Origin of the sequence: Bradyrhizobium sp. RDI18 (assembly GCF_043203335.1) — a bacterium.
Lineage (GTDB): Bacteria > Pseudomonadota > Alphaproteobacteria > Rhizobiales > Xanthobacteraceae > Bradyrhizobium > Bradyrhizobium retamae.
The window spans coordinates 500738-616080 of sequence record NZ_JBICRN010000008.1; the positions used below are offsets into that span (position 1 = coordinate 500738).

At 62.9% G+C, this 115343-nt stretch carries 86 protein-coding genes, 2 tRNA genes and 22 pseudogenes (2 of these 110 running past the window's edge); 55 read left to right on the forward strand and 55 right to left on the reverse strand.

Annotated features, from left to right (window positions below; translation table 11 throughout):
* The 4 genes from hpaH to ACFXS9_RS11210 all read right to left on the reverse strand — a co-directional run.
* Nucleotides 1–373, reverse strand: the 5' portion of a protein-coding gene (hpaH, locus tag ACFXS9_RS11195) for a 2-oxo-hept-4-ene-1,7-dioate hydratase (protein ID WP_392688672.1). Its footprint begins 431 nt before the window's first position; the window shows 373 of its 804 coding nt (coding positions 1–373); the start codon lies at nucleotides 371–373; the stop codon falls past the left edge of the window.
* 3 nt (nucleotides 374–376) lie between these two features.
* Nucleotides 377–1237, reverse strand: a complete 861-nt coding sequence (locus ACFXS9_RS11200; protein ID WP_392688675.1) for a fumarylacetoacetate hydrolase family protein — start codon at nucleotides 1235–1237, stop codon at nucleotides 377–379.
* Between the two features lie 72 nt (nucleotides 1238–1309).
* Nucleotides 1310–1927, reverse strand: coding sequence for a flavin reductase family protein (locus tag ACFXS9_RS11205; protein ID WP_392688678.1), 618 nt, complete (start codon nucleotides 1925–1927; stop codon nucleotides 1310–1312).
* 3 nt (nucleotides 1928–1930) lie between these two features.
* Nucleotides 1931–2908: a Bug family tripartite tricarboxylate transporter substrate binding protein gene (locus ACFXS9_RS11210; RefSeq protein WP_392688681.1), complete on the reverse strand. Its 978-nt coding sequence runs from the start codon at nucleotides 2906–2908 to the stop codon at nucleotides 1931–1933.
* Between the two features lie 171 nt (nucleotides 2909–3079).
* Between ACFXS9_RS11210 and ACFXS9_RS11215 the strand changes: the two are divergent.
* From ACFXS9_RS11215 to ACFXS9_RS11225, 3 genes and pseudogenes are all read left to right on the forward strand, one after another.
* Nucleotides 3080–3220: pseudogene (locus ACFXS9_RS11215) on the forward strand (IclR family transcriptional regulator); the annotation flags it as partial.
* Between the two features lie 317 nt (nucleotides 3221–3537).
* On the forward strand, nucleotides 3538–3867 hold the full coding sequence (locus tag ACFXS9_RS11220) for an IclR family transcriptional regulator C-terminal domain-containing protein (protein ID WP_392688684.1): 330 nt from the start codon (nucleotides 3538–3540) through the stop codon (nucleotides 3865–3867).
* Between the two features lie 168 nt (nucleotides 3868–4035).
* Nucleotides 4036–5190 (forward strand): annotated as a pseudogene (locus tag ACFXS9_RS11225) (IS4 family transposase).
* A gap of 179 nt (nucleotides 5191–5369) precedes the next feature.
* Here ACFXS9_RS11225 and ACFXS9_RS11230 read toward each other — a convergent pair.
* The 9 genes and pseudogenes from ACFXS9_RS11230 to ACFXS9_RS11270 all read right to left on the reverse strand — a co-directional run bounded on the left by ACFXS9_RS11230 (nucleotide 5370) and on the right by ACFXS9_RS11270 (nucleotide 14813).
* Complete coding sequence (locus ACFXS9_RS11230; protein ID WP_392688687.1) at nucleotides 5370–6461, reverse strand: sensor histidine kinase; 1092 nt, start codon at nucleotides 6459–6461, stop codon at nucleotides 5370–5372.
* A pseudogene (locus ACFXS9_RS11235) lies at nucleotides 6458–6899 on the reverse strand (response regulator). The gene ACFXS9_RS11230 and the pseudogene ACFXS9_RS11235 overlap by 4 nt, the downstream one beginning before the upstream one ends.
* Nucleotides 6896–8428 (reverse strand): CHASE3 domain-containing protein, encoded by a 1533-nt coding sequence (locus ACFXS9_RS11240; RefSeq protein ID WP_392688690.1) that lies wholly within the window; start codon nucleotides 8426–8428, stop codon nucleotides 6896–6898. Before ACFXS9_RS11240 ends, ACFXS9_RS11235 begins: the two are co-directional and overlap by 4 nt.
* 127 nt (nucleotides 8429–8555) lie before the next feature.
* A pseudogene (gene accC / locus ACFXS9_RS11245) lies at nucleotides 8556–9906 on the reverse strand (acetyl-CoA carboxylase biotin carboxylase subunit).
* Between the two features lie 88 nt (nucleotides 9907–9994).
* Nucleotides 9995–10491 (reverse strand): annotated as a pseudogene (gene accB, locus ACFXS9_RS11250) (acetyl-CoA carboxylase biotin carboxyl carrier protein).
* An 88-nt stretch (nucleotides 10492–10579) separates the two neighbouring features.
* A pseudogene (gene aroQ, locus ACFXS9_RS11255) lies at nucleotides 10580–11060 on the reverse strand (type II 3-dehydroquinate dehydratase).
* A 388-nt stretch (nucleotides 11061–11448) separates the two neighbouring features.
* On the reverse strand, nucleotides 11449–12261 hold the full coding sequence (locus ACFXS9_RS11260; RefSeq protein ID WP_392688693.1) for a DUF1236 domain-containing protein: 813 nt from the start codon (nucleotides 12259–12261) through the stop codon (nucleotides 11449–11451).
* A gap of 215 nt (nucleotides 12262–12476) precedes the next feature.
* Nucleotides 12477–13244 carry a DsbA family protein gene (locus tag ACFXS9_RS11265; protein ID WP_392688695.1) on the reverse strand — a complete coding sequence of 256 codons (768 nt, stop codon included), beginning with the start codon at nucleotides 13242–13244 and terminating at the stop codon, nucleotides 12477–12479.
* Between the two features lie 168 nt (nucleotides 13245–13412).
* Nucleotides 13413–14813 (reverse strand): M48 family metalloprotease, encoded by a 1401-nt coding sequence (locus ACFXS9_RS11270; protein ID WP_392688698.1) that lies wholly within the window; start codon nucleotides 14811–14813, stop codon nucleotides 13413–13415.
* Nucleotides 14814–15041: 228 nt separating this feature from the next.
* Here ACFXS9_RS11270 and ACFXS9_RS11275 point away from each other — a divergent pair.
* Nucleotides 15042–16229: pseudogene (locus tag ACFXS9_RS11275) on the forward strand (pyridoxal phosphate-dependent aminotransferase).
* A gap of 65 nt (nucleotides 16230–16294) precedes the next feature.
* Nucleotides 16295–16897, forward strand: a complete 603-nt coding sequence (locus ACFXS9_RS11280; RefSeq protein ID WP_334369275.1) for a biotin transporter BioY — start codon at nucleotides 16295–16297, stop codon at nucleotides 16895–16897.
* A 68-nt stretch (nucleotides 16898–16965) separates the two neighbouring features.
* Here the strand turns inward: ACFXS9_RS11280 and ACFXS9_RS11285 are convergent.
* Nucleotides 16966–20072, reverse strand: a pseudogene (locus tag ACFXS9_RS11285) (Rne/Rng family ribonuclease).
* A 722-nt stretch (nucleotides 20073–20794) separates the two neighbouring features.
* Between ACFXS9_RS11285 and ACFXS9_RS11290 the strand changes: the two are divergent.
* From ACFXS9_RS11290 to ACFXS9_RS11315, 6 genes and pseudogenes are all read left to right on the forward strand, one after another.
* Nucleotides 20795–22123, forward strand: coding sequence for an N-acetylmuramoyl-L-alanine amidase (locus ACFXS9_RS11290; protein WP_392688701.1), 1329 nt, complete (start codon nucleotides 20795–20797; stop codon nucleotides 22121–22123).
* A 241-nt stretch (nucleotides 22124–22364) separates the two neighbouring features.
* Complete coding sequence (locus ACFXS9_RS11295; protein ID WP_392688703.1) at nucleotides 22365–24875, forward strand: penicillin-binding protein 1A; 2511 nt, start codon at nucleotides 22365–22367, stop codon at nucleotides 24873–24875.
* Between the two features lie 204 nt (nucleotides 24876–25079).
* Nucleotides 25080–27569, forward strand: a complete 2490-nt coding sequence (locus ACFXS9_RS11300) for a penicillin-binding protein 1A (RefSeq protein ID WP_392688705.1) — start codon at nucleotides 25080–25082, stop codon at nucleotides 27567–27569.
* 213 nt (nucleotides 27570–27782) lie between these two features.
* A protein-coding gene (gene prfB, locus ACFXS9_RS11305) for a peptide chain release factor 2 (protein WP_392688708.1) occupies nucleotides 27783–28914 on the forward strand; the annotation gives its coding sequence in 2 pieces (ribosomal slippage) (nucleotides 27783–27851 and nucleotides 27853–28914; 1131 coding nt in all).
* A gap of 160 nt (nucleotides 28915–29074) precedes the next feature.
* Nucleotides 29075–29979: pseudogene (locus tag ACFXS9_RS11310) on the forward strand (DMT family transporter).
* 87 nt (nucleotides 29980–30066) lie between these two features.
* Nucleotides 30067–31242, forward strand: a complete 1176-nt coding sequence (locus ACFXS9_RS11315; protein ID WP_392688711.1) for a cupin domain-containing protein — start codon at nucleotides 30067–30069, stop codon at nucleotides 31240–31242.
* Nucleotides 31243–31261: 19 nt separating this feature from the next.
* On the opposite strand, the gene ACFXS9_RS11320 is transcribed toward ACFXS9_RS11315, so the two are convergent.
* The 4 genes and pseudogenes from ACFXS9_RS11320 to ACFXS9_RS11335 all read right to left on the reverse strand — a co-directional run bounded on the left by ACFXS9_RS11320 (nucleotide 31262) and on the right by ACFXS9_RS11335 (nucleotide 36582).
* The gene (locus ACFXS9_RS11320) at nucleotides 31262–33442 is read right to left on the reverse strand and encodes a carbamoyltransferase C-terminal domain-containing protein (protein ID WP_392688714.1); all 2181 of its coding nucleotides are present in this window, start codon (nucleotides 33440–33442) and stop codon (nucleotides 31262–31264) included.
* Nucleotides 33443–33682: 240 nt separating this feature from the next.
* Complete coding sequence (locus ACFXS9_RS11325) at nucleotides 33683–34132, reverse strand: SRPBCC family protein (protein ID WP_392688717.1); 450 nt, start codon at nucleotides 34130–34132, stop codon at nucleotides 33683–33685.
* 213 nt (nucleotides 34133–34345) lie between these two features.
* Nucleotides 34346–35698, reverse strand: coding sequence for a peptidoglycan DD-metalloendopeptidase family protein (locus tag ACFXS9_RS11330; protein ID WP_392688720.1), 1353 nt, complete (start codon nucleotides 35696–35698; stop codon nucleotides 34346–34348).
* A 99-nt stretch (nucleotides 35699–35797) separates the two neighbouring features.
* Nucleotides 35798–36582: pseudogene (locus ACFXS9_RS11335) on the reverse strand (peroxiredoxin).
* 216 nt (nucleotides 36583–36798) lie between these two features.
* Between ACFXS9_RS11335 and ACFXS9_RS11340 the strand changes: the two are divergent.
* Nucleotides 36799–40466 (forward strand): annotated as a pseudogene (locus tag ACFXS9_RS11340) (DUF3971 domain-containing protein).
* 71 nt (nucleotides 40467–40537) lie between these two features.
* On the opposite strand, the gene ACFXS9_RS11345 reads toward ACFXS9_RS11340, so the two are convergent.
* Together ACFXS9_RS11345 and bla are read right to left on the reverse strand one after the other, a co-directional pair.
* The gene (locus tag ACFXS9_RS11345) at nucleotides 40538–40792 is read right to left on the reverse strand and encodes a hypothetical protein (RefSeq protein ID WP_392688723.1); all 255 of its coding nucleotides are present in this window, start codon (nucleotides 40790–40792) and stop codon (nucleotides 40538–40540) included.
* A 175-nt stretch (nucleotides 40793–40967) separates the two neighbouring features.
* Nucleotides 40968–41861: a class A beta-lactamase gene (bla, locus tag ACFXS9_RS11350; RefSeq protein ID WP_392688725.1), complete on the reverse strand. Its 894-nt coding sequence runs from the start codon at nucleotides 41859–41861 to the stop codon at nucleotides 40968–40970.
* Between the two features lie 113 nt (nucleotides 41862–41974).
* Here bla and ACFXS9_RS11355 point away from each other — a divergent pair, with 113 nt between their 5' ends.
* Entirely contained in the window at nucleotides 41975–42877 is a 903-nt protein-coding gene (locus ACFXS9_RS11355; RefSeq protein ID WP_392699733.1) for a LysR family transcriptional regulator, read from the forward strand.
* Here the strand turns inward: ACFXS9_RS11355 and ACFXS9_RS11360 are convergent, their stop codons facing one another.
* On the reverse strand, nucleotides 42878–44125 hold the full coding sequence (locus tag ACFXS9_RS11360) for an MFS transporter (protein ID WP_392688727.1): 1248 nt from the start codon (nucleotides 44123–44125) through the stop codon (nucleotides 42878–42880).
* Nucleotides 44126–44206: 81 nt separating this feature from the next.
* Entirely contained in the window at nucleotides 44207–45460 is a 1254-nt protein-coding gene (gene tyrS / locus ACFXS9_RS11365) for a tyrosine--tRNA ligase (protein ID WP_392688730.1), read from the reverse strand.
* Nucleotides 45461–45637: 177 nt separating this feature from the next.
* On the opposite strand from tyrS, the gene ACFXS9_RS11370 reads away from it, so the two are divergent.
* Nucleotides 45638–46738 carry an anhydro-N-acetylmuramic acid kinase gene (locus ACFXS9_RS11370; RefSeq protein WP_392688733.1) on the forward strand — a complete coding sequence of 367 codons (1101 nt, stop codon included), beginning with the start codon at nucleotides 45638–45640 and terminating at the stop codon, nucleotides 46736–46738.
* Between the two features lie 119 nt (nucleotides 46739–46857).
* The gene (locus ACFXS9_RS11375) at nucleotides 46858–47538 is read left to right on the forward strand and encodes a glutathione S-transferase family protein (protein ID WP_392688736.1); all 681 of its coding nucleotides are present in this window, start codon (nucleotides 46858–46860) and stop codon (nucleotides 47536–47538) included.
* A gap of 238 nt (nucleotides 47539–47776) precedes the next feature.
* Here ACFXS9_RS11375 and ACFXS9_RS11380 read toward each other — a convergent pair whose 3' ends face one another.
* Nucleotides 47777–48424: an alpha/beta hydrolase gene (locus ACFXS9_RS11380; protein WP_025589847.1), complete on the reverse strand. Its 648-nt coding sequence runs from the start codon at nucleotides 48422–48424 to the stop codon at nucleotides 47777–47779.
* Between the two features lie 278 nt (nucleotides 48425–48702).
* On the opposite strand from ACFXS9_RS11380, the gene ACFXS9_RS11385 reads away from it, so the two are divergent.
* The 9 genes and pseudogenes from ACFXS9_RS11385 to ACFXS9_RS11425 all read left to right on the forward strand — a co-directional run bounded on the left by ACFXS9_RS11385 (nucleotide 48703) and on the right by ACFXS9_RS11425 (nucleotide 56674).
* Complete coding sequence (locus ACFXS9_RS11385) at nucleotides 48703–49857, forward strand: cysteine desulfurase family protein (protein ID WP_392688740.1); 1155 nt, start codon at nucleotides 48703–48705, stop codon at nucleotides 49855–49857.
* Between the two features lie 88 nt (nucleotides 49858–49945).
* A complete protein-coding gene (sufB, locus tag ACFXS9_RS11390; protein ID WP_392688743.1) occupies nucleotides 49946–51442 on the forward strand; it encodes a Fe-S cluster assembly protein SufB in 1497 nt (498 codons plus the stop codon).
* Nucleotides 51443–51566: 124 nt separating this feature from the next.
* Nucleotides 51567–52318 (forward strand): annotated as a pseudogene (gene sufC / locus ACFXS9_RS11395) (Fe-S cluster assembly ATPase SufC).
* A gap of 17 nt (nucleotides 52319–52335) precedes the next feature.
* Nucleotides 52336–53662, forward strand: a pseudogene (gene sufD, locus ACFXS9_RS11400) (Fe-S cluster assembly protein SufD).
* Nucleotides 53659–54906, forward strand: a complete 1248-nt coding sequence (locus ACFXS9_RS11405) for a cysteine desulfurase (RefSeq protein ID WP_392688746.1) — start codon at nucleotides 53659–53661, stop codon at nucleotides 54904–54906. The pseudogene sufD and the gene ACFXS9_RS11405 overlap by 4 nt, the downstream one beginning before the upstream one ends.
* Complete coding sequence (locus ACFXS9_RS11410) at nucleotides 54903–55274, forward strand: SUF system Fe-S cluster assembly protein (RefSeq protein WP_392688748.1); 372 nt, start codon at nucleotides 54903–54905, stop codon at nucleotides 55272–55274. The genes ACFXS9_RS11405 and ACFXS9_RS11410 overlap by 4 nt, the downstream gene beginning before the upstream one ends.
* A gap of 9 nt (nucleotides 55275–55283) precedes the next feature.
* Nucleotides 55284–55697 (forward strand): VOC family protein, encoded by a 414-nt coding sequence (locus ACFXS9_RS11415; RefSeq protein ID WP_392688751.1) that lies wholly within the window; start codon nucleotides 55284–55286, stop codon nucleotides 55695–55697.
* A 129-nt stretch (nucleotides 55698–55826) separates the two neighbouring features.
* A complete protein-coding gene (locus tag ACFXS9_RS11420) occupies nucleotides 55827–56213 on the forward strand; it encodes an iron-sulfur cluster assembly accessory protein (RefSeq protein WP_057844977.1) in 387 nt (128 codons plus the stop codon).
* Between the two features lie 26 nt (nucleotides 56214–56239).
* The gene (locus tag ACFXS9_RS11425) at nucleotides 56240–56674 is read left to right on the forward strand and encodes a TfoX/Sxy family protein (RefSeq protein ID WP_392688754.1); all 435 of its coding nucleotides are present in this window, start codon (nucleotides 56240–56242) and stop codon (nucleotides 56672–56674) included.
* Nucleotides 56675–56678: 4 nt separating this feature from the next.
* Here the strand turns inward: ACFXS9_RS11425 and ACFXS9_RS11430 are convergent, their stop codons facing one another.
* Both ACFXS9_RS11430 and ACFXS9_RS11435 read right to left on the reverse strand, forming a co-directional pair.
* Nucleotides 56679–57746 (reverse strand): GGDEF domain-containing protein, encoded by a 1068-nt coding sequence (locus ACFXS9_RS11430; protein ID WP_392688757.1) that lies wholly within the window; start codon nucleotides 57744–57746, stop codon nucleotides 56679–56681.
* Between the two features lie 126 nt (nucleotides 57747–57872).
* Nucleotides 57873–59358, reverse strand: a pseudogene (locus ACFXS9_RS11435) (DEAD/DEAH box helicase).
* Nucleotides 59359–59741: 383 nt separating this feature from the next.
* Between ACFXS9_RS11435 and ACFXS9_RS11440 the strand changes: the two are divergent.
* The 3 genes and pseudogenes from ACFXS9_RS11440 to ACFXS9_RS11450 all read left to right on the forward strand — a co-directional run bounded on the left by ACFXS9_RS11440 (nucleotide 59742) and on the right by ACFXS9_RS11450 (nucleotide 63554).
* Nucleotides 59742–61238: a caspase domain-containing protein gene (locus tag ACFXS9_RS11440; protein ID WP_392688760.1), complete on the forward strand. Its 1497-nt coding sequence runs from the start codon at nucleotides 59742–59744 to the stop codon at nucleotides 61236–61238.
* Nucleotides 61239–61330: 92 nt separating this feature from the next.
* A pseudogene (locus ACFXS9_RS11445) lies at nucleotides 61331–62586 on the forward strand (FAD-dependent oxidoreductase).
* Between the two features lie 185 nt (nucleotides 62587–62771).
* Complete coding sequence (locus ACFXS9_RS11450; RefSeq protein WP_392688763.1) at nucleotides 62772–63554, forward strand: outer membrane protein; 783 nt, start codon at nucleotides 62772–62774, stop codon at nucleotides 63552–63554.
* Nucleotides 63555–63646: 92 nt separating this feature from the next.
* Here the strand turns inward: ACFXS9_RS11450 and ACFXS9_RS11455 are convergent, their stop codons facing one another.
* The 4 genes and pseudogenes from ACFXS9_RS11455 to parE form a co-directional block, all read right to left on the reverse strand.
* Entirely contained in the window at nucleotides 63647–64417 is a 771-nt protein-coding gene (locus ACFXS9_RS11455; protein WP_392688766.1) for an SDR family NAD(P)-dependent oxidoreductase, read from the reverse strand.
* A 35-nt stretch (nucleotides 64418–64452) separates the two neighbouring features.
* Nucleotides 64453–64638: a hypothetical protein gene (locus tag ACFXS9_RS11460; RefSeq protein WP_392688769.1), complete on the reverse strand. Its 186-nt coding sequence runs from the start codon at nucleotides 64636–64638 to the stop codon at nucleotides 64453–64455.
* A gap of 452 nt (nucleotides 64639–65090) precedes the next feature.
* A pseudogene (locus ACFXS9_RS11465) lies at nucleotides 65091–65924 on the reverse strand (outer membrane protein).
* Between the two features lie 221 nt (nucleotides 65925–66145).
* Complete coding sequence (parE, locus tag ACFXS9_RS11470) at nucleotides 66146–68200, reverse strand: DNA topoisomerase IV subunit B (protein ID WP_392688772.1); 2055 nt, start codon at nucleotides 68198–68200, stop codon at nucleotides 66146–66148.
* Between the two features lie 229 nt (nucleotides 68201–68429).
* On the opposite strand from parE, the gene ACFXS9_RS11475 reads away from it, so the two are divergent.
* From ACFXS9_RS11475 to argC (ACFXS9_RS11500), 6 genes and pseudogenes are all read left to right on the forward strand, one after another.
* A complete protein-coding gene (locus ACFXS9_RS11475) occupies nucleotides 68430–68879 on the forward strand; it encodes a PEGA domain-containing protein (protein ID WP_392688775.1) in 450 nt (149 codons plus the stop codon).
* A 169-nt stretch (nucleotides 68880–69048) separates the two neighbouring features.
* Nucleotides 69049–69578, forward strand: a pseudogene (locus tag ACFXS9_RS11480) (DedA family protein).
* Nucleotides 69579–69772: 194 nt separating this feature from the next.
* The gene (locus tag ACFXS9_RS11485; RefSeq protein WP_392688778.1) at nucleotides 69773–70762 is read left to right on the forward strand and encodes an MBL fold metallo-hydrolase; all 990 of its coding nucleotides are present in this window, start codon (nucleotides 69773–69775) and stop codon (nucleotides 70760–70762) included.
* A gap of 324 nt (nucleotides 70763–71086) precedes the next feature.
* The gene (locus ACFXS9_RS11490; RefSeq protein WP_392688780.1) at nucleotides 71087–71755 is read left to right on the forward strand and encodes an FMN-binding negative transcriptional regulator; all 669 of its coding nucleotides are present in this window, start codon (nucleotides 71087–71089) and stop codon (nucleotides 71753–71755) included.
* Entirely contained in the window at nucleotides 71752–72732 is a 981-nt protein-coding gene (gene argC, locus ACFXS9_RS11495) for an N-acetyl-gamma-glutamyl-phosphate reductase (protein ID WP_392688783.1), read from the forward strand. Before ACFXS9_RS11490 ends, argC (ACFXS9_RS11495) begins: the two co-directional genes overlap by 4 nt.
* A 111-nt stretch (nucleotides 72733–72843) precedes the next feature.
* A complete protein-coding gene (argC, locus tag ACFXS9_RS11500) occupies nucleotides 72844–73896 on the forward strand; it encodes an N-acetyl-gamma-glutamyl-phosphate reductase (RefSeq protein ID WP_392688786.1) in 1053 nt (350 codons plus the stop codon).
* Nucleotides 73897–74062: 166 nt separating this feature from the next.
* Here the strand turns inward: argC (ACFXS9_RS11500) and ACFXS9_RS11505 are convergent, their stop codons facing one another.
* The gene (locus ACFXS9_RS11505) at nucleotides 74063–74461 is read right to left on the reverse strand and encodes an MAPEG family protein (protein WP_213288702.1); all 399 of its coding nucleotides are present in this window, start codon (nucleotides 74459–74461) and stop codon (nucleotides 74063–74065) included.
* Between the two features lie 82 nt (nucleotides 74462–74543).
* Nucleotides 74544–76350, reverse strand: a pseudogene (locus tag ACFXS9_RS11510) (PHA/PHB synthase family protein).
* A gap of 298 nt (nucleotides 76351–76648) precedes the next feature.
* Here ACFXS9_RS11510 and ACFXS9_RS11515 point away from each other — a divergent pair.
* From ACFXS9_RS11515 to ACFXS9_RS11535, 5 genes are all read left to right on the forward strand, one after another.
* Nucleotides 76649–76942: a hypothetical protein gene (locus ACFXS9_RS11515; RefSeq protein ID WP_334419910.1), complete on the forward strand. Its 294-nt coding sequence runs from the start codon at nucleotides 76649–76651 to the stop codon at nucleotides 76940–76942.
* A gap of 199 nt (nucleotides 76943–77141) precedes the next feature.
* A complete protein-coding gene (locus ACFXS9_RS11520; protein ID WP_392688789.1) occupies nucleotides 77142–78362 on the forward strand; it encodes an LL-diaminopimelate aminotransferase in 1221 nt (406 codons plus the stop codon).
* A gap of 27 nt (nucleotides 78363–78389) precedes the next feature.
* Nucleotides 78390–79709, forward strand: a complete 1320-nt coding sequence (locus ACFXS9_RS11525) for a homoserine dehydrogenase (RefSeq protein WP_392688792.1) — start codon at nucleotides 78390–78392, stop codon at nucleotides 79707–79709.
* Between the two features lie 78 nt (nucleotides 79710–79787).
* Nucleotides 79788–80789 carry a class II fructose-bisphosphatase gene (gene glpX / locus ACFXS9_RS11530; protein ID WP_392688795.1) on the forward strand — a complete coding sequence of 334 codons (1002 nt, stop codon included), beginning with the start codon at nucleotides 79788–79790 and terminating at the stop codon, nucleotides 80787–80789.
* Between the two features lie 107 nt (nucleotides 80790–80896).
* On the forward strand, nucleotides 80897–81616 hold the full coding sequence (locus ACFXS9_RS11535; protein WP_392688798.1) for a haloacid dehalogenase type II: 720 nt from the start codon (nucleotides 80897–80899) through the stop codon (nucleotides 81614–81616).
* A gap of 3 nt (nucleotides 81617–81619) precedes the next feature.
* On the opposite strand, the gene ACFXS9_RS11540 is transcribed toward ACFXS9_RS11535, so the two are convergent.
* Nucleotides 81620–82714 (reverse strand): methyl-accepting chemotaxis protein, encoded by a 1095-nt coding sequence (locus ACFXS9_RS11540; RefSeq protein ID WP_392688801.1) that lies wholly within the window; start codon nucleotides 82712–82714, stop codon nucleotides 81620–81622.
* 304 nt (nucleotides 82715–83018) lie between these two features.
* Here ACFXS9_RS11540 and recJ point away from each other — a divergent pair, with 304 nt between their 5' ends.
* Nucleotides 83019–84860: a single-stranded-DNA-specific exonuclease RecJ gene (recJ, locus tag ACFXS9_RS11545; protein WP_392688803.1), complete on the forward strand. Its 1842-nt coding sequence runs from the start codon at nucleotides 83019–83021 to the stop codon at nucleotides 84858–84860.
* Nucleotides 84861–84893: 33 nt separating this feature from the next.
* Nucleotides 84894–85703, forward strand: a complete 810-nt coding sequence (locus tag ACFXS9_RS11550) for a glucose 1-dehydrogenase (protein WP_392688806.1) — start codon at nucleotides 84894–84896, stop codon at nucleotides 85701–85703.
* A gap of 28 nt (nucleotides 85704–85731) precedes the next feature.
* Here ACFXS9_RS11550 and ACFXS9_RS11555 read toward each other — a convergent pair whose 3' ends face one another.
* The gene (locus ACFXS9_RS11555; protein WP_392688809.1) at nucleotides 85732–86628 is read right to left on the reverse strand and encodes a LysR substrate-binding domain-containing protein; all 897 of its coding nucleotides are present in this window, start codon (nucleotides 86626–86628) and stop codon (nucleotides 85732–85734) included.
* A 109-nt stretch (nucleotides 86629–86737) separates the two neighbouring features.
* On the opposite strand from ACFXS9_RS11555, the gene ACFXS9_RS11560 reads away from it, so the two are divergent.
* The gene (locus tag ACFXS9_RS11560) at nucleotides 86738–87424 is read left to right on the forward strand and encodes an FMN-dependent NADH-azoreductase (RefSeq protein WP_392688812.1); all 687 of its coding nucleotides are present in this window, start codon (nucleotides 86738–86740) and stop codon (nucleotides 87422–87424) included.
* Between the two features lie 55 nt (nucleotides 87425–87479).
* Here ACFXS9_RS11560 and ACFXS9_RS11565 read toward each other — a convergent pair.
* Nucleotides 87480–88713: pseudogene (locus ACFXS9_RS11565) on the reverse strand (lytic murein transglycosylase).
* Between the two features lie 164 nt (nucleotides 88714–88877).
* Between ACFXS9_RS11565 and ACFXS9_RS11570 the strand changes: the two are divergent.
* Complete coding sequence (locus ACFXS9_RS11570; protein ID WP_392688815.1) at nucleotides 88878–89342, forward strand: carboxymuconolactone decarboxylase family protein; 465 nt, start codon at nucleotides 88878–88880, stop codon at nucleotides 89340–89342.
* Between the two features lie 12 nt (nucleotides 89343–89354).
* Here ACFXS9_RS11570 and ACFXS9_RS11575 read toward each other — a convergent pair whose 3' ends face one another.
* The 3 genes from ACFXS9_RS11575 to efp form a co-directional block, all read right to left on the reverse strand.
* Complete coding sequence (locus ACFXS9_RS11575; protein ID WP_392688818.1) at nucleotides 89355–89852, reverse strand: DUF805 domain-containing protein; 498 nt, start codon at nucleotides 89850–89852, stop codon at nucleotides 89355–89357.
* A 47-nt stretch (nucleotides 89853–89899) separates the two neighbouring features.
* Entirely contained in the window at nucleotides 89900–91399 is a 1500-nt protein-coding gene (locus ACFXS9_RS11580) for a M23 family metallopeptidase (RefSeq protein ID WP_392688828.1), read from the reverse strand.
* A gap of 147 nt (nucleotides 91400–91546) precedes the next feature.
* Nucleotides 91547–92113, reverse strand: a complete 567-nt coding sequence (efp, locus tag ACFXS9_RS11585; protein ID WP_392688831.1) for an elongation factor P — start codon at nucleotides 92111–92113, stop codon at nucleotides 91547–91549.
* A 472-nt stretch (nucleotides 92114–92585) separates the two neighbouring features.
* Here efp and epmA point away from each other — a divergent pair, with 472 nt between their 5' ends.
* From epmA to ACFXS9_RS11605, 4 genes are read left to right on the forward strand one after another with little or no spacing between them, the layout of a single operon-like run.
* Nucleotides 92586–93638, forward strand: a complete 1053-nt coding sequence (gene epmA, locus ACFXS9_RS11590) for an EF-P lysine aminoacylase EpmA (protein WP_392688834.1) — start codon at nucleotides 92586–92588, stop codon at nucleotides 93636–93638.
* Nucleotides 93635–94726 (forward strand): lysine-2,3-aminomutase-like protein, encoded by a 1092-nt coding sequence (locus ACFXS9_RS11595; RefSeq protein WP_392688837.1) that lies wholly within the window; start codon nucleotides 93635–93637, stop codon nucleotides 94724–94726. The genes epmA and ACFXS9_RS11595 overlap by 4 nt, the downstream gene beginning before the upstream one ends.
* Nucleotides 94727–94733: 7 nt before the next feature.
* Nucleotides 94734–94946 carry a hypothetical protein gene (locus tag ACFXS9_RS11600; protein WP_065744844.1) on the forward strand — a complete coding sequence of 71 codons (213 nt, stop codon included), beginning with the start codon at nucleotides 94734–94736 and terminating at the stop codon, nucleotides 94944–94946.
* A 26-nt stretch (nucleotides 94947–94972) separates the two neighbouring features.
* On the forward strand, nucleotides 94973–95227 hold the full coding sequence (locus tag ACFXS9_RS11605) for a hypothetical protein (RefSeq protein ID WP_392688840.1): 255 nt from the start codon (nucleotides 94973–94975) through the stop codon (nucleotides 95225–95227).
* Between the two features lie 108 nt (nucleotides 95228–95335).
* Here the strand turns inward: ACFXS9_RS11605 and ACFXS9_RS11610 are convergent.
* The 6 genes and pseudogenes from ACFXS9_RS11610 to ACFXS9_RS11635 all read right to left on the reverse strand — a co-directional run bounded on the left by ACFXS9_RS11610 (nucleotide 95336) and on the right by ACFXS9_RS11635 (nucleotide 101979).
* Nucleotides 95336–96423, reverse strand: a pseudogene (locus ACFXS9_RS11610) (3-deoxy-7-phosphoheptulonate synthase).
* Between the two features lie 222 nt (nucleotides 96424–96645).
* Complete coding sequence (locus tag ACFXS9_RS11615; protein ID WP_392688843.1) at nucleotides 96646–97224, reverse strand: HdeD family acid-resistance protein; 579 nt, start codon at nucleotides 97222–97224, stop codon at nucleotides 96646–96648.
* Between the two features lie 107 nt (nucleotides 97225–97331).
* Nucleotides 97332–98373, reverse strand: a pseudogene (locus ACFXS9_RS11620) (PrsW family glutamic-type intramembrane protease).
* Nucleotides 98374–98482: 109 nt separating this feature from the next.
* Entirely contained in the window at nucleotides 98483–99697 is a 1215-nt protein-coding gene (locus ACFXS9_RS11625; protein WP_392688846.1) for an MFS transporter, read from the reverse strand.
* Between the two features lie 18 nt (nucleotides 99698–99715).
* The gene (locus tag ACFXS9_RS11630) at nucleotides 99716–100948 is read right to left on the reverse strand and encodes a Zn-dependent hydrolase (protein ID WP_392688849.1); all 1233 of its coding nucleotides are present in this window, start codon (nucleotides 100946–100948) and stop codon (nucleotides 99716–99718) included.
* A gap of 956 nt (nucleotides 100949–101904) precedes the next feature.
* Nucleotides 101905–101979, reverse strand: a tRNA-Glu gene (locus ACFXS9_RS11635).
* A 251-nt stretch (nucleotides 101980–102230) separates the two neighbouring features.
* Here ACFXS9_RS11635 and ACFXS9_RS11640 point away from each other — a divergent pair.
* Nucleotides 102231–102491 (forward strand): PilZ domain-containing protein, encoded by a 261-nt coding sequence (locus ACFXS9_RS11640; protein WP_392699735.1) that lies wholly within the window; start codon nucleotides 102231–102233, stop codon nucleotides 102489–102491.
* A gap of 78 nt (nucleotides 102492–102569) precedes the next feature.
* Nucleotides 102570–102791 (forward strand): porin, encoded by a 222-nt coding sequence (locus tag ACFXS9_RS11645; RefSeq protein ID WP_392688852.1) that lies wholly within the window; start codon nucleotides 102570–102572, stop codon nucleotides 102789–102791.
* A 12-nt stretch (nucleotides 102792–102803) separates the two neighbouring features.
* On the opposite strand, the gene ACFXS9_RS11650 is transcribed toward ACFXS9_RS11645, so the two are convergent.
* The 3 genes from ACFXS9_RS11650 to ACFXS9_RS11660 all read right to left on the reverse strand — a co-directional run bounded on the left by ACFXS9_RS11650 (nucleotide 102804) and on the right by ACFXS9_RS11660 (nucleotide 105225).
* On the reverse strand, nucleotides 102804–103475 hold the full coding sequence (locus tag ACFXS9_RS11650; RefSeq protein ID WP_392688854.1) for a glutathione S-transferase family protein: 672 nt from the start codon (nucleotides 103473–103475) through the stop codon (nucleotides 102804–102806).
* 501 nt (nucleotides 103476–103976) lie between these two features.
* Nucleotides 103977–104429, reverse strand: coding sequence for a VOC family protein (locus ACFXS9_RS11655; protein ID WP_392688857.1), 453 nt, complete (start codon nucleotides 104427–104429; stop codon nucleotides 103977–103979).
* 637 nt (nucleotides 104430–105066) lie between these two features.
* Entirely contained in the window at nucleotides 105067–105225 is a 159-nt protein-coding gene (locus tag ACFXS9_RS11660) for a Flp family type IVb pilin (RefSeq protein ID WP_392688860.1), read from the reverse strand.
* 242 nt (nucleotides 105226–105467) lie between these two features.
* Here ACFXS9_RS11660 and ACFXS9_RS11665 point away from each other — a divergent pair, with 242 nt between their 5' ends.
* A complete protein-coding gene (locus ACFXS9_RS11665) occupies nucleotides 105468–105623 on the forward strand; it encodes a hypothetical protein (RefSeq protein ID WP_156433807.1) in 156 nt (51 codons plus the stop codon).
* 131 nt (nucleotides 105624–105754) lie between these two features.
* On the opposite strand, the gene ACFXS9_RS11670 is transcribed toward ACFXS9_RS11665, so the two are convergent.
* The 3 genes from ACFXS9_RS11670 to ACFXS9_RS11680 all read right to left on the reverse strand — a co-directional run bounded on the left by ACFXS9_RS11670 (nucleotide 105755) and on the right by ACFXS9_RS11680 (nucleotide 107293).
* Entirely contained in the window at nucleotides 105755–105949 is a 195-nt protein-coding gene (locus ACFXS9_RS11670) for a hypothetical protein (protein WP_392688863.1), read from the reverse strand.
* Between the two features lie 140 nt (nucleotides 105950–106089).
* On the reverse strand, nucleotides 106090–106236 hold the full coding sequence (locus ACFXS9_RS11675) for a hypothetical protein (RefSeq protein WP_198027963.1): 147 nt from the start codon (nucleotides 106234–106236) through the stop codon (nucleotides 106090–106092).
* A 682-nt stretch (nucleotides 106237–106918) separates the two neighbouring features.
* A complete protein-coding gene (locus tag ACFXS9_RS11680) occupies nucleotides 106919–107293 on the reverse strand; it encodes a hypothetical protein (protein ID WP_392688866.1) in 375 nt (124 codons plus the stop codon).
* Nucleotides 107294–107337: 44 nt separating this feature from the next.
* On the opposite strand from ACFXS9_RS11680, the gene ACFXS9_RS11685 reads away from it, so the two are divergent.
* The 6 genes and pseudogenes from ACFXS9_RS11685 to ACFXS9_RS11710 all read left to right on the forward strand — a co-directional run bounded on the left by ACFXS9_RS11685 (nucleotide 107338) and on the right by ACFXS9_RS11710 (nucleotide 110726).
* The gene (locus ACFXS9_RS11685) at nucleotides 107338–107502 is read left to right on the forward strand and encodes a hypothetical protein (RefSeq protein ID WP_392688869.1); all 165 of its coding nucleotides are present in this window, start codon (nucleotides 107338–107340) and stop codon (nucleotides 107500–107502) included.
* Between the two features lie 169 nt (nucleotides 107503–107671).
* Nucleotides 107672–108433: an NAD-dependent deacetylase gene (locus tag ACFXS9_RS11690; RefSeq protein WP_392688872.1), complete on the forward strand. Its 762-nt coding sequence runs from the start codon at nucleotides 107672–107674 to the stop codon at nucleotides 108431–108433.
* A gap of 196 nt (nucleotides 108434–108629) precedes the next feature.
* A complete protein-coding gene (locus ACFXS9_RS11695) occupies nucleotides 108630–109295 on the forward strand; it encodes a cold-shock protein (protein WP_392688875.1) in 666 nt (221 codons plus the stop codon).
* A 145-nt stretch (nucleotides 109296–109440) separates the two neighbouring features.
* A pseudogene (locus ACFXS9_RS11700) lies at nucleotides 109441–109926 on the forward strand (DUF192 domain-containing protein).
* A 62-nt stretch (nucleotides 109927–109988) separates the two neighbouring features.
* Nucleotides 109989–110065: transfer RNA gene (locus ACFXS9_RS11705), tRNA-Pro, on the forward strand.
* Between the two features lie 118 nt (nucleotides 110066–110183).
* The gene (locus ACFXS9_RS11710) at nucleotides 110184–110726 is read left to right on the forward strand and encodes a CAP domain-containing protein (RefSeq protein ID WP_392699737.1); all 543 of its coding nucleotides are present in this window, start codon (nucleotides 110184–110186) and stop codon (nucleotides 110724–110726) included.
* A 78-nt stretch (nucleotides 110727–110804) separates the two neighbouring features.
* Here the strand turns inward: ACFXS9_RS11710 and ACFXS9_RS11715 are convergent, their stop codons facing one another.
* From ACFXS9_RS11715 to ACFXS9_RS11740, 6 genes are all read right to left on the reverse strand, one after another.
* Nucleotides 110805–111365: a hypothetical protein gene (locus ACFXS9_RS11715; RefSeq protein WP_392688877.1), complete on the reverse strand. Its 561-nt coding sequence runs from the start codon at nucleotides 111363–111365 to the stop codon at nucleotides 110805–110807.
* A 144-nt stretch (nucleotides 111366–111509) separates the two neighbouring features.
* Nucleotides 111510–112277 (reverse strand): ABC transporter permease, encoded by a 768-nt coding sequence (locus ACFXS9_RS11720; protein ID WP_392688880.1) that lies wholly within the window; start codon nucleotides 112275–112277, stop codon nucleotides 111510–111512.
* A complete protein-coding gene (locus ACFXS9_RS11725) occupies nucleotides 112274–113038 on the reverse strand; it encodes an ABC transporter permease (protein ID WP_392688883.1) in 765 nt (254 codons plus the stop codon). The genes ACFXS9_RS11720 and ACFXS9_RS11725 overlap by 4 nt, the downstream gene beginning before the upstream one ends.
* A complete protein-coding gene (locus tag ACFXS9_RS11730) occupies nucleotides 113035–113838 on the reverse strand; it encodes an ABC transporter ATP-binding protein (protein ID WP_392688886.1) in 804 nt (267 codons plus the stop codon). Before ACFXS9_RS11730 ends, ACFXS9_RS11725 begins: the two co-directional genes overlap by 4 nt.
* Nucleotides 113839–113842: 4 nt before the next feature.
* On the reverse strand, nucleotides 113843–114541 hold the full coding sequence (locus tag ACFXS9_RS11735; RefSeq protein WP_392688889.1) for a GntR family transcriptional regulator: 699 nt from the start codon (nucleotides 114539–114541) through the stop codon (nucleotides 113843–113845).
* 11 nt (nucleotides 114542–114552) lie between these two features.
* On the reverse strand, nucleotides 114553–115343 hold the 3' portion of the coding sequence (locus ACFXS9_RS11740; protein WP_392688892.1) for an ABC transporter substrate-binding protein. It continues 154 nt past the right edge of the window; the window shows 791 of its 945 coding nt (coding positions 155–945); its start codon lies off the right edge, out of view — the gene reads right to left on this strand; it ends in the stop codon at nucleotides 114553–114555.

Below are 115343 nucleotides of genomic sequence, written 5' to 3' on the forward strand. Positions count from 1 at the left end.
ACAGCGTGCAATCCGGGCCCTTCAGCGGCGTCTTCAGCACGAAGGCTAGCTCGACCTCGATGCGGGGAGCACGGAAACGGTCGAACGGGATCGGCGACGCATCGGGGTAGAACATGTCCGCAAACAGCACGCCGTAATCCGGCTCGGAAATGCCGACGGCGTTCTGCATCGCCTTCGATGTCAGGCCGATCTTGTGGCCCCTGACAATGCGGCCGCGGGAGAGCTGCAACCTGGTCCAGGCGCGCTGAATGGCGTAGGCGTCCTCGATCGTCAGATCAGGATATTCGCGCGTGAACGCCGGGATCAGCGACTTGCTGCGTTCGGCGTCATCGAGGCGCTGCGCCAGCCGCTCGATAGTTTGTTGATCGAGCATCTTCTATTGCTCCGCCGCCACGGTGTTGCGAAGGATGCCGATCTTTCCGGACTCTATCTCGACGACGTCGCCGACCTTGAGCCAGCGCGGCGGCGTGAATCGGGCGCCGGCCCCGGTCGGGGTACCGGTTGCGATCACGTCGCCGGGCCTTAAGGTGGCAAAGGTGGAGAGGTAGGCGATCAGGTAATCGAACGGGAACATCAGCCGCTCGGTGGAGTCGCTCTGGCGCACCTCGCCGTTGACACGGGTGATGATGTCATGCGGGCCACGCGGATCGCATTCGTCTGACGTGACGATCCACGGCCCGATGCTGCCCGAGCGGTCAAAGTTCTTGCCCTGGGTGACGTTGAACTTGCCGTGGTGCAGCCAGTCGCGAACGCTGCCCTCGTTGCACAGCGTCATGCCGAAGATGTGCTCCCACGCGCGCTCGCGGGGAATGTGCCGGCCTTCCTTGCCGATGACGATTACCAGCTCGCCTTCATAGTCGAGCTGTTCGGAGACATCAGGCTTCTCGATCGGCTGGCCGGAGCCGACGACGGAGGAGGGATTGCGGACGAACAGGCTCGGATATTTCGGCAGGTCCGAGTTGTCCTTGTACTCGGCGTTGCGATCCCTGTAGTTGACGCCGATGCACCAGAGCTTTTCCGGAGCCGGAATGGGCGGCAGCAGCACGAGGTCATCGAGCGCATGGTCCGGCTTGAGGCCGGTGACCATTTGGCGCGCAACGTCCAGACCGTCCTTGGCGATCAGGGTCCGAAGGTCAGGACATTTCGGTCCGAGCCGTTGGGTGAGGTCGACCACGCCGCCGTCGACTGCCGCGCCGTAGCGCGGCTCTCCTTCCACCAGATAGCTCACCAGTCGCATTGTCGTCCTCCTCGAGAATTCTGCTTCGATCTGCGTCCGCGTCAGCAAGCTCGCTACAGATTGCTGCCGCCGCTAATCGGTCGATTTCGGGGTTTGGAAGACGCCGCGCAGCGTCACGATCTCGCCGAGGCGGGCGTAGCGGGGCCCACCGATGCGGGCGATCGGGTCGAGCGCTTCGGTCTCGACCTTGCCGTTGTTCACGAGACCGTCGCGAATGTGGAACATCACGACCTCGCCGATGATGAGCCGGCTGCGCGCCTCGCCGAATTCGAGACATTGCCGAAACACGCATTCCATCGCGACCGGCGCGGCGGCAAGCCGGGGCACCTTGATGCGCTCGCTGGGACTCGTTTCCAGGTTGAGCTCTCCGACCTCGCTGACTTCGGGCGGATGCTCGACCGAGCTGTCATGCACCGCACCCATCAGCGGCGTGTCGGCGATGTGGATGACGTACTCCTCGGTGTCGAGGATGTTGTGCGCCGTATCCTTATAGTCGGGGCCCTTGCGGCCGACGCTGATGGCCAGCATCGGTGGCTTCTGCGAGACGAAGGTGAAGGCGCTGAACGGGGCGAGGTTGAGCACGCCCTTGCGCGACAGGCTCGTCACCCAGGCGATCGGACGCGGCACCACGATGCCGGTCATCAGCCGGTAAATCCGCTCCGCGCCGAGATCGCCGGGATCGATCTGCATGGATCAGTCAGCCTTGATGTTCGCCTTGCGGACAACGGGAATCCACTTGGCGTCCTCGCGTTCGAGGTAGCTCGTGAACTCTGCCGGCGTCATCGACACGGCCTCGGCGCCGAGCGCGTTGAACTTCTCGACGACGGCGGGATCTTTCAGGATCTCCGCGAGGGTATCGTGGAGCTTGGTAACGATTTCGGGCGGCGTGCGTGCGGGCGCGAACAGGCCGGTAAAGGTCTGGCCGTCAAATTCCTTGTGGCCGAGTTCGGTGAAAGTCGGGACATCCGGCAGCCAGGAGGCGCGGCGGCTGCCGGTGACGGCGAGCGCGCGCAGCATGCCGCTCTTGATCGAAGGCAACCCGACCGAGATCTGGTCCAGGGCAAACTGCACCTGTCCGCCGATCAGGTCGTTGAGAGCGGGTGCGTTGCCGCGGTAGTGCACCGTCAACCATTGCAGGCCCAACGTCGACTGCATGAGCTCGCTGAGCAGATGGTTGGTGGTGCCCTGGCCGGGCGAGGCCATCGTCAGCTTGCCCGGATCGCGGCGCGCGAGCTCGATGAATTCCTTCAGGTCCTTGGCCTGCACCGACGGATGCACTTCGAGCACCAGCGGCGTCATCGTGATCGAAGTAATGGGAACGAAGTCTCGCTTCCAGTTGTAGGCCTCGCGCTTGGCGATCTCGGGTGCGAACAGCACGGGACCATTGGCGCCGACGAACAAGGCATAGCCGTCGGGCGGCATTTTCGCGAACGCCTCGCCGGCGATCAGTCCGCCGGCGCCAGCCTTGTTTTCCACGATGAACGGCTGGCCCAGCTTCGCCTGCAGCCTGTCGGCGATGACGCGCGCAGCGCTATCGACATTGCCGCCTGCGGGGTAAGGGACGATCAGCTTAACCTGACGCGCCGGCCATTGCTGGGCGTCAGCCGGTGTGTTCAACGCTGCCGTGAATAGTGTCGACAGAGCGACGCCTGCGATCGCGAAAAATTTCATCGCATTCTCCCGAAAAGCGGCACATCTGCCGCTACATTCTTGTTTTGCGCGAGCCCCGTCCCGAGCGGCATGCGCATGTATTGTTCCGCGCCAGCGATCTTGCGCGCAGCCCTTCCGCTGTCGACCAAATTGTGGTGTTTTTGTCCACATTGTGGACAGCGGACAGCGCGTATGACGAATGGTCGGTTAAAGGCACGAGGGCCGCGGCAGGGTGGGCAGGCGATCCGCCGCGCGTTGGCGGTGCTGCGGACGCTCGCGGTTGGTGGGGAACGAGGCGTACCGCTGGCTGAAGTCGTGCAGGCGACCTCGCTCGCTCGCCCGACGGTACATCGCATCGTGCATGTGCTGATCGAGGAGGGGATTGTCGAACGCAGCGAGCGGACGGGAAATTATGTCGTTGGCCGCCAGGTGCCCGAACTGGCGCTGGCGCGTCCATCGCGTTCGCCCCTGATGGTTGCTGCCGAGCCGCATCTGGCGGCAGCGTCGGCGCAACTCGGCGATACCTTGTTTCTCACGGTGCGCACAGGCCTCGATACGCTGTGCGTGGCGCGCCGGATCGGTAGCTATCCGATCCAGGTGTTGTCGATCGAGGTCGGTGTCCGGCGTCCCTGGGCGTCAGCAGCGCTGGCGTGGCGATCCTGGCCGCCATGCCGTCGGCCGAGGCGCGCAAGATCGTGCTCGCCAACGAAACGCGGTTTGGCGCTTACCGGACCGATACGGCCACCGTGCTCGGACAGATCCAACTCGCGCGGCGCCGAGGCTACAATCTGCGTGATGTCGGCCTGGTGCAGGGAACGAAGTCGCTTTCGGCCTGGATCCGGACTCCTGACGGCCAGCCCGCCGCCGCGATTACGCTCTCCGCCATGCGCAACAGATTGGGCCCACGCCGCGCGATCGAGGTGGCGGACGTTCTTGTCTCGGCTGCGCGCGCGATCGAAGCGGCGACGGCGAGGGACTAGCTAAAGCATGATGAAGTTAGGTTTTGCTTGCGAACACGAAGACGGTGCGCTCCCTCTCCCGCTTGCGGGCAGGGCTGTCCGGGAAATGATTCACTATGTCGCGGTGCATGCTCGGCGAGACCGAGGCAAATCGGTCTTTTCTGGTTGTCGAGACACAGAAGGCCGAGCATGCGATTTCGCGATAGCATTTTTGGAAGGCTGCTTGAACCGATCAATCGGCGGCAGTTTCAAACGACTGTGGATCGTTTGATGGGGACGCCTACGACAAGTCGTTCAAGAGCTGGGATCATCTGGTCGCGCTGATCTACGCGCAACTGAGCGGCAGCGACAGTCTGCGCGGGGTGGTGACAGGCTTCAACGCCAATCCTCAGCACCACTACCATCTGGGGACCGGCAAGCTGTCCCGCTCGACGCTGTCGGACGCCAATGCCCGCCGTCCGGTCGGCATTTTTGCTCAAACCTTTGCGACCTTGTCGGCGATGGCAGGCCGGCAGATCCGGCGCGAAGGGATGGCGATGGTTCGCCTGATCGACGCCAGTCCGGTCCCGCTGGGCAAGGTTTGCAATTGGGCGAGGTGGAACGGCCGAATTCGCGGGATGAAGCTGCACGTCGTCTACGATCACCTCGCCGATGTCCCGAGCTGCGTCGAGGTGACGGCTGCGAACGTCAATGACATCGAGGTCGGTCGCCAGGTTCCGATCCAGGCTGGCACAACCTACGTGTTCGACAAGGGATATTGCCGCTTCGACTGGTGGCAGAAGATCAATGATAGCAAGGCTTTCTTCGTTACTCGGCCGAAGACGACCATGCGTCTTCGCAAGACCAAGGAGCGAACCATTCGCAAGCGCAACGGCGATGGCTTCAAGATCATCGCCGATGACGAGGTGAAGCTCACCAGCAAGGGCGACTCCAGACTGCCCATCCCACTGCGGCGGATCAAGGTCAGGCGCGAGACCGGCGGCGTGATCACGCTTCTGACCAACGATCTGGACCGCCGTCGAGATCGCAGCCCTCTATAAGAGCCGCTGGCAAATCGAACTGCTGTTCCGATGGATCAAGCAGCACCTCGACATCCGCAAATTCCTCGGCACCAGCGACAATGCGGTCCGCCTGCAGGTCCTCGCGGCGATGATTGCTTACCTGCTGCTGCGCATCGCCGCGCGTGCCAATTCCATCGCCATGCTCCCGCTCAGGCTGGCTGAACTCGTCAGCCAGTTCCTGTTCAGCCGTCGATCCATCGCCACCATCGACAAGCCCCCGCCCATCAATCCCAGCCGTCGCAAATCACCATCCCCAGACCAGATGGAGTTCTGCTATGGCTGATTTTCCCCCGGACAGCCCTGCGCTTGCGGGGAGGGCTGGGGTGGGGGTGTCTCCGCGGGCGATACTGCCCGAGTGGAGAGAGCCCCCACCCGGCGCTTCGCGCCGACCTCCCGCAAGCGGGAGAGGTTGAAGCGCGTCTGCGGCCAAATCAATCTAACGAAAAATCATCATACTCTAGCCTAACTCGCCGCGGCGTTGGTCGACTTCGGTGCCGCCTCCGGGACGCGGCGGAAGCGCAGCACGATCCTGGTGCCGTGATGGTTGGGATCGCGCTCGGCACTGGCATCCAGTTTGGCGGCCATTGCGCTCACGATGCGTTGTCCCATGCCGGTGGAGCGCGGGTCCGACTTGGCGTTGAGGCCGACGCCATCGTCCGCGATCGAGACCACGAGGTCTTCGCCCTCGGGCTTGAGCTCGACGTGAATGGGACCGGCGCCGTCGGGATAGGCGTATTTGACGGCGTTCATCACCAGTTCGTTGACGATGATGCCGATCGCCACCGCGCGGTCCGGATCGATCTCGATCGGTTCGGCCTTGAGCGTCAGCCGCGACATCCTGTTGCCCTCGGCCGACCGGCGGAGATCTTCCAGCAGGGCTTCGAGATACTGGTTCAAGAGCACGCTCTTGAGATCGTGCGAGGTGTAGAGACGGCGGTGGACCTGGGCGACCGCCGCGACGCGGCCCATCGCATTGGTCAGTGCCGCCTTGACGTCGTCCTGGGTCGCCGAATTGGCCTGCAAGTGCAGCAGCGAGGCGATGATCTGCAGGGAGTTGCCGACGCGGTGGTTGACTTCGCGCAGCAGCACTTCACGTTCGGCGGCGAGCGCCGCATAGCGGTCGCGCGAGGCGTGAACCTCGGCTTCGGCCTCGTCGCGGGCCCGTTGAAGCTCGGCCTGCCTGAGCGCGCCGGAGATCGCGACCTGAAGCAGCGGAATGAAATCGCCCCGCGTGTCCTTGACGAGATAGTCGGCGGCGCCGGCCTTCAGCGCCGTGACAGCGATCGCCGAATCCTGCGCGGCCGTGACGAACACCACCGGCGGGGCGTCCGGTATCGCCATGATGCGTTCGAGCGTTTCGAGGCCGTCGAGACCCGGCATGTACTGGTCGAGCGCAACCACGTCGATACCGCCTTGCGCGAGCCGCGCCAGGCCTTCTTCGCCGCCCGCCGCGTGCACGACGTTGAAGCCTGCCCGCGTCAGGCCGCGATCGACCAGCCGGGCGAGGCCGGCGTCGTCGTCGATATAGAGCAGCGTCGGCGTCGCGGGTTTCATATGGCGGCCGGAGGGACCTGAATGACGGAGAAGAACAGACCGAGTTGGCGAATGGCGTTGGCGAAGCTTTTCGTAGTTCACGGGCTTGGTGATGTAGACGTTGCAACCGAGTTCGTAGCAGCGCTTGATCTCGTAGGAGTCGTCGGTCGTGGTCAGTACCACGACCGGCGTGGTCTTGAGATACTGGTTTTCCTTCACCCGCTTCAGAATGTCGATACCGGACGTATCGGGCAAGTTGAGATCGAGCAGGATCAGGAGCGCGCCGCCCTTGTGGTCGAGGCCCGTCCCGTCGTTGCCGAAGAGGTAGTTCAGCGCTTCTGTACCGCTGGTGAACGGTATTATCTCATTGTTTACGCCGGATCGGCGTATGTTCCGTTCGATCAGGCGAGCATGGCCCTCGTCGTCCTCGATCATGATGATGGTGACTGGATTACTCATGTCCGTATCTTCCGGTTACCGGCTGGCCAATTAATGGGCAGCGTTATCGTAAACGTGCTGCCTTGGTGAAGTTCCGATGCGACCGACATGGTTCCTCCCAAGCGGCGCACCAATGCGCGGACATGAGCAAGCCCGATGCCTTGTCCCGGCTTGTCCTGGGTTCCCGCGCGGCGGAACAAATCGAAAATGCGCTGATGGTCCTTGGGATCGATGCCGCGGCCATTGTCTGATATCTCGAAAACCGCAAAGCCGAGCTTGGTGCGACCGCGAACCGTGATTTCGCCGGGCACGCCGGTCCTGAGATATTTGAGCGCATTATCGATCAGATTGGAGAATATCTGCTCCAGCGCAAGGCGATCGCTGACGATATTCGGCAATGCGTCGATCCGGATCTCGGCCTGGGCCTCGGCGGCCTGGTGCGCCACGGTCGCCACAATTCCTTCGATCAGCTCTTTGGTATCGATCCAGACCGGCTCGAACTCGCGCCGCCCCTCGCGGGTGAGATTGAGGATCGCCGATATCAGCCGATCCATCTTGCCGATCGACGATTTGATGAAGCTGAGCGCCTCGGAGAAATCCTCCGAGAGCTTCTGGTCGGGACCTTCGAGTACGGGCTCGGCGGTATCGGTGGCATTTTCCGGGGCGGGCGTCGCTTCGGATTGCACGCGGGAAAGCGCTGCGATCCGTTTGAAGATATCGCCGCGCAATTCCTCCAGCTCGCTCGTGAAGCCCATGATGTTCACCAGCGGCGAGCGCAGATCATGGCTGACGATGTAGGCGAAGCGCTGGATCTCGTCGTTGGCTTCACGCAGATCGGCCGTGCGCTCGTCGATGGTGGCTTCGAGATTGAGGTGGCTGTCGCGCAGCCTGGCGTCGGCCTGGTCGCGTGCGCGCGATGAACTGCGGACCAGGAAGATCGCGATGCCGGCCAATACGACCACGAAACCCGAGCCGATGCCGGTGATCGAGGCCGCCAGGGTCTGGCTGCGATCGGCGTTGGTCGTCCGCTCGACAAACAGACGGTCCTCCTCGGTTCGCATCCGCACGGCGAGATCGTCGATGTGTTTCATCGTGTCCCGCCCGATTCCCTCGCGCACGATCTTGGAGGCATCGTTCAGGCGCTGGGACCGGGCCAACTCCATCGTCGTACGGAATTCCTCGACGCGCTGGTCGTAGAGCGGCATCATCTCGTTCATGAGCCCGCGTTGAACCGGATTGTCACCGACAAGCCGGCCCAACCGCGTCAGCGCCGGCGCCAGTTCGGTCATGGCTTGCTCGAAGTCGGTCCGAAAGTCGGGGCGCAATGTTGCGAGGTAGCCGCGCTGTGCGCTTTCGGCACGCCGCAATTGCAGTTGGACGAGGGATATCTGGTTCTCGACCTCGACGGTGCGCTGCACCGCGCGCGCGTCCTCGCGCGCCTTGTTCACCAGATGGACCGAACCCGCGCTGATGGCGGTCAACACCAGTAGCCCCGCCGCAAGCAGCAGGATGTGGCCCATGGCGCGCTTGCGCTGGACATCAGCGATCACGGTGATCTCGCGTCATGGACAAGCGGAATACGCGCCCCTCGCAACCCCCTGTACATCCCAACGCGCGATGGAACCCTTCGGTTCCATCGACCGTCGAAAATTTCAGGCGATTTTCGCGCCCAGAGGTCTAGCCGTCCGCGGGTTGGCCGGCGAGGTACTGCTCGAGCCAGTGAATGTGGTAGTCGCCGTTGATGATATCGGCCTCCCGGACCAGTGCCCGGAACAGCGGAAGCGTGGTTTCGATGCCGTCAACCACCATCTCGTCGAGTGCCCGGCGCAGCCGCATCAGGCATTCGGCGCGAGTCTTGCCGTGCACGATCAGCTTGCCGACGAGCGAGTCATAATAAGGTGGAATGACGTAGCCCTGATAGACCGCGGAATCGATCCGCACGCCGAGCCCGCCGGGCGGATGGAATTGCGTGATCTTGCCAGGCGACGGGCGGAAGGTCTGCGGGTTTTCCGCATTGACGCGGCATTCGATGGCATGCCCGATGATAGCGATCTCTTCCTGCTTCGCGGGCAGGTCGCCGCCGGCGGCGATACGGATTTGCTCCAGCACGAGGTCGATGTCGGTGATGCTCTCGGTGACCGGATGCTCGACCTGGATGCGGGTGTTCATCTCGATGAAATAGAACTCGCCATCCTCATAGAGAAATTCGATGGTGCCGACGCCGAGATATTTCATGTCCGCATCGCCTTGGCGCAGGTCTCCCCGATCTTGGCGCGGGCGGCGGCGGCGAGAACCGGCGAGGGGCCTTCTTCCCAGACCTTCTGGTGACGGCGCTGCAGCGAGCAATCGCGCTCGCCGAGATGGATCGCACCGCCGCGGCCGTCACCGAGAATTTGGATCTCGATGTGGCGTGGCTTCTGCAGATATTTTTCGAGATAGACCGAGGCGTCGCCGAATGCGGATTTCGCCTCGTTGGAGGCGGTGGACAGCGCCAGCATCAGGTCGTCGGCGGTACGCGCTACCTTCATGCCGCGTCCGCCGCCACCGGCGGCAGCTTTCACCAGCACCGGAAAGCCGATCGCCTTGCCGATCGCCAGCGCATCGTCGTCCGACGAGACCGCGCCGTCGGAGCCCGGCACCACCGGAATGCCGAGCCGCTTGGCGGTCTTCTTGGCCTCGATCTTGTCGCCCATCAGGCGGATGTGTTCGGCCTTCGGGCCGATGAAATGCAGATTGTGCTCGGCGAGGATTTCGGCGAAGCGGGCGTTCTCGGAAGAAAGCCGTAGCCGGGATGTACGGCATCCGCGCCCGTTATCTCGCAGGCCGCGAGCAGCGCCGGGACGTTGAGATAGGAGTCCTTGGAAGGCGGCGGCCCGATGCAGACGCTCTCGTCGGCGAGCCGCACATGCATGGCATCGGCATCGGCCGTGGAGTGCACCGCAACGGTGGAGATGCCGAGCTCCTTGCACGCGCGCAGCACGCGCAGGGCAATCTCGCCGCGATTGGCTATGAGGATCTTGTCGAACATGCGGCTCCCGCGGGCGAGCAGCGGAGTGGCGAATGGCAAATGGTCAGCGCTCAAAACCATTCGCTATTCGCCACTCGCCATTCGCCATCTACTCAATAATGACCAATGGCTCGCCGAATTCGACCGGCTGGCCGTCCTCGACGAGAATTTGCGTCACCGTGCCGGCGCGCGGCGACGGGATCTGGTTCATCGTCTTCATCGCTTCGATGATCAGGAGATCTGGCCGGCCGAAACCTTGGTGCCGACCTCGATGAACGGCTTGGCGCCGGGCTCAGGCGCCCAATAGGCGGTGCCGACCATCGGCGAGGGGACCACGCCCGGATGCTTGGCGAGGTCGGCAACCGCCGCGTTCCCCGCAGCGATGGCTGCCGCCGCAGCCGGCGCCGGTTGGAAGCTCGCCGGCATCGCCGCCGACACGCTGATGTTGCGCGCGACACGCACGCGCAGCCCGGCGCGCTCGATCTCGATCTCGGTCAGGCTGGTCTCGTCCAGCAACAGCGCGAGTTCGCGGATGAGCGCGCTGTCGTCGCTCTTTAGATTTGCGGCTGATTTGTCCGCTGATTTGTTGTCGGGCTGGCGGGCCATGCTCTTGATCCGGAATTCTCGATGTGGGTGACGGCTTAAGCGTCAGGTGTCGTTCGACGTCAGATTTTTGAGGTCAATTTTTTTGAAGTCAGTCTTTGGCCCTGGCGCCGAGTTTGGCGGCCAGGCCTGATATTGCGAGCCGGTAGCCGTCGACGCCGAAGCCACAGAGCGATGCAAAGGCGGCCATCGCCGTGAAGGAGTGGTGACGGAAGCTCTCGCGGGCGTGGATGTTGCTGATGTGCACTTCCACCGTCGGGATTTTGACCGCGACCAGCGCGTCGTGCAACGCGATCGAGGTGTGCGAATAACCGCCGGCGTTGATGATGATGCCGGCCGCCTTCTTCGCATGCGCCTCATGGATGAAGTCGATCAACTCGCCCTCGCGGTTGGACTGGCGGCAATCGGCCTTCAGGCCGAACTGTGCTGCCGTTTCGACGCAAAGTTTTTTCGACGTCGGCGAGCGTCGCATGGCCGTAGGTTTCGGGCTCGCGCGTCCCCAACATGTTGAGGTTCGGGCCGTTGAGCACATAAATCGTCGCGGCAGAGGCTTGGGCGCTTCCTTGGGCCATCCGGATTCCAGCAAAAAGGGGCGGGCGGGTCGCGGGGTTATAGGTAACAACGCGGCCAAGGGGAAGCCTTTAGGCCGCTCTTGAGCCTTTCAAGGGCCTTACCCTGTTCATAAAAAAGGCGGATATAACCTGCTGAATTTATTCATTAACCAATGGACGCGAATCGATTGCCCGGCCGTCCGCGCGCCGATTCTCCAGCCGTCATTCATCCCCAAGGCGTTGCTCGGGGCCGAAAGCGATGGAAACGATGCTGCTCATGGTGGAGCGGCGCCATGACTAGTCAATCAAGTTGTGGCTATTGCTTCAAACTGCTGCAGCTTGGTCATGCCCTTGATCAGCGAAAAGGGCGGGCATTGCTGCCCGCCCTGATGCTTGCGAAAGGCCGCCGTCAGGCGTCCAGGACCGCCACGATCTCGTAGGTGTTCGGATCGACGATCACGATCTGCTCCCTGACGAGGATGTACTTATACCTGCGCCATTCCGGATAGATCGTCACCACGCGCTCCGGCAGCGTGTGGAAGGTCACGTCGCGTGGTATGCGCGTGCCGACCGAAATCGAGAAGTTCACGTTCGTCACCGGCTGAACGCGTGTCTCCTTGATCGCGGTGGTGATCTGGGTGCGCTGCTCGGTCGAGAGCTTGGCGCCCGCGCCGGCCTGACCTGTCGTGGTCGTTTGGTCCGCGGCTCCGCCCTGCGTCTGGGTCTGCGTGCGGTCGCGGTCCTGCTGGCCCTGGACCTTCTGGTCACGCTGCATTTGGTCACGGCCCTGGGTCGTACTCTTCTGGTCACGGTCACGCTGGGTCGTGCCCTGCTCACGCTGCATCTTGTCTGGGCCGGTGCCTTGGCCGGTCGTCTGGCCCTTGTCGCCCTTCATGGTGCCGCGGTCCTCTTTGCCCTCGGCCTTCATGTCCTTGCTGCCCTTGCGGTCTTCGCTGCGCTGGGCCTTTTCGCCGCCCATCGACTTCTGTTCGGACTCTGCGCCCTTCATGCCGGTCGTGCCGCCGGGTTCGCGCTGCTGCATAGTGCCGCCACCGCCGCGCTCAGAAGAAGCACCGCCCCGCTCGGAAGGCGCGCCCTGCTGCGCCGCAGAACCGGCCGACCCTGCGTCACCGCGTCCCATGCCGGTGCCTTGCGCATTCGCAAAGCCGGTTCCGGCGATCAGGGCCGCCGCAGCGACCGTCATCAGAAAGCGATTACTCATCGAATGTCTCCTCACGTTTCTGCATTGCCCGCGCCGACAACGAAAGGAAATGCCTGATGTTCCTGATAGTTGGCGGTTCCGCCGCCATTGTTTTGTGAACGCGGGATGAACCGCTGCGCCACAGAGTGCTGCAACGAAAACGAAAAGGCCGGCTGTCGAGCCGGCCTTTCACTTCATGCGCGAAGGGGAGCGTCATGTGCGAAGGGAGCGTCGCCTCAGCAGGTCGCCTTGCCGCAGCGGGCGTTGCTGATCTTTTCGCGTAAGGCCTCGACGCCGACCGCGCCGATCACGACCTGCTTGCCGATCACGTAGCTCGGCGTGCCGTTCATGCCCATGGCCTCGGCGAGCTTGAAGTTTTCCTCGAGCGTGCTGCGCACCTCCGCGCTGTTCAGATCCTTCTCCAGCTTCGCCATGTCGAGGCCGACTTCCTTGGCAACGGCCATCGCGCGTGCCTTGTCGGCGGCGCCGCGGCCGGTGAGCAGCTTCTGATGGAAGTCGAGATATTTCTTGCCAGTCGGATCCTGCATGCGCACGGCGACGCCGACCTGAGCGGCTTCGACCGAGCCCGCGCTCAGCACCGGAAATTCCTTGAGCACGACCTTGAGCTTCGGGTCACTCTTCATCAGCTCCATCATGTCCAGCATCGCGCGCTTGCAATAGCCGCAATTGTAATCGAAGAACTCGACGAAGGTGACGTCGCCGTCCTTGTTGCCGACCGTAACGTTGCGCGGCGAGTTGAAGATCGCGTCCGCATTCTTGGCGACGCCGGCTTCGTGCTTGGCGGTTTCGGCTGCGGCCTGACGCTTGCTGAGTTCGGTCATCGCCTCTTCGAGCACCTCGGGATGCGCGATCAGGTAATTGCGTACGATGGCCTCAATGTCGCCGCGCTGGGTGTCGGTAAAACTCTGCGCGGAGGCGGACAGCGGTGCGCCGCAGAGCGCCAAAGCGAACAGTGCGGGGATGAGAAGACGGAACGAGGGCATCGGTAAATCCTTATGCGGCGAGTTCCCGGGCAATTCTGCTGAAGGCCGGCTCCGAGAATATCTTGGATCGGGTTGGCCAAATCCTTGATAGCGAAGTCCTTGATACCAAGTCCTTGATGATCAAGTCTTTGGTGACCAAGTCCGATTATAGCCGAATGCGGCTTAATTCTAGTTGCCCTTCTGGCCGAGCAGCGGCTTGGTGTTCACGATGTCGTCAGCCTTGACCCATCCTGGCGTTCCGACCGCGAAGCGTGTCTTTGCCCGTGAGGCGAGATCGCGCGCCGTCTTGCTGTCGCCGCGCAGGTAGGCGGCCTGGGCCGACGCCAGATCGGCCTGCGCGTAATCTCCTTTTCGGCCATAGGCGATCGCAAGCTGCATATAGCCGATCGGCGCCTCGCTCTCGCGCGCTACCGCCGCGCGCAGGATGGCAATCGCCTCGTCGGTGTGGGCGTTGTTGCCGGTTGCCACGAGGGCCTGCCCAAGCATCATCTCGATGAGCGGCGCGTGGTTGGAGAGCGCTACGGCCTTGCGAAGCGGCGCGATCGCCTCCTGCGGCTTGCCGCCCTCCAGCAGTGCCTGGCCGCGCACCTCGTGGAAATAGGGATTGTTGGGCTGCTGCTGAATCAGGGCGTCGATCTGCGCGAGCGCGCTGCGCAGGTCGCCGTGCCGATAAGTCGCGATCGCATGGGCGTAGCGCGCAGGCAGGCTGTTGTTGGACAATGGATAGCGCCGGTACACGGTATCCTGCCGCTCCATGAAGGCCGAGATCTTGGCGCGCACCATGTCGTGGCGTAGCTGCAGGGCAGGGTCGTCCTTTTTATCCCAATAAGGACTCGACCGTGCCAGTTCTTCCAGCGCGGCGACGCGCTGAGACGGCATCGGATGCGACTGAACGTATGGGTCCGTACCACGAGCGGCGAACAGACTCTCGTCGGTGAAGCGCTTGAAGGTCTCGTGCATGCCCCTGGCGGACTGGCCTGTAGCGGTCAGAAACTTGACGCCGGCCTTGTCGGCGTTCTCCTCTTGCTGACGTACATAGGAGAGCAGGTTGCGGCGGATCATTTCTCCCGGCGCGGAAAACATCGCCGCGCCGGCGTTGGCCAACCCGCTGTTGCTGCCGCCTTGCGCGCCCGCGACCATCGCGCCGGCACCAAGCAGCATGGCGATGATCATCTGCGTCTGGGCCCGCGCCATTTCCTCGCGCATCTTGGAGAGATGGCCGCCGGCAAGATGGCCGGTTTCGTGCGCCATCACGCCGATGATCTGATTCGGTGTCTCCGACTGCATGATCGCGCCGTAGTTCACGAAGATGCGTCGGCCGTCCGCAACGAAGGCGTTGAAGACGCCTTGGTTGATGATCACCATCTGGATATTCTGTTTTTCCAGACCGGCGGCGCGCAGGATCGGCCGCGTATATTCGCGCAGCAATTGTTCCGTCTCGGTATCGCGGAGCACCGGTGGGCCCCTGTTCTGCGCCAGCGCAGCCATCGGCGCGACGGCAAGGGCGACTGCAGTCGTCAACGTGGTCAACTTCAGTGATTTCTTGCGTGGGGCGATGCGGAGCAGCATGAACAGTCTTTGGCGATTGGCGGTGCATCCGGATTTGCCCGGACGCCGGTTCGGTTTCCGATTAGATCAGAAACGGGTCCCAGTTTGTTGTTTCAACGCGTTTCTTCACCGAGCCGGTATCACTTCGCTTGAAAACGCTATAACAAGCCACCGAATACGGCCAGTCTGGGGCGCTTACCGGCTCGGGAACCCGAATTCGGAACGGCGCCAGTGCAATAGCAGAGATCGATGCTGGAATCGACACTTAGAGACCGCGCGACAGCGCTGCTGACCCCCCTCGGCGCGGAGCGACGTTCCGCCCTTCATGGTGATGGACGTGATGGCGGCCGCGGCCCGCATCGAGGCGGCCGGCGGCCATGTCATTCACATGGAAGTGGGACAACCGGCGGCGCCCGCGCCCAGAACCGCCATCGCGGCCGCGCACGCAGCGCTCGGTGAGGCGCGGATCGACTACACCTCCGCACTCGGCATGCCCACGCTGCGTGCGCGGATTGCCAGGCATTATCGCGACATTTACGGCTGCGCGGTCGATACCGACCACATCGTGATCACGACCGGCTCGTCCGGTGGATTCATTCTGGCGTTCCTGTCGATGTTCGAACCGGGGGATCGCGTGGCGGTCACGGTGCCGGGTTATCCACCCTACCGGCATATTCTGACCGCGCTCGGTTGCGAGCCGGTGCTGATCGAGACCTCGAGCGCGACGCGCCATGCGCTGACGGGAGAGGCGTTGCTGGCGGCGCACCGCAAGGCGCCGCTGAAGGGCGTGCTGGTCGGCAGCCCCGCCAATCCGACGGGAACGATGATGTCGCGCGAAGCGCTCACCGGCCTGATCAACGCGGCAGAAGGTGCGGGCATCCGCTTCATTTCCGACGAGATCTATCACGGGCTCGACTATGCGTTTCCGGCGGTGACGGCGGCGGAGCTTTCGCCGCATGCGCTCGTGATCAATTCGTTCTCGAAATATTTCTGCATGACCGGCTGGCGGGTCGGCTGGATGGTGGTGCCGGAGGCCCTGGTGCGCCCGATCGAGCGGTTGCAGCAGAACCTGTCGATCTCGGTGCCGACGCTGTCGCAGATCGCGGCCGAGGCGGCATTCGAAGGCCGCGAAGAGATGGAGGCGATCAAGCGCGGCTATCAGGAGAACCGTCGCATCCTGATCGAGGGATTGCCGAAGGCCGGTCTCACCAGTTCCTGCCGGCCGATGGCGCGTTCTATCTCTACGCCGATGTTTCGGATTTCACGTCCGACAGTTTTGAGTTTGCCGGCCGCATGCTGGAGAAGGCGCACGTGGCAGCGACGCCAGGCGTCGATTTCGATCCGATCCACGGCCGCAGCTTCATTCGCTTCTCCTATGCGCGCTCGGCCGACGAGATGCGCGAAGCGGTGACGCGCATCGCGCGTTGGCTGCGATAACATCCGGCCCGTCACACACCTCATCCGCACCTATAACCAACCGGGAGCTATCCGTGTCCAGAACCATGACTGAAACCGTCGCGCCATCGCATTTCCCGCTCGCCGCGCTGCTGTGGCCGCATCGTGCCGATGGATCGTCGGGCCTGTTGCGCAGCGTGATCCTGGTCGCGCTGGGAACGGCGCTGCTGACCTTGTCGGCGAAGGTCAATCTGCCGTTGCCCTACGTGCCGATGACGCTGCAGACGCTTGTCGTCCTGGTGATCGGTGCAGCCTATGGCTGGCGGCTCGGCAGCGCTACACTCGTGGCCTATCTGGCAGAGGGGGCGATCGGATTTCCGGTATTCGCAGGCCCGGTGGGCGGTCTCGCGCCGTTCGTCGGTCCGACGGCCGGATATCTCGTCGGCTTCGTAGCGGCGGCCTTCGTGACGGGATGGTTGAGCGAGCGCGGCTGGGACCGATCGGTGCTCCGGTTATTCGTGGCGATGGCGTTCGGGCACGTTCTCATTCTTGCCGCCGGATTTGGTTGGCTTGCGTTCGGCATGAAGCTCGGCGTCGAAAAGGCGTGGCTGGTCGGCATTGTGCCATTCATCGCGGCATCGCTGATCAAGAACGCGCTCGGCGCTGCTCTCGTGCCGGCGATCCGGCGGATTTTTGATCCGCGCGGTTAAGCCATTGCGTCAGACAATAAAAAACCGCCCGGTTTTCGCCGGGCGGTTTTTCTTTTAGGTTCGATTCTTTACTCGCCGCTGCCGAAGCGCCGTGACCACCAGCCTGCCTTGCGTGGCGCAGCTTCGCCTGATGAGGAGGGCGCAGGTTCGGCTGGAGCGGGCGCGGGGTGCGCGACCGGCTCCGGCGCGTTCTGGCTGACGGCGGGCGCCGGCTCAGTCGGAGCGCTGGTCAAGAAGCTGACTTTCTCGCGCACGGTCGAGCGCCGCCGCGCCGCGGCGCGCTCGGCCTCTTGCCTGGTTTCCTCAGCGGTTGGCGCCGGCGCACTCGCAACCGGCTCCGGCTGGGCATCGGCCGCAGGCTGCATCTCCGCCGGCGGCGAGACCGGTTCGGGCTGGGCGTCGGCCTGCACCAGTGATGGCGCGGGCTCGGACGAGGCGCCCTCGAAATCGGCAACCGCACTGGTCGCCTCCGGAGCTGGGGGCGGCCCGAGTTCGTCTGCGATCGACCCGGCAAGACCATCTTCCAGTCCGGTACCGCGCCGGCGGCGTCCGCCGCGACGGCCGCGGCGGCGCGGGCGCCGCTCGCCACTGGCAAGTTGATCGCCACGGACCGTGCCGGCCTGTTCGTCGCCTTCGTCCTCGTCGGCTTCGCCGTCCTCGGCGATCGCGCCTTCGATGGCCTCGCTTGCGACGCGCATCGCGTCACCGTCCTCGCGCGGGGCGCCACCTTCACGCGGCTCGCCACGGCCGCGCCGGCGCCGGCGCCGCTTGCGGCGGTGACCGTCTCCTTCGCCTTCGGCAACCGCTGCCTCGGCGCCATCGTCGGTCAGCCCCTCGGTCTCCTCGGTTTCGATCTCGGACTCGGTCTCGATGTCGAACGCCTCGTCGTCGTCATAGACTTCCTCGACCTGCGGCGGGAAGGCGGCAGCCTGCGCTGCCAGCAACGCCTTGGCGGCTTCCAGCGTGTGGACCTGCTCGCCGCGGTCTATGACGTATGATTGCTGGCCGCTCACGGTGGCGTCGGCGACGACGGCGAGCGTGACCTTGAAGGCGTTTTCGAGATCGCGCAGGTGGCCGCGCTTGTGGTTGAGCACATAGAGTGCCACGTCGGTGCGGGTGCGCACCACCAGATTGTGGGTGGCGCCCTTCATCAGGATTTCCTCGATGCCGCGCAGCAATTGCAGTGCGACCGAGGAAACCGAGCGCACATGACCGCTGCCGCCGCATTGCGGGCAGGGCTCGGTCGAGCTTTCCAGCACGCTGGCACGGATGCGCTGGCGCGACATTTCCAGAAGACCGAAATGCGAGATGCGTCCGACCTGGATGCGCGCGCGATCCTGCCGCAGGCAGTCGGAGAGCTTGCGCTCGACCGCGCGGTTATTGCGCTTCTCGTCCATGTCGATGAAGTCGATGACGATCAGGCCGGCGAGGTCGCGCAGACGCAACTGCCGCGCTACTTCCTCGGCCGCCTCGAGATTGGTCTTGAGCGCGGTGTCCTCGATGTGATGTTCGCGGGTCGAGCGGCCGGAGTTGACGTCGATCGAAACCAGCGCCTCGGTCTGGTTGATGACGATGTAGCCGCCGGACCGTAGCTGCACGGTCGGCGAGAACATCGCGTCCAACTGGCTCTCGACACCCATCCGTGAGAACAGCGGCTGGCCATCGCGATACTGCTTCACCGCCCGCACGTTCGAGGGCATCAGCATCTTCATGAAGTCTCGCGCTTCCTGGTATCCGGACTCGCCGGCGACCTGGATCTCGTCGATTTCCTTGTTGTAGAGGTCGCGCAGGGAGCGCTTGATCAGCGAGCCTTCCTCGTAGACGAGGGTAGGGGCCTGCGACTTCAGCGTCATGTCGCGCACGGTCTCCCACATCCGGATCAGATATTCGAAGTCGCGCTTGATCTCGGGCTTGGTCCGCGAGGCGCCGGCGGTGCGCAGGATGATCCCCATGCCCTCGGGCACGTCGAGGTCCTGCACCACTTCCTTCAGCCGCGAACGGTCCTGGGCAGAGGTGATCTTGCGGCTGATGCCGCCGCCGCGGGCGGTGTTGGGCATCAGGACGGCATAGCGGCCGGCCAGCGAGAGGTAGGTCGTCAACGCCGCGCCCTTGTTGCCGCGCTCTTCCTTGACGACCTGAACCAGCATCACCTGGCGGCGCTTGATGACTTCCTGAATCTTGTACTGGCGGCGTGGCCGGAACGGGCGCTCCGGAACTTCCTCCAGCACGTCGTCGCCACCGACGGATTCGACGACGTCCTCTTCGGCGTCCTCGCCATCGTCCTCATCGTCATGGCCGTCGTCGGCCTCCAGAGCAGCGGCGGGTTCATCGGGAGGGGGAGTATAATCACCGACGTGCTCGACGTGCGGCACGTCGTCGGCATGGGCGGCGTTTTCCTGCGCGCGCTCCTCGTCATGACGGTCGTCATGGCCGTCCTCGGCCTGCACTTCGGCAGCTTCGACCGAAGCAGGGGCGGGCGCATCGGATTGCGTCTCCGCGACCGGAGCTTCGCTCGCGGCGCGCGGCTGTTCGGGCTCGTCGTGATCGTGTGTGGGGCGGTCGCCATCATGCGCCCGCTCGTCACCATGCGCCTCATGGTCGTGCGCATCACGATCGTGAGAAGCCGATTCGGCGTGATGTTCGGGGTCATGTGCCGGCGTATCGCCGGCCTGCACGGCCTCAGGCTCGTGCAGATGTTCTTGAAAATCTTGATCTTGAAAATTTTCCTGGCGCTCATAGGGCTGGGCGGCCTGCGAGGATCCTCGCTGCTACCCTCGACCACGTCGCTCTGGACGCGGTCGCCATGGCCGCGGCGGCGCGCATTACGGTGGCGCGAGCGGCGGCGATGGCTGGAGCGGCTCTCGCTTTCTTCCTCGGCCTCGCGATGGGCGCGCTCGTCGGCCTCGATCAGCGCCTGACGGTCGGCGACCGGGATCTGGTAGTAATCTGGGTGGATTTCGCTGAACGCCAGGAAGCCATGGCGGTTGCCGCCATATTCGATGAACGCCGCCTGCAGCGACGGTTCTACGCGCGTGACCTTAGCGAGATAGATATTGCCGCGGAGCTGCTTGCGCTGGGCGGTCTCGAAATCAAACTCTTCGACGCGGTTGCCGCGAACCACAACGACCCGGGTCTCTTCCGGGTGGGTGGCGTCGATCAACATCTTGTTGGGCATTTTTGAACTCTTGACGGCGGCGGGCGCGGTGCATGGCGCGCGCAAACTGCGCGGCCCGGTGACGCGACGGTCCACCTGATTCGGGGTGAGGGGAAGGCCAAAACGCACTTCTTGGCGCCGCGCCGAACGGGGGCCCACCAGAGCGATTCGACGCGCGAAGCTTCCGCCTCGCGTCGGCGCGATCATTCCGTGGATCTTGGTCGGCAACACAGTCTGGCGCATCAAGCGTCGGCCCGTCTGAACATGTTGGCGGAAAGGGATACCGCCGTATTTATCGCTGAAGGCCCGGTTCGGCGCCTAAACGCCCGCCGGCCATCGCATATCGGACCGTTATGGTCCGGATAATCAGTTTTGCCGTGTCTTAAACCGCCCCTGGAAAAAGTACCTGGGACCGGACGCCGCTCGGGCTCGAAACCGCCGCTCCGTGTCAGCCGCGCGCGGCGCTGGCTGTGGAGGGATCGGGAAAGACGCAGGTTCCTCCGGGCTTCGGAGGTTCCGGCGCTGCACCGGGAGGCTGAACGCGACACAACCGGGAGTATTAGCCGTCAGCACCTCGTACATACGTGGATCGGGGGCTCCGTGCAAGGGAAGCGCAAGGGAACCCGCCGCCGGGCGTCGCTGCACGGCAACACCTGCTGTTTTTTCGGTGATAAAACGTTAAGGCCCGATTAACCCTGCGGTTCTAATGCGGTAAGGAGGGCTCCTCCGGAGGCACCGAATCGTTGGCGAGCCGCGCAAATCACCTTGTTTTGCTGGGATGTGGGTTATTGTGCACCGCAGCGTTGCTGTGCACCCAGATGATTGATTCCTGCGCAGCCCAGGGAGGAGCTTCTCAACCGCCGGCTTCTGTCGCCGCCGTCCCCGGCCCGGCGGCCGTATCGAATTTCCCGATCGCGTCCGATGCCCGGCTGGCTGGCGATGCCAAGCAGACCCGTTTCATCCTCGATCTGGACAAGCCGGTTCAGTTTCGCGCCTTTGCGCTGGCGGACCCTTATCGCGTGGTCGTCGATCTTCCCCAGGTCAGCTTCAATCTTCCCGCCGGGATCGGAGTCGGGGGACGGGGGCTGGTCAAGGCGTTCCGTTACGGTCTCGTCATGCCAGGCGGATCACGGATCGTGTTCGACCTGACGGGGCCGACCAAGATCGCCAAATCCTATGTGCTGGAAGCGGCCAACGGCCAACCGCCGCGGCTGGTGCTCGAATTCGAACAGGTGGACCGCACCGCCTTTGTCCAGTCGCTGCCGCCGGAAAGCCGCCCCGAACTGCGGCCCGCGATCGCCGAGGCCAACGCCGCCGCTCAACCGGATTCGTCAATCGCCCAGCCGCCACAAGCACCCGACAAGCGGCCGGTGATCGTGATCGATCCCGGTCATGGCGGTGTCGACAACGGCACCCAGGCCGGCGGCGGCGATATCATGGAAAAGAACTTGGTGCTGACCTTCGGCCTGGCGCTGCGCGACCGGATTGAGAAATCGGGCAAGTATCGCGTCGTCATGACCCGGACGGACGACACTTTCATACCGCTTGGCGACCGCGTGAAGGTCGCACGCAACGAGGCGGCGGCACTGTTCGTCTCGATCCATGCCGACGCTTTGCCGCGCGGCGAGGGCGACGCCCATGGCGCCACCATCTACACGCTTTCAGATAAGGCCTCCGACTCCGAGGCCGAGCGGCTGGCCGATACCGAAAATAAGTCGGACGCGATTGGCGGAGTAAGCCTCGTCGACGAGCCGACCGAAGTCGCCGACATCCTGATCGACCTGGTGCAGCGGGAGACCAAAACCTTTTCAAACCGGTTTGCACGGACGCTGATGAGTGAAATGAAGAATACCGTGCGGATGCACAAGCATCCGTTGAAATCGGCCGGTTTCCGGGTTCTGAAGGCCCCGGACGTGCCGTCGGTGCTGGTCGAACTCGGCTATGTCTCGAACAAGGGCGACCTCGAGCTTCTGGTATCGGAAAACTGGCGGAACAAGACGGTCGGCGCGATGGCGCAGGCAATTGATACTTTTCTGGCCAAACGGCTGGCAACTGCCGGACCAGCCAAGTGAAAAGCCCGGTACGCGTGGCGTAAGGGTGGATTGAAAAGGGGCCGTCCGACGGACCAAGCCCTAGTTTGGCCACAGCGGCAACGGTATAGAAAACGGACTGCTGGTCTTTGGAATCGGTCAATATTGTCCGCCGGACCTTAATTATTGTTCGACCGCGTAACGGCAACCCGTCCGGCGGGATTGCCGTATCTGGATAGGCGCCGCGGATGACGGCGCACAGGGTTGGAACGGAACTTCGATAATGCGCTTGCTGGTCCGGTTTTTGGGTTTCCTGTTTGCGGCCGGCACCGTGGTGTTCCTGGTCGGCGTGGCAGGCGTCGCGGGCGCGATCTGGCATTTCTCCAAGGACTTGCCCGACTATTCGCAGCTTCAGGATTACGAGCCGCCAGTGATGACGCGTGTGCACGCGTCCGACGGCGCACTGCTCGGCGAATATTCCAAGGAGCGCCGGCTCTATCTGCCGATCCAGGCGGTGCCAAAACTCGTCATCAACGCCTTCCTCGCGGCCGAAGACAAGAATTTTTACGAGCATGGCGGCATCGACTTCACCGGCATGGCGCGCGCGGCCGTGCTCTATGCGCAGAATTTCGGCTCCAACAAGCGTCCGCAGGGTGCGTCGACGATCACCCAGCAGGTCGCAAAAAACTTCCTTCTGACCAACGAGGTCTCTTTCACCCGCAAGATCAAGGAAGCCTTGCTGGCGATGCGCATCGAGCGCGCCTATTCGAAGGACCGCATCCTCGAGCTCTATCTCAATGAGATCTATCTTGGTCTCGGCGCCTACGGCATCGCGGCGGCGTCGCTTGTCTATTTCGACAAATCGGTGAACGAGCTCACCATCGCGGAAGCCTCCTATCTGGCGGCGCTGCCGAAGGCGCCCGCGGCGCTGCACCCGGTGCGTAACCGCGATCGCGCTGTGGAGCGGCGCAACTACGTGGTCGATCGCCTGGTAGAAAACGGCTGGATCAAGCAGGCCGATGCCGACAAGGCCCGCAAGGAACAGCTCAACGTCACCACCAGCCGCGGCAACGGCGCGCATACCTTCGCCGGCGAATATTTCGCCGAGGAAGTCCGGCGCGACATTTTCGAGCGCTACGGCGAAAAGAAACTGTACGAAGGCGGATTGTCGGTCCGTGCCACGCTCGACCCCAAGATGCAGGTCATGGCGCGCAAGACGATGGTCGCCGGGCTCGTGAGATATGACGAGGCGAGTGGCTGGCGCGGCGCGCCCTCGAAGCTCGATATTTCCGGCGATTGGGGCGTGAAACTCGCCGACGTCAAATCGCTCTCTGATATCGCGCCGTGGCGGATGGCGGTGGTGCTGGAGACATCAGACCAATCGGCGCGGATAGGTTTCCAGCCGGGCCGCGAACTCGGTGGCGCCGTCAGCAAGCAGCGGCAGACCGGCATCATCACGCTCGATGGCGTGCGCTGGGCCAAGGCTGCATCCGGACCCGCCAAGGGCAGGACGCCGAGCTCCGTGGCGCAGGTGCTGTCGCCGGGCGACGTGATCTATGCCGACCCGCTGTTCGACAAGGAAGGCAAGCCGGTCGAGGGCCAATACCGGCTGCGCCAGTTGCCGGAAGTGTCCGGCGCGTTGGTCGCCATGGATCCGTGGACCGGCCGCGTGCTGGCGATGGTGGGCGGCTTCTCGTTCGACCAGAGCCAGTTCAACCGCGCGACGCAAGCCTATCGACAGCCGGGTTCGTCGTTCAAACCGCTGGTCTATTCGGCGGCAATGGACAACGGCTATACGCCGTCGACCGTCGTGGTCGACGCGCCCATTGAGATCGACCAGGGGCAGGGCGCCGGCGTGTGGCGCCCGGAGAACTATTCGTCCGGCAAGTACGGCGGGCCGACGACACTGCGCAACGCGCTCCGGCAGTCGCTGAACACGGTGACCGTGCGGCTCGCGCAGGACATCGGCATGCCCTTGATCGGCGAATATTCGCGGCGTTTCGGCGTGTATGACGAATTGCCGAATTACCTGTCCTATGCGCTCGGCGCGGGTGAAACCACGGTCATGCGCATGGTCACGGCCTATTCCATGTTCGCCAATGGCGGCCGCCGTGTGAAGCCGACCCTGATCGACCGTATCCAGGACCGCTACGGCCGCACCATCTTCAAGCATGACGCCCGCGAATGCCGCGGCTGCGACGTGCCCAGCGGCTGGAAGAACCAGGCCGAGCCGCAACTGGTGGATCGCCGCGAGCAGGTGCTGGACCCTATGACGGCCTACCAGATCACCTCGATGATGGAATATGTGGTGCAGGCCGGCACCGCGACGGTGGTCAAGGAAGTCGGCAAGCCCATTGCCGGCAAGACCGGCACCACCAACGACGAAAAAGACGCGTGGTTCATCGGCTTTTCGCCGGACCTCGTGGTCGGCATCTATGTCGGCTTCGACAAGCCGCGCAATCTCGGCCGCGGCATGACTGGCGGTCATCTCGCCGCGCCGATCGCCAAGGATTTCCTCAAACTCGCGCTTGCCGACAAGCCGGCGGTCCCGTTCAAGGTGCCCGCGGGCATCAAGCTGGTTCGCGTCGATGCCAAGAGCGGCATGCGCGTCGGTCCGGGCGAGGGCGGCCGCACCATCCTCGAAGCGTTCAAGCCGGGTACCGCGCCGCCGGACAATTACTCGGTTATCGGTGTTGCCGACATGGACGGCCGGGCGCCGCAGGGATACCCGCAAGGCTACCAGCCTGATGCTGCGGGCAACATCATGCGGCCCGGCACCGGCGGACTTTATTGATCCGGGCGAATCGTCGGCAATCTCAGGATGTATCCTTGGACATTGCGTGATACACGCGTCTGGACCCGGGTGGGTCCCGATGGTTGGTCTCGCGGCAGAGCGAAACGCCCGAGGTCGAGATAGGCGTCCGAGGATAGCGCAAAGCCTTCGCACGAGGGCAAACGCTGGCTGTCGCGGCGCAAGGGTTGGAATGGAATTTCGGTAATGCGCTTGCTGGTGCGGTTTGTGGGTTTTCTGTTTACTGCTGGCACCGTGGTGTTTCTGGTCGGTGTCGCAGGCGTTGCAGGCGCAATCTGGCATTTCTCCAGGGACTTGCCCGACTATTCGCAGCTTCAGGATTACGAGCCGCCGGTGATGACGCGCATCCATGCGTCCGACGGCGCGCTGCTTGGCGAATACGCCAAGGAACGGCGTCTCTATTTGCCGATCCAGGCGATGCCTAAACTCGTCACCAACGCCTTCCTCGCGGCCGAGGACAAGAATTTTTACGAGCATGGCGGCATGGACTTCACCGGCATGGCGCGCGCGGCCGTGGCGTATGTGCAGAATTTCGGCTCCAACAAGCGTCCGCAAGGTGCGTCAACGATCACCCAGCAGGTCGCGAAGACCTTTCTCCTGACCAACGAGGTTTCCTTCACCCGCAAGATCAAGGAAGCCTTGCTGGCGATGCGCATCGAGCGGGCGTATTCGAAGGATCGCATCCTCGAGCTCTACCTCAACGAAATCTATCTCGGCCTCGGCGCCTACGGCATCGCGGCGGCGTCGCTGGTCTATTTCGACAAATCGGTGAATGAGCTGACGGTTGCGGAAGCGGCGTATCTTGCAGCACTTCCGAAGGCACCTGGCACATTGCATCCGGTGCGCAACCGCGACCGGTCGATCGAGCGGCGCAACTATGTGATCGATCGCCTCTTGGAAAACGGCTGGATCAAGCAAGCCGACGCCGACAAGGCCCGCAAGGAACCGCTGGTCGTGGCCAGCCGGTCCAACGCCGCGCATACTTTTGCCGGCGAATATTTTGCCGAGGAAGTCCGGCGCGACATCTTCGAGCGCTACGGCGAAAAGAAACTCTATGAAGGCGGCCTGTCGGTCCGCGCCACGCTCGATCCGAAGCTGCAGGTGATGGCGCGCAAAGCGATGGCCGCTGGTCTCGTGAACTTCGACGAGGCCCAGGGTTGGCGCGGACCTGTGAGCAAGCTCGACATCTCCGGCGACTGGGGCGTGAAACTCGCCGACGTCAAATCGCTCTCTGACATCTCGCCCTGGCGGATGGCCGTGGTGCTGGAGACGTCCGATCAGTCGGCGCGGATCGGTTTCCAGCCCGGCCGCGAACTGGGAGGCGCGATCTCCAAGGACCGGCAAACCGGCCTCATCACGCTGGACGGTGTCAGATGGGCGAGAGCGGCCTCCGGTTCGGCGCGCAGCAAGACGCAAGCCTCGGTCTCGCAAATTTTGTCGCCGGGCGACGTGATCTATGCCGACCCGTTGTTCGACAAGCAGGGCAACCCGGTCGAAGGTCAGTATCGCCTGCGGCAATTGCCTGAAGTGTCCGGCGCCATGGTCGCGATGGATCCGTGGACCGGCCGCGTGCTCGCGATGGTGGGTGGCTTCTCGTTCGACCAAAGCCAGTTCAATCGCGCGACGCAGGCCTATCGTCAGCCGGGATCGACGTTCAAGCCGCTGGTCTATTCGGCGGCGATGGACAATGGGTATACGCCATCGACCATCATGGTCGACGGGCCGATCGAGATCGATCAGGGGCCGGGCGTCGGCGTCTGGCGTCCCGAGAATTTTTCGGTTGGCAGCTACCGGGGTCCCATTACCCTCCGTGAAGCCCTCAAATGGTCGGTCAACACCGTGACAGTGCGATTGGCGCAGGATGTCGGCATGCCCTTGATCGGTGAATATGCCAAACGCTTCGGCGTCTATGATGAGTTGCCGAGCTATCTTTCCTATTCGCTCGGCGCCGGTGAAACCACAGTGATGCGGATGGTCACGGCCTATTCGATGCTCGCCAATGGCGGCCGTCGCGTGAAGCCGACCTTGATCGACCGCATTCAGGACCGTTACGGCCGCACCATCTTCAAGCATGACGCGCGCGAGTGCCGCGGCTGCGATGCGCCCGGCGGTTGGAAAAACCAGCCCGAGCCTCAGCTTGTCGATCGGCGGGAGCTGGTGCTCGATCCGATGACGGCCTACCAGATCACCTCGATGATGGAAGGGGTGGTGCAGGGCGGCACAGCATCGGTGCTGCGGGAGGTGGGCAAGCCGATCGCGGGCAAAACCGGCACCACTTCTGACGGAAAAGACGTCTGGTTCATCGGCTTTTCGCCTGATCTCGTCGTCGGTCTCTATCTTGGCTATGACAAGCCCCGCAGTCTGGGCAGAGCCGCGCAAGGCGGCCATACCGCCGCTCCGATCGTCAAAGATTTCATGAAGCTTGCGCTCGCCAACAAGCCGGCGATCCCGTTCAAGATTCCCCCCGGCATCAGGCTGGTCCGCGTCGATGCCAAGAGCGGGATGCGCCCCAACCCGGGCGAGGGTGGCCGCACCATCCTGGAGGCGTTCAAGCCGGGCACCGCGCCGCCGGACAACTACGCCGTCGTCGGCGTGGTCGATGATGGACGGGTGCCGATGCAGCCGGGAAGCCCGCCTGACGCCACCAATGTCATGCGCCCCGGCGGGCTGTATTAGAGCGTTTTCCAGCGAAAGCCTGCCCCGGACTTGATCCGGGGTGTACACTGGTTCGCGTCAAGAAAACCCGTCAAAACAAAAATCTAGCCCGCCGGCATCAAACAAAACCCGAGTTCACTGGCCTGAGCCGATTGCGCTTTGCGGCGTACGCCGCTACATCCGGCCCGTTGTACATCCATCCGGTAGCGGTTCCATCCGCAGACAGAAGAGACCATGCGCGCCGAAGTCGAACGCCTTGTTGAAGAGATCAAGCAGTCAGTCGGGCTGCTGAGGAGGCATCTTTGACGTCGAGAAATCGACGGCACGACTGGCCGAGCTGAACAAGCTCGCCGAAGACCCCAACCTCTGGAACGATCCCCAGAAAGCCCAAAAACTGATGCAGGAGCGCACCTCGCTGGTGGATGCGCTCGAGGGCATCGGCAAGGTCGAGCGCGAGCTCGACGACAATGTCGAGATGATTGCGCTCGGCGAGGCTGAGAACGATGAAGGCGTGGTCGTCGAGGCCGAGAACGCGCTAAAAGCGCTGAAGAAGGAAGTCGCCCGCCGCGAGCTGGAAGCGCTGCTGTCCGGCGAGGCCGACAAGTTCGATTCCTATCTCGAAGTGCATGCCGGCGCCGGCGGCACCGAAAGCCAGGACTGGGCCGCGATGCTCCTGCGCATGTATACGCGCTGGGCCGAAAACCACGGCTTCAAGATCGAGTATCTGGAAGAAACGCTAGGCGAAGAGGCCGGCCTGAAATCCGCCACCATCCAGATCAGCGGGCACAATGCCTATGGCTGGCTGAAGACCGAAGCGGGCGTGCACCGCCTGGTGCGGATCTCGCCGTTCGATTCCAATGCGCGCCGGCACACCTCGTTCTCGTCCGTGCAAATTTTTCCCGTCGTCGACGACTCGATCAAGATCGACATCAAGGAGTCGGACGTGCGCACCGATACCATGCGCTCGGGCGGCGCCGGCGGCCAGCACGTTAACAAGACCGAATCCGCGGTGCGCCTGACGCATATTCCGACCGGCGTCGCGGTGGTCTGCCAGGCCGGCCGCTCGCAGCACAAGAATCGCGCCCAGGCGTGGGACATGCTGCGCGCGCGGCTCTACGAAATCGAACTGAAGAGGCGCGAGGAGCAAGCCGCCGCCGATCAGGCCGCCAAGACCGATATTGGCTGGGGCCATCAGATCCGCTCCTACGTCCTGCAGCCCTACCAGATGGTGAAGGACCTGCGCACCGGCGTACAGACCTCGGATACGTCGGGCGTGCTCGACGGCGACCTCGACGAGTTCATGGCGGCGACGCTGGCGCAGCGCGCGTTCGGCACCGCGCCCGGCCAGGTCGAGGACGTGGACTAATCCATGACCAACGTCGGAACGCGAACGTAAACGCGCCCGACGATGACGAAGGCAAGATGATCGAGATCGTGTCGCGGCCGAAATAACCTTCGGAAATCGGGTGGACCGCGACGTGCGTCCGGTCCTAACTGGCTGCGCGATTTCACCAGGTTCTTACTAAATGACAGTCAGCGACGGCCGGATCGATGCGCGCGACTGGGCGTTGCTCGCCGCATTGTCCGTCCTGTGGGGCGGGTCGTTCTTCTTCAACGGCGTGGTGCTACGCGAGCTGCCGCCGCTTACGCTCGTGCTGTTGCGCGTGCTGCTGGCCGCCATGATCCTGCTGCCCGTGCTTTGCGTGCAGCGACTGCCGTTTCCGAAGGGGTGGATGGGCTGGAGGCCGTTCTTCCTCATCGCCTTGTTCAACAATGTGCTGCCGTTCTCACTGATCGTCACCGGACAGATGTGCATCCCAAGCGGACTGGCTTCGATCCTCAATGCCACCACGCCGCTATTCACGGTGGCGGTGATGGCGGCGGCGGGCGAGGAGAAGCTCATCATCAGGCGTGTGGCCGGTGTGATCGTCGGCCTCGTCGGCGTCGTGATCCTTCGGGGCGGCGGATTAGGTTTTGCCAACGGGCAGGGGCTCGGCATCCTGCTGTGTCTCGCGGCGGCGCTGAGCTATGGCATCTCTGCGCTGATAGCGCGGCGCGCGCTATCGGATCGCCGCCGCTTGCCACCGCCACGTTTCAATTGATGGCATCGAGCCTGATGATGATCGTCGTCGCCGGCATTTTCGAGCGGCCGTGGCAATTGCCAATGCCTGATACGGTGACATGGTTCGCCATCATCGGCCTCGCCGGCTTGTCGACGGCGCTGGCCTATATCGTTTTCTTCCAGGTGCTGCGGCGCTCCGGCGCCACCAACGTCATGCTAGTGACGCTGCTTGTGCCTGTTACGGCCATCCTGCTCGGCTCGCTCGTGCTCGGCGAGCAGATTTCGCCGCGTGAAATCGCGGGCGCACTGGTGATCGGCGGCGCGCTGCTGTTGATCGACGGTCGCGTGCTGAAGTTTCTCGAACGTTAGTTGGCTCGCGCAGGCGATGCGAGCCACTTGACATTTGCCTATATAGCAATAAGATTTGCCTTATAAGCAAAACGTGGGGAGAGCAGCGTGGTTTCGGCAGAAGCTGGCCGGCGCGCCCGCGAGGCGGCGCGCCTTGCTGCAATTGGAGCCGTCATTCGCAGGGCCCGTTCGGCGCGCAGTTTGACGCTCGATGAACTCGCCGGAATGGTCGGTCTGTCAGTGACATTTCTCTCGCGGATCGAGCGCGGACTGATCGCGTGTTCGATCGGCAATCTCTTGGAAATTGCCGGCGTCCTTCAGTTGCCGCCGGCCGAATTATTTGCCGACATCGAAGGAGAGGACCGGACGCGCGCATATCGAGTGGTGCGGTCAGTCGATGCCGTTCCAGCGAAGGGCGCTGATGCAGATTATGCCTGGCGCAAACTCGCTTCGGGCGTGGGCGAGCAGCGGCTGGAAACTTTTCTGCTCGAATTGTCGGCAAAACCGCGCAAGCCGACGCTGGTCGCGCATCCAGGCGAAGAAATGTGCTTCGTCCTCGAAGGCAGCGTCGAATTTCAGGTGGGGGACGAAACCATCGCGCTGGAGCGCGGCGATTCTGATTCATTTGCGCTCGGACGTACCGCATATGGCGTGGGCGCGGGAGTCCGGCAGTGCGCGCCTCCTCATGGTGACATCAATCGAAAATCAGTCGGCCATCGCGGTCGAGTGGTGGAGCGATATTGCGGGCAGGAAAGGCGAACGAGAGAAAACTGCAAAAGGGAGAGCGAAATGAGCGTCAGAAGCAAGCAGATTCCCGATACGGCGGCCGCAAATGCGGGATTGACGACCGCGCGCGAAGCGTCGCGGAAGGACCACAAGCCATACGAGACGCGCCATTTCGACGAAGTCGAATGGGAGACGATCCGGTGGCCGGGCGAGACAGGCAAAATGCTTTTTCATCCGCGACCGGAACGCCCGACCGAACCGAACGCAGGAATTCTGCGGCTTGAGGCCGGCGCCTATCATCCCGAGCACTATCATGGCTTCGCGCAAGTCTGGCATATCCTGAAAGGCGAGTTTTCAATCGACGGAACGTTGCATGGTCCGGGAACGGTGTTGTTCCATCCCGACCCGCACTTCGAGGGTGAATTCCGCACCGAAACGGGCGGGGAGATATTCATCGTCCAGTATCCTGGTCCGACGACCGGTGAGCGCCCAATCTATAGCGGGCGGTTCAACATGGCGGAACGCAAGGCGGTTGCGGGCGAACGCGTCGATCTCTGAGCCGGCGGATCACCCGATCTCAAGGAAGAAGCGAATTATCGCGTAAGCTGACTGGAAGCTGATGCCTTCCAGTCGGCAAGCCAGCTTTTGAACCTTCCGCTGTCGCGCTCGCCGCCGTGCCAGGCTGCGGTGACGGTGCCGTCGCCGGCCACCAGCACCACGACATCGAGCCCCTTGAGCGACGCAGCGTATCGATCGCCTGCTGCGGGGTCTGCGCGATGGGGCCTGCGACATTGAAGGAGGTGTTGACGGACAACTCGACGCCGATATGGCGGTCGAGCGCCTTCAAGTACGCATAGGTGAGGGGATCGTCGCCGGCGCGCACGATCTGGATGCGGCCGGTGCCGTCGGCGTGGATGACCGCCGGGATTTTTTCGCGCGCATGAGGCTTCGAATGCGCTGTCAGCACCATGTAATTGTAGGCATTGTAATCGGCATCCGCAGCGCCGGGCAGCAGTTCGAAGTATTCTTTCGCAGCCTCCAGCGTCGCCATCGGCGCCAGCGGCCGAATGGCCTCGCGGTATTTGACGCGCGCGTTGAGCAGCTCGCGCACCGCCGGGTCGCAGGGGTTGGCGAGAATTGAGCGGTGGCCGAGCGCGCGGGGGCCGGTCTCGGCCGCGCCCTGATACAGCGCGATCACGCCGTTTTGGGCGACCATCAACGCCATCAGGTCGGCGATCGCTTCAAGGCCTTCAGGCGTCGAGATATCGCCGATCCTTTGCGAGGTGATGTCATCGGCCGCAACGGCGTGGACGATGTCGCCTTGCGAGGGCGGCGTGCCGCAGTAGAAGGCGTGCGTCATCGGCGCGCCGCGCGGAGCGCCGGCCAGATGCGCGAACAGCCAGGCGGCACCGATGGTGACGCCGGGGTCGCCGGGCACCGGCGGCACCCACAGATGCAGCCGCCCCTTGCGCCGCTGCGCGCTCGCGAACCACGCTTCGTCGAAATGTTCGAGCAGCCGCATATTGCCGACCGCGTTCAGCGCGACGCCGCCAGTCAGCACCAGCCGGTTGGCGCCGGTCGTGCGCAACAAATGATCGACGACGTGGATCATGGCGTCCTCGAACACCAGTTGCGTCGCGGCTGCCTTGTCGAGACGATCCCTGGTATCGGGACGGTGGTGGATGTCCTCGACACGCAGCACCGCATCCGGATTCCAGAGCTGGTCCGGCTTAAGCGGTTCGCCGAGAATTTTGGTGAGCGCTTCCTTGTAGGGATGGTCGAACGGGTCGCAATACCAGTTGGCCAGCGCGCGATTGAGCCTGATATCGCCGTTCGCCCCAAAATGCAGAACGTCGCGCAGCCGCGCGTAATAGGGATTGCTGGCGCGGTCCATATCGCCCCAGGCGGCAGCGCCCATGTAGCGGCCCTCGCTGGATAGCCAGGTCCAACCGCCCTGTGTCGACGAGATCACGCTGTAGAATGCGCCGAGTGAATCGAACATGCTGTCGTTGCAGTAGAGCCGGCGCATCGCGCCGTTCTCGACCACATAGAGCGAGATCGAGCCTTGGTCGCCGGTGCCGTCGAGCACCGCAATCGCGGTCGGCGCGCCGTCGTCGGCGAATGGCGAGGCAGCGTAGGAAAACCATGCATGGTTGTCGTGATGCGGAAGGCAGATCAACGGCACGCGCTCGGCAAGCCCGAGCTGGCGGGCGAGGACCTTTGGCGTCCGCGTCATCTGGTCGAGGCGGCGGCCATCGAAGCCCGTGGCCTCGGTGGTGCGTACGAGTTTTAGGCTCTGCGGTAGTTCCTCGACCACCGAGCGCGCCAGCGTGCCGGCGAGCGTCGGGTAATCCCAACTCGTGAGCCATGCATCGATGTCGCCGATATCGCGGCCCATGCCGCGCAGCGTTCCTACCGCCGCGTCGATCGACAGCCTCGGATATTCGGTGGTGTGCTTGTTGCCGGAAAAGCGTTCTTCCTCGTTGTTGACGATCAGCCGCGGCCCATCCGCCTTCGTCACTTCGACCAACGCCAGACCTGAATTATGCGTGCCGGGCGCGCCGAGACCTGCGAGATACACCGTTTCGTCCCGCGCGAGTTTGTCGCGAACGTGTGCGAGCCGCGCATCGGCGAATTCAGAGCCGAGCTGATGAAATCCCGCAGCACCCATGGTCTTTGCAGCGAGCCAGCGCGCAAAGCGAAATCCACCCGCCGCGAGTTTTGGGTGTCGCGGACCAATTCGTGTGTTCGGTTTCAAGCCTTAGTCCAACCTCTGGGCCTCGCCATCGCGCAAGGTCATGCCTGCAGCCCGCATCAATCACAATTGGCGCCGGGCAACAATGCCGTTTTGTCATACGGAATAGGTGTATGCTTGCAAGCGCTGAAGCGGCTTGCGAGACAACGGCGAGGTATGGGAAGTATTCGGCGACGCCTTCACCGGCGAGGTTGGGCACTATAGGATGAGGCACCACAGCGTGGTGCCTCTCCTCGACCGTCACTATTCCGGAATATCCGGCTCCACGAGCAACGCGAGCTGGGTGAGCGACTGTTGCCAGCCGAGATAGCAGGATCTGACCGGGATCACCGTCGGCAGGTTTGTCTGTTCGATGTTGATCTCGGTTCCGACCGAAACCGCTTTCAGCGTCACGGTGACCTCGATGACGCCGGGCAAATTGGGGTCGTCGAAACGATCGGTGTAGCGGATCCGCTCGTTGGGCACGATCTCCAGATATTCTCCGCCGAACGAATGGCCGGCGTTCGTGGTGAAGTTGGTGAACGACATCCTGAACGTGCCGCCAACCTTCGCCTCGAATTGGTGGACCTTGCAGGTGAAGCCGTAGGGCGGCAGCCACTTGGCCATGGCATCCGCTTCGAGGAAGGCGCGAAAAACCTTCTCCGGCTTGGTGGCGAAGACACGATGCAAACGAACGGTATTGCCTTGGGACATAACGTTGCTTCTCCATTACTGAGCGCAGTGTATCGCGGGATTTGGTCGGGTTCAGCTCAGTCTCTGCCACAAGGACGACTGGCCTCCATGTGATCCGACACGGCGCCAAAAAAATTTCACCGACGCGGGCGCGCCGGTTCCGTTCACATGCCGGTAGACCGGCGACGTATTCCGCGATCAACAAGCGAACACGCCAGTTCTGACGGCGCGATGCTAGCCTGAGCTGAGCCGCACGCCCGCGCGCAGGAATTTCTGCGGGTCGACGGCATCGCCGTCGATCCGCGTTTCATAATGCAGATGCGGACCGGTGGAGCGGCCGGTTGAGCCGACGGCGCCGATGACCTGGCCGATCTTGACGAAGTCGCCGACCCTGACGTGAATCTCCGACAGATGGCCGTAGCGGGTCGACAGGCCGTTGCCGTGATCGACCTCCACCATGCGGCCGTAACCACCCATCCATCCCGACGACACCACCTTGCCGTTCGCGGTGACGCGCACCGGATCGCCGGTGGCGGCGCGGAAATCGAGGCCAGTATGCATCGCGGGCCGGCCGAGGAATGGATCGCTGCGAACACCAAAGCCCGAGGTGAATTCGACCTCGCCGACGACGGGTTTGCGGTAGGGCACCAGTGCGAGCGTCGCGTTGAGGCGCTGCATCTGGGCACGGGTGAGGTTGATCCGGTTGAGCTGGCGTTCGAACGCACCGGCATCCGCCGGCAGCTTCACCGCCACGAACGGGCCACCAATGGCCGAGCGCGGCGTTGCGGCTTCGAGCTGCGCCATATTGAGGCCGAGATCGGTGAACACGCCACGCATCCGGCGCAGCCGCGATTCCATGCTGTCCTCGACCGAGCTCAAGGCCGCCATCTGCCGCCGCTCGACGGTGTCCAGCGAGGTCTGCAGGCGGACCAGGACATTGTCGACACCCTGAACCTTGGCGAACTGATTTGGCTGCGGCTTGGCGACGGCGGGCGTGCGCGATTCCAGCCGGGCCTCGCGATCCGGCGGCGCGACGAAGATCACGGTGTTGCTGATCGGGGAGGGTTTTAGGCTGCCGGAAGCGGGCGGCTCCGCAGCAGCGCCGCGCGGCGGAGGCCGAATCGAACCGGTCGCCGCGACATCCGGCATCGCGCCAAGGGCAGTGGCGCGCGATTCGAGCGCGGTCTGGCGGCGCATGATCTGGTCGAGCTTCTGGTCGAACTGTTCCTGATCGAGCAACTGGCGGCTGGTCGTGCGGTCGATCTTGGCGCGCAGCTCTGCGATGCGGTCTTCATAGGCATATTGCATCTCGGCCTGTCGGGCGATCAGCCGGGTCAGGACATCATCGCGGAACGCGAAATAGGTGGCGGTGGCCGCCGACCACATACCAAGCAGCACGATCGTGCCGACGACGATCCAGAACACGACCGGGCCGAGCCTGACCTGCTTGCCGGCATGGACGATGGTGTAGCCGTCACCGTCCAGTGCTGCAGCTTTTGCGGCATGGGGTGCCGGACGGCGGGGCGGCGTCCGGCCATGATCGTGGGGATGGTGGTGATCGGCATAATGACCGGAACGATACGACATCGGCACTCCCGCGCCGGTCGGAAATCAGCTCCGTTCGGCTCAATTTGCGTGCCGATTTGACTCGTTCATGGTTAATTTTTGGGAAAGGGAACCTGCCGATCACATGGCGCGGACGGCGGCCAACACCTCGTCGGCATGGCCGTCGACCCGCACATTGCGCCAGATTTTGGCGATCCGTCCGTCGGCGCCGATCAGAACCGTCGTTCGAATGATCCCCATGAAGGTCCTGCCGTACATCGATTTTTCGCCCCAGGCGCCATAGGCCTCGAGCATCTCATGCTGCTCGTCCGAGATCAGAGGAACCGAAAGCTGGTGCTTGTTCCGGAAGGATTCCTGGGCTTTTACGGTGTCGGCCGAGATCCCGAGCACCACCGCTCCCGAATCGGCAAACTCGCTATCGAGCCGCGTGAAGTCGATCGCCTCCCGGGTGCAGCCGGGCGTGTCGGCGCGGGGATAGAAAAATAGCACCAGTTTCCTGCCGGCATAGTCTGCCAGCGAAACACTGCCGCCGCCGTCGCGCGGAAGGCTGAAGGGGGCGCCATGGCGCCTTCGACCAGTCCGGTTCCGGCAACCGGTTTGGGCGTATCCGATAGATTGGATTTTATTAACTGTTTCGATGTCGGCTTGTGCGACGCTTTGGCTGAAGGGGTCTTGGCCGTCATCGCCGGTTTGTTGGCCGGCTTCTTGGCGGCGGTTTTGGCGGCCTTGTTGGCTACCTTGGCGGCAGGCTTTTTGGTCGATGCCGGCGTGCTGCGGCGGGTGGCCTTGCTGGCGGTCTTGCCGGCAGTCTTGGCGGCAGTCTCGGCCGCGGCCGGTTTTGCGGTGGAAGTCTTGCGGTTCTTGGGGGATGGCATGGAGGATTTCTTGCGCGTTTTCTTGGACATACGCCTTCCTTTCGTCGCTTTCCGCAGATCAACCATTAGGGTATTGCGGGTCTCGCCTTTGACCGTCGGATTCGCTCCGGCTACTGGGCAAGTTTGATGACCCCGGAGTATGGTTACAAGGAATTCGACGCTACCCCCGTCCGCTCGTCGATGGGACCGCCCAATCAATCCTTGGGCCCGACCACGAGTAACAGTATTAATCGAGGAATGGCAGCGATGCCGGCACAGGAGCGCTCGATACCGATCGAAGAGCGTGCCCTTGGCGGCGATCAACCTCAGTGCCGGCACCGAGAGGCAATGGCTAAGAATACTTCGCCCAAGGGGTCGAATCCGCGTGCCGAGGCCCAGCAGTGGGATGACGCTGCGGGGTGGGAGCAGGACGAGGCGGCGGGCTATCGTGCGCGACGGCTGTTGTCGCGCTCAATTCCCGATTCCACCGGTTCGGCGACAAGTTCTCAGGGCTGCGGCAATGGATGACCGGCGAGCGCTGGGTCAAGCGCCTGGCGATCGTGATCGCCGTGCTGGCGGCGATCTTCACCGGTTGTTTCGGCGGTCTGTGGTGGCGGCTCGGCGCCGGGCCGATCAATCTCGACGTCGCGACGCCGTGGCTGGCGGCCGCGATCGAAGACAATATCGGCCATGGCAACACCGTCGAGGTCGGCGGTACGCAGATCGAGCGGGCCGGACGGATTCGAGATCGCGGTGCGCATCCGCGACATCGTGGTCCGCGACCGTGACCAGGTCGTCGTCGCCACCGCGCCGAAGGCCGAGGTGAAACTATCGGGCATGGCGCTGCTGATGGGGCGGCTGCGCGCGGAGAGCCTCAATCTGGTCGATGCCGAACTTTCGGTGCAGATCACACCCGATGGCCAGGTGACGGTGTCTGCCGGCGATACCGCCAAGCCACTCGCGACCGGCGTTGCCTCCAAGCGCGATGCCGGCATGCCCCCGACATTCCCCCGCCAGCCGCCTGCGCCGCCGCAAGGTGCGGCTGCGACGGCTCCCGATACCACGCAGAACGGATTGCTGGCTGGCCTCGACTGGCTCGACAGCCTCAGCCTGACCGGCCTCGACGGCCAGAACCTGAACGAGATCGGCCTCAAGAACGGCAATCTCATTGTCGACGACCAGCAGCGCGGCAACAAATGGAATTTCGAGAATATCAGCCTCAGCATGCGCCGTCCGAGCGGCGGCGGGGTTGCGGTGAGCCTTGGCGAGCAAGGTGCGCATCCCTGGTCGCTCAAGGTTGTGGTCGGACCGCAGCAGAACGGCGTGCGGTCGGTGGATCTTCGCGCCGACAAGGTGCCTGCCGCGAACATCCTGCTGGCGATGCGGGTCAAGGACCTGACCTACAGCGCCGAGCTGCCGCTTTCCGGCGAGCTAAAGGGCGAACTGGGCCGCGACGGTCTGCCGACCTATTTCCGCGGCAAGATCACCGCCGGCGCCGGGAACCTCATCGACACCGATACGCCTGACTATCCGATGCCGATCGATTCGGCGGAGATGAGCGTCGAATGGGATGCCGGACGGCGCGTGCTGGTCGCGCCCTTCAAGGTCGTTTCCGGTTCGAACCGGATTACGCTGCTCGGCCATCTCGAGCCGCCAAACGGCGCCACCACCGAATGGCAGGCCGGCCTTAGCGGCGGCACCATCCTGTTGGCCGGCACCGACAACGAACCGCCGCTGATCTTCAACCGGATCGCGATCGGGCTGAAGTTCGACACTGACCGCAAGCGCGTGCTGCTCACCCAGGCCGACATCAGCAACGGCGAGATCGGCATCGCCGGCACCGGCAGCATCGACTATGCGAACGAGGCGCGGCTGCAGCTCGGTTTCGCTGGAACGCCGATGTCGGCGTCAGCCCTGAAGCGGATGTGGCCGATCCTGATCGTGCCCGAAGTGCGCGAATGGGTGATCGAGCGGATCGAGCGCGGCACGCTCCAGCGCATCGAGGTCGGCGTCAACTCGCCGGTGCGCAATCTGTCGCGCAAGGGACCGCCGATTCCCGACGACGGTCTGGCCGTCAACATCGTCGCGTCCGGAGTTACCGCGCGTCCGGTCGACGACATGCCCGCGGTGCGCGATGCGGATTTGAAAGCGCGCGTTACCGGGCGAACAGCGACGGTGACGATCGGGCAGGGAATTGCCGACACACCCGCCGGCCGCAAGATCAACATTTCCGATTTCACCTTCGAGGTGCCGGACATGGCGCCGAAGCCATCGCCATCGCGGGTGAAGTTCAGGGTCGATGCGTCCGTGCCGGCAGCGGCCGAGATTCTGGCGTCCGACCGCATCAGCGATCTCTCCGGCACGCTGATCGATCCGAACGCCAGCAAGGAAATGTTGCCGCCGTCATCACGCTTGGCATGCCGGTCAAGGGCTCGATGACCAAGGCCGACACCACCTACACCGTGATTGCCGATCTGGCCGGGTTTGCCGCCGACAAGCTCGTAATGAACCAGAAGCTGGAATCCAATACGCTCAAGGTGCTCGCCAATAACGCGGGCTACCAGGTCAAGGGCGACGTCAAGATCAACGGGCAACCGGCTTCGCTGGACTATCGCAAGCCGAGCGAGGGCGACGCCGATATCAGGCTGCAGGCGACGCTGGATGATGCCAGCCGCGCGCGCCTCGGAATCGATTTCGGACCCGCCGTGAGCGGCTCGATCCCGATCAAGGTGGTCGGCAAGATCGGCGAGAACGACAGCCGCGTCGGCATCGAAGCTGATCTGACCTCGCTGCGGCTCGACAACATCCTGCCGGGCTGGGTCAAGGTGCCTGGCAAGTCGGGCAAGGCGACGTTCAATGTCGTGAAGAAGGAGCAATCGACGCTGTTCCAGGACATCGTGGTCGAAGGCGGCGGCGTTTCGATCAAGGGATCGCTGGAAGTCGACCAGAATGGCGATCTGTTGAACGCGAACTTCCCGACCTACGCGCCGTCGGACGGCGACAAGACGACGTTGAAGGCCGAGCGCGGCACTGATGGCGTCGTGAAGGTCACGATGCGCGGCGACGTGTTCGACGGCCGCGGTTTCCTCAAATCGGCGATCTCGGGCAAGGAAGCCGACCCCAAGAGCAAGTCGAGGAACATCGATCTCGATATCGACGTCAAGCTCGGCGCAGTCGCCGGCTTCAACGGCGAGGCGTTGCGCAGCGTCGACAGCAAATTCTCCCGCCGCAACGGCATCGTCAAGAATTTCACGCTCTCCGGCAAGGTCGGGCGCGACACGCCGGTGACCGCCGATCTGCGCGGCCGCGGGCAGGGACAGGGACGCGACATCATCATCCTGCAGACCAACGATGCGGGTGCTTTCTTCCGCTTCACCGACACCTATTCGAAAATGGTCGGCGGACAGCTCTCGCTTGCGATGGAGCCGCCGACGGTCGAACCCAGCGCCAAGGACGGTCTGATCAACGTCCGCGATTTCTCCGTCAAGGGTGAGGCCGCACTGGAGCGCGCCGCCGCGGGCGGAGCGGCCGGCGTTCAGAACGGCATTTCCTTTACGGCACTGCGCGCCGAGTTCATCCGGCAGAGCGGACAGCTCACGATCCGCGATGGTGTCGTGAAGGGTCCGATCATCGGCGCGACCATCGAAGGCAGCATCGACTATGTCGGTAATGCCGTGCGCATGAGCGGCACCTTCGTTCCGATGTACGGATTGAACAACATGTTCGGCCAGATTCCCGTGCTCGGCCTGTTTCTCGGTGGCGGCAGCAATGAGGGGCTGATCGGCGTGACCTATGAGGTGGTCGGTACGCCTGGCCAGCCCGTGCTGCGCGTCAATCCGATTTCGGCCGTGATGCCCGGCGTGCTGCGGAAGATCTTCGAGTTCAACACCGGCAAGCAGAACAACGCCCCGATCGAACTGCCGCCGAATAATTAGTCAGGCACCGCCGCAGGTTGGTGGATGATCGAATGGAAGCTTCGGGATGGGAAGCTTTCTCTCGGTTGAAATCACTGCTCTGGTCTGCTTGCCAGACAAGGATCCAAGAGGACATGGTTGGCGTCACGTCGTCGATATCCGCCTCTCACGATGACCGTGTCGCCAACCGCCACGCCATTGGATTGGTAGGTCACGCACATGATCCTGATATCCGGCGGTGAGCACAGCACGAGATACCACAAGACTTGATCCGTCTGCACCGCTGTGAGCTTGCCGACCACCGAGAGATCGATCCGGTAGTCGAGTTCTGGAATGCCGTCCGCCATCCGCCTGACATCCTTGCAGTCGGCAGGCCTCCGCGCGGGCTGCTCGGCTTCGGAAAATGCCGGACGGTCGGCAAATATATCGTTCGACGCGATTGATGGAGTCGAGCTCGGCACTGCAAAGCACAGGACAATGGTTGCTGCCGATAATCCGCCAGTTGCTGCGTGCATTCGGCACCTAGCCAGAGGCCATGGCCGAGACCGCCCGCGCGACCGAAGCCAAAGTGGCGTTTTGCTGCGCGGCAGAAACGGTGGCGCCAGTCAGATAGGCGGTGATCACGATGGGCGCCTTGCGGGGTGGCCAGATCACAGCAACATCATTGTTTGTGCCTCGGGCACCAGTACCGGTCTTGTCGCCGACGCGCCAGTCTTTCGCAAGACCCGCACGCAGTCGCGCGTCGCCGGTCTTGTTGGCGACCAACCATGCCGTCAGTTGCTCGCGCGATGCAGCCGACAGCGCTGTCGTGCCAAGGATGAGGGCTTGCAAATTGGAGGCCATCGCATTCGGTGTCGTGGTATCGCGGGGATCGTCGGGCAAAGCTTCGTTGAGCGAGGGCTCATCCCGGTCTAGCCGCGTGACTTGGTCGCCGAGGCTCCGCACGAAGGCCGTCAGCCCTGGCGGTCCGCCGAGGCCGGCAAGCAGGAGATTGCCGGCCGTGTTGTCGCTCAACGTCACCGCCGCTTCGCAAACCTCGGCGAGCGTCATGCCGTCGCCGCCGACGCGCTTCTCGGTTACGGGTGAGTACACGATGAGTGCGGATGCGTCGAAGGTTATGCGCCGCGTCAATTGTTCCTTGCCGGCATCCACCCGCGCCAGGATCGCGGCGGCTGCCAGCATCTTGAAGGTGCTGCACATCGGAAAGCGTTCGTCACCCCGGTGGACATGACGAGCACCCGTTGCCGTGTCCAGGACGCAAACACCGAGCCGGCCGCCGCTCTCGCGCTCCAGACGCCTGATCTCGTCGATCAGTCGTTGATTTGTGGTCGATGCACATATCGCTTGCCGGCCGCTCAGAGCAGTCGTTATCAGCGCTGCACCGCATCCAACCTGGAGCTGTCTTCTCGTGATCACTGGGAATCTCTCCTTGCTGCGCGCAGGAAGGTGCCGATCGGTCGCTGTCTTGACAAACGATGAGTTCTGCGGGCAGGCATAAGAAAAACTAGGGACAAGCAATGCGGCGCCGGATGAAGCTTTCGCACCTTCCGCTCAATGCGCTGCGGGCCTTTGAAGCGACAGCGCGCCATCTCAGTTTCACCCGTGCTGGCCTGGAGCTTCGAGTCACGCAGGCGGCCGTCAGCCAGCATGTGAAAGTGCTGGAGAACCGGCTCGGCGTACAGTTGTTTCGCCGGCTGCCCCGCGGCGTTGCGCTCACCGATGAAGGACAGTTGCTGCTGCCGAGCATTGTCGAGGCCTTCGGCCGGCTCACCGAAACGCTCAATCGCTTTGAAGACGGCCACTACCAGGACGTCATCGCGGTCGGTGTGGTCGGTACCTTCGCTTCCGGATGGCTGTTGCCGCGGCTCGATGCTTTCAGGAAAGCCTATCCACGGATCGATTTGCGCCTGTTCACCAACAACAATCGTATCGACATTGCGGGTGAAGGCCTCGATTACGCTATCAGGTTTGGCGATGGCCTTTGGCACGGCACCGAGGCGACCCACTTGATGGCAGCGCCATTTACCCCATGCTGCGCGCCTTCGCTGGCTCGCAGGCTGAGCCGGCCGGCCGATCTCAAGCGCGAGGTGCTGCTGCGTTCCTACCGACAGGAGGAATGGCCGCGATGGTTTACCGCGGCGGGACTGCAGAGTCCGGTCCTCAAGGGAATGGTATTCGATTCATCGATCACGATCGCCAGTGTAGCGGCGCGCGGTTTCGGCGTTGCGTTGTTGCCGGCGGCATTGTTTCAGGATGAGATCCGCCAGCGGCGGCTGGTACGTCCTTTCAAGGTCGAAGTCGCGCTCGGCGATTATTGGATCACGTCGTTGCACTCCCGACGACCGACAGCCGCGATGCTCTCATTCAAGAGCTGGCTGCTTGAAACGATCGCAGCAACAAAGAGGAGCCCTGGCAAGCAGGCCGAGACGTAGCTACCGCCGCAGCGCCGGCACGACCAGGAACGGAATCATTCCGAGCACCACGGCCACCAGCGCGAACGCGATCACCGGGTTGTAGCTGTGGGTCCAGTCGTGGATCAGGCCGCCGGCCCAGGCGCCGAGCCCCGAGCCAAGGCCGCTGCCGATCGAGATCGTGCCGTAGATGGTGCCGACCCGTTCGCCGCGAAAGATATTCATTGCGGTTGACGTGATCAGCGGGCCGCGCGAGCCGATCATGCTGCCGAAGGTCACGACGAAGGCGCCGAGCAGCCAGAAGTTCGGATAGAACTGCAGCAGCCAGAGCAAGATGATGCCGACGATCGAGATAGCGTAGCTGAGCAAAACCGACGGCCTTCGTCCGATCATTGCATCGAGCTGGGTCACGCCCAGCATGCCGAACAGCAGCACGACGCCGGAAAAGCCCCAGGCGGTTGCGGCCTGCAGGGGCGGGAAGCCGGCATCGATCAGATAGGCGACGATCTGCGCCGCAAGCGCATACATCCCGACGGCCGTAAAGAAGAAGGTCGAAAACAGCGCCCAGAACGCGTGGTGACGCATCGCGCTGCCGAGCGTCCAGCCGCCGTCGACGAAATCGGGATCGGCCTTTTTCGCGATGTGTGGCGAGCCCGTGGAGAACAGCCGCCATGGCAGCAGCAACAACGGCAGCAGCAGGCAGAGCGCAATGATACCGAACGTCTGGTAGGCGCCGCGCCAGCCGATCTGATCGATCAGAAGCTGCGACGCCGGCAGCAGCACGAGCACGCCTGCGCCGGCGGCGGAATAGACCACCGCCATCGCGGTAGGCAATCGCCGGCCGAACCAGCGGCCGAGCAGGATCGAGTTCGGCACGTTGCCGATGAAGGCGATGCCGATCCCGACGGAGACGCCGACGCTCAACTGGAATTGCCACAGCGCCTGCGCGCGTGACGCCACCAGAAACGCCCCGCCGAGCAGCAGCAGTCCCAGTGAATAGACGGCGCGGGGGCCGTAGCGGTCGAACAGCCGCCCCACCACCGGCGCCGTCAGCCCGCCCGCCAGCCATGTCAGCGAATAGACCGAAACCACTTCCGCGCGGTCCCAGCCGAAATTCTCCGAGATCGGTTTGAGGAAAACCGTAAAGCTCTCGCCGAGGCCACGGCCAAGCAGCGCCAGCGTGAAGCACAGCGCCAGCACGTTGAGCGCCACGCGCCCCGGCTTGAGCGGCTTGGCTGTCGCGTCTCCCTTTGGCGCCTTTTCTTCCATGAGACGCAGGGAGCGCGTTTCCGCTGGCCCCCGCAAGCGTCAAAAAGTGAATGCGCCTATGCAAGGCCGAGTTAGATTCTTCTAGGCCGGCTTGAGCAGGACGTGCTTTTTCTTCCCCATGGAAAGTTTGATGACGCCCTCCGGCGTGAGGTTGGACGACGTCAGCACCATCTTCTCGTCGGTCACGGCGGCATCGTTGACGCGCAAGCCACCGCCCTTGATCTGTCGCCGCGCCTCGCCATTCGAGGTTACGAGACCCGCTTTCACGAACAGCCCCAGGACGGCTGCGCCGGCCTCGAGTTCGCCGCGCGAGACTTCCACAGTCGGCAGGTTCTCCGCGATCGCGCCTTGCTCGAAGGTCTGTCGGGCGGTTTCGGCGGCGGTGTTCGCGGCGTCGCGGCCATGCAGCAGCGCGGTCGCCTCCGTCGCCAGCACCTTCTTGGCTTCGTTGATTTCGCCGCCCTGCAATGCCGCGAGTTTCTCGATCTCGCTCATCGGCAGGGTCGTGAACAGCTTTAGAAATTTCACGACGTCGGCGTCCTCGACGTTGCGCCAGTATTGCCAGAAGTCGTAGGGCGAGAACTGGTCGGCGTTGAGCCACACCGCGCCCTGCGCGGTCTTGCCCATCTTGGCGCCCGACGCGGTCGTGAGCAGCGGCGTGGTCAGCGCGAACAATTGCGGCGTGCCCATGCGGCGGCCGAGATCGACGCCGTTGACGATGTTGCCCCATTGATCGGAGCCGCCCATCTGCAACCGGCATCCGGTGCGGCGCGCCAGCTCGACGAAGTCGTAGGCCTGGCAGACCATGTAGTTGAACTCGATGAAGCTCATCTCCTGCTCGCGCTCGAGCCGGAGCCTGACCGAGTCCATCGTCAGCATGCGGTTGACGGAGAAGTGCCGGCCGACGTCGCGCAGCATTTCGATGTAGTTCAGTTTCGTCAGCCACTCGGCATTGTCGAGCATGATGGCATCGCTCGGGCCCGAACCGTAGCGCAGTACCTTCGCGAACACGCCGCGGATCGAGGCCTTGTTGGCCTCGATTTCCTCGATCGTGCGGATGGCGCGCGTTTCGTCCTTGCCGGAGGGGTCGCCGACCATGGTGGTGCCGCCGCCCATCAGGGTGATCGGCTTGTTGCCGCTCTGCTGCAGCCAGTGCAGCATCATCATGGTGAGGTAATTGCCGATATGGAGCGACGGTGCGGTGCAGTCGTAGCCGACATAGGCGGTCGCCTGGCCCTTGGCGGCTAGCGCGTCGAGGCCCTCGAAATCGGAGCATTGGTGGATGAAGCCGCGCTCCTGCAAAATGTTCAGAAAATCTGATTTAAATTTGGTCATGGGCGGGCGCTTTGATCATTCTATTTTCACTGTAATTGTAACCAGTTGCGGAACCATGGCCGGAACAGGCTGCCGCAAGGCCGGGCGCTGTGGCATTATAAGATGTGCGTGTTTGGCACAAGCTGGTCGTCGTCGGCGGGACGTATCGAGCAGGGCGTTTCAAAGGCACAATCGACCATGATGTTGACGGCATTAGGTTTGATGAGCGGCACCTCGCTCGACGGGGTCGACGTCGCTTTGATCGAAACCGACGGCCGCCGGGTGAATGCGCTCGGACCGTCCGGATACCGGCCCTATACCGATACGGAGCGCGGCCTGCTGCGGCAGGCGCTGTACGAGGCCGCCGACCTGACCGATCGTGCGGCGCGGCCCGGCTGCCTGCGCGAGGCCGAGCGGGTCGTGACATCTGCACATGCCGAGGCGGTGGCCGCCTTTACCGCGCAACACCGGATGCGCTTCGACGACATCGACATCGTCGGCTTTCACGGCCAGACCGTGCTGCACCGGCCCGAGAAAAAGCTGACGGTCCAGATCGGCGATGCGCTGACGCTCGCCAAGACGATCCACATTCCGGTCATGTACGATTTCCGCGCTGCCGATGTCGAAGCTGGCGGGCAGGGCGCGCCCTTTGTCCCGGTCTATCATCGCGCGCTCGCCCAATCGCTGGAGTGGGAGGGCCCGACCGTCGTGGTCAACATCGGCGGGGTCGCCAACATCACCTATATCGACGGCGACACGCTGATCGCTTGCGATACCGGGCCCGGCAACGCCCTGCTCGACGATCACATGTTCCGCCGCATGAACCAGCGCTTCGACACCGAGGGCCGCACCGCCGCGCTGGGCAGGGTCGATGCGGCCTGGATCAACCGTGCACTGGAGATGCCGTTCTTTTCGCTGCCGCCGCCGAAATCGCTCGATCGCAACGATTTTGCGGGGTTGAAGCTCCGGGATATGCCGCCCGCGGATGGGGCGGCGACGCTGACCGCCTTTACCGTTGCCGCGATCGCCCGGGTGGTGCCGTTGCTGCCGAAGGAACCCAAGAACTGGATCGTGGCCGGCGGCGGCGCCCGCAACCTCACCATGCTGCGGATGCTGCGTGAGTGTCTGGCGCCCGCGACCGTCCGGGCGGCGGACACTTTGGGCTGGGCCTCCGACGCCATCGAGGCGCAGGCTTTCGGATTTCTGGCGGCGCGAGGCCTGAAGGGTCTGCCGCTGAGCTACCCCGCCACCACCGGGGTGCCGCTCCCGATGACCGGCGGCATCATCGCGCGACCGTGACGCGGTTCAAGATATGTTGATGCAATTGCATCGACCTTGACGACTGCATGCAGACGCATCTAATTTAGATGCAGATGCATGGAGCGAGGGCCCGGCCGGCCTTCGCGTTGGAGGTCGTCATGGCGCAGAAGCTCACTTTGATCAGCCACAAGCTTTGTCCCTACGTGCAGCGCGCCGTGATCGCGCTGAACGAAAAGGGCGTTCCGTTCGAGCGGGTCGACATCGATCTGGCCAACAAGCCGGACTGGTTCCTGAAGATTTCGCCGCTTGGCAAGGTGCCGGTGCTGGTCGTGACCGGCGCCGACGGCAAGGAGGTCGCGCTGTTCGAAAGCAACGTGATTTGCGAATACATTGAGGACACCCAAGGCGGCGCCAAGCTGCATCCGCAGGATGCGCTCCAGCGCGCGCAGCATCGGGCCTGGATGGAGTTCGGGTCCACCATTCTGAGTGAACTCTGGGGCATGGAGACGACGGGTGATCCTGCGGTGTTCGAAAGCAAGCGGCAGGCGGTCGCTGCAAAATTTGCGCGTGTCGAGGAGGCGCTGGGTAGCGGGCCGTTCTTTGCCGGCAAAAATTTTAGCCTGGTGGACGCGGTGTTCGCGCCGATTTTCCGTTATTTCGACGTGTTCGATCAACTGACCGATCTCTCGGTCTTTGCCGACACGCCGAAGGTCCGCGCATGGCGAGAGACGCTGGCGAAGCGGCCGAGCGTACGCACGGCGGTGGGTCCCGACTATCCGCAATTGCTGCACGCGTTCCTGGTGCGCCATAACGCGCATTTGCTGAAATTGGCGGCGTAGCGTGGCGGGTAGTTTCGCGAAGGGCTCAACCCATCTTGCGAGTTGCAGCGTGGTGTAGGCCACGTGTCCCGGGCGCGACGCAGCGCCATAAGCGCGTTCACGCGCGTCTTCGACACGCTATGGCGCTGCTTCGCAGAACCGGGACCCAGGCTGGCAACGGAAAACAATAGAAAGGATGAGCCCCGGCCCTGCGGTGCATCACTTCGTGCTGCGCCGCGTCCGGGGCACGGAGCAGACGTCAGCGGACGTTGGCGAGCCGCATGTCGAGATAGCCGGTCACCGTCTCCATCAGCGGCTCGAGCTTGCCGTCGAAGAAGTGATTGGCGCCCGGGATGATCTGCTGATCGATCACGATGCCTTTCTGCGTCTTCAACTTCTCGACCAGCGTATTGACGTCCTTCGGCGGCACCACCGCGTCCTTCTCGCCGTGCACGATCAGGCCCGAAGACGGGCAGGGCGCGAGGAAGGAGAAGTCGTAGAGATTGGCGGGCGGCGCGATCGAAATAAAACCTTCGACCTCGGGCCGGCGCATCAGAAGCTGCATGCCGATCCAGGCGCCGAACGAAAAGCCCGCGACCCAGCAGGCGCGCGCTTCGGGATTGATGGTCTGCGCCCAATCGAGCGCGGATGCCGCGTCCGAGAGCTCGCCGGTGCCGTGATCGAATGAGCCCTGGCTGCGGCCGACACCGCGGAAATTGAAACGCAGCACCGAAAAGCCGCGATGCGCAAACGCGTAATAGCACTGGTAGACGATCTGGTGATTCATCGTGCCGTGGAACTGCGGATGCGGATGCAGGATCATCGCGATCGGCGCGTTCTTCTGCTTGGCCGGATGATAACGGCCTTCGAGGCGGCCTGCGGGGCCGGTGAAAATTACTTCAGGCATTGATGATCCCTAGGCAACGGACGTGATCCGAGCGGAAAAGAATGTGATCATGCGTCGTTGGGCGATGCGCGAACGGGCGCTCCCGTGAACTGGTTGCGGCCTTCTAGCATGAGGCGAGGGGCAAAAAGCAAGCATCTTGAACATCTCGAAGGCTGTTCAAGGCGTTAGCTTGCGATTGTACGAGACGGCACGATCCCCAATTGCCATAAGGCATTTTGGGAAGGCAAAAGGCCTAAGCTCGCGCTAGCCGTCGCGGCTGTAGGTAATATTATACAGACATGTCCGACCGGATCTATCTCGATTGGAATGCGACGACGCCGCTTCGTCCCGAAGCCCGGCAGGCGATGGCGGCCGCTTGGGATCTGGCCGGCAATCCGTCCTCGGTGCATGCCGAAGGGCGTCAGGCACGCCGGCTGGTCGAGGACGCGCGGGCCGCGGTCGCGGCGGCCGTCGGCGCCCGCCCGCAGGATGTGGTGTTTGCTTCCGGCGGCACCGAAGCCAATGCGATGGCGCTGGCGCCGGGATTGCGCAGGAGCACGGGCTCGCCGGTCCAGCGACTGGTGGTGTCGGCCATCGAGCACCCGTCGGTGCTATCAGGGGGACGGTTTCCGGCCGACACGATCGCGGCCATTAATGTCTCCCGTACCGGCTTGGTCGATCTCTCCCATCTGCGTGCGCTGCTTGGCGAAGGGCCGCCAGCGCTGGTGTCGGTGATGCTGGCCAACAACGAGACCGGCGCCATTCAACCGATCGGCGAAGTCGCTGACATCGTGCATGAAGCAGGTGGGCTGCTGCATGTCGATGCGATTCAGGCTTTCGGTAAAATACCGTTCGATATCAAATCGATAGGCGCCGATCTGATCACCTTGTCTGCGCACAAGCTCGGCGGCCCCAAGGGGGTTGGTGCACTGGTCCTGACCGAGGAGATGCAGGGGCTGGAGCCGCTGCTCCGCGGCGGCGGCCAGGAGCTGGGCCGCCGGGCGGGAACCGAGAATGTCGCTGGCATCGCGGCCTTTGGCGCAGCGACCAAGGCGGCCATGGCCGAGCTGCCGGCTAGTGCCATCCGGCAGCAGGGCCTGCGTGAGCGCCTTGAGAAAGGGTTGAACCAAATGCCTGAAATCATTGTGTTTTCAGAGGATGCGCCACGCCTGCCTAATACGACGCTGTTTACCGTTCCCGGGCTTCGAGCCGAGACGGCGGTGATCGGCTTCGATCTCAGCGGTATTTCGGTATCGTCCGGTTCCGCCTGTTCCTCGGGCAAAGTGCAACCGTCCCACGTTCTGGCCGCCATGGGGTTCGAAGGCGAGCTGGCACAGGGAGCGGTGCGGCTCAGTCTGGGCTGGTCTACCACGAAGACAGACATTGATTTGGCCCTTCAGGCTTGGCGAAAGCTCGCTGATGCCTTACTTAGAGGGCGACGAAACACGGCTTGAAACGTTCTAAGTAAGTTTCGCCGGAACGCTTCGTCACCGATTTGCAATTGTTCCACCGCGGTCCTTGAAACCGCGAGCGGAGGATGGAATGCCAGCCGTACAAGAGACGGTCGAGCGCGTCAGGCGCATCGACGTCGACCAATATCGATATGGTTTTGAGACGCTGATCGAGTCCGACAAGGCCCCCAAGGGTCTGTCGGAAGACACCGTCCGCTTCATTTCCGCGAAGAAGAACGAGCCGGCCTGGATGCTCGAATGGCGTCTGGAGGCCTATCGGCGCTGGCTGACCATGACCGAGCCGACCTGGGCGCGCGTCAACTATCCCAAGATCGACTACCAGGACATCTATTACTACGCGGCGCCGAAGCCGAAGAAGACGCTATCGTCGATCGATGAGATCGATCCCGAAATCCTCAAGACCTATGAGAAGCTCGGCATACCCTTGCGGGAAGTCGCCATTCTCGAAGGCGTCGAGCCCCCGCCCGGCGGCGAGCCGTCGGCCAACCGCAAGATCGCGGTCGACGCGGTGTTCGATTCGGTTTCGGTGGCGACCACCTTCCAGAAGGAGCTGAAGGCTGCCGGCGTGATCTTCATGCCGATCTCGGAGGCAATCCGCGAACACCCCGAGCTGGTGAAGAAGTATCTCGGCACGGTCGTGCCGACCTCGGACAATTATTTCGCGACGCTGAACTCGGCGGTGTTCTCGGACGGCTCGTTCGTCTACGTGCCGCCGGGCGTGCGCTGCCCGATGGAGCTGTCGACCTACTTCCGCATCAACGAGCGCAACACCGGCCAGTTCGAGCGCACGCTGATCATCGCCGACAAGGGTTCTTACGTCAGCTATCTCGAAGGCTGCACCGCACCGCAGCGCGACGAGAACCAGTTGCATGCGGCGGTCGTTGAACTCGTCGCGCTCGACGACGCCGAGATCAAGTATTCGACGGTGCAGAACTGGTACCCCGGCAATTCGGAAGGCGTCGGCGGCATCTACAATTTCGTCACCAAGCGTGGCGACTGCCGCGGCAACCATTCGAAGATCTCTTGGACCCAGGTCGAGACCGGATCGGCGATCACCTGGAAATATCCGAGCTGCATCCTGCGCGGCGACAATTCGCGCGGCGAGTTCTATTCGATCGCGATCTCGAACGGCTATCAGCAGGTCGATAGCGGCACCAAGATGATCCACCTCGGCAAGAACACGTCGAGCCGGATCATCTCCAAGGGCATCGCGGCGGGCGTCTCGCAGAACACCTACCGCGGTCTCGTCACCGCCCATCGCAAGGCGACGGGCGCACGCAACTATACCGCCTGCGACTCGCTTCTGATTGGCGATAAGTGCGGCGCGCATACCGTGCCCTATGTCGAGGCGAAGAACGCGTCGGCGACCTTCGAGCACGAAGCGACGACGTCAAAGATCTCCGAGGACGTGCTATTCTATTGCACACAGCGCGGGCTCTCGCAGGAGGAAGCGGTTGGCCTCGTGGTCAACGGCTTCGTCAAGGACGTGCTGCAGCAACTGCCGATGGAGTTCGCAGTTGAGGCGCAGAAGCTGATCTCGATCTCGCTCGAAGGATCGGTTGGATAGCGACCTCATCCTGAGGAGGCCGCGTAGCGGCCGTCTCGAAGGATGAGAGGAAAGATTGTGGCCACGTCCTTCGAGACGCGCCTGGCGGGCTCCTCAAGACGAGGGGCGAAAATGGAAAAACGACATGTCATTGCTTGAAGTGAAAGACCTGAAGGTTCGTGTCGAGGATAACGAAATTCTCCACGGGCTGACGCTGACCGTGAACCCGGGCGAAGTCCACGCGATCATGGGACCGAACGGCTCCGGCAAATCCACGCTGTCGCACGTCATCGCCGGCAAGCCGGGTTACGAAGTCACGGATGGACAAATCCTGTTCCGGGGTGAGGACCTCCTGGAGATGGAGCCGGACGAGCGCGCCGCCAAGGGCGTGTTCCTGGCGTTCCAGTATCCGGTTGAAATCCCTGGCGTCACCACCTGGAATTTCCTGCACACGGCATTGAATGCTCAGCGCAAGGCGCGCGGCGAAAGCCAGCTTACCTCTCGGAGTTTCTCAAGAAGGTCCGCGAGGTCGCAAAGTCGCTGAACATCCCGCAGGACATGCTCAAGCGCGGCGTCAATGTCGGCTTCTCCGGTGGCGAGAAGAAGCGCAACGAGATATTGCAGATGGCGCTGTTCGAGCCTGCCGTCTGCATCCTCGATGAAATGGATTCCGGCCTCGACATCGACGCGCTCAGGATCGCGGCCGATGGCGTCAACGCGCTTCGTTCGCCCGATCGCGCCATGGTCGTCATCACCCACTACCAGCGGCTGCTCAACTACATCGTGCCGGACTTCGTGCACGTGATGTCGAAGGGCCGCGTCGTGAAGAGCGGCGGCAAGGATCTGGCGCTGGAGCTCGAGGCTTCCGGCTACACCCAGTTCGAAGACGCAGCCTGACTGCGGACGGATTTGTGATGAATGTAGTTCTGGCAAAAAACGAGACCGGGCGCGCGCTGAGCGAGAGCTTTGCGGTGGCGCGCGATCGGCTGCCGGGCGGCGGCAAGGTCGCCGAGGCGCGGAATACCGCCTTCGAGGCCTATGAGCGCGTCGGCCTGCCGCACCGGCGGCTCGAGGAATGGAAATACACTGACCTGCGCGCGCTGATGCGCGAGGTGCTGCCGCTCGCGGCTGCACCGGATGCGGCCGCGCTGAAGCAGGCTGCTGCCGCCGTGAAGCTGCAGGCGATCAAGGGTGCCCGCCGGCTGGTGTTGGTGGACGGCGTGTTCGCGCCGAAGCTCTCCGAATTGGAGGGGGCTGGAGAAGGGCCTTGCCGTCCGCACTTTGCGCGACGTGCTGGAAACCGGGGACGCCGCGCTGCAGACGCAGTTATTCACGCCCGACAATGACAATCCGATGGTCGCGCTCAACAGCGCGATGATGACCGATGGCGTGGTGATCGAGATCGCCAACGGCGTCGTGCTGAAGCAGCCGCTGCAGGTCATTCATGTCGCGAGCGGCGCCACGCCGGCTGCAATGTTTACCCGTTCGCTGCTGCGTCTCGGCAAGGATACCGGCGCGACGCTGGTCGAGAGCTACATCGCGGCCGAGGGTGCGAAGGCCTATCAGGCGCATGACTCCCTGATCGTCGCAATCGGCGATAATTCGCGGCTCGATCATGTTCGATTGGTCGAGGATGGCCGCGACGCGTTCAACATCTCCTCCACCGTGATCACGCTGGGCGCGCATGCGCATTTCAACACCTTTGGCATGACCTCGGGCGCCGCCGTCAGCCGCTATCAGGCGACGATTGCGTTCGCCGGTGAAGGATCCCGCGTCGAGACCAACGGCGTCAATCTGCTCAACGGGCGCCAGCACGCCGACACCACGTTGTTCATGGATCACGCGGTGCCGCACTGCGCTAGCCGCGAAGTGTTCCGCGCCGTGGTCGACGACCGTGGCCATTCGGTGTTCCAGGGCCGCATCATCGTGCGTCCCGATGCCCAGAAGACCGACGCCAAGATGATGACGCGGGCACTGCTTTTGTCCGACGACGCCGAGGCCGACAACAAGCCGGAGCTCGAGATCTTCGCCGATGACGTTACCTGCGGCCATGGCGCCACGACCGGCGCGCTGGACGAGAGCCTGCTGTTCTACCTGCGCGCCCGCGGCCTTTCCGAGAAGGAGGCCCAGGCGCTGCTGATCCAGGCCTTTGTTGGTGAGGCCATCGAATCCATCGTCAACGACGATCTGCGCGAGCTCGCAATCGCCGCAGCGCAGCGTTGGCTGGAGGCACGGGCATGACCCAGCATCCGGCGGTCAAGAATGGCGCCTATGACGTGGCCCGCGTGCGGGAGGATTTCCCTGCGCTGGCGATGAAGGTCTATGGCAAGCCGCTGGTCTACTTCGACAACGCCGCCTCCGCGCAGAAGCCGACCGCCGTGCTCGATCGCATGACGGAAGCCTACAGAAGCGAATACGCCAACGTACATCGCGGCCTGCATTATCTTGCCAATGCCGCGACGGAGGCTTACGAGGGCGGCCGCGCGAAGGTGGCGAAATTCATTAACGCAGGGCGTAGTGAAGAAATTATCTTCACCCGCAATGTCACCGAGGCCATCAATCTGGTGGCATCTTCCTGGGGCGAGCCCAACATCAAGCAGGGCGACGAGATCGTGCTCTCGATAATGGAGCACCACTCCAACATTGTGCCCTGGCACTTTTTGCGGGAGCGCCATGGCGCCGTGATCAAATGGGCGCCGGTCGACGACGACGGCAATTTCCTGATCGAGGAGTTCGAGAAGCTGCTGACACCGCGCACCAAGCTCGTCGCCATCACTCAGATGTCGAACGCGCTTGGCACCTTCGTCCCGGTCAAGGAAGTCGTGAAGCTCGCCCATGACCGCGGCATTCTGGTGCTGGTCGACGGCGCGCAAGGCGCTGTGCATTTGCCGATCGACGTGCAGGACCTCGATTGCGATTTCTATGCCTTCACCGGCCACAAGATCTATGGTCCGACCGGGATTGGCGCGCTGTACGCCAAGCATGAGCACCTGGTCGCGATGCGGCCCTATAATGGCGGCGGCGAGATGATCCGCGAGGTGGCAAAGGACTGGGTCACCTATGGCGATCCGCCGCACAAGTTCGAAGCCGGGACGCCGCCGATCGTCGAGGCGATCGGGCTGGGCGCTGCGATCGATTACGTCAACTCGATCGGCAAGGAGCGCATCGCCGCCCACGAGCACGATCTTTTGAACTACGCCCAGGACCGGCTGCGCGAAATCAATTCGCTGCGTCTGATCGGCACCGCGCGCGGCAAGGGGCCGGTGATCTCCTTCGAGATGAAGGGCGCCCATCCCCACGACGTCGCAACCGTGATCGACCGGCGAGGAATCGCGGTGCGCGCCGGCACCCACTGCGTGATGCCGCTTTTAGAGCGGTTCAATGTCACAGCCACCTGCCGGGCGTCGTTCGGGATGTATAATACCCGGGAAGAAGTCGACCATCTGGCACAGGCGCTGATCAAGGCGCAGGATTTGTTCGCATGAGTGATACGGCCGAAGTCAAAACCGCCAACATGGAAACCAACTCGGCGCTGCCGCCGGAGGAGACCGAGCGGCTGGGCACCGAAATCGTTGCCGCGCTGAAGACGGTGTTCGACCCGGAAATTCCGGCTGACATCTACGAACTCGGCCTGATCTACAAGGTCGACCTCAAGGACGACCGCAGCGTCGATGTGACGATGACGCTGACTACGCCGAACTGTCCGGCGGCCGGCGAACTGCCGACCACGGTGGAGAACGCGATCGCCAGCGTCCCGGGCGTCGGCGTCGTGAATGTCAATCTGGTGTGGGATCCGGCCTGGACGCCGGATCGGATGTCCGACGAGGCGCGCCTCGTCCTCAACATGTGGTGAAGGGACCTATTGCCCAAGCTATCCGGCGTCATCGAGACTGCACTCTATGTCGATGACCTCGACCGCGCCCGTGTGTTCTACGAGGAGGTGCTGGGTCTGGAAGCGCTGACGGCGGATCCGCGGTTCGTTGCTTTCGATGTCGGTGGACGAAGCGTGCTGCTGCTATTTCGCCGCGGCTCGGCGCCTGAGACGATCCAACTCCCCGGCGGCACCATTCCGCCGCATGATGGCAGCGGCCCCGTTCATATGGCCTTTGCCATTCCGGCGGCCGAGCTGCCAATGTGGGAAGCGGCGCTCGACAAGCACAATGTCGCGATCGAAGGCAGGACGGACTGGCCGCGCGGCGGGAAAAGCATCTACTTCCGCGACCCGGACAACCATTTGCTGGAACTGGCGACGCCGGGAATTTGGAAGATTTACTAGCCGGCGTGCGGAGCGTTTCGAGGGGTTCTGATCGAGTTCATGAAGAGAGACCTTCACAGTGGGAATTTCGTTGTTACTTTAATGGCATGATAGTTCGTCGCCACCCTGCGACGCCGGAGATCGACTGCAATGGATACCACCGTCCAGTCCAAGCCGAAGCCGCGGCCGCGCCCGCAGGTGATGAAGTTGACCGAGGCCGCCGCCGCGCGGATCACGGAGCTGACCAAACGCGCCGATTCCGAGATCGTGGGCTTGCGCGTTGGCATCAAAAACGGCGGCTGCGCCGGGCAATCCTATACGGTGGAATACGCCCACGAGATCCGTCCGACCGACGAAGTCGTCGAGGACAAGGGCGTCAAGATCCTGGTCGATCCCAAGGCGGTCCTGTTCCTGCTCGGCACCGAGATGGACTACAAGGCCGACAAGCTCCAGGCGCAGTTCATCTTCAACAACCCGAACCAGGTTTCCGCCTGTGGCTGCGGCGAGTCGGTACAACTGACCCCGGCGAAGGGTTAACGACCGCATTGCCGGGGCGGTGAGCGATGGACCGCGATTTCCTGATCGACCTGTTTGCCGATTTCGGCCCGGTCACCATCCGCCGGATGTTTTCAGGTTTCGGCATTTCCGCCGACGGCACCAATTTCGCGCTCGCGCTGCGGGCGGGACTCTATCTTCGTGCCGACGAGCAGACGATCCCGCAATTCCAGGCCGAGGGATCAACCCCATTTCAGTATCAGACTCGGGCCAAGACGGTCACCGTGAACTCGTACTGGCAATTGCCGGCGCGTCTGTTCGACGACTCCGAGGAATTGGCCGAATGGGCGCGGGCTGCACTGGCAGCGGCGCAACGCGCGGCCCTGCTCAAGCGGCCGAAGGTGCGCAAGGCGGCCAAACCGAAGGTTTCGAGCAAGGCTGCGGGTAAGGCCGTTACCGCGCGCAAGCCGGCGGCCAAGGCGAGGAAGGCGCCACGCAAGTAGCTGGCTAGGCGACGTGGCTGCGGGTCTCGGCGGCGTATTCGGGGTCGAGTTCGCAGACCACACGGTTGCGACCGTTGCGCTTGGCGGCGTAAAGACAAGCGTCAGCGCGCTCGATCAGCAGATCGGTGTCGTCGTCCGGCTTCAGCATGGAGACGCCGACCGAGATGGTGACGCGGCCGAGAATTTCGCCGGTCGATTTTTTCTTCAATTCCTTGGCCATGACGGCGCGGCGGACGTGGTCGGCGACCGTCAGCGCCTGACGCAGCCCGGTATTCGGCAGCACCACCGCGAACTCCTCGCCGCCATAGCGGGCGGTGATGTCCTGGCCCTTGATGGTTTGCTTCAGCGACATCGCTACCAGCCGCAGCACCTGATCGCCGGTAAGATGGCCGTAGGAATCGTTGAATGATTTGAAATGGTCGATGTCGAACATCATCAGCGACAGCGGTTCGCCGCTCGCTATCGCCGTCCGCACCGCCATCTCGATCGAGCGGTCGAAATATTTGCGATTACCCAATCCGGTCAGCGGATCGGTCAAGCTCTCAGCGCGGATCGCTTCGAGGCTGTGCTGTAGATTGCTGATCTCGGTCCTGGACAGCGTGAGGCGGCTCTCCAGCGCCTTGTTGGTCTCGCGCATCTCGCGCGTCGATTTCACCAGGCCGTCGACGATCGCCTTGATCTGATCGCGGCTTTTGGCGTCCCTGAGTTTTTCGTTGGCGCCGCTCAGCTTGGCGCCATAGCTCTCCGACATGGCGAGCGCCTCGGTGATGAGGGTCATCACGTCGTCGATCTCGCCGATCACACGCGCGCCGACCTTGTCGATGCGGTCGGAGGCCTTGATGTGGGAGAGATAGGTTTCGTAGATCTGTTCGAGATCGGACTCGCTCAGCTTGCCGTTGCGCGCCAACGTCTCGTTGATGATCTTGTTGAGGGGAGCATTGTATCCGGTCGCATAGACGTACCAGATTTCATAGTTGCGTGGGACGGCGGTCTGCCTGAGGGATTTGATCTGGCCCAACGCGACTTCGGCAAACGCCATCGTGCGTTCGTGCTCGTCCAGCAGCTTGACCACTGATCCGTCCCCAATAGCGAGCAGCGCCGGTCGTTGCCGTGCAGCAATGATTAAATTATCGCCGCAGGTTAACGGAGGAGGATGAACGGCCGGTAAACAGTTCCGGCCGCAGGAAATCGACGCTTGTCAGACGCGGGCGCGAATGGGCCGCAACAGGAATGCAGGAAGGTGCGAGTGATCGGCCGGCTCCGATCTCGACCCTCGCGATGGGCGCGCCGCGGTTCGGGTCGCCCGATCGAGGGTACGCGCGAAGGCTGCGCAGGGGCGGGCGGCGAGGAGGCGGCGGCCTCCGGCTGCGGCTTGGCACTGCGGCCCGTGCCCTTGGCATGCCGCGGTTCGCGATCGGCGCTCTTGTCGCGGCGCTTGTCAGGATCCCTGGCGTGTCGTGGCTCGCGTTCGCGCCGCGGCTTGCGCCCGCCGCGCGAGCCTTCCCGCGCGCGATGTTCGCGCGGCTGATCGGACTCCTCGGACGAGTCCGAATGTACGGCGTAGTCACCTTCGGCGGGGGAATGGTTTGCCCGATCAGTCGTTCGATTGCAGCGATCGATTTGCTGTCGAGCGGCGTCACGATCGAGATCGCGGTGCCGGCGCGCCCGGCGCGTCCGGTGCGACCTATGCGGTGCACATAGTCGTCGGCGTGATGCGGCACGTCGAAATTGAAGACGTGGCTGACGGCGGGAATGTCGAGGCCGCGGGCGGCGACGTCGGAGGCGACCAGCAACGGAATCTCGCCCTTGCGGAATTGATCGAGCGCCGCGGTGCGCGCTGATTGGTCCATGTCGCCGTGCAGGGCGCCGACGCTGAAGCCGTGCTTCTGCAGCGATTTGTGAACGACCGCGACTTCGCGCTTGCGATTGCAGAAGATGATTGCGTTGTTGAGGTCCTTGGCGTCGCGCAACAGGCGGCGAAGGAGCTCGCGCTTCTCGTGCGGCTCACGGCCGCCGGTGACCTTGAACTGAGACACGCCGGCTGCTGTGGTTGCCGGCTTCGAGACTTCGATCCGCTCCGGATTGTGCAGGAAGGTTTCGGTGATGCGGCTGATTTCCGGCGGCATCGTCGCGGTGAAGAACAGCGTCTGGCGCGTGAACGGCACCAGCTTGCAGATGCGTTCGATATCGGGGATGAAGCCCATGTCCAGCATGCGGTCGGCTTCGTCGATAACCAGCAGTTCGACGCCGGTGAGCAGGAGGCCGCCGCGCTCGGTGTGGTCGAGCAGCCGGCCGGGGGTTGCGATCAGCACGTCGACGCCGCGGGTCAGCTTGGAATCCTGGTCGCCGAACGAGACGCCGCCAATCAGGAGCGCGACGTTGAGTTTCTGGCCGGCGCCGTATTTGTCGAAATTCTCTTTCACTTGCGCCGCAAGTTCGCGGGTCGGTTCGAGGATCAGGGTGCGGGGCATTCGTGCCCTGGCGCGGCCCTTTTCCAGCAAGGTGAGCATGGGCAGGACGAAGGCTGCGGTCTTGCCGGTGCCGGTCTGGGCGATGCCGAGGACGTCGCGGCGGGCCAGAACGGGGGGGATTGCCTGTTCCTGGATGGGAGTAGGGGTGGTGTAACCGGTAGCCGCAACTGCGGCGAGGACCTTATCGGAAAGACCGAGATGGGAAAAAGACATTGAGCCTCTAGTCGACACCGCCGTTCGGAATCGAAGGTAAAAAGGCTGTCGCGTTTTGCCCCGAAACGGCGCGCTTTTGAAAAGCTGGGGGCTCTGACTTACGCAGACGAGCGGCTAACCTAAGGAATCGCGTTTCGATCCAAGGCCGCGTTGAGCGCGAACATAGGGTCGAAATAGCCAAAGTCAATCTAGGAACAGGCATTGAAGCCCAAAAAGCTTAATGTTTTCGCACAAATAACGGCAAAAACCGTCATTTGCCCGTCAAAGCAAGCCATCTCATTCCCATCGAACGAAGCCGTTGAACCATGGGCAATGGCCTGCCGACTATGGCATGAAACAGCTTCGCACGGGCCACAAGACGAATCGTGCGCAGGGGGAATTCCATGAAGGGTTGGTTTCTCAGACTGCTTGCGGTGACAAGTCTTGCAACTTGCGTCACGGCCTATGCCGCGCCTGCGCAGGCGGAGAAGCGTGTCGCGCTGGTGGTCGGCAACAACGACTACCGGAACGTGCCCAAGCTGCAGAAGGCGGTCAACGACGCCCGCACCATGGGCGATACGCTCAAGCAGCTCGGCTTCACGGTGATGGTCGCGGAAAACCAGAACCGGCAGGCGTTCAGCCAGACGTTGCTGGCGTTCGACAAGGCGGTCGACGCCGGTGATACCGCGTTCTTCTTCTATGCCGGCCACGGTTTTGAAATCGCGGGCCAGAATTTCCTGCTGCCGACCGACGTGCCGGCGGCGACCGAAGGCCAGGAAGAACTCGTACGCGACGCCTCGATCCTCGCCGACCGCATCATCGAGCGGATGCAGAACCGCAAGGTGCGCACCGCCATCCTGGTGTTCGATGCCTGCCGTAACAATCCGTTCGAACGCGCCGGCACGCGTGCGGTTGCCGGTGGCGGCGGTCTCGCGCCGATGACGCAATTGCCGGAAGGCGTGTTCTCGATCTTCTCGGCCGGGCCGCGGCAGACCGCGCTCGACCGGCTTTCCAATGACGACGCCAACCCCAATTCGGTGTTCACGCGAACCTTCGCTAAGGAATTGACGCAGCCCGGCGTCAATCTCGTGCAGGTCGCGCAACGCACACGGCGCGCGGTCAGCGAATTGGCGGAGACCGTCCGCCACAAGCAGATCCCGGTTTACTTCGACCAGATGGTCGACGACGTTTTCCTGAATGGTTTGGCGAAGGCCCAGCCTGAGGCGGCGAAGCCCGCCGAGCCGCTGCAAAAGCTTGCAGCTTTGCCTCCGGTACAGCGCCTGCAGCCGCAGAACGATTCCGTCAACGCGCCGATCGCGATGTTCTCGCGTCACAATGGCGGCTGGACCGTGGTGTTTTCGATCGCCGATCCGACGCTCGGCATTTCCTGGCGGATCGGCGATAGCGGCGATTTCCGCGAAACCGGCTTCATGGATACGCTCGATCCGCGGACCCGCAAGCGGATGCCCAACCTGTCGGTCGAACTGCCGGCCGATGCACCGGCGGCCGTCATCCAGGTGCGCTATGTGGACACCAATGGCGAGTTGCAGGGGCCGTTCCCGATCCGGTTCGATCCCGAGGCCGCGCTGATCCGCGACCAGCGCAAGATTCTCGACATGACTGCGACGAGTTGGTTGTCGTTCCGCGAGTACAACGGGCTTCTGGTCTACTATACGCACCTGATGTCGTACCGCTGCGCGATCCGCGAAGTGCGCGTCGGCATCGACAGTGCGGTGCCCGACAAGGTGCTGAAAATGCCGCCTTGCAACACTCGCGATCCCAGCGTCATTCCACACGATGCGCAGCCCTATTTGAAGCTCGCGCCGGCGACCAGATCGGTTTCGGTGGAATTGACCTATCGCGACGGCAGCGTGTCGGAGATCAAGAGTTTTAGGCGGTAGCGACGCGAGGTCGCCGTCTTCGACGTAATGCCCCGCGCATGAGGGGCATTATCGCGCCGCATATTGCATTGCCGATGCCTGGCAGATGATCGATGCTGCCTCGCCGGGAAAATCGGCGACAGGAGCGAGCGGTGAAAGTACGTTGCTGTATCGTCGGTGGCGGGCCGGCCGGCATGATGCTCGGATATCTGCTGGGCCGCGCCGGCATCGATGTCGTGGTGCTGGAGAAGCACGCCGACTTCTTTCGCGATTTTCGCGGCGACACCGTGCATCCCTCGACGCTGCAGGTGATGGACGAACTCGGACTGATCGACGGCTTCCTGAAACTGCCGCACCAGCGCTTGCAGAAGATGCAGGGCATGTTCGGCGGGAAAACGGTGCGGATCGCCGACCTGAGCAGGCTTCGCGTCAAATATCCTTTCATCGCCTTCATGCCGCAGTGGGATTTTCTCAATTTCCTGCGCGAAAGCGGCAAGCGGTTCGCCTCGCTCAAGGTGATGATGTCGACGGAAGCGATCGATCTCGTTCGAGACGGCGAGCGCGTCATGGGCGTGAAGGCGAAGACGCCGGATGGCATCATCGACATCGAGGCCGACCTGACCGTTGCCTGCGACGGACGCCATTCGGTGGTGCGCGAACGCGCCGGCCTTGAGGTCGAGGAAATCGGCGCGCCGATGGATGTCTTGTGGTTTCGCGCCGGCAAGCGGGGGAACGAAAACGAGAGCCTGTTTGCCCGGGTCGATCCCGGCAAGATGATGGTGACCTTCGACCGCGGCGACTATTGGCAATGCGCGTTCGTCATTCCCAAAGGACAATACGACGCGGTGAAGGCGGGGGACTGCCCGCGCTGCTCGACGACATCGCGCGCATGGCGCCGATCCTGAAACCGGGGCTTGCCGAGGTGAAGAGCTGGGACGACGTCAAGCTGTTGACGGTAGCGGTCAACCGGCTGAAGCGCTGGACGCGGCCGGGGCTATTGTGCATCGGCGACGCCGCGCATGCGATGTCGCCGATCGGCGGCGTCGGCGTCAACCTCGCGGTGCAGGATGCCGTGGCGACGGCGAATCTGCTGGCATCGAAGCTGGTAAGTGGCTGCCCGTCCGAAGACGAACTCGACGCGGTGCGCCGGCGGCGCGCGTTTCCGGTGCGGATGACGCAGCGGATGCAGGTCGTCGTGCAGAACAACATCGTGAACGCAGCGCTGAAGCCGGGCAATCAGCCGCTGAAGGTCCCGCTGGTCATGCGGCTGGTTACGGCGGTGCCCTGGCTGCAGGGCGTCACGGCGCGGTTTGTGGGCCTAGGCGTGCGCCCTGAGCATGTGCATTCGCCACGCAGCGCCGGCAATTGAGCTGGAGCCTGCCGAAACAACCCGAAAGTTGTGTTTTGGTATCCTCAACCGGAGATAACATTGCGCGCAACTGTAGCAATCGGGTGACAGCCAAAGGGCTGGAATCCGGGTAATTTAGGTCATGATTTCGATTTGATGCTCACCCGCTGCTCATCCGCGCAGTGCTCATTAGAAGGGCAAATGCAATGAAGAAACTGGTACTCGCTGCTTCCATCCTTGCCGCCAGCGCGGTGAGCGCGTTCGCCGCAGACATGCCGGCACGCATCGCGAAGGCGCCCGTGGCGCCCCCGGTCGTTACCTATGATTGGTCCGGCATCTATGTCGGCGGCGCGGTTGGCGGCGCATGGCACGACACCGCCGGAGACTTTTACAATACTCCGCCCTTCCTCTGGGGCACCGGTAACAGCGACACCGCTTTGATCTACGGCGGCTTTGCCGGAATCCAGAAGCAGTGGGGCAATTTTGTCCTCGGTATCGAAGGCGGCTACAATGCCCTCGACAACGGCTTTAACACCACCAGCAGCGCCGGCCTGATCGGTGAGCGCTGCGGCCTAGGTGCTGGCCTTTCCTGCCAAAGCCGCATCAATGACATCTGGTATATCGGTGGACGGGTCGGTTATGCCTGGAACCGCTTCATGGTGTATGGCCAGGGCGGCTACGCGCAGGCTGACATCGACACCCAGACCCTTGTCAATGTGACCGGCCTTACGTTTGACCATGCCGGTGCTTCGCATGGCGGCTGGTATGCCGGCGTTGGTGCCGAATACGCGGTTCTCGACAACCTGATCATCGGCATCGACTACAAGCACTACGAGTTCGACAGCAAGCAGCACAATTGTAATCTGGCGTTGATCACCTGCAATCCGTTCAACAATCGGAACGTCGATGCGGATGTCGACGCTGTGATGGCTCGGGTGAGCTACAAGTTCAACCCGTGGCCGACCGGGCCGGTCGTCGCCAGGTACTGATCCAAGCACTGAAATCCAGAGACGATGGAAAAGCCCCGGCCTTGGCCGGGGCTTTTTTCGTGCAGGCGAAGAATCCGGCAAGCCCTCTTTGGCTACCCCATGATTGAATACCCGCCATCAATTGGAATCGCCGTACCCGTGACGAAATCCGACGCTGTCGAGGATAGAAATACCGCGATGCCCGCAAAGTCGTCTATCCTGCCCCAGCGCGCCGCGGGCGTGCGCGTCAGCACCTGATCGTGCAGGCCGTCGATCTCCTGGCGGGCGCGCTTGGTGAGATCAGTGTCGATCCAGCCCGGCAGCACGGCGTTGGCCTGGATGTTGTCGGCTGCCCAGGCGCAGGCGCAGGAGCGGGTGAACTGCACGATGCCGCCCTTGCTCGCGGCATAGGCTGGCGTGAAGCTGGCGCCGAAGATCGACATCATCGAGCCGATATTGATGATCTTGCCACCGCCGACCGCTTTCATCGCTGGGTAGACCGCCTGCGAGCACAGGAAGGCGCTGGTGAGGTTGGTTTGGATCACGCTGTTCCACTCGGCAATATCGAGCGCATGCGGCGGCTTGCGGATATTGATGCCGGCATTGTTTACGAGGATGTCGATGCGGCCGAGATCGCGGACGACGCGCTCGGTCATGGCGGTGACCGTTGCCTTGTCGGTGACATCGGCGGCAACCGCAATCGCGTTGGCGCCACCTTGCGTAAGTTCCGCGACCGCGTCGGCCGACTTGGCTTCGTTGCGGCCCACCACGGCGATCGCCGCGCCGGCCTCGGCGAGGCCCCGGGCCATGCCGAGCCCGATGCCGCCATTGCCGCCGGTGACGATGGCTACCTTGCCGGTGAGGTCGAAGAGTTTTGCTGCCATAGCTGTTGTCCAGTTTCTGTAGGATGGGTACGAATCTAGCGGTTGCCTTGCCAGATCAGGATCAGGCCGACGGCGACGAGCACCGCGCCATATCCGGCCCATTGTAACTGGTCGATCATGAAGCTCGATGGCGGCCAGCGAATGGCACCGGTGCCTTGGCCGATCCACAAAAGGCCGATTGCAAGCGCCAGAAATCCGATGATCGAAAGGGATCTGGCCATGGCTTGCTCCCTCCTGCCGCTATGGCGCGGGGACGCGGGGCGGCCTTGTCTTCGGTCGTGTCTTCGGGTCGCTGCAGGAAACCATTGCTGGCGGCGGCCGTAGCTTCCGATCGAATAGAAAGCCGGCCGGCTTCGCAAGGCCGGAAGTTGCGGCATCGCCAAGGATCATCATGAGCTGCCGAACGGCCACTTTTGCGATCGCGCTTCGCGCGACCCGACGATGCGCTGCAGAGCCGGGGCCTATGGTCGAACGGAAGGAGTGGGTCCCGGCGCTGCGGCGCAGCGTTGCCGGACAATGCTTCGCATCGCCTAGGCTGCACCGCGTCCGGGACAAGCGACTGGCTTATTGACGTCGGCTACTTCGGTTTCGCTTGCTTCGGGGCCTTCCGCGTCCGGGCAACAAAAAAGCCCCGGACGATGCCGGGGCTTTTGAGCTGTCGAGTTAGCAGAGATCAGTACCTGGCGGCGACCGGAGCGCCGCCCCAGTTGAAGCGGTAGACCAGCGAGGTGCTGATGGTCTGCGTCCAGGGCTTGAAAGTCACTGCCGTGCCGGTCGGACCACCGCCGAAGGCGGGCGTGACCGTGCCAGGCAAGGTGACGCGATCATAGAAAGCAGAGCGATACTCCGTCTTCATGAACCAGCCGGGAGCCGAAATACCGAAAAGGTCCAGATTGTTCTCGACGCCGCCGCCGACAAACCATCCGTGACGGTCGAAGGAGGACGTGGTGTAAGCTCCAGGGCCACCGGGCGCGAAGATAGTGGATTGAGTAGTGCCCGACCACTCTGAACCAGAATAGCCAGCATTAACGTAAGACAACACATTGGGAGCAACCAGATAGCCCAGTCGCACACCAGCGGCATAGCTCGTCTCGAGCTTCATGCGGCCTTCGGTTTGGAAGAACGGATCACTGAGGGAGCCGCGGATATCTCCGAACTGCGCGTCACCGAAAATACCGGCCACCCATCGGCCGCCGAACTGCCAGTCATAGCCGCCACCGACCGTTCCGAACCAGCCGCTGCCGCCATTCCGCTGGTCGCGGGTTATCACAGTGCCAGCGGGCCCAAAGGGACCCCCAAAGACCTCCTGCAACACCGGTGCTCACGACGTTGCTATCAGCGCTCCAGAGCCCGCCGCCACCACCACCGAAGATGTAGAAGCCAGTCCAGTTATACACTGCGGCGACGGGAGCCGGCGCCTTGGTGTAGGGCGGGCCCCGAGGTCAGCCGCCGAGGCCGATCCGGTGAATGCCGCTACCGCGGTCAGAGCGAGCAGTACTTTTTTCATGTCCAGTTCCTTAACTTCTCGTTCGCTTGACGAGGTGCGCGAGCGCCGATTCCCAAAATCCAGTAGCGTGACTATACGCAGTTCCGGCCAAATTGCTGTTGCGGGGGAAGCACACTGGGCCGAAAAGGAACGACCGGCAAAAGCCCGAAAGACGGGCAGATTTCGCCGATTACCGGCCAGAATGGCCGGAAATCGCTCGAAAATCGCTTGCTTTCGATGAATCAGACGTCCAGCAGCTCGTCGCTGGCGAATTCCGCCTTGTCCGAGATGAAGGCGAATCTAGCCTCGGCCTTGGTTCCCATCAGCCGCTCGACGGAATCAGCCGTGCCTTCGCGGTCGTCGGCCAGCAGCACCACGCGGAGCAGCGTGCGCTTGGCCGGATCCATGGTGGTTTCCTTGAGCTGCGCCGGCATCATTTCGCCGAGGCCTTTGAAGCGGTTCACCTCGACCTTGGCATTGGCGTTGAACTCGCTCTTCAAGAGCGTGTCCTTATGTGCATCGTTGCGGGCATAGACCGACTTGCTACCGTGGGTTAGCTTGTAGAGCGGCGGCACCGCCAGATAGAGATGGCCCTCATCGATCAGCCGCGGCGTCTGGCGATAAAAGAACGTGATCAGCAGTGAAGCGATGTGCGCGCCGTCGACGTCGGCGTCTGTCATGATGATGATGCGCGAATAGCGCAGGTCCTCTTCGCGATAATGCGCGCCGGTGCCGCAGCCGATCGCCTGCATCAGGTCGGAGAGCTGCGCGTTCTGCATCAGCTTGTCCTTGCCGGCGGAGGCCACGTTGAGGATTTTTCCGCGCAGGGGCAGCACAGCCTGAGTCTTGCGGTCGCGCGCCTGTTTGGCGCTGCCACCGGCCGAATCGCCTTCGACGATGAAGAGTTCGGAGCCTTCCGTTGCGCTGTTGGTGCAATCGGAGAGCTTGCCAGGAAGCCGCAGCTTCTTCACCGCGGTCTTGCGCGAGGTTTCCTTTTCGGCGCGTCGGCGCAGCCGCTCGTCGGCGCGCTCGATGACGAAATCCAGGAGCTTGTTGGCCTGCAGCGGATTGCCCGACAGCCAGTGGTCGAACGGATCCTTGATCGCCTGTTCGACGATCTTCTGCGCTTCGGCGGTGGCGAGGCGATCCTTGGTCTGGCCCTGGAATTCCGGCTCGCGCACGAACACGGACAGCATCACCGCCGCTCCCACCATGACGTCTTCCGACGTGACGGGCGCGGCGCGCTTGCCCTGGCCGATGCGTTCGGCATGGTCTTTCAGGCCACGCAGCATCGCGCTGCGCATGCCGGATTCATGGGTGCCGCCGTCGGGCGTCGGCACGGTGTTGCAGTAGGAGGAGAGGAAGCCGTCGGCATCCGCGGTCCACGCGACCGCCCATTCGCAGGCGCCATGGGCGCCGTTGCGCCCCGATTTGCCGGAGAAGATATCCGGATGCACCAGCGTATCGGCGTGAATGGCGGCGGCGAGATAGTCCTTCAGGCCGCCCGGGAAATGGAAGCTATCCTCGGCCGGCACATCCTCGATGCCCTTCAGCAGCGCGGGGTCGCAGCGCCAGCGGATCTCGACGCCGCCGAACAGATAGGCTTTCGAGCGTGTCATCTTGAACAGGCGCTGCGGCTTGAAAGCCGCCTTGGCGCCGAAGATGTCGGTGTCCGGCTTGAAGCGGATGCGGGTGCCGCGGCGGTTGTTGATCTTGCCGAGGTCCTCGAGCTTGCCCTTGGGGTGGCCGCGCTCAAAACTCATCCGGTAGAGCTTTTGACTGCGCGCGACTTCGACCTCGAGCCGCGAGGAGAGGGCGTTGACCACGGAGACGCCGACGCCATGCAGGCCGCCCGAGGTCTCGTAGACCTTGGAGTCGAACTTGCCGCCGGAATGCAGCGTGCACATGATGACTTCGAGCGCCGACTTCTTCGGAAACTTCGGATGCGGATCGACCGGGATGCCGCGGCCATTATCGGTGACGGTCAGAAAGCCATCGGCGCTCAGTTCCACCTCGATGAACGAGGCATGCCCTGCCAGCGCCTCGTCCATGGCATTGTCGATGACTTCGGCGAACAAGTGGTGCAGCGCCTTTTCGTCCGTGCCGCCGATGTACATGCCAGGGCGGCGGCGCACCGGTTCCAAGCCCTCCAGCACCTCGATGTCGGCCGCGGTGTAGCCCGCCTCGGCGCTGGTTCCGCGCGAGGCGGCCTTGGGCGCCGCGCGGCCTTTCCCTTCCGCGGCGAACAGATCGTTGGCGGATTTTGATTTTGTAGCTGATTTCAATGGCTTGGACATGGCTCTTTAGATGTTGCGCGCGATCTCGCGCGAGCGAATCGGTTGCTGTGACTATGCCACGGATGGGCTCAAAAGTGACGGCCGAGGCGGATCCGGGTGCACCCTGCAGCGAAGGGGCAGCCAATAAGGGGATCGCGTCCGATTAACAATAACCAAGCCGATCGGGTGAGCGGACTTGCGTTCACCCTTGGGTTGCGTGAAAGTCGCGGCGGCAGGGGGAATAAATCCAATGATCAGATTGCTGTTGGCCGCCGCACTTGCGGTGCCATGTGTCGGTTGTGCGTCGGTGACGCGTGGAACGACTGAGAACATTTCCATTTCGAGCACGCCGTCAGGCGCTACCGCCGAGATAACCGGGCTGGATGTTCCGACTGCCTGCGTCACCCCGTGCGTGGTCGTGGCCAAGCGCAGCGCCGACATCACGGTGACCGTCAACAAGGAGGGGTATGAGCCGCAGATCATCCCTCTCACCAAGGAAGTTCCGGGCACGGGCGCGGCTGGCTTCGCCGGCAACATTCTGCTTGGCGGGTTGGTCGGCATGGGCGTCGATGCGGCCACCGGTGCTGCGCTGGATCACAAGCCGAATCCTGTGATCGTGACGCTGCAACCGATCGCTCCCATACCGCCACGTCCAGCGAAGCCGCGTCCGCCGAGGCGCTCGCCGCCGCCCCAGAGCTGATCACATCGCTCAGATCTTTGGCTCTGGCCTCTTGCCCATCCGGTGTGGGTTCACGCGTCGGCCCCCGGCTTTGTGACTTGATGTCGCGGAAGTGGCTGGCTTACCTGTTCTTCCCAGCGGAACCGGTAGAAAGGTTCAAAGACAGGAATCGGGGCGGAAAGGGCTCGGAATGGAAGATTATGTGCGCGCCCTGGCTGATTTCGTGCGCGACAATCAGGTCTGGGCCGCTCCGATCGTCCTGGTGCTGGCATTCGGCGAATCGCTTGCCTTCGTCTCGCTGCTGGTGCCCGCCTGGGGGCGCTGGTCGCGATCGGCGCGCTGATCGGCGTCAGCGGCATCAGTTTCTGGCCAGTCTGGCTCGCCGGCGGCATCGGCGCGGCGCTCGGCGATTGGGTCTCCTACTGGTTCGGCTACCGCTACAAGGAGCATGTCGCCGAGATGTGGCCTTTGTCGCGCTATCCCGAGATCCTGCCGCGCGGCGAGGAATTCGTGAAAAAATGGGGCGTGCCCTCGATCTTCATCGGCCGATTCTTCGGGCCGCTGCGAGCCTCGGTCCCGCTCGCCGCAGGCATTTTCGAAATGTCATATTGGCCCTTTCAGATCGCCAATTTTGTCTCGGCTCTGGTCTGGTCGGCCGTTCTGCTGCTGGTAGGCGACGTCATGGGGAAGATCGCCGAATGGCTTTGGCGGGTGGTGTAGCGTCGAACGGAATAAGCGGATGACGGGGGTGTTAGCCCCAACGTAGGTAGACAAGAGCAACTTCGCATTGCCGTCGTGTCGTCGCGCTATCGCAGAAGTGCCGATAGGTCCAGCGGCAACCGAATCAAGGGCACGCATCGAAGCGGGGTGAATCCCGCCCTCGTATCCATCATCTCACTGGGGAGAACATCACCATGGAACTGACACGTCGTCACGCACTCACTGGGGCCGCGGCGCTCGCCGCCACACCGCTGTTGCCGCAGGCGCCCGCCAGGGCGGCCGCCCCGGTGGCGGACAAGCAGGCGCCGAGCTTCTACCGCTACAAGGTGGGCGATGCCCAGGTGACGGCGATTTCTGACGGCGTCAACAATTTCGCGCTGCCCGACACGTTCGTGCTCAACGCCAAGAAGGACGAAGTCAACGCGGCGCTCGAAAAGGCCTTCATGCCGAAGGACAAGATGTCGATCCAGTTCGCGCCGCTGGTCATCAACGCCGGTGGCAAGCTCGTGGTGGTCGATACCGGCAACGGCGCCGCGGCCTTTGCATCGAGCAAGGGCAATGTCGGCCAGTTCGGCGCCAACATGGTCGCCGCGGGCTTCGACCCCAAGGCGGTCGACATCGTCGTGATCTCGCACTTCCATGGCGACCACATCAACGGTCTCCTGACCGCGGAGAACGCGCCGACCTTCCCCAATGCCGAGGTGCTGGTGCCGGCGGCGGAATGGAAATATTTTATGGACGACGGCGAGATGAGCCGTGCGCCGGAAGGGCGGATGCAGACCGTTTTCAAGAACGCCCGCCGCGTGCTCGAGGCAGGACTCAAGAAGAAGGTGACGCCCTATGAATGGGGCAAGGAAGTAGCGCCTGGACTGACGGCGGTGGAAACCATCGGCCACACGCCGGGCCATACCTCCTATGTTCTCGCATCCGGCTCCGACAAGGTGTTCATCCAGTCCGACGTCACCAACCTGCCGGCGCTGTTCGTCACCAATCCGGGCTGGCACCTGATGTTCGACCAGGATCCGGCTCTGGCGGAAAAGACCCGCCGCCGGGTCTACGACATGCTGGTGGCCGACAAGATGCGGGTCCAGGGCTTCCATTATCCGTTCCCGGCCAATGGTTTTGTCGAAAAGGACGGCAATGGCTACCGGCTGATCCCGGCGCCGTGGAATCCGGTGATCTGACACGAAGTGTCATTCCGGGGCGATGCGCAGCATCGAACCCGGAATCCGGAGGCTGTGGCGCGAGATTCCGGGTTCACGCGCTGTGCGCGCGCCCCGGAATGACCAGTACACCTTGACGCCAGCCGGGCGCGGCCTTATAGCCGCGCCCATGACTATCGCTTCGACCATCTCCATTGCTCGCCGCCGCCGCGCCATCGTCGCGGTATGGGCGGACGTCTACGTTTGAGATTGTCGCCTCTGCCGCCGGATCGGATCCCGCGGCTTCTCCCTTTTCCAGAAAACGCGGTCTGAACTGGCGGCTCCTACGTCAAGCAGGAGTTTAAGATGTATACGCCACCACCGTTCAAGTCCGACCGCGCCGCGAGTCTCGCGTTTGCGGAAGCGCGCGGCTTTGGTTTGGCCTGCGCGTGGGATGGCAACAAGCCGGTCGCCTCGTCGCTGCCGTTCTATCTCACCTCGGCCAATGACGGCACGCCGCGTGCGCTATTTCATGTCGCCCGTCACAATCCGCTGGTAGGGCTGGCGGACGGGACGACGCCGTGGCTGTTGGCCATCAACGGTGCTGACACCTATGTGTCGCCGGACTGGTATGTCTCGCCCGATCAGGTGCCGACATGGCTCTATCAGGCGGTGCATCTCTCGGGTGCGGTGCGGAAACTGTCCGATGACGAACTCGCTGATCAGATCGACACGCTCAGCGCCAAGTTCGAGGAGCGGCTGTTGCCGAAGAAGCCGTGGCTGTCTTCGAAAATGACGGCAGGGCGGCTGGCGGCGATGAAGAAGGCGATCGTGGGACTCGAGATGACGGTCGAAGAGGTGGAGGGCAGCTTCAAGCTGAACCAGCACAAGTCCGAGACCGACTATGCAGCGGTTGCGGGGTCGCTTGCGGCGCAAGCCGACGCGGGCGCCAAGCAGATTGCGAATTTGATGAGAGAGGCGCGGCCGCAGGCCTTTGCCGACGAAACGAACCAGCTCGAAAGGAGCGTGCCATGAGCCTCACCGACAGCCATCAGCCCAAGACCGTCGGCGCCTCGACCAAGCCCGCCGTGTTCGTTGACGGCGCCTCCGGGACGACGGGGCTTGGCATTCAGGAGCGCCTTCGGCTGCAGAACGACGTCGTCGTGAAAAACATCGTCGAGGAGAAGCGCAAGGATGCCGATGCCAAGCGCGCATTGATGGGCGAGGTAGATCTCGTCATCCTCTGCCTGCCTGACGATGCCGCGAAAGAGACCGTTGCACTGATCGACAGCATGGGCGCTTCGGCTCCCAAGGTGCTCGACGCCTCGACGGCGTTTCGGGTCGCCAGCGACTGGACGTACGGTTTTCCGGAACTCACGCCGGATCAGGCCGACAAAATACGAAACGCGCGGAAGGTCTCCAATCCCGGCTGCTATCCAACCGGCGGGATTGCGCTGCTGCGGCCGCTGGTCGATGCCGGCCTGTTGGCGGCGGATTATCCCGTCACCATCAACGCGGTCTCCGGCTATTCGGGCGGCGGCAAGTCGATGATCGCAAGTTTTGAGGATGGCAGTGCGCCGTCGTTCGAATTGTATGGCCTCGGCTTCGAGCACAAGCATCTGCCGGAGACGCAGCTTTACTCAAAGCTCACGCGGCGGCCGATCTTCGTGCCGTCGGTTGGCAATTATCGGCAGGGTATGCTGGTCTCGGTGCCGCTGCATCTCGACACGCTGCCTGGCAAACCCAGCGGCGCTGACCTGCACGCCGCGCTGGGGAAACGCTACGCCGGGAGCAAATACGTCTCGGTCATGCCGCTCGAAAACGCGGCGACCAGGGGCGGGCGGCTGGAGCCCGAGGCGCTCAACGAGACCAACAAGCTCGAACTTTACGTTTTTGCCAGCGAAAAGCATCGTCAGGCGGTGCTGGTCGCGCGGCTCGACAATCTGGGCAAGGGTGCCTCGGGTGCCGCCGTGCAGAACATGCGGCTGATGCTGGGCCTGGTCGGGCAATAGCTGATCTGGCGTTGCCGCGAAGCGAGCCCGGTGGACCAAGCGTCGCTGCAATTCTGCCGTGGCAAGACAATCAAAAGACGCCCTGCAAATGACGCCTGAAAGGAACGCGTGATGAGCTCGAAAAAGAAGATCGGCATTCTCGGTGCCTCCGGGTACACCGGAGCCGACGCGGCGCGCCTGTTGGCGCGGCATCCGAACGCCGAGATCACCGCGCTCACCGCCAACACCCACGCCGGCAAGTCGATGGGCGACGTGTTCCCGCATTTCTTCATGCTCGATCTGCCGAAGCTGGTCGAGTGGGAGAAGGTCGACTGGACCGGAGTCGATGCGGTATTCTGCGGGCTGCCGCACGGCACCACGCAGGAGATCATCGCCGCCGTCCTCAGGGCCAACCCCGACATCAAGGTGCTCGACATGTCCGCCGATTTCCGGCTGCGCAACAAGGACACCTATGCGCAATGGTACGGCCATGAGCACCGGGCGCTCGAACTGCAGGGCGAGGCCGTCTACGGCCTCACTGAATTCTACCGCGAGAAGATCGCGGCCGCGCGGTTGGTCGCATGTCCCGGCTGTTACCCGACCGCGGCGCTGCTCGCGCTGGTGCCGCTCGCCAAGGCAAAACTGATCGACGTCGACGACATCGTCATCGACGCCAAGTCGGGCGTTACCGGCGCCGGGCGCGGCTTGAAGCAGAACACGCTGTTCAGCGAGGCGGGCGAGGGGCTGTCGCCCTATTCGGTCGGCACCCACCGGCACGCGCCGGAGATCGAGCAGGAGATCGGCGTTGCCGCGGGCGCTGCGGTGACGGTCAACTTCACGCCGCATCTGATCCCGATGGCGCGTGGCGAACTCTGCACGTCCTATGTCAGGCTCAACGGCGGCGCGACGACGGACGATCTGCGGGCCGTGCTGGAGAAGGCCTACGCCAACGAGCCGTTTGTGCATGTCGCCAGGAAGGGCGTGCTGCCGCAGACCCAGAACGTACGCGGCTCCAACTATGTGCAGATCGGCGTCGTCGCCGACCGCATCAAAAACCGGGCGATCGTGATTTCCACGCTCGACAACCTGGTGAAGGGCTCGGCTGGGCAGGCGATCCAGAACATGAACCTGATGTTCGGATTGCCCGAGACAGCCGGGCTGGAGCAGATCGCGCTGTTTCCGTGATGTGAGGTGCTGCGGTGGACGAGGAGACGCTGCAATTCCGCACCGGCATCAACCACTACTTCAATTCGTCTGCTGTTGCGAAACACTGAGCCCTGTTTCACAGGCCGCTAATGAAAAACCCCGGAGCCGAGCTCCGGGGTTTGCTTTTCGTTTCGGGTCTGGGCTTTCAAACCACCCTGAAGATCGCCAGCGCCAGCACGGCCTGCGCCAGGAATCCGACGGTGAAGGCTACCGTTCGGAACACCGGCAGGCCCAGCGTGTAGAATATCAGATGCGCGACGCGCGACCAGAAATACACGGCGCAGGCGAGCACGGTCCATCGGTCGGAATAGTCGATTACGTTGAGGATCAGGACGAGCGGCGCGAAAATCACGAGGTTCTCGACCGCGTTGTCATGTGCGAACATCATCCGATTGGCCCAATCCGCGTGCGGTTTGTCGTTGCGCGAGGGGTTGGCCATGGCGCCGGAGAGGCCGCGCACCTGACAGCGATTGATGATGTAGGGGATCCACATCAGCCCGGTCAAAATCACGGTCAGAGTCAGCCAGAACAATTCACGCGTTATTGGTTGCGTCATTGGTTTCCCCTCAAACGATTTCGATTCCCGGCACGGGATGGCCAAATATACTCAACAACGCGCTTTCTTGCTACGCGCGCACCTTGACGTAGCTGCCGGGTGCGTCCTCGATCGGCGGCATCTCCTCGGACCCGACGGCGCGCGCGGGCACGCGCTCGGCGTCTATGCCGTCCAGCCATTGCAGCCAGTCGGGCCACCACGATCCCTTGTGCTCGGTGGCGTTCTTGATCCAGTCGGCGAGCGCGACATCCTTGATGTTGTCGTTGGTCCAGTACTGGTACTTGCCCGCGTCCGGCGGGTTGACCACGCCTGCGATGTGGCCCGAGCCGGACAGCACATATTTGACCGGGCCGCCGAAGAACTGCGAACCGTAGAGCACCGAGTCCGCCGGCGCGATGTGGTCCTCGCGCGTCGCCAGATTGTAGACGGGCACCTTGACCTTTGACAGGTCGAGCAGAGTGTTATCGAGCACCATGCTGCCGGAGGAGAGCCGGTTCTCCAGGTAGCAGTTGCGGAGGTAATAGGAATGGTTGGCCGCCGGCATCCGCGTGGCGTCGGAGTTCCAGTGCAGCAAGTCGAAGGAGGAGGGTGGCTGGCCCTTCAGGTAGTTGCTGACGACATAGGACCAGATCAGGTCGTTGGAGCGCAGCATGTTGAAGGCCATCGCCATCTTGCTGCCTTCGAGAACGCCCCGTGCTTCCATCTCGCGCTCCAGCGTCGCGACCTGGTCTTCGTCGACGAACACGAGCAGATCGCCGGCATGGGTGAAGTCGACCTGCGCCGCAAAGAACGTCGCCGAGGTGACGCGCTGGCGCCGCTTCTCGGCGAGCCAGGCCAGCGTCGACGCCAGCAGGGTGCCGCCGACGCAGTATCCGGCGGTATGGACCTTCATCTCGCCCGTCACCTTTTCGATGACGTCCATCGCGGTCAGCGGGCCTTCCTTCATGTAGTCGTCGAAGGTTTTCTTGCCGAGCTCCTTGTCCGGATTGACCCAGGAAATCACGAACACGGTGATGCCCTGATCGACGCACCATTTGACGTAGGATTTTTCCGGCTTGAGATCGAGTATGTAGAACTTGTTGATCCAGGGCGGCACGATCAGGAGCGGCGTGCGCAACACCGTCTCCGTGGTCGGCGTGTACTGGATGAGCTGCATCAGCTCGTTCTGGTAGATCACCTTGCCCGGCGTCGTCGCCATGTTGACGCCGACTTCGAGATCTCGACGGATCGGACTGACGGATGCGGAGCATGCCGCGCCCGGCCTCGATGTCCTCGGCCAGCATCTTCATGCCGCGAACGAGGTTGTCGCCGTTAGAGGCCAGCGTCTCGCGCAGCACTTCCGGATTGGTAAGCACGAAATTCGACGGCGCGATCGCGTTGGTGATCTGCTGAACGTAGAACTCGGCCTTCTTGCGCGTGTGCGGATCGACGCCTTCGGCGTTCTTCACCAGTTCTTGCGCCCAGTGCGCGGTGAGCAGATAGAGCTGCAGCACGAAATCGAAGAACAGATTCGATTTCCACTCCGGATCCTTGAAGCGCTTATCGCGCGGCGACGGCTCAATCGCAGGCTTGGCCTGCTCGCCGGCCATGCGGCGCGCCGCCGAGCCCCAGAGATCGAGATAGGCTTTGCCCATCCTGGTCTGCAGAGCTTCGGCGCGTTGCTGGTCGGTCAGCCAGTATTCCGCCACCTTGGTGAAGGTCTTGATGACTTCGCCGAGCTCGCTCGGCGGCTTGTCCTTCGGTTCCCCGTCCTCGCGCGGCTTGAGATAGGCCGCGAGCGCCTGGCCGCTCGTCTCCATCGCCCTGGCGATATTCATGGCGAAGGCTTCGGCGTTGAATGTTTTCGGAGCCTGGGTTTCGGTGTTGACGTCGCTCATATCAAGCACACTATAGCTTCGTTTCGCGTTCGTCACCGCGTGGATTGATGGCAGCGGCGTTGGGGTTAACCCTGTTGCACTGCGATAAAGTTTGCGTGTTCAGGCACAATGCACACATTGCAGCCGCACCTGTCGAATTTGCTCTTTGGGCTTTAATCGTTTCGGGCGACAATGGTTTGAACGGTTCTAGCGAAATCAACGCCGCGGGACGATTTTGCGTTGCAAGGCTCGTACCAGCGCATAGATGTCGTCGCGATGCGCGTGCGCTGCATCAGGTAGTTGGGGATTTCCGGGACGGATGGCGGTGGATCGAACGATAAGGCTGTGGTCAGTTGCCACCCTGCTTGCGGCGGCGCTTGCGCTCGGCGGCTGCTCGACCCAGATCGCTGATATGCCCGGCTTCGGCCTGCCGGCTGACGCGCCAGAGCGTCCGAAGGAAGCTGGTGGCTATCTACCGGTTCACGACCTGCCGCCGGACCGCAACGAGGAGGCGATGAAGCCGGCCGAGTTGGCTAAAATCCAGGCAGAATTGACCGCCGCTCGCGACCGTCAGGCGGCCGCCGCTACCCCGCCAAAACCGGCCAAGAAGTGACCTAATTACTGGCGCTAGCGGCTCCCATGGTAAAAGAACCCAATTCAACCGCATTGCGGGTCCAGAGCCTAGAGACCTCGCGCCTGAACTTGCTCCAAATCCTTGATTGGACGCGATTTTTGGACGAAGCCAATCGGGTTTCGTAGCGCGCGCAGGTTCCGTCCGATTCTGTCCTGCCGGTTGCCGGAGCAAGGGTCCCATGGAAGATTTTTATCGCATTCGCCGTCTGCCGCCTTACGTGTTCGAGAAGGTCAACCAGGCCAAGGCGGCCGCGCGCAATGCCGGGGCCGACATCATCGACATGGGCATGGGCAATCCGGACCTGCCGACGCCGTCCCATGTACTCGAGAAGCTAAAGGAGACGCTGGGCAAGCCGCGGACCGATCGCTACTCGGCCTCGCGCGGCATCAACGGCCTGCGCAAGGCGCAAGCCGCCTATTACGGACGGCGGTTCGGCGTAAAACTCCATCCGGACACCCAGGTTGTTGCGACGCTGGGTTCGAAGGAAGGCTTTGCCAATGTGGCGCAGGCGATCACCGCGCCCGGCGACGTGGTGCTGTGCCCCAATCCGAGCTACCCGATTCACGCCTTCGGCTTTCTGATGGCGGGCGGCGTGATCTGCTCGGTACCCTCGGAACCGACGCCGCAGTTTTTCGAGGCGGTGGAGCGCGCGATCATTCATTCGATCCCGAAGCCGATCGCGCTGATCGTCTGCTATCCCTCCAATCCGACCGCCTATGTCGCCGAGCTCGATTTCTACAAGGACCTGGTGGCGTTCGCGAAGAAGCACGAGATCTTCATCCTGTCGGATCTGGCCTACGCCGAAGTTTATTTCGACGACCGGAATCCGCCGCCCTCGGTGCTGCAGGTTCCCGGTGCAATCGACGTCACCGTCGAATTCACCTCGATGTCGAAGACGTTCTCGATGGCGGGCTGGCGCATGGGCTTTGCGGTCGGCAACGAGCGGATCATTGCCGCGCTGGCGCGGGTGAAATCCTACCTCGACTACGGCGCGTTCACGCCCATTCAAGTCGCGGCCACCGCCGCACTGAACGGGCCGGACGATTGCATCAAGGAGATGCGCGACACCTATCGCAGGCGCCGCGACGCGCTGGTCGAATCGTTCGGCCGGGCGGGCTGGGAGATTCCGCCGCCGCAGGCATCGATGTTCGCCTGGGCGCGGCTGCCCAAGGCATTTGAAGGCGTCGGCAGCATGCAGTTCGCGACCCTGATGGTGGAGAAGTCAGGCGTGGTGGTTTCGCCCGGCGTCGCCTTCGGCGAGCATGGCGAAGGCTATGTCCGCATCGCCATGGTGGAAAACGAGCAGCGCATCCGCCAGGCCGCGCGCGGGGTGCGGCGCTTCCTTGAAAGCGGCATTGAAACGTTGCACAACGTGGTCCCTCTCGCCAACCGGCGCTAATTCCTTTTATTGCAGGTTCTCTCATTCATGGTCGCACCCCTGAGAGTGGGTATCGCGGGGCTCGGCACTGTTGGTGCCGAAGTCGTCCGCCTCATCGAAGAGCAGTCGCGGATGCTTGCCGAGCGCAGCGGGCGCGGTGTGCGCGTCGTTGCCGTCACCGCGCGCTCGAAAGCAAAGAAGCGTTCGCTCGATCTGCGCGGCATCGACTGGGCGAAAAGCCCGCTTGATCTGGCAAACGACGCCAACGTCGATTGCTTCGTCGAACTGATGGGCGGCTCCGGCGAGCCGGCGCTGTCGGCGATCGAGGCTGCGCTGAAATCCGGCAAGTCGGTGGTAACCGCCAACAAAGCGCTGATCGCCAAGCACGGCGTGCGGCTGGCGAAGGCGGCCGAGAAGCACGGCGGCGCCCTGAACTTCGAGGCGGCGGTCGGCGCCGCCATTCCCGTCATCAAGACCCTGCGCGAGGGGCTTTCCGGCACCGGCGTCAACCGCGTCTACGGCATCCTCAACGGCACCTGCAATTACATCCTGACCCGGATGGAGCATGAGGGCCTGTCGTTTGCCGAATGCCTGAAGGATGCGCAGCGGCTCGGCTATGCCGAAGCCAATCCGTCCTTCGATGTCGACGGCCATGATACCGCGCAGAAGCTTGCGATCCTGGCCAGCCTCGCCTTCGGCACCAAGGTGGCGCAGAGCGCGGTCTATGTCGAAGGCATCTCCTCGATCGCACCGGAAGACCTTCGCGCCGCGGAAGAGCTCGGTTATCGGGTCAAACTGCTCGGGGTTGCGGTGCGCACCGCCAAGGGCATCGAGCAGCGCGTGCACCCCACCATGGTGCCGAAATCGTCCTCGATCGCGCAGGTGATGGGCGTCACCAACGCGGTGACCATCGACGGCGAGGGCATTCCCGCGATCACGCTGGTGGGGCCCGGCGCCGGCGGTGCCGCGACGGCGTCCGCCGTCGTAGCCGATATCGCCGACGTGGCGCGCGGCATTCGCGCAAAACCGTTCGGCCGCCCGGTGGAGCGGCTGCGCGACACCACCAAGGCGCCGATGGAGCGCCACGAGGGCGGCTACTACATCCGCCTGATGGCGCGCGACCTCGCCGGCACCGCCGCCACCATCGCCACCCGCCTCGCCGAACAGAAGATTTCGCTGGAATCGATCGTGCAGCGCCACCCCGAAGGTGTCGACGCGAACGGCGCAACGAAGAAAGGCGCGCCGGTTCCGGTCATTCTGATCACCTACGCAACGTCCGAGGATGCGGTGTATCGTGCGCTCGAAGCCGTTCAGCGCGACAAGGTGATCAGCGGCCGGCCGCAGGTGATACGGATCGAGAAGAACTGACGCGGGATCGAAACGGATCGCGCGCCAAAGGATTGATTTGCGGACCGAGAGGCCGTGCAGGTTCAAAGGAGTAAGCCGATGTCGACCCATATTTCCGTTCCGCCGCAATTGCTGCTCGAGCGCATCCTCACGCTTGAAATCGTGCGGGTGACGGAACGTGCAGCCGTTTCGGCCGCGCGGCTGCGCGGCCACGGCCAGGAGAAGGCGGCGGACCAGGCCGCGGTCGACGCGATGCGCCGCGAACTCAACAAGCTGCCGATCGAAGGCACTATCGTGATCGGCGAGGGCGAGCGCGACGAGGCGCCGATGCTGTTCATCGGCGAGAAGGTCGGGCTGAACGCCGGTCCGCAGGTCGATATTGCCGTCGATCCGCTGGAAGGCACCACGCTCTGCGCCAAGAACATGCCGGGCGCGATCGCGACCATGGCGATGGCAGATGGCGGCACGTTGCTACATGCGCCCGACGTCTACATGGAGAAGATTGCCATCGGCCCAGGCTACGCCAAGGGCGTGATCGAGCTCGACGCTTCGCCTGCCGACAATGTCCGCCGGCTCGCCAAAGCCAAAGGCGTCGAGGCTGGCGCGATCACAGTCCTAGTGCTCGATCGGCCGCGCCACGCCGACATCATCGCCAGCATCCGTTCGACCGGCGCCGCGGTACGGCTGATCACCGATGGCGACGTCGCCGGCGTGATCCATTGTGCCGACCCCGACAACACCGGCGTCGACATGTATATCGGCACCGGCGGCGCGCCCGAGGGCGTGCTGGCGGCGGCGGCGCTGCGCTGCATCGGCGGCCAGATGCAATGCCGGTTGATCCTCGACAGCGAGGAGAAGCGTGAGCGCGCGCACAAGATGGGCGTAACCGATCCGAAAATGATCTACGGCATCGAGGACATGGTGCGGGGCGACTGCCTGTTCGCGGCCACCGGCGTCACCACGGGCTCTCTGCTGACGGGCGTCAAATTCCGCAAGGATGGCGTGATCGAGACCGAAACGGTGGTGATGCGCTCGGTGACCGGCACGGTGCGCTACATCAAGGCGGAGCACCGGCAGTTGGATAAGTTTCATCTGGATTGAGTTGGACGTCGTTCCGGGGCGATGCGAAGCATCGAACCCGGAACCTCGAGATTCCGGGCTCGCGCATTGCGCGCCCCGGAATGACAACAAGAAACGGGAGGGCTCGCATGTCCGATGTATCAGCCGTAAAGGCGCTGGTGTTCGACGTGTTCGGCACCGTCGTCGACTGGCGCACCAGCCTCATCAATGATTTCACACAGTGGTCGAAAACCTCAGGCATCGAGGCCGACTGGACCGCCTTGGTCGACGGCTGGCGCGCCGTCTACATGGCCTCGATGGACGAGGTGCGCAAACATCCCGAACGCGGCTACCAGATACTGGATACGCTGCACCGGCGGTCGCTGGAAAAACTGGTGGCGCAGTTTTCGATACAAGGCTTGAGCGAAGCCGACCTGCATTACTTGACGCTGGGCTGGCATCGGCTGCATCCGTGGCCCGACAGCGTGCCGGGCCTGACGCGGCTGAAGAAGAAATACATCATCTCGCCGCTCTCCAACGGCAATGTCGCGCTACTCACCAACATGGCAAAATTCGCCGGCCTGCCGTGGGATCTGATCATGTCGGCGGAATTGTTCGAGCACTACAAGCCCGATCCCGAAACCTATCTCGGCGCGGCGAAGCTGCTCTGCCTTCCGCCGGAGCAGGTGATGATGGTAGCTGCCCACAACGGCGATCTGAAAGCCGCGCAGCAGAACGGCCTCAAGACCGCGTTCGTCGCGCGTCCTACCGAATACGGCCCGCACCAGAAATATGATTTCGAGGCCAAGGGCGACTGGGACATCGTCGCCAAGGATTTCGGCGGCATCGCCGACCGGTTGGGGTGTTAGAGGCTACCCCGCACTGGCCTGGATCACTCCGAACCAGCCGAGGCCCCTATAGGTCTCGTAGCCGGGCGTGGCGTGGAACGCGACCATCGTTCCGGAGCGGTCCTGGTAGAAGCCGGAGCGGCGTCCCTCCAGTGACAGCGAGACGCGTTCGGTGAGCAGGCCCTGGCCATCGGACGCCGCGATCACCCGGAAATTCGAATCGACCAGCAGCACGCGCGCCTTGTCGGCCGCGCCGACGCGCACGCCCTGGACGATGGCGCGGGCTTGGGGTTCCCAGTCGAAATGAATCGCCAGCACGCCGGTCGGTCTGCCGTGCGCCTTGCCGCCTTCGCGGACGCTGGCGCAATAGGTCACGACCTGAGCGTTGCCGAGCAAAGGCTGGCATTCGACGTCGCCGACGGCATAGTCGTCGCCGGAGCGCAAGGCGCGCGCAGAGCGGAACCACTTGGTCTGCGCCACGTTCTGGCCGATGGCGTTGAAACGATCCGCGCGGCCATTGGCCAGCACATTGCCGTCGAGATCGCACAGCCAGAGATCGAGATAGACGGTATAGGCGCCGAGGATCACCGCCATCCGTTCCGACACATGACTAACGGCGGCAGCCTGCGGCGCGGCCGCGCAATCGACCACGGCGGAATCGGTTGCCCACCAGCGCACGTCGCAGGTGCGCTCATAGAGGTTGCGGTCGATCAGCTCGATGGCGTTGAGCGACAGATCGACCATGCGCTCGCCGCGCGAGCGGTCGGCCATCTGCGCGATCGAATCCATCAGATTGCCGGTCCGGTTGGTGAGCTGGCTTTCGAGCTCGCGGGCAATCGTCTCGACCTGCTGGCCGACGTTGCGCACTTCCTGCGCCACCACGGCAAAGCCCGCACCTTGCGCGCCGGCGCGCGAGCTTTCGATCAGCGCGTTGAGCGCCAGCATCTTCATCTGGTTGGTGATCTTCTGGATCGACTTGGTCTTCTCGCAGGCGACCTGGTTGACCTCGGCGGTCAATCTCGCGATCAGCGCGGAAACGTCGGATTCGTCCTCGGCGCCCGCTGATTTGGTCGGCTGTTTTGCGGTCGTTGCGGTTTGGGAGCGAAGCGCGACGGACATTGGCGGGAATTCCTCAGTCTTTGTGCGGATGTCGATCTTCTGCGGATCGGCGGGACTCAAATGCGAGCGTATTCGACTCCTTTGTCGGGGATCATGGCTAACGATTGGTTTAAGTTCCGGCGGCTTGCGGGTAGTTTTACCTGATGAAGTTGCATCTTCTTTGTGCAAGTCGCATTTGTCGGCATGGCCCAGGGCCGCGACGCCCCGAGACTGTGTCGGCGTTGCCGCATACGATTCGTTTGCCCGCCGTAGCCCCGTTTGCGTTTGCCGACAGCCCGCTTAGCCCCTATCTCTCGAAGGCATCATGATCCTTCCCGCATCCGCACTTCCCGTTGAACTGCCGCCGGCGTTTCTCGGCGTGGCGCGTTCGGCGACGGGTAAATTGTGGCGCGACCGGCTCGACGCCAGGGGAGCGGCGCGGGCGCTGGCGATCACGCAGCGCTACCAGTTGCCGGAAATGCTGGCCCGCGTGCTGGCGGGCCGCGATGTCGGAATTGACGAGGTTCAGGATTTTCTCGATCCGACCATCCGCAAGCTGATGCCCGATCCACACACCGTGACGCAGATGGAACTGGCGGCCAAACGCATCGCCGACGCCGCGATGCGAGGGGAAAAAGTCGCGATCTTCGGCGACTACGACGTCGACGGGGCCACATCCGCGGCGCTGCTGGCTTGGCACCTGCGCCATTGCGGGCTCGATCCGCTGATCCACATCCCGGACCGAATCTTTGAAGGCTATGGCCCCAACGTCGAGGCGGTGCGGGCGCTGGCCGCCAAGGGCGCAACGCTGCTGGTGACCGTCGATTGCGGCACCACCAGCATCGAGCCGCTGGCGGAAGCGCGCAAGCTCGGCCTATCCGTCGTCGTCATCGACCATCACCAGACCGGCGACGAATTACCCGAGGTCGATGCGCTGGTGAATCCGAATCGGCCGGACGACCTCTCCGGGCTTGGTCATCTCGCCGCCGTTGGTCTCGTGCTGATCACGCTGGTCGCCGTGAACCGGGAATTGCGCGGTCGCGGCTTCTGGAGCGTGGAGCGGCCGGAGCCGGATCTTTTGGGCATGCTGCATCATGTGGCGCTCGGCACCGTGGCCGACGTCGCGCCGCTGATCGGGCTCAACCGCGCCTTTGTCGCCAAGGGCCTGATCGCGATGCGCCGCCGCGACCATGTCGGGCATACCGCGCTAATGGATGTGGCGCGGCTGAACGGCCCGCCGGAAGCTTGGCATCTAGGCTTCATGCTGGGGCCGCGCATCAATGCGGGCGGCCGGATCGGTCGCGCCGATCTGGGCGTGCGCCTCTTGCTGGAGGGCGACGTCTCGGAGGCTGCGCGGATCGCGGCCGAACTCGATCGTCTCAACAGCGAGCGTCGCGTCATCGAGCAGGCGGCCGAAGCGCAGGCCGAGGCCGAAGCGCTGGCCTCGCTCGGGCTCGAAGACAAGGGCGCGGTGATCGTGACCGCCGCCGAAGGCTGGCATCCCGGCATCGTCGGCCTTGTCGCCTCGCGGCTGAAGGAGAAATTTGCGCGTCCCGCCTTTGCTATTGCGCTGGAGCCCGGCGGCATCGGCACCGGCTCGGGCCGCTCGATCTCGGGCGTCGATCTCGGCAAGGCCGTGCGGCAGGCGGTGAAGGAGCGGCTTTTGATGAAGGGCGGCGGCCATGCCATGGCCGCGGGTGTCACGCTGCGCAAAGAGAAGCTCGCGGAGTTTCGTGCCTTCATGGAGAGCGCGCTGGCCGAGGACGTCGCCAATTCCCGTCACGAGAACGAACTGTTCATCGATGGCGCCGTTAGCGCGCGCAGTGTGACCGTGGAATTCGCCAATACGCTGAACCGCGCCGGGCCGTTCGGCGCGGCCAATCCGGAGCCGGTGATCGCGCTGCCGGCGCATCAACTCGTCTATGCCGACGAAGTGGGGCAGGCGCATTTGCGCGTCCGCTTCAAGTCCGGCGACGGCGCGATCGTCAACGGCATCGCATTCCGCGCGGTCGGACAGAAGCTCGGACACGCGCTGACGCAGAACCGCGGCCAGCCTTTGCACGTGGCGGGATCGCTCGCGGTCGATCGTTTTCAAGGATCGGAACGCGTGCAGTTTCGCGTGCTCGACGTCGCGGTGCCGGATCCGGGACCGGCGGTGATCAGGTAATTCGAGAACCAATAACAACGAATGGGAGAAGAAATGGCAGGGCAGGTTCGGGGCAAGGTCGCGCTGGTGACGGGCGGCGCATCAGGCATTGGCGAAGCGGTTTGCGAATTGCTGGCGCGCGAGGGCGCCTCTGTCGCGGTGACCGATGTCGACGATTTGAGAGGCCCCGAGGTCGTCGCGCGGATCAAGAAGGCGGGTGGAGAAGCGAGTTTCTGGCATCACGACGTCAGCAGCGAGGAACGCTGGATCGAAGTCGTGGCCGATGTCATGAAGCGCTATGACCGGCTCGACGTGCTGGTCTCGAACGCCGGTATCGGCATTTCAGTGCCGTCGATCACCGAGATGTCGCTTGCGGACTGGCGGCGGCAGACCGCGATCAATCTCGACGGCGTGTTCCTGTCGGTGAAGCATTGCCTGCCCGCGATGCGAAAGACCGGCGGCGGCTCCATCATCATGATGTCGTCGCTGGCAGGCCTGCGCGGCGCGGCCGGGCTCTCCGGCTACTCCGCGACCAAGGGCGGCGTGCGGCTGTTCGCCAAGTCGATCGCGATGGAATGCGCGACATTTGGCGACGGCATCCGCGTTAACTCGGTGCATCCCGGCATCATCGACACGCCGATCTGGGGCAAGATTCCGGTGGGAGCCACCGGCAGCGGACAGAACGCGCCGATCGATCCGGAGGAGCGCGCGAAACTGGCCACGCCGCTCGGCCGCGCCGGGCAGGCCGAGGAGATTGCGCAAGGCGTGCTGTATCTGGCCTCCGATGCGTCGCGCTACGTGACGGGGACGGAGCTTGTTATCGACGGCGGCATGAATGCGGGTGGGGTGGCGCGACGCGCATAGATGAAAGCGCGGGCAGCGCGCGCGTGCATCAGCGTGGAGGTGAGCTTTTTGCGAATTGCGCGCGCAACCAGGCTTGCGTTGCTTCGATCGGTTCGGTCAGGGGTCTGCGGGAGCCGCGCGCAAGATGCAGGGTGAAGCCTTCGATTTCCGGGCCGAACGGCACGACTAGCGTTTTGGTCGCGAGTTCCTCCGACACCAGCAGCAGACTGTGCAACGCAACCCCGGTGCCGGCGACGGCGGCTTGGATCGCATGGGTCTCATCGCTGAAGCGGAGCCCGGCCCGTGCATCGATACCGTCCATGCCCGCGATCTTCAGCCAGCGCCGCCAGGTCGGATTGCCGCTATCGCTGCGGCGCCAGTCAAAATGCAGCAAGGTCGCTGAGCGCAGATCGGCCGGCTTCTTCAGACCAAGACGCGGACTTGCCACTGGCGCAAAACGATCGATGGCCAACGGTTCGGTGCTCAGATCGGGATAAGGGCCTGGGCCATAGCGCAATGCGAGGTCCGCGGCACCCGAATTGAGGTCCACGACCTCCAGGGTCGCCAGCAGCGTGAGATCGATGTCAGGTCTTGCGTTGTGAAAGCCCGCGATGCGCGGCACCAGCCACTTGGCGGTGAACGCGGGAGTGGCCGAAAGTGTCACCGTCGCGCGGCGCTGCCTGCGGCTCAATCCTTCGACGACACGCGCGAAGGAGTCGAAGCCGTCGCGCAGAACCGGCAGCAAGACTTGCCCTTCTGCGGTTAGCAGGACCTGACGCGTCCGCCGCTCGAACAGCGTCACGCCAATCACCTCTTCCAACTGCCGAACCTGATGGCTGATGGCGGTCGGCGTCACGTGCAGCTCCTGAGCCGCACGCTTGAAACTCAGGTGCCGCGCGGCGGCTTCGAACGCCCGCAGTCCGGACAGCGGTGGAAGACGTCTCATCGGCAAGCCTTATAGATGAATACAGCTCATCTATGTGATGAGCAATTTGCGTTTGTCAATGCATGCAGCCCGATCCATCTACTCGAACAAAGATGAAAGGAGATATGCCATGAACCTGCTACGGATTGACGCCAGTGCGCGACCTCGATCGGACCGGTTCCCTCGCGGGTCGCACACGCGCCGCCTCACCGAACGCTTCGTGCAGCGTTGGCTGCAACACCGGCCGAATGACCTCGTGACCGATCGGGATGTCGGCCAATCACCACCACATCCCGTCACCGAGAAATGGATCGGTGCGGCCTTCACCAAACCTGAGCTGCGCGAGCCCTGGATGAATGATGTGCTGGCGGAGAGCGACGCATTGGTCGATGAACTCATCGCCGCAGATTTGATCGTGGCTGGCGTGCCGATGTACAACTTTGGAATGCCGGCGCAGTTCAAGGCGTATGTCGACAATGTCGTGCGGGTCGGTCGCACTTTCGGCTTTGACCGTGCCCGGCCAGACGATCCTTATTCGCAGCTACTGGCTGGTAAGGGTAAACGTCTCATCATGCTCAGTTCGCGGGGTGATTACGGCTACGATCCGGGCGGACGGATCGCGCACATCAACCATGTCGAAGGGTCGGTGCGCGATGTGTTCGGCTTCCTCGGCGTCACTGACTTCCACAGCATCGCCATCGAATATGACGAGTTCGGGGATGAACGCTTGAAGGCGTCGATCGCTGCGGCCGAGCGCGCAGTGGATAATCTTGTGGATCGCCTGGCGAAGGAAGCCGAACCGCTGGAAGCAGCTTGACTGCAGACGCGATGGAGAGGACGCGGCCGAACCGCGCGAGGTTGAAGCTGCGTCGCTATCCGCCTTGCCTCAACCGCGCCAGCACCTTCAATCCGCCGTAGCCATCCGCCGGCAGCAGGCCCATCTTGGTCTGATAATCCTTCACCGCCTTCATCGTGTCGTTGCCGACGCGGCCGTCGGTGCCGCCGGTATCGAAGCCGGCCTTTGTCAATCGTGTCTGCAGTTCCTGTACTTCGGGAAGCGTCAGCGCGCGTTCGGAGCCGGGGAAGGGCTGGATGAACGGCGGCGCGCCCAAGATGCGATCGCCGAGATGGCAGATCGCGAGCGCGTAGTTCATCGACGGGTTGTAGCTCTTCACCGAATAAAAATTCGGACCGAGCAGGAACGAAGGTCCGCCGGCGACCGGCACCCACATCTGCGCCGACGCGTTCGGCTGCGGGAACGGCTTGCCGTCGGCGCGCGTGACGCCGGCGCTAACCCATGCCGCGTAGGTACGGCTGCCGCTCGAAGCGCCTCCTGAACCGCGAACTTCATAGCCCCAATGCTCACCGCGGTGATACTTGCCGCGGTTGAGCAGATAGCGCGCGCTGGAGCCGAGCGCATCGTCGGGCTTGCCGAACGGCGAGACGCGGCCGTCCTTGTCGTAGTCCATACCGACATTGAGCCAGACTTCCGGCATCCACTGCGTGTGCCCCATCGCGCCGGCCCAGGATCCCCGCATTTCCTCCGGCGTGCCCCAGCCGCGATCGACGATCTTGAGCGCGTTGATCAGCTCGGTCTCCCAATAGGCGCGGCGGCGCGGCTCGTTCCAGGCCAGCGCCGCGAGCGCCGGAAAGATCGGGCGCATATGGTTCTGCTGCACCAAGGGATCGCCATAGGCGGATCTCGACGCCCCACAGCGCTAGCAGCGTGCCGCGCTCGACGCCAAAATCCTGCTCGATCCGCGCGAACAGCGGCTCGTGCTTCTTCAAGGCTTCGCGGCCGTTGATGATGCGCCAGTCCGAGACGCGGCGATTGATGTATTGCCAGATCTGCTCGTGGAATTCCGGCTGCTTCTGCATCTGCCGGAACACGGTCATGTCGGGCTCGATGCGGCCCATCACCCGCGTCCAGGTCGCGTCCGAAATGCCTTTTGCCAAGGCGCGTGCGCGAAAGCTATCGCGCCACTGGTCGAAGCCGGCCGGCGCGGCAAATGCAGGAAGCCCGGTCACGAGCAAGGCGCCGGCGCCGAGGCTGCCTCGCAGCAGGGCGCGGCGGGTCGGCGCAGTCTTGGAATCAGGCTGTTTCATGCGCTCAGTCTAGCGGCGTTGCGTGCCTGCGCCAAAAGCTATGACGCCCCGGGAACCGGCTTTTTCGGGAGAATCCGCGGCAATTTTGCCGGTACGGTTAGCCATGGACGGGGTGCGGGGTCTCTTATAATCAAGCAGAGTACTGACAACAGAAGGCAGGAAGAATGTCGCACGCCCGCAAGGAATACAGAGACTTCATGTCACTGACGCCGGACGCCTATGAAGCTGTGCTGGCGCTCAGCCAGGTCGCGGGCAAGGCAGGCATGGACAAGCAACTGCTCGAGCTGATCAAGCTGCGTGCCTCGCAGATCAACGGCTGTGCCTTTTGCGTGCAGTATCACATCCTGGAGGGCGAGAAGCTCGGCGTGCCCACCGACAAGCTCAATCTCGTGGTGGTCTGGCGCGAGGCGCCGCAGTTTACCGCACGCGAGCGTGCCGCGCTGGCTTGGACGGAGGCGCTGACGCTGCTCGCAGACGGCGTCAATGACGAGGTCTACGCGCAGGCGAGCGCGGAATTCTCCGAGAAGGAGCTCGCCTATCTCACCTCCGCTGTCGCCTCGATCAATGTCTGGAACAGATTCGGCGCCGCGTTTCGCTGGACACCGCCGGCGCGGAAGAAGGTCGCCTGAGCGTCAAGGGCGCTAGATACCGGTTTGGGCGAGTGGATCGCGTCCGAACCGGTTGTTTCCAGACCTTCCCGGTACAACGCTGAGAACGATCACGACCAGCAGGGTGATAATCCATCCGTTGACGCTTACCAGGCTGGAAACGCCGGGAATTGCGATCGCCGCGAGCATCCACCATCCCGAGACATTCAGATCGTGCAGGCGTTTCACGACGACGGCGATTAGCGGCCAAGGGAGGACAAGCAGCACCAGCAGGATCGACCAGTCATGGGCGACATCGTGGCGATCGTAATAGCGCACGCGCGGAACGGTGAGGTTGCGCCATGTCCGGATCAACAACGCATTAACAATCACAAGGCCGAAATAGCCAAGCCGAAACTCCTGGCGGCTGATGCGGCCCTCCAGCGATAGGAAATACCAGGTGAATGTAGCGAACATGCTGTGGGAACGGATTGCGGTTTCTATTCCAGTGCCCACGTTACGCCGCCAGCGGTTAATGCCCACGGAATCCATTGCGGAGATTTGAACGGTTCCGCGGCTGGAAGCGAACCGGTTTGCGATTAGTTGTCGCGGCCTGCCGCTTGTCGCGCGACGTGACGCAGTACATCCTTCGGCAAGGCATGCGCGACGGCGGCCGGTGGCTCGGTCCCGATCTCGTGGCCGCGGCCGCGGATCAGCCGCTCGTAGGAGGCGATCAGGGTGGTGTAGGGGTTGACCCAGATCCAGCCGTCACGCGTGAACACCTGCACGTCGAAGTGGAGGTGGTATGACGTGCCGTTCGGGAAATCGAGATAGTTGGAGACCACGCCGATCTTCTCGCCCTCGGCGACCCGACGCCCGTTGAGAATGCCGTCCGCATCCATGGCTGAGGGGTTCATGTGCATGTAGCGGAAACGGATGTGCTCGTTGCCCGTGTTGATCTGCAGCGTTGCCGCCTGTTGCTTCAAGGAACGGATGACGACGCCGTCGCGGACCGCGACGACCGCCTGTTTCCTCGGATGGCAGGCGTTGTCGGCGCTGCTGTTCGGCGGGCAGGGCGCGGGGCGGATGTCCTGGCCCTGGTGACCGAAGCCGGCCGCACATTGGCCGACCTGGAAACTGCGGGCTTCGCAAAAACTGTCCCGCCACGGATAGACGCCTTGATCGGTGCCTCGGCGTTCGCCGGATTTGCGCCTGGCCAACTGCTGCGAGCTGACCCGGGCCGGAGCTTTCTCCAGCGGAAAGCGGATCTGCGAATAGGCGACGAGGTCGGCGCGGCCGCCGCGCCTGCGCGCGCCGCTGTTGGCAATGATGTCACCGCTCGGACGATAGCTGAAGTCGGGCGAAAGGCTGGCCGGCCGTTCAGCAACCTCGGAGGGCACGTCGAAGCGCGGTCGCGCCGGCTGGCCTCCGGCGATGCGCAGCGCCTTCAGGAAGCGCTCGGCAATCGGGTAAGCCTCGCGGCAGGCCAGCCGCCGTGCCCGCGGGGCCGAATCGAGGCACTGGATCGACACCACATAGGGCACGCCGAAACGGGTGAAGGCGTAGCGCACATAACCTTCGCGAATGAAGCGGCGCATGTCCGGAAATTGCGACGCCAGCGCCCTGACCGGCTCGCCCTTGCCACTGAGCGGATCGGCGAGATCGTAGACCAGGATCGAGCCCGTAATCTGCACCTCGACCGGCCGGGCGAAAGTTCGAGACGGCAGGCCGTCACCGGCGCCGGGGTCGAGCGAAAACACCGCGTCGTAGCCGGAGGGGCCAGCGTGAAACAAGTCGACGGGGCGGAAGCCGGCCTGGTGGCGTGACACCGACGGATGGCGCGTGCCACTGGCCTCGGCCTCGAGATAGGCCGCGGTATCGAACGGCAACAGCACCGGCACCGGACTGCGGCCGATTCCGGCAAACATCGCCGAATTGATCGCGTTCAACTGCACCAGCGCGGGCGCAGAGCGCGGATCCCATGCCGGCACCCGCCGCTGGCCTGCGAAGGAGAAGCGCTGCGCGATCGCCGGCCGGGAATTGATCTCGCTGCGAAGCTGATCCAGAACGGCTCGCCATTCGACGCGAACGGCCGACATCGACGGCGTTCTGAACTCATTGGCGGAAACGCCTGATATCCCGGCGGGGAGCAAACAAAAGGCTGCCAGCCAACGCGAGAGCAAGCGGACAGCCTTTGTACCCAATGCATCGCCCCCGGCGTATGCCCCGTGGCCTATGGCGCGGTCTTAGTCCTTTGCGCGCTCGACGTAGGAGCCGTCCTCGGTCATGACCACGATCCGTGTTCCCGTTCCAATGTGCGGCGGCACCGAGGTCCGCACGCCGTTGGAGAGGATAGCAGGCTTATAGGAGGAAGACGCGGTCTGCCCCTTGGTGACCGGCTCAGTCTCCACAACTTCGAGGGTTGCGCGCTGCGGCAACTGGATGGCGACCGGATTCAGGTCGTGCATCGACAGCTTCACCGTCATGTTTTCCTGCAGGTAGGGCGCGGCCGAGCCTACGATCTCCTTCGTGACCTGGACCTGGTCATAGGTCTCGGCGTTCATGAAGTGGAAGCCGTCGGCATCCTCATAGAGGTAGTTGAAATTGCGGTCCTCGACGGTGGCCTTCTCAACTTGGTCAGTGGTCTTGTAGCGTTCCGACACCTTCACGCCGTCGCCAATGCGGCGCATTTCGATCTGGCTGACCGGGGTTCCCTTGCCGGGGTGGATGTTTTCGGCCGACAGGACGACATAGAGCTTGCCGTCTTGCTCGATGACGTTGCCCTTGCGAATAGAACTGGCGATGACTTTCAAAGCTGTTTTCCCGAATTTCTGGCCTTTGGCCAAACCGGACATTTGTGTCCGCAGGGCCAATCAGGCGGTTTCGGGCTGCAACATACTGATTTTGCCTGTCTATGCCAGCGTTTTACGGCCATTCCGGCGAGCTGCTTGAAGCCGCAAAAAGCCGGATTTCGTCGTGTTATACGACGCGTCTGGCAAGCAATTGAACGATGGGCCGACCGTTGCTGATGGGCTTGAAAGCAATGGTTTAAGCGCTTCGCGAAGACCCGCAGCTTTGGTGGGATGCGGCGACATCGATCGGGCGAATGGACAAGGAGAGCGTCTTTCGACATGAAATGACGGTGCTGGAGCTGGATCTTGCTGGTCCTCCGCCTCGCCGTGTCGGACGCAAAGAAAGTCGAATAATATCAATGGTATTTGCCGATTCCCTGAACGCCTTGATTGGCTCCGCGGAGGATGCCCGGTGGATTCGGAACCGCCTGTGATGGCTGATATCGACAAGCCCTCGCCTTGGTGGTCGGCCGCTCGGCATGCCGATCGAAAGCCGTTCCTGATGGCGCGTGCTGCGATCACGAGGGCAGTGCGAGGCTGGTTCGACGAGCAGGGCTTTGCCGAGGTGGAAACCGGCATCCTGCAGGTCTCGCCGGGCAACGAGACGCATCTGCATGCCCCACGCGCTGAAGTCATCAGCCACGATGGCACGCGCGCGACGCGCTATTTGCGAACGTCGCCGGAATTCGCCGCCAAGAAACTGCTCGCTGCCGGTGAAGCCAAAATCTTCGAGTTGGCGCGCGTGTTCCGCGACCGCGAGCGCGGCGATCTGCACCTGCCCGAATTCACGATGCTGGAATGGTATCGTGCCGACGCAGGCTATGATGCCGTTATGGCCGACACCATCGCCGTGATCGCACATGCGGCGCAGGCGACCGGGACGGGGCAGTTTTCGTTCCGGGGCAAAACGGCTGATCCCTTCGCCGAGCCGGAACTGCTGACGGTGGCATCCGCGTTCGACCGCTTTGCCGGGATCGATCTGTTGGCCACGATCAGCAATGGCGAGGGCGATCGCGCGTCGTTTGCGGCGGCAGCAAGGCCGCAGGTGCGGATCACTGATGACGACACCTGGTCGGATATTTTCAGCAAAATGCTGGTCGAGCATGTCGAACCGAATCTGGGGCAGGGGCGTTTGACTGTCTTATTCGAATATCCAGCGCCGGAAGCAGCCCTTGCTCGGGCGAAACCGTCCGATCCGCGCGTCGCCGAACGTTTTGAGGTCTATGCCTGCGGCGTCGAACTTGCCAACGGATTTGGCGAATTGACCGATGCCGGCGAACAGCGCCGCCGTTTCGCCGCTGATATGGACGAGAAGGAGCGGCGCTACGGCGAGCGCTATCCGCTGGATGAGGATTTTCTCGCAGCGGTTGCCGCGATGCCGCCGTCGAGCGGCGTCGCGCTCGGTTTCGATCGTCTGGTGATGCTGGCAAGCGGCGCGCTGCGGGTGGATCAGGTGGTGTGGACGCCACCGGCAGGAGAAACATGAACAGGATCGATCCGAAACTTTCGGCAACGCTGCGGCAGCCCGCCGATCTCATCGAGCGGGGCTTGGCGAAGACGGCCGATCTCGCCGACCTCGAGCGGGTCGCCGCGCGCTACGCCATCGCAGTGACGCCTGATATCGCGAACCTGATCGACACGGAAAATCCTGACGATCCGATCGCGCGGCAATTCATCCCAAGCGCGCTCGAACTAATGAATGCGCCCGGTGAAAATGCCGACCCGATCGGCGACGACGCGCATTCGCCGGTCACCGGCATCGTCCATCGCTATCCCGATCGCGTGCTGCTTAAGCTGGTGCATGTCTGCGCGGTGTATTGCCGCTTCTGCTTTCGCCGCGAGATGGTCGGGCCTGGCAAGGCAACGGCGCTGTCCGAGGCCGCCTATCGCGACGCGCTGGACTATATCCGCAAGAACAGCGAAATCTGGGAAGTCATCCTGACCGGCGGCGATCCGCTGATGCTGTCGCCACGGCGGCTGGCTGAGATCATGACGGACCTCGCCGCCATCGATCACGTCAAGATCGTTCGCATCCACAGCCGCGTGCCAGTGGCTGCGCCTGCGCGCATCGATGGCGACATGATCAGGGCGTTGAAAGCTGACGGCGCAGCGACCTGGATCGCCGTTCACGCCAATCATCCGCGCGAACTGTCGGGGGAGGCACGCGCCGCCTGCGCGCGGCTGGCCGACGCCGGCATTCCGCTGGTGAGCCAGACGGTGCTGCTTCGCGGCGTCAATGACGATGTCGCGACGCTGGAAGCGCTGATGCGGACCTTTGTTGAAAACCGAATCAAGCCCTATTACCTGCATCATGGCGACCTGGCGCCGGGGACCGGACATCTCCGCACTACCATCGCAGAGGGACGGGAACTGATGCGCAGCCTGCGCGGTCGTGTCTCGGGCCTGTGCCAGCCGGATTACGTGCTCGACATTCCCGGCGGCCATGGAAAGGCGCCGATTGGACCGAATTATTTGTCGCATGCAAGTTCCGGGGAATGTGAACTATCCTTGGAAGCGCAGTATCGTATCGTCGACTATTGCGGAGACGTTCATCTGTATCCGCCAAAGCCGTGATCGGGCGATGACGGAGCACGGCGAGGAGAAACGGGAGCCGCCGGAAGACGAAGGCCATCGCGGAATCGAAAACGCCGTTCTGCTCGGTTTCTTCGTGCTGCTGGTGGCCGCCGGAATCTGGTTGCTCGGCACCATGGCCGATGTACGAAAGGCACAGGACTGTGCTGCCCAGGGACGACGAAACTGCGCAACGATCGACGTGCCCGAACGGACACGATAAAGGAATCTAAAAGGCGGAGAATCAGGATGCAAAGAACAATCTTGTCAGTCGCGCTGATGGTCCTGATCGGCATGCCTGCTGCGTTTGCGCAGGGCGGGACGTCGACAATGCCAAAGAGCAACCCAAGTGCCGGAGGCATTCCGGAGGCGCCGATTGGACACCGTCAGCCGCGCCGCAGCGACGTGCCCAGCGAAAAGAACCAGCCCGACCCGAACGATCCCTTGAGCAAGGAAAACGCAGCCCTCGACCGCAAGATCAAGAGCATCTGCCGCGGCTGCTAAGCGGGCATTCCTGGCTGACGCGAGAAGATCGCATGCCAGGCAGAATGTTGCGATGATCGCGACGGAAGCAGGGTACGCCGATCGCGTGCCCTGCGTCGTCATTATCAGCTACGCCGAGCGCTCCTCCCGGAAACTGCGCGATGGCACGTTCCGGCGCGTCGCCACGGCATCAGCCAGCATGTTCAGCGCCGACACTGTCGTCTCCCAGTCGACGCAGCCGTCGGTGATGCTCTGCCCATAGGCGAGCTGTTTGCCCGGCACGACGTCCTGGCGGCCGGCGACCAGATTGCTCTCGATCATGACGCCGGTGATGCGCTGCTCGCCCTCCGATATCTGGCGCGCGATGTCGGCGACGACCAGCGGCTGGTTCTCCGGATTCTTGTTGCTGTTGGCGTGGCTGGTATCGATCATGATCCGCGGGGCGACGCCGGCACGGACAAGTTCGACGCAAGCGGCATCGACGCTTTCCCGGTCGTAGTTCGGTTTGTTGCCGCCACGCAGGATGATGTGGCAGTCCTCGTTGCCGGTGGTTGCCGCAATCGCCGAGCGCCCGCCTTTGGTGACAGCCATGAAATGATGCGGATGCGAGGCCGACTTCACCGCGTCGGCCGCGATGCGGATATTGCCGTCGGTACCGTTCTTGAAGCCGACCGGGCAGGAGAGACCGGAAGCGAGCTCGCGATGGATCTGGCTCTCGGTCGTACGCGCCCCGATCGCCGCCCATGCCATCAGGTCGGCAATGTATTGCGGCGTCGTCATGTCGAGGAATTCGGTCCCGGCCGGCAGGCCGAGATTGTTCACCGCCGACAGTACGTTGCGGGCGAGCCGCAGGCCCTGTTGATGTCGAAGGAGCCGTCGAGATTGGGGTCGTTGATCAGTCCTTTCCATCCGACCGTGGTGCGCGGCTTTTCGAAATAGACACGCATCACGATTTCGAGGCGGTCGGCGAGTTTTTCGCGCAAGGCGGCGAGCCGCTCGGCGTAATCAACGGCCGCGGCGGGATCATGGACCGAGCAGGGGCCGACGACCACCAGCAGACGGTCGTCGGTGCCGTGCAGGATGGCGTGAATGGCATTGCGCGCAGCCATCACGACGCGCGTCGCGGTCAAGGTGCGCGGTATCTCGCCCATCACCTCCTGCGGCGTACTCAGCTCTTTCAGTTCGCTAATTCGAAGGTCGTCGGTGGTGCTCAACACGGCTGTGGCTCCTGTTTGAAAGGAAACCTGCCGGCCAACAAAAAAGCCGCCAGGTTTGGCGGCTGTTCGGACTTCCTGGCTTCAATTCGTCAGATTGAGCGCGATCCTCCCACCGCCAGCGAGCTGTCGTAGCTAAAATACCAAAAGTTGCTGGCGGCGATCATGATCATGGTGGGCTCTATAGCGCACCGGCCGGGTCTTGTCATCCCATAATCGGCGGCGTCAGGACTTGCGCGCGGCGAGCGCTATGCCGACCAGTGACGCGCCGCCGAGCACGAGATTGATCCCGACCAGGAGGCCGATCGCCCATTCCGCCGAACCCGGCAGGCCGGCGATGATAATGAATGCGATCAGCAGGTCCATCACGCCTGAGATCAGCAGCCAGGACCAGCGCTCCGACAATTCGCGGCGGTGGTTCAGTGCGTACATGATGCTGATGACGCCCTCGGCCAGAAAATACGCGCCGACCACGATGGTGAGCGTGAGGACGCCCTGCGCGGGCCGCGCCAGCAAAATCCCGCCGGCGAGAACGGCCAGCGCCGCCGAAAACAGCGACCACCAGAAGCCCGGCATCTGCCGCGCCCAGTACGTGACGAACAGTCCGGCAATGCCGCTGATCAGAAACATCCAGCCGAGGAAGATGGTAACGGCGAGGCTTGCCAACGGCGGCACGATCATCGCAGCTAGGCCGAGCAGGGCGAGCACGATGCCTTCGAACAGGAAGGCCTTCCAGTGCGCCGTCACGGCGGCATTCATTTCGGACTGCAGTTTGCCGATGTCCGGGGGAATATCTTGGGTCATTGGAGACTCCCGATGCCTGCCGCGCCGAGTATCCAATATACCCGGTGCGCCGCCTGCGGGTAAAATTGCTAGCTTTTTAAGCGAGATCAACGACTGACGGATGACGATCAGCCCGGCTCAGGCGCGGACGAAAATCCGTCCGAGGACGTTCTGATGCGATTGCGGCCGAACACATAGACAGCCGAGGTCGCCAGCAACAGCGCCAAGCCTATCAAGATGGAGGTCATGCCGAGCGGAATGAGAAGCAGCGAGGCGTTGCGCTCCGGACTGACGAACCAGTGATGAAGCGAGGTCAGGATGAAAGCCGCGCCCGCGAAGCCCGCACCGCTGCCCACGAGCAGCAGGGCCCACATCCGCCGCAACTGGCTCAGCCGCTCACGCGCGATCGCGGTGCGCGGCGCATGATGGCGGCCGACGCGGCGTACCAGCCGAATGGCGAACCCGATCGAGCTGAAGCCGATGAGTAGGCTCGCCGCCCCCAGCAGCATTCGCACGTTGGGGCCGAGATCTGGATGTTTCTGCAGCGTCAGCAGCGGAAAATCGAATGCCGCATGCAGCGCGACCGGCGCGAACAGCGCCAGCGCCCAGCTCGAGATCCGCGCCCAGTCGCGATGATGGCGATGCGCGCCGAGCGCGGTGCCGGCGCGCGATCGCGATATAGGCGCCTGCGATGATGCCGAGTGCGCCGTGGAACGGCACCGTCAACACGCTGCGCAAAGCGGCCAGCGACCGCCACATGTCGGCGTGCTGCACGAGATAGGCGAGGTTTTCGTAGGCCGCGAAGCCGAGGCCTGCGGCCGCACCGTAGACCACCGTGTCCATTGGGTCCGCAAACGCACGGCGGCGCACCGGCAATGACACTAGAATGATCACGAGGACCTTCACGATCTCTTCGGGCGCGGCGACCCCGAATATCGAACGCAGGCCTTGCGTCATCCAGGGGTTTCCAGGCACCGCAAGGATCGCGGCAAACGGAGCACGCGCAACGCCCAACAGAGAAATGCTGGCGGCCCCGAGCACGAAAGCGAGCCACACCCGCGCCGGCGGGCCGGGGCGCTCATCGGCGGCGATAACAAGCCATAGCACCAGCAACGCCGGCGCGATCGCGGCAACGCCGATCGATGTGGGGAGGGCCTGAAGCAACAACATCTGCGGAAATTTACCTCATGTGAGCGTAAATGGCCGCAAATCCAGCCGTTTGCAAGAAAGTCAGACGCGACTCCTTGTCACCAAGGAACCCGGCCGAATCCGGCATCGCTCAGGCGGCGGCACGTTGGCCGATCTTGCCCTGTACCACCAGCAATCCTGCCAGCGCGACCAGCGCGAAGCCGGCGCCGGCCAGGAACGTGCCCTGCGGCCCTGCGATGTCCCAGAGTGCGCCGGCAATGACGCTGGCCGCGAGCATCGCTACGCCGCCGAGCAGGTTGAAGAATCCGTAAGCCGTGCCGCGCAACTCGGCCGGCGCAGTATCCGCAACGAGCGCGGCCAGCAGTCCCTGCGTCAGTCCCATGTGCAGGCCCCAGAGAATGACGCCCAGTGCAACACCGCCCACCGACGGCAGCAACGCCAACGCGATGTCGGCGGCAACCAGCACCAGTATGCCGCTCGCCAGCACGGCCGTGCGGTTCATGCGATCCGAGATGACGCCGGCGGGGTAGGCTGCGAGGGCATAGACGATATTCATGGCCACCAGCACGGCGGGCACGAGCGCGATCGGCACTCCGACATTCTGGGCGCGGAGAACGAGGAAGGCCTCGCTGAAGCGCGCCAGCGTAAACACGCTCGCGACCGCCACCACCCACCAATAGGCCGGCCCCAGGTTTTTGATCTCGGCCAGGCTGATCGGATTGCGCACGGTGCGCAGCGTCCGCGGACGCGCCGGCTCACGCACGGCGAAGACGATCAGCGCCAGCGCCAGGAAGGCGGGAATCACGGCAACCCAGAAAACTGCCTTGAAGTTGTCCGATGTCCACCACATCAGGGCGATGGCGAGCAAGGGACCAACGAAGGCGCCGATCGTGTCGAGCGATTGGCGCAGCCCGAAGCTCGCGCCGCGCAGATCAGCCGGCGAGAGATCGGCCACCAGCGCATCACGCGGGGCGCCGCGAATGCCTTTGCCGATCCGGTCGACGAAACGCGCGGCCACCAGCCAGCCGACGGTTGGCGCCAGCGGAAACACCGGCTTGGTGAAGGCCGCGAGACCATAACCGATGGCCGCTAACCATTTGCGTTTGCCGAGCCAGTCCGAGAGCGCGCCGGAGAAGATTTTTGTGATGGAGGCGGTCGCCTCGGCGATGCCTTCGATGACGCCGACCGTCACCATCGATGCGCCGAGGACCGAGACCAGGTAGATCGGCAGCAGGGCGTGGATCATCTCCGACGAGATGTCCATCAGCATCGAGACGAAGCCCAGCACCCATACGCTGGCCGGAATGTCCCTGATCGAATAGGCCGGCCTGGTTTCAGCAACCATGTCGCATCTCGCGTCGCCTCATTGCGCCAACAGCCGCCGGCAGGCGTCAACAAAGACCTCCGCCCCGGAAAGGATGTCGGCGTCGGCGGTGTTCTCGGTCCAGTGATGCGAAATGCCGCCGATCGAGGGCACGAACAGCATGCCGGCCGGCATGACGGTTGAGAGAATCTGGGCGTCGTGGCCGGCGCCGCTCGGCATGCGAAGCGACTTGCCATCGGCAAAAGCTGCGCTGGCAGCCTCGATGGCCTGCTGGAATGAGCCATCCATCCGCGCGGGCGTCCCGGTGCGGATGCGCTCCACCGCGACGGCGCAGCGGCCTTGGGCGTTGACTTCTGCGGCCATGCTGTGGAGCAGTTCCTCCAGCCGCGCAATCACGGCAGGATCATCATCGCGAATCTGGAACAGCATTTCCGCCGCGCCCGGGATGATGCTGGGTGCACCGGGATCGAGCGTGATGCGGCCGGTGGTCCACACCGTGCGCGGGCCGCAGGCGGCGGGGAAACGATTGTCGATATCGACGCAAAATCTGGCGAGTGCGAGGCCGGCGTCCCGGCGAATGGCCATCCGCGTGGTGCCGGCGTGGTTTTGTTCGCCCGTAAAGGTGATGCGATATTGCCATATCCCGACGATGGACGTGACGATGCCGATTTTGAGGCCACTGCTTTCCAGCGTCTCGCCCTGCTCGATATGGGCTTCCAGATAGCCGATATGCCGCCCTTGTTCGCACCGCGCGCGGGCGCGGTCGGCAAGGCCCGCGTCGCGTAGCGCGTCACGCATGCTCCTGTCATTGTTGCGATCGCGCGCGGCGTCGATATCGGCTTCGGTGACGCCGCCGACATAGGACCGGCTGCCGAGGAAGTGTCCGAAATGGCCTTCCTCATCGCACCACGCCGCGACTTCGACGGCGCCCTCTATATTCGGGTCCGGATTGATGACGCGGGCGGCTTCGAGCGCATAGACCACGCCGAGCGGTCCATCGAGCCAGCCCGCGTGGCTTTGGCTTTCCAGATGCGATCCCGCCAGCAGCTTCGGCCCGCTTTTCGTGCTGGTGCCGAGCAAGTTGCCAATACCGTCGATCTCGCCCGTGAGGCCGGCCTCGGGAAGACGTTGGACCAGCCACGCCAGCGAGCGCAGATGTGGTTCAGAGAAAGTCGGCTTGTGAACGCCGGTCTTGTAGGCGCCGATGGCGCGGAGCGCGTTGAGATCGGCGAGGAGGCGGTCGCCATCGACGCGCGAGGATATGTCAGCCATGCTTTCCGTAGTTCTCCGGAGTAGAACAAAGTTCCCGTTACCGTTCTCGGAGTAGAACAAAGTTCCGTGAACGTGCCGGCAGCTTTATTTATCTTCCGGAAAGTAACGCCGATGCAATGATTGCCGGCCATGCCACGTTCACGAGCGACGTCACTTCGCCAGCGGCTATTCTAGTCTTCTCCGTAGACGTGTAGTCACGCATTCTTTCCGCATAAGCTGTGGAGTGACCAGACGCTTTGCGTCCGAGAATCGCCCGAATATGATTATCATGGCTGCTATGATTATCATGGCTGCAGTTATCGCGATGGCCGTTTCGACCTTTCCGATCCGGAAAACCCAACGGCCTGGTTCGGGGCGAATCGAAAGGCGCCTTGCGTCTCGGGCGTCGAAAGTGGCGCCGATGGGCTAAGAGAGATCGCTTAGCTGTCTGCCGAACATGGCGTGGTGTTCGCTCATGCGGTTTTTCATGGCAGCGACGACATTGTTTGCGAACGCAATTTGAGGATGGATTAGTGCCGGACCTTCAGCATCGGTCGATGCCAGGCAATGCGTTTGATGCGCTTCGCTGCGAGTTAACTTTCGTGGGCCGTCCATTGGCGAAAAGGCCGCCACAAGTGGCGGCCTTTCGACGTTCTTTCGGCCGTCAGCAACTTGATCGCGCCGACGACGATGCGTTTCGCGTTTTTCGCCACACAGGATGATCCCAAAAACTCGCGCTGACCGCCCGTCAGGTATCCGGCGGGAAGTAGCACCGCAACGTAAAGCGGAGTGCGAGGTAAAGCGCGACGCAAGTTGTGAATGCAATAGCAGCCGTATCCATTTCCCTGTCCCTCATTACTTACGCGCCGCGGTCCGTTTGCCGGAACCTGCGGACGATGGGGAACCTGAGCTCTGAAAATGGTTGCCTTAAGCCTCGAACGTGGTCGGCTCGGGTCTTGAATTTGTTGGCAACGTGATGGCGCTCCCTAGCGGAATCGAACCGCTCTCTCCACCGTGAAAGGGTGGCGTCCTAACCGATAGACGAAGGGAGCAAGAACAACAGGAAAATCAAGGTGTTAGCGCTTGATGGGCCGTGTTGGCCGCCGGCCGTCCATGCTTGATGGGGGCGGCGACGGGCGAACGTATAGTGGCGTTTGAGCGGGTGGGCAAGCCGCTCGGAAAGACGTTTCTGCAGCCGCTTTGCGCCTCCATCGGCGTCCCGGCCGCGCGACGAGGCACGCCGCGCCGAGCAACGGATTCTAAAGCCACATGGTGTAGGGCTGTCCCGGGGGAGCTTTTCGACATGGCTTTGCTATCAAGCAAGAAGCGCGACGCGCGCAAATCATTGAGTCAACCCGGGTGGATCACGCTCGAAGGCGGTTTTGCCGCACGCCGATGCGTGGTGCAGGATATGTCCGCAACAGGGGCGAAGGTCACGATCGACGATCCCAACACGTTGCCGACGAAATTGCGGCTGGCGTTTTCGCGCGACGCCAGGACCGGGCGCCGCTGTGAAGTGGTCTGGCGCCGCGGCAAATCGGTCGGCATCAAGTTCACCCGCTAATCTGGCACCGATCCGCGAGAGACGATAAAAGGCGGGATGCGAAAATCCCTCCTGGTAATCATCGCCATATTGATCGTCTTGGCGCTGTCTTCGGTTGCCGCGGTCGCGGAACAAACCCGTCCTCAGAAGCTCGACAAAGCTCCCGCGTCGGGCAAGTCGCTGCCGCTGAAGCGCCCAAGTTCGGCCAATGCATGCGCGGAATACGGCGCAGGCTTCGTCAGAATCGAAGGCACCAACACCTGCATGAAAATCGGCGGCGCGGTAAGCGTCGGAGCGGGGGTGTCCGGCGGCTCGCGTTGAGAAGATTCGCGCTTACGTCATCGGCGGCGCGATGAACTGCGTGAACCCGGGGCGGACGGCGAGCTGCGAAAACCAGCGTTCGAGGTTCGGCAGTTTCGGTTTTGTCACGCCTTCGACGCCGAACCAGCGCCGCGCAAAGGCGCCGAGCGCGATGTCGGCGATGGTGAACTGATCGCCCTCGATAAAGCGCCGTGTCGCCAGGTGCGCCTCGACGATCCGCCACACCGCAGCTTCGGCATCGACATCCTTCTGGATCGCGACCATATCGCGCTTTTCGATGGGCGTGCGCACCAACGCCCAGAACACCGGCCGGTCGACCGGCTGCAGCGTCGACAACGTCCAGTCGAGCCAGCGATCAATGCCGGCGCGCGCCTTCGGCTGCGAGGGATAGATCGACGAACCTCGCTCAGATCCTTGTTCAGATCCTTGGCCATAGGCCATGCAGAGATAGCGCATCACGGAATTGGATTCCCACAGCACGTAGTCGCCATCGACCAGCGTGGGTACGCGGCCGTTCGGATTCATCGCCAGATAAGCAGGCTCGTTGTTCTTTCCGAACTGCATGCCGGCATCGATGCGCTCATAGGCGAGATCGAGTTCGGCGAGGCACCACAGCACTTTTTGCACGTTGACCGAATTGGCCCGGCCCCAGATGGTGAGTTGTTGTTTGTTGTTGTCGGCCACGCGCGTTGCTCCCGCTGATTTTCCGATTGGCCGTTAATAGCCGAAGATCGGCAAAAAAGCGCGCTCTTGCGTGGGCTCAAGTCCAACAAAAATCGGGGCTCCGCCGCAGTGCGACAGAGCCCCGATTTCCGCGTCATGCGCGGGCTAGAGCGTTTTCCAGCGAAGCATGCCCTCGGACTTGATCCGTGGGTGGATACCGGCTCGCGTCAAGAAAACGCGTCAAAATAAAAATCTAGAGCCCGGTTCTGATTCAATCAGAACCGAAAAAGACTCTGGCGTCAGCCAATCAGTTGCCGAAGAACAGCCACAACAGAATGATCACCGGAATAGGCACGCCCAGCAACCAAAGCAGAATTCCTCGTCCCATCATCTCCTCCTCAACATGCATTGAGGAGAAAACGCGTCATGTCATGGCCGGTTCCTATGCAGAAAAAGAACCCGAGTGAAGGAACGTTTCTGCTCGCTCGGATGACGGACGTGGACGAAGAAATTGTACAGGGCCTACCAGTGACCGGTGTTCGGCATCGAGGTCCACGGTTCGGCCGGCGGCTTCGGTTCGCCCTTCTGCAACAGCTCGATCGAATGCAGATCAGGTGAGCGGACGAAAGCCATGTTGCCGTCGCGCGGCGGGCGGTTGATGGTGATGCCGGCCTTCATCAGGCGGTCGCAAGTCGCGTAGATGTCGTCCACCTCGTAGGCGAGGTGACCGAAATAGCGGTCTTCGCCGTATTTCTCCTCGTCCCAATTGTAGGTGAGCTCGACCAGCGGCGCGCCGCGGTTCTGGGGAGCGGCCTTGAACAGGCTTTCGTCCTCCGGCGCGCACAGGAACACCAGCGTGAACCGGCCCTTGTCGTTGTCGATCCGGCGTACTTCCTTCAGCCCCAGCGCGTCCCGGTAGAACTTCATCGCGGTATCGAGATTGCGGACGCGCAGCATGGTGTGGAGATAGCGCATGTTTGTTGTCCTCCTGAGAGCGTGTTGAGATCTTGTTTGGGTTGGGCGGTTCGGGCGGAAAGTAGCAGCAAAGTGCACCAGAGGTCACCGATAACGTGAAAAGTGCGGGTTCGTTCTGCAGCCGTTCGCACTGATCGCTCTGTGGCCTCAGAAGGGCGATGCACCGGCGAGCTCGCCTTACCAGCGCGCTCGCGAACCCGTTTCTCGTCTTCTTGTCGATAATCTCGAACCTTGGTTCCGAGGAACGAAACCGCTACGCCGGTTTTGAATCGAGGGAGGCATCGCATGAAACAAGATCATCCGGCTGAAGAGAATGCGGCGCGAGAAGATTTGCCTACAAGGTCCGAGCGAAAGCTCGGGACTTTGACCGCTGGTGCCATTGCTCTCGTTGTCGTTGGAACGGCAATTTATTGGATCGCGTAGCCATCTGCGCGAAGGTCCCGCTCAACAGGCTCCCTACCCAGCCGAAAAGGCGCGGGGAGGCCAAATTGTCCCGAACACTCCCGCTCGCCGGGCGATTTTCTTAGCAGGGTTTGTCGGCGCTGCCGCGTTGGTGTTCTGGCTTTCGCTCGGTGATGCGCGCCCTGGATACTGGTAGGGCTCGCGATCCTCGCTTGCCGTGACATTTTAATTGCACCTAAACGTTCAATGCGGAGATAAGACTCTCAAGTAGCGCCACGAGCTTCTCGCCGGTCATTCCGACGGCGGCGAGGATGGCCAAGGCGATAAACCCGGCGATGAGGCCGTATTCGATTGCGGTGGCGCCGCCCTCGTCGTGCAGAAACTTCCCGAGCATTTCTTTTCTCTCAAGCTTTGATCAGGCCTTTCGCACGCTCAAGTTGCCATTAAGAAAATCAAAAGCGTAAAATTGCAGCTTCGTTGAAGCTGCGGCTCCGGGCGGAAGTGACTTCGTCGAGGGAGTCGCGCCTTTGTTGTCGGCTCTCTTTTGGCGACCGGAACGCCGCGTTACCAGCGTGACGCCCTACACATACGCGGTTGATTCTTCCGTCCATTGTGGCGGCAACGGAGGGATCGACCATGTACCTGCTTTATGGCGTGCTCATAGTTGCGATGGTTTTCTTCTTCGTGCTCCCGATTACCGATGCTAGGACGGCCCGGATGAAATTGTCCGTGGTGAGCAGCCTCGGCGCCTTGCTAGCGGTATCGGTCATCGTACCGCGCCTGATGCATTAACGAAGGATATGCCTGCCTCGATGCGCAACGAGCATGTCGAGCGCTGCTGACAACAGCTCGCATGGCGAGCGTGAGAGAGCAGGCCGGACGCAGTCTGGCCCTCGTGCGCAAGATTGATACTTCCCGTCAGGTCAGACTTTAACGTCCACCAGCGACGACTCGTCGGTCTGTAAATCGGCCAGGGCCGCTTCGATGGCGGCTGCCTTGGCATGGTCGACGGCCCTTAGATCCTGATTGATCGTATGTGGCGGCGCCTTGGCGGCCTGATCGACGACGAGCTGGATTCTGGCTTGTGTCACTTCAACCGGTATGGGGTAAATGACCATGGGTGCAACCCTCCTGATCTAAACTTGTCAGGCGCGCGTTTACGTCTTGTAAAGAGGTTGGGTTAACGGCCGGTGCTACAGCGCGGAAGGGTAAACAGAAGCTTAAAGTCTCTATGCCGTGCATGCGCCGCGCAATCGCGCTAATGCATCTGTTCCAGGCGCTCGGCGTAGAGGCGGAATTCCTCGGCCATCTCGATCAATTTCTTCGAAGCTTCCGGATCCTTGACGGCTTCGGCAAGCCGTCGGGCTCTGTCGGATTGTTCTCTATAGTGGTCGGCCTGGGTCATCGCAGCACCTTTTTTAGATAGGTACGTGCTGCGCCAAAAAGGTTCGATGGTCGGGGAGGACGAGTAACGGTATCTTAAGAAGGCAATCGTGCTCGAGACGCACCCCCTGTTCGTTCCAGGAGAACAAAGGGAGTCTTTCTCCGCTGCTGCTCGATGGATGAAGGTCGAACTGTGAGCGCCCGCGCAGCCGCCAGCATGGTTGTTTTCGAAAGCGCAGACCAGAAACGCGAGGATCTGACAGTCAGCGGTCCGGTAATTTTTCGCCTAATTTTTCGTTTGGCGATTTGTGATAGGTCGCGATGACGACGAAGCCGGCATAGCCGATCACATTGATCAGAATTTCCATCCATGCGGGCATGACGCACCTTCTCCTTGCGTTAAAACTCCGCAAGGGCCGCATTAGTTCCCGCGCAATCCGACGATCAGACTTGCCCGATCGCATGGCTCGCGTGCGGCCACAGCATCCGCTCGGTAACGAAAACCCCGCCCACATCCGACGATGTAAGACGGGGTCTTTCGTGCTTCACCTCTCGCAAGGTTGCTGCACTTTATAGAAAAACGTCGGTGCACTGGCTTCGTTCCTGCCGTTGCGGATTTCTCTGGCCGGCTTCGCGCGCCGTATTCGTCGGCGATAACCAGAAGATGCCGGGCGTTTTTTTGCAGTGCTGTTGCCTGTTCCACTTCAACGCCAGAGCGTGGGCCGGCTGGATCCATTCAGCGCGTTGGCCAAGGTGGTTTCGTAATATTCTTCGCGCTCGCGTTCGAACTTCTGCTGGGTTTGCCTGAAGCTCGCGACGCGTGCTGCTATTTCGGCACGGTCGCGCGCGAGTCTTTCTTCCTTCTCCGTCATCGCCATCCGTTTGTTGTTTGATTCGCGCCCCGCCATGATTGGCACGCGCGAATGGGGCGCGAATGGGGAAGCATTGTCATCGCGTGCCGCCTGAAGCGAAGGTGGTGGATAAGGTGTGGCGCATTCTTGTCGCTCATGCGGGTTCCCGTTAGCGAAGGACAAACGGGAGGTTCCAGTGGCAAAGATCGATTTGGATTCATTGAGCATCGAAGAACTCGCAGGCCTGCGCGAGCACGCCACCGACAAGTTGTTTGAAAAAAGTCGCTGCACGCCGCGCCGAGCTCGAAGCGGAACTGGAAAGGCTGGCGCAATACGGCAAGCTACCGGTGAAGAAGACGGAAAGCGCACCCGCACCCAAGGCGAAGAAGTCGGAAGAAGCCAAGGAGCCGAAGGAATCGGTGGCCAAGGCAGCATGATAAGGCAGCATGACGCGTCGGTGTTACAGGGCGGCGCGGCATAAGGCGGCTTGATAAGGCCGCCTTGCCGGAGGTTGCGTGCGGCGCCGCCCAGCAGCGCGCATCGGTCTGGCAATCCGAACGACCGTGCTATAATCCGCGCGGTCCAACAATTCGGAAAATATCAGCGGTGATCGCCAAGGATTTGCGCAGCGGCGTCGAGCAGCTAGGCAACATGATTGCCGAAGCCGCATGTATCGTTCCCTTTACCGGAGCCGGCATTTCCACCGAATGCGGCATTCCGGATTTCCGCTCCCCTGGCGGCCTCTGGACGCGCAACCGCCCGATCGCGTTCGACGAATTCGTTGCAAGCGCCGACGCGCGGGCCGAGGCCTGGCGGCGACGCTTTGCGATGGAGGCAACTTTTGCTGCGGCCAAGCCCGGTCGCGGGCATCGCGCGCTGGCCTCGCTCTACAAAGCTGGTAAGACGCCGGCGATCATCACCCAGAACATCGACAATTTGCACCAGGTGTCAGGCTTCAGGGCCGATGACGTGATCGAGTTGCACGGCAACACGACTTATGCCCGCTGCATCGGCTGCGGACATGCCTATGATCTTCTTTGGGTTAAGCAGCGTTTCGAGGAAGCCGGTAGCGCACCCGACTGCACCATCTGCGACGAGCCGGTAAAGACGGCCACGATTTCGTTCGGACAGGCGATGCCGGAAGACGCGATGCGCCGCGCTACCGAACTGGCCCAGCATTGCGACCTGTTCCTGGCAGTCGGATCGTCGCTAGTTGTTTGGCCCGCCGCAGGTTTTCCGCTGATGGCCAAGAACTGCGGCGCGAAGCTCGTGATCATCAATAATGAGAGCACGGAACAGGACGACGTGGCCGATCTTGTCATCCGTCACGACATCGGAGAAACGCTCGGACCGTTCGTAGGCAATTGATCGCCAATTGATTCGTGGCCGTTGCAAGCCTGTTTATAGTTCTCGGTCGAATTGTTTTTTAGCTATGCGCCACAATCGGGAGTGTTATCTTGATTCGAGAGATTCGCGCTGCGTTATCATGATGGTCATGGTAGGGCGCGTGTTCCGGTCCGCTACGGCGACAGTGGACCGCTTTTGAAGTGTGAGGTCCGGGGTCATGGGGTCGGACGAATTTGGGTCCAAGAAGCTCGGGGGGCCGCCGACAGGCGGGGCAGGGCAGAACAGGCTTGGACCAGGTGAATACGCAGCCGGCGCACAGCGCGATCCGGCGGCGGACGCGCTGTCGGGGCTCGGCGATGCCGCAGCTAACCTTGTCGAAATATCGGGCATCATCAAATGGTTCGATGCTTCGAAGGGTTACGGTTTCATCGTGCCGGACAATGGCTGGCCCGATGTGCTGCTGCACGTCACCGTGCTCAGGCGCGACGGCTACCAGACCGCCTATGAAGGCGCGCGGGTGGTGGTCGAATGCGTGCAGCGTGCCAAGGGCTATCAGGCGTTCCGGATTGTCTCGATGGACGAGTCCACCGCGATCCATCCGGCGCAGATGCTGCCGCCCCGGACTCATGTCAGCGTTACGCCGACCAGCGGTCTGGAGCGGGCCCAGGTCAAATGGTTCAACCGGCTGCGCGGTTTCGGCTTCCTGACCTGCGGCGAGGGCACGCCGGACATCTTCGTCCACATGGAAACGCTGCGCCGCTTCGGCATGACCGAACTGCGGCCGGGCCAGTACGTGCTGGTGCGCTACGGGCCCGGGTCCAAGGGCATGATGGCGGCCGAAATTCATCCGGAGACCGGCCCGTCGGCGCTGTCGTCGCATTGATCCTCCGGTACCACTGACGCAAACGTGAGCCGGCCGTCGCGCCCTAGCGCGGCGGCCTCTGGCATTTGCCGCAATCCTCGGGTTAGGGTTCCCGGCAATTTCTCCTGAGATATCCGGCGTGAGTGCTTTGATGTATTTCGCTTTGATGGTTGCGCGGCTTCGCATCCCGGGCCGCCTGGTGACGTCGTCGCTGGCCGCTGCGTCTGCTGCGCTCTTCATCCTCTGCGCCAATCCTGCCGCACAGGCCGCGAGCGTTCAGCCGCTCGAGATCGCCACCAAGTCAGGCGTACGCGTGTTCCTGGTCGAGATGGCGACGACGGAGGAGGAGAAGACTCAGGGGCTGATGCACCGAAAAGAACTCCCCCGACGGCAAAGGCATGCTGTTCGATTTCTCGCCGGAGCAGCAGATCTCGATGTGGATGAAGAACACCTACATTCCGCTCGACATGATCTTCATCCGCGCCGACGGCCGCATCCTGCGAATCGCTGAGAACACCGAGCCGCACTCCACCAAGATCATCTCCTCGGGCGGGCTTGCCAGGGGGTCCTGGAAGTGATTGCCGGCACGGCGCAAAAATACGGCATTCAGCCCGGCGATCGGGTGGCGCACCCGCTGTTCAACAAGCGCTGACCGGTTTCCATCGCCTTGATGGCCGCGGTTTTAGCGTGTATCGAGCATCTCCAGCGTCGGATCGGGGTATAGCGCAGCCTGGTAGCGCGGCAGTTTTGGGTACTGCAGGTCTCAGGTTCGAATCCTGATGCCCCGACCAATAAAATCAATAACTTGCGACGTCTTTTTCGGATTGAATCTTCCCGGCACAATTGGGGAGGGGCAGGGGAACAATTGTGGCTGGTAGGAAGACAGTCATTCTGACGCGGCAGGCCCTTCTGTTGGGGCTGGTGATTTGTTTTGCCGCCGTAGGGAGCCGGCAGGCGGCGGCCAATCCCGCGCAGATGATTTCCGATTTTCGGCTAAAGCACGGGCAGAAGCGCGTAACCCTGGATGCGACTCTCACACGGATTGCACACGATCAAGCCCAGGCGATGGCCGCAAAGGACCAACTGGATCACGATGTCCTTGGCCGGTTCAATACGCGTGTCGGCCCGGCCGGCGCAGGCCGGGCCGCAGAGAACATTGCGTACGGCTACGACGGTTTTCCCAAGACCCTCGACCAGTGGATCAATTCGTCCGGGCACCGAAAGAACCTCCTGTTGCCCGGCGCGACGCGCGTCGGTGTTGCCAGCGTGAAAAGCGCGCGGACCGGTCGTACGTACTGGGCCATGGTGATCGCGGGCGACTATGAGCGTCCCAAGGCGCCGAAGAGTTCGCCAAAGAGTTCGCCGAAGGATTCAAAGCAGGCAAACGCTGCGAAGTCCAAGCCGCGCGCGGCTGAGGCCTGCCGACTGAAGATTCTCGGCCTCTGCATTTAGAGTTGAAACCGAGATCTCGGAGTAGCTGCCCTCGCGGCGCGCTCAGTGATGATTTTATCCGAGGCATGACGGACGTCGCTATCGATAGCGCCTACGCGCGCTCGCGACCTTTCGATACTGCAATTTCGCTTTCATGACTTCGGACACCGCCGCGAATTCGTGGCTTGCAATCTCGTTCCTGTTATGTTCTCTTTGGTCGTTGTTTGGAGGTGACCAATGGATGTCGAGAAGCAACGGGAAATCATCCGGCTCTGGAATCGCATGCGTCGGGTCGAAGGCCCGCTCGCGGAGGAAATCCGCATTCAGATCCTTGAGTGCTTTGCGCAGCCGGATCTCGCCGAGCGAGCGCATGAACGAGCGGCGCGCGGTGCTTGGTCGCGTGCCGGTTCGGACCGCGCAACTGTATCGCATCGGCGAACGCAACAACAACGCAACGCTCTGACGGCTTTCGTATCCCGGCGAGGTTGATTCGACGGCCGTCAAGATTGACGAAATCGATCTGCGGTGCATGCTGCACGCATGTTGTCGCGTGTGCGCAATCATTTTCGAGATGCGAAGTTCGCCCGCATGAGCAGCGGGACGTACTGCATCATTCGCGATCTCGGGCTGGTCAAGGGCGGCAAGGGGATGCGGCACCATGAGGTGCTCGTCACCTTCAGTCTCCGGGCGTTGTGGCGCTCAATCGGTCGGGGTTGGCGGCGCCTAATGACAGCGTCGAAGAAGCCGGAGGTTTCGGCTCGGCCTGTCGCAGACACGTAGCCGCAACTGCTCGGCTGCCGGCGATCACCGCTGCGCCGCCTGCCACGCCAGCAGTCTGTGCTCCGCCAGCGACATCGCCACCGACGTCACGTAGCCGGTCAACCCAAGCAGGATGACACCGGCGAACAGGTCGGCCGAGCGGAACGCGCGGGCTGACAGCAGAACCCAATGGCCGAGCCCGTCGAGGCCGGCCAGAATTTCACAGACCACCGATAGGATCAGCGCCACCGTCAGGCTGAGGCGCATCCCGGCGAGGATGTCGGGGCTGGCGGAAGGCAGCGCGATCTTGAAGGTCACGGCGAGGCGCGACATCTGCAGCGACCGCGCGACCTCATAGAGCCGCGGCTCGACCGCTGCAAAACCATGGATGGTCGCCAGCATGATCGGCCAGATCGCACCGAAGGCGATCACGAACAGCGCCATCGCCTGGGTCAGCCCAAGCATCGCGATCGCCACCGGAATGATCGCCGAGACCGGCAGAGGCCGTAGAAACTCCAGCGACGGCGCGACATAGGTCCGCATCCTGCGCGACGATCCGATGATCGCGCCGATCGCGATGCCGGCAATCGAGGCGGCGAGCCAGCCATAGGCCATGTGTTCGAGCGTGCCGGCGAGCTTGCTCCAGAGATCGCCGGAGGAAAACCCGCGCACCAGCGCTGCCCAGGCCCTATCAGGTCCCGGCAGGAACACCGGCGAGACCATCTTTAAATTGGCGATCAATTGCCATAGCGCGACGAAGCCAGCCGCAACTGCAAAGCTCGCCACGCGCCAGAGGATGGCCGCGCGGTTCATGCGCTGTCTCCACTGACAGCGGCGCGGCCGAACAGGCGGTTCTGGGCGACGACCAGCAGGACATTCAGCGCGTAGCCGATGACGCCGATCCAGACCAGATAGGCCAGCATCAGGTCCGGGCGCAGCGCCTGCTGCGCCAGCATGATACCGGCCCCGAGGCCGAGCGGGTTGATCGCGATTTCGACCGTCACGGCGACGATCAGCGCGATGCCGGCCGACAGGCGGAAGGCGACGAAGATCCGCGGCAGCGCTGCCGGGATGATGATCTTCCAGACCCGCTGCGCCGGCGGCAGCCGCAGCGCCCGCGCCACCTCCATCAGCCGCGGCTCGATGCTGCGCACCGCCGTGCGCGACAGGATCAGGACCGGCCAGACGCAGGCGAACGCCACGATCACGATTTCCATGCGGTAGCCGAAGCCGAGCGCGATCAGCGCGATCGGCAGCAGCGCAATCGAGGGAATCGGCCTGATCGCCTCGACCGTTACTTCCATCAGTCGATCGAGCGTATCTGAAATCCCGAAGGCGATGCCGAACGCCAAGCCGATGGTGGTCCCGATCGCAAGGCCTGCGAAAGCTGAAAACAGCGTGTCGCGGGTCGCCGCCAGGATCGAGAGATCGGCGAAGGCGCCGAACAGCGCCATCACGATCTGGCTCGGCGGCGCAAGGCTGTCGCTCTGCAGATGGGTGGCGCGTGCCCAGACTTCGAATGCCACCAGCACGGCGAGCGGCAGAACCAGCGCCTTGGCGGAATTCGCCGTCACTGCTCGGTGGCCTTGATGAAATCGAACAATTGCCGCCGCAGCCGCAGGAATTCCGGATACTCGCGGGTCGATAACTGGTCGCGCGGGCGCGGCAGGTTGACCGAAAGCTCGATGCCGATCCGGCCCGGGTGCGGCAGCAAACCGATGACGCGGTCGCCGAGATAGATCGCTTCGTCGAGGTCGTGGGTCACGAAGATCACGGTAGCGCCGCTGGCTGCCACCAGCGATAATACCTCATCTTGCAAGCCCTGCCGCGTCATCGCGTCCAGCGCGCCGAACGGCTCGTCCATCAGAAGCGTCTTCGGCTCCTGCGCCAGGCAGCGGGCGATCTGCAGGCGCTGCTGCATGCCGCCTGACATTTCCGAAGGATATTTGCCGGCATGGCCGGGCAGGCCGACCGTGCGCAACAGTTCCTCGATGCGGGCAGGGCGCTCGGCTGACGGCATGCCGCCGGCTTCCAGCGCCAGCGAGACATTGCCCGCCGCGGTGCGCCACGGCAGCAGCGCCTTGCCGTAATCCTGGAACACGATCGCGATCTCGCGGCGCGGCTCGCGCATCGGCTGGCCGTCGAAATTCACCTTGCCGCTGGTCGGCTGATAGAGACCGGCCGCCAGCCGCAGCGCCGTGGTCTTGCCGCATCCGGAGGCGCCGACGATGCAGAGGAATTCGCCGGGCCGGACTCCGAGACTTAGATTTTCGATGATGGTCTTGCCGCCGAGGACGAGTGTGACGCCGTCAAATGCGATCTGGGGCGTGGCAGTGCCGGATACGGCTTCGAGGCGTTTTGCGGCGCTTGCCATGATGTCAGCTCTCGTTGCCTGGGGGATAGACGAAATCCATGGTCGAACGCAGATGCGCCGATAGCATCGCTTGAGACCCCTGAATGTCGCGGGCGATCACGCGGTCTGCGAGCATTTGATGCGCGCGCACGAATTTCTTGCCGCTGTCGACGGAGCGCATCATCACGCGCCGGTAGCGATAGGCCTGGTCGTAGAGATCGGAATGGGCCGCCAGTAGGCGTTTCGAACCGCAGGCGGCCAGCAAGGCGGTGTGAAAGCCCTTGTGCAGCCGGTCGAAATCCTCGGCGCCCTCACGGAATTCATCACCGGTCCGCTCGATGTGCCGGCGCATCTGGTGCAGCGCGCTGACGATGCCGGCCTCCCAGGCATCGTCGCCATGGGTGATCGCCAGCCTGATGGCCTCGATCTCGATCGCCGTGCGCATCGTTGTGATGTCGAGCAGATCCTCGCGGCTGACGTCGGCGACGCGGAAGCCGCGCTGCCCGGTGCCGACGATTAGCCCGCGCGACATCAACCGCGACAACCCCTCGCGCAGCGGCGTCGCGCCGATCTCATACCGTTGCACAAGATCGACGATCCCGAGCCGCGATCCCGGCGCCAGATGGCCCGCGAGAATATCCTGCTCGACCAGCATCGCCGCACGCTCAGTTAGCGTAGCGGCCTCAGTCACCGGTCGGCTCGATTGGCGCTCGGAGGCCGGCATCGCGAAATCCTTTACTTCAGGACCAGCTTCGAGGTGTCGAGCTTGGATTGCAGCATCTTCTGCGATGACATCACCTCGATCCACCAGGAGAGCTGCTCGGGCTTCAGCACCGGTTCGGAACGGTTCGGCGGCGTGGCCTTGACAAGGTCGATCGGCTGCTTGGTGAACTTGGCAATCGAGTTCGACGCCTTTTCGCGGTCATTGTTGACGATGATGGCGGACTCGGCGATCGCGTCACGGAATTTCTTGATCGCCGCGGCGTTCTTATCGGCCCATTCGCGTGAGGCAGCGTAGAAAATGATGGGATCGGTGCGGGCCAGTTCGACGGCGTAGCGTGCGCCGACCGACCCGAGGCCGGCGTTGGTCATGCGGGTCACGAACGGTTCGGCCGTCAGCACGGCATCGACGCCGCCGGATTTGATGATGTCGGCCATGGTCGGGAAGGTGACCTCGACGAAATTGACGCTCTTGGGGTCGACGCCTTTCTCCACCAGCCACTTCACGAACAATACATGCAGGAACGCGTTTAGCCCCGGCGCGCCGACTTTCTTGCCGACGAAATCCTTCGGCTCCTTGATGGTGATGCCGTTGCGGACGAAGGCGGTGATGTTGCCGTTCGACACCGGGCTCATCATGGTGGCACCCGCAATAGCGACGAGATCGAGCCCACCGTCGACGGCCTGCAAAAACACCGTCGAGGTCGGCCCGCCAATCTGAATCGAATTCGACAGGATCGCCGCCGGGATGTTCGAGTTGATGCCGATCGGCGTCATCTCGACCTCGAGCCCGTGCTTTTTGAAGA

What these genes read in the sequence shown, in the direction of transcription:
- ACFXS9_RS11670 (WP_392688863.1), bottom strand. Translation starts at nt 105,949, where the DNA reads ATGGTCATTTACCCCATACCGGTTGAAGTGACACAAGCCAGAATCCAG.
- ACFXS9_RS11485 (WP_392688778.1), top strand. Translation starts at nt 69,773, where the DNA reads ATGGAACTGACACGTCGTCACGCACTCACTGGGGCCGCGGCGCTCGCC.
- ACFXS9_RS11580 (WP_392688828.1), bottom strand. Translation starts at nt 91,399, where the DNA reads ATGTCGGCCGTTCGCGTCGAATGGCGAGCCGTTCTGGATCAGCTTCGC.
- tyrS (WP_392688730.1), bottom strand. Translation starts at nt 45,460, where the DNA reads ATGACCAAATTTAAATCAGATTTTCTGAACATTTTGCAGGAGCGCGGC.
- argC (WP_392688786.1), top strand. Translation starts at nt 72,844, where the DNA reads ATGAGCTCGAAAAAGAAGATCGGCATTCTCGGTGCCTCCGGGTACACC.
- ACFXS9_RS11570 (WP_392688815.1), top strand. Translation starts at nt 88,878, where the DNA reads ATGTCGCACGCCCGCAAGGAATACAGAGACTTCATGTCACTGACGCCG.
- ACFXS9_RS11715 (WP_392688877.1), bottom strand. Translation starts at nt 111,365, where the DNA reads ATGGTGCCGCATCCCCTTGCCGCCCTTGACCAGCCCGAGATCGCGAAT.
- ACFXS9_RS11730 (WP_392688886.1), bottom strand. Translation starts at nt 113,838, where the DNA reads ATGGCAAGCGCCGCAAAACGCCTCGAAGCCGTATCCGGCACTGCCACG.
- ACFXS9_RS11615 (WP_392688843.1), bottom strand. Translation starts at nt 97,224, where the DNA reads ATGACCCAAGATATTCCCCCGGACATCGGCAAACTGCAGTCCGAAATG.
- ACFXS9_RS11355 (WP_392699733.1), top strand. Translation starts at nt 41,975, where the DNA reads ATGAAGCTTTCGCACCTTCCGCTCAATGCGCTGCGGGCCTTTGAAGCG.
- ACFXS9_RS11345 (WP_392688723.1), bottom strand. Translation starts at nt 40,792, where the DNA reads ATGGCGGACGGCATTCCAGAACTCGACTACCGGATCGATCTCTCGGTG.
- ACFXS9_RS11490 (WP_392688780.1), top strand. Translation starts at nt 71,087, where the DNA reads ATGTATACGCCACCACCGTTCAAGTCCGACCGCGCCGCGAGTCTCGCG.
- ACFXS9_RS11410 (WP_392688748.1), top strand. Translation starts at nt 54,903, where the DNA reads ATGAGTGATACGGCCGAAGTCAAAACCGCCAACATGGAAACCAACTCG.
- ACFXS9_RS11405 (WP_392688746.1), top strand. Translation starts at nt 53,659, where the DNA reads ATGACCCAGCATCCGGCGGTCAAGAATGGCGCCTATGACGTGGCCCGC.
- parE (WP_392688772.1), bottom strand. Translation starts at nt 68,200, where the DNA reads ATGTCCAAGCCATTGAAATCAGCTACAAAATCAAAATCCGCCAACGAT.
- ACFXS9_RS11735 (WP_392688889.1), bottom strand. Translation starts at nt 114,541, where the DNA reads ATGCCGGCCTCCGAGCGCCAATCGAGCCGACCGGTGACTGAGGCCGCT.
- ACFXS9_RS11210 (WP_392688681.1), bottom strand. Translation starts at nt 2,908, where the DNA reads ATGAAATTTTTCGCGATCGCAGGCGTCGCTCTGTCGACACTATTCACG.
- ACFXS9_RS11680 (WP_392688866.1), bottom strand. Translation starts at nt 107,293, where the DNA reads ATGCTCAATGAATCCAAATCGATCTTTGCCACTGGAACCTCCCGTTTG.
- ACFXS9_RS11260 (WP_392688693.1), bottom strand. Translation starts at nt 12,261, where the DNA reads ATGAGTAATCGCTTTCTGATGACGGTCGCTGCGGCGGCCCTGATCGCC.
- ACFXS9_RS11230 (WP_392688687.1), bottom strand. Translation starts at nt 6,461, where the DNA reads ATGAAACCCGCGACGCCGACGCTGCTCTATATCGACGACGACGCCGGC.
- epmA (WP_392688834.1), top strand. Translation starts at nt 92,586, where the DNA reads ATGGCTGATATCGACAAGCCCTCGCCTTGGTGGTCGGCCGCTCGGCAT.
- ACFXS9_RS11515 (WP_334419910.1), top strand. Translation starts at nt 76,649, where the DNA reads ATGGCGGTGGATCGAACGATAAGGCTGTGGTCAGTTGCCACCCTGCTT.
- ACFXS9_RS11425 (WP_392688754.1), top strand. Translation starts at nt 56,240, where the DNA reads ATGGACCGCGATTTCCTGATCGACCTGTTTGCCGATTTCGGCCCGGTC.
- ACFXS9_RS11265 (WP_392688695.1), bottom strand. Translation starts at nt 13,244, where the DNA reads ATGCCCTCGTTCCGTCTTCTCATCCCCGCACTGTTCGCTTTGGCGCTC.
- ACFXS9_RS11270 (WP_392688698.1), bottom strand. Translation starts at nt 14,813, where the DNA reads ATGCTGCTCCGCATCGCCCCACGCAAGAAATCACTGAAGTTGACCACG.
- ACFXS9_RS11460 (WP_392688769.1), bottom strand. Translation starts at nt 64,638, where the DNA reads ATGGCCAGATCCCTTTCGATCATCGGATTTCTGGCGCTTGCAATCGGC.
- ACFXS9_RS11360 (WP_392688727.1), bottom strand. Translation starts at nt 44,125, where the DNA reads ATGGAAGAAAAGGCGCCAAAGGGAGACGCGACAGCCAAGCCGCTCAAG.
- sufB (WP_392688743.1), top strand. Translation starts at nt 49,946, where the DNA reads ATGCCAGCCGTACAAGAGACGGTCGAGCGCGTCAGGCGCATCGACGTC.
- ACFXS9_RS11525 (WP_392688792.1), top strand. Translation starts at nt 78,390, where the DNA reads ATGGTCGCACCCCTGAGAGTGGGTATCGCGGGGCTCGGCACTGTTGGT.
- ACFXS9_RS11375 (WP_392688736.1), top strand. Translation starts at nt 46,858, where the DNA reads ATGGCGCAGAAGCTCACTTTGATCAGCCACAAGCTTTGTCCCTACGTG.
- ACFXS9_RS11295 (WP_392688703.1), top strand. Translation starts at nt 22,365, where the DNA reads ATGCGCTTGCTGGTCCGGTTTTTGGGTTTCCTGTTTGCGGCCGGCACC.
- ACFXS9_RS11300 (WP_392688705.1), top strand. Translation starts at nt 25,080, where the DNA reads ATGCGCTTGCTGGTGCGGTTTGTGGGTTTTCTGTTTACTGCTGGCACC.
- ACFXS9_RS11600 (WP_065744844.1), top strand. Translation starts at nt 94,734, where the DNA reads ATGACGGAGCACGGCGAGGAGAAACGGGAGCCGCCGGAAGACGAAGGC.
- ACFXS9_RS11550 (WP_392688806.1), top strand. Translation starts at nt 84,894, where the DNA reads ATGGCAGGGCAGGTTCGGGGCAAGGTCGCGCTGGTGACGGGCGGCGCA.
- ACFXS9_RS11595 (WP_392688837.1), top strand. Translation starts at nt 93,635, where the DNA reads ATGAACAGGATCGATCCGAAACTTTCGGCAACGCTGCGGCAGCCCGCC.
- ACFXS9_RS11450 (WP_392688763.1), top strand. Translation starts at nt 62,772, where the DNA reads ATGAAGAAACTGGTACTCGCTGCTTCCATCCTTGCCGCCAGCGCGGTG.
- ACFXS9_RS11370 (WP_392688733.1), top strand. Translation starts at nt 45,638, where the DNA reads ATGATGTTGACGGCATTAGGTTTGATGAGCGGCACCTCGCTCGACGGG.
- ACFXS9_RS11440 (WP_392688760.1), top strand. Translation starts at nt 59,742, where the DNA reads ATGAAGGGTTGGTTTCTCAGACTGCTTGCGGTGACAAGTCTTGCAACT.
- ACFXS9_RS11555 (WP_392688809.1), bottom strand. Translation starts at nt 86,628, where the DNA reads ATGAGACGTCTTCCACCGCTGTCCGGACTGCGGGCGTTCGAAGCCGCC.
- ACFXS9_RS11475 (WP_392688775.1), top strand. Translation starts at nt 68,430, where the DNA reads ATGATCAGATTGCTGTTGGCCGCCGCACTTGCGGTGCCATGTGTCGGT.
- ACFXS9_RS11655 (WP_392688857.1), bottom strand. Translation starts at nt 104,429, where the DNA reads ATGCGCTATCTCCACACCATGCTGCGCGTCCGCAATCTCGATACCGCG.
- ACFXS9_RS11660 (WP_392688860.1), bottom strand. Translation starts at nt 105,225, where the DNA reads ATGCTCGGGAAGTTTCTGCACGACGAGGGCGGCGCCACCGCAATCGAA.
- glpX (WP_392688795.1), top strand. Translation starts at nt 79,788, where the DNA reads ATGTCGACCCATATTTCCGTTCCGCCGCAATTGCTGCTCGAGCGCATC.
- ACFXS9_RS11380 (WP_025589847.1), bottom strand. Translation starts at nt 48,424, where the DNA reads ATGCCTGAAGTAATTTTCACCGGCCCCGCAGGCCGCCTCGAAGGCCGT.
- ACFXS9_RS11200 (WP_392688675.1), bottom strand. Translation starts at nt 1,237, where the DNA reads ATGCGACTGGTGAGCTATCTGGTGGAAGGAGAGCCGCGCTACGGCGCG.
- ACFXS9_RS11575 (WP_392688818.1), bottom strand. Translation starts at nt 89,852, where the DNA reads ATGGATTCCGTGGGCATTAACCGCTGGCGGCGTAACGTGGGCACTGGA.
- ACFXS9_RS11325 (WP_392688717.1), bottom strand. Translation starts at nt 34,132, where the DNA reads ATGTCCCAAGGCAATACCGTTCGTTTGCATCGTGTCTTCGCCACCAAG.
- ACFXS9_RS11675 (WP_198027963.1), bottom strand. Translation starts at nt 106,236, where the DNA reads ATGACCCAGGCCGACCACTATAGAGAACAATCCGACAGAGCCCGACGG.
- ACFXS9_RS11640 (WP_392699735.1), top strand. Translation starts at nt 102,231, where the DNA reads ATGGCTTTGCTATCAAGCAAGAAGCGCGACGCGCGCAAATCATTGAGT.
- ACFXS9_RS11280 (WP_334369275.1), top strand. Translation starts at nt 16,295, where the DNA reads ATGACTGAAACCGTCGCGCCATCGCATTTCCCGCTCGCCGCGCTGCTG.
- recJ (WP_392688803.1), top strand. Translation starts at nt 83,019, where the DNA reads ATGATCCTTCCCGCATCCGCACTTCCCGTTGAACTGCCGCCGGCGTTT.
- ACFXS9_RS11720 (WP_392688880.1), bottom strand. Translation starts at nt 112,277, where the DNA reads ATGAACCGCGCGGCCATCCTCTGGCGCGTGGCGAGCTTTGCAGTTGCG.
- ACFXS9_RS11535 (WP_392688798.1), top strand. Translation starts at nt 80,897, where the DNA reads ATGTCCGATGTATCAGCCGTAAAGGCGCTGGTGTTCGACGTGTTCGGC.
- argC (WP_392688783.1), top strand. Translation starts at nt 71,752, where the DNA reads ATGAGCCTCACCGACAGCCATCAGCCCAAGACCGTCGGCGCCTCGACC.
- ACFXS9_RS11455 (WP_392688766.1), bottom strand. Translation starts at nt 64,417, where the DNA reads ATGGCAGCAAAACTCTTCGACCTCACCGGCAAGGTAGCCATCGTCACC.
- ACFXS9_RS11665 (WP_156433807.1), top strand. Translation starts at nt 105,468, where the DNA reads ATGTACCTGCTTTATGGCGTGCTCATAGTTGCGATGGTTTTCTTCTTC.
- ACFXS9_RS11630 (WP_392688849.1), bottom strand. Translation starts at nt 100,948, where the DNA reads ATGGCTGACATATCCTCGCGCGTCGATGGCGACCGCCTCCTCGCCGAT.
- ACFXS9_RS11520 (WP_392688789.1), top strand. Translation starts at nt 77,142, where the DNA reads ATGGAAGATTTTTATCGCATTCGCCGTCTGCCGCCTTACGTGTTCGAG.
- ACFXS9_RS11695 (WP_392688875.1), top strand. Translation starts at nt 108,630, where the DNA reads ATGGGGTCGGACGAATTTGGGTCCAAGAAGCTCGGGGGGCCGCCGACA.
- ACFXS9_RS11625 (WP_392688846.1), bottom strand. Translation starts at nt 99,697, where the DNA reads ATGGTTGCTGAAACCAGGCCGGCCTATTCGATCAGGGACATTCCGGCC.
- ACFXS9_RS11605 (WP_392688840.1), top strand. Translation starts at nt 94,973, where the DNA reads ATGCAAAGAACAATCTTGTCAGTCGCGCTGATGGTCCTGATCGGCATG.
- ACFXS9_RS11540 (WP_392688801.1), bottom strand. Translation starts at nt 82,714, where the DNA reads ATGTCCGTCGCGCTTCGCTCCCAAACCGCAACGACCGCAAAACAGCCG.
- ACFXS9_RS11385 (WP_392688740.1), top strand. Translation starts at nt 48,703, where the DNA reads ATGTCCGACCGGATCTATCTCGATTGGAATGCGACGACGCCGCTTCGT.
- ACFXS9_RS11205 (WP_392688678.1), bottom strand. Translation starts at nt 1,927, where the DNA reads ATGCAGATCGATCCCGGCGATCTCGGCGCGGAGCGGATTTACCGGCTG.
- ACFXS9_RS11420 (WP_057844977.1), top strand. Translation starts at nt 55,827, where the DNA reads ATGGATACCACCGTCCAGTCCAAGCCGAAGCCGCGGCCGCGCCCGCAG.
- ACFXS9_RS11560 (WP_392688812.1), top strand. Translation starts at nt 86,738, where the DNA reads ATGAACCTGCTACGGATTGACGCCAGTGCGCGACCTCGATCGGACCGG.
- ACFXS9_RS11330 (WP_392688720.1), bottom strand. Translation starts at nt 35,698, where the DNA reads ATGTCGTATCGTTCCGGTCATTATGCCGATCACCACCATCCCCACGAT.